105 protein-coding genes and 3 pseudogenes (2 of these 108 running past the window's edge) are annotated in these 112305 nt (G+C 60.4%); 48 read left to right on the plus strand and 60 right to left on the minus strand.

Annotation, left to right across the window (positions count from 1 at the left end; all coding sequences use genetic code 11):
• Window positions 1-335, minus strand: the 5' portion of a protein-coding gene (gene exbB / locus ACM6IO_RS08020) for a tonB-system energizer ExbB (RefSeq protein ID WP_414911265.1). Its footprint begins 634 nt before the window's first position; the window shows 335 of its 969 coding nt (coding positions 1-335); it begins with the start codon at window positions 333-335; its stop codon lies beyond the left edge, outside the window.
• 188 nt (window positions 336-523) lie between these two features.
• On the opposite strand from exbB, the gene ACM6IO_RS08025 reads away from it, so the two are divergent.
• Window positions 524-1381: an SDR family oxidoreductase gene (locus tag ACM6IO_RS08025; protein ID WP_414911266.1), complete on the plus strand. Its 858-nt coding sequence runs from the start codon at window positions 524-526 to the stop codon at window positions 1379-1381.
• A 136-nt stretch (window positions 1382-1517) separates the two neighbouring features.
• On the opposite strand, the gene ACM6IO_RS08030 is transcribed toward ACM6IO_RS08025, so the two are convergent.
• From ACM6IO_RS08030 to ACM6IO_RS08055, 6 genes are all read right to left on the minus strand, one after another.
• Window positions 1518-2258 carry a hypothetical protein gene (locus ACM6IO_RS08030; protein ID WP_192420540.1) on the minus strand — a complete coding sequence of 247 codons (741 nt, stop codon included), beginning with the start codon at window positions 2256-2258 and terminating at the stop codon, window positions 1518-1520.
• A gap of 70 nt (window positions 2259-2328) precedes the next feature.
• Window positions 2329-2709, minus strand: coding sequence for a RidA family protein (locus ACM6IO_RS08035; protein WP_003229509.1), 381 nt, complete (start codon window positions 2707-2709; stop codon window positions 2329-2331).
• A 25-nt stretch (window positions 2710-2734) separates the two neighbouring features.
• The gene (spoT, locus tag ACM6IO_RS08040) at window positions 2735-4840 is read right to left on the minus strand and encodes a bifunctional GTP diphosphokinase/guanosine-3',5'-bis pyrophosphate 3'-pyrophosphohydrolase (protein WP_008038056.1); all 2106 of its coding nucleotides are present in this window, start codon (window positions 4838-4840) and stop codon (window positions 2735-2737) included.
• Window positions 4841-4897: 57 nt separating this feature from the next.
• Entirely contained in the window at window positions 4898-5161 is a 264-nt protein-coding gene (gene rpoZ / locus ACM6IO_RS08045) for a DNA-directed RNA polymerase subunit omega (protein WP_008030604.1), read from the minus strand.
• Window positions 5162-5328: 167 nt separating this feature from the next.
• Window positions 5329-5949 carry a guanylate kinase gene (gmk, locus tag ACM6IO_RS08050; RefSeq protein ID WP_192420542.1) on the minus strand — a complete coding sequence of 207 codons (621 nt, stop codon included), beginning with the start codon at window positions 5947-5949 and terminating at the stop codon, window positions 5329-5331.
• Window positions 5950-5961: 12 nt separating this feature from the next.
• Window positions 5962-6825, minus strand: a complete 864-nt coding sequence (locus tag ACM6IO_RS08055; RefSeq protein WP_008030602.1) for a YicC/YloC family endoribonuclease — start codon at window positions 6823-6825, stop codon at window positions 5962-5964.
• Between the two features lie 281 nt (window positions 6826-7106).
• Between ACM6IO_RS08055 and rph the strand changes: the two genes are divergently transcribed.
• Together rph and ACM6IO_RS08065 are read left to right on the plus strand one after the other, a co-directional pair.
• Window positions 7107-7829, plus strand: a complete 723-nt coding sequence (rph, locus tag ACM6IO_RS08060; protein ID WP_008030600.1) for a ribonuclease PH — start codon at window positions 7107-7109, stop codon at window positions 7827-7829.
• Window positions 7830-7858: 29 nt separating this feature from the next.
• Entirely contained in the window at window positions 7859-8227 is a 369-nt protein-coding gene (locus tag ACM6IO_RS08065) for a DUF4870 domain-containing protein (protein WP_008038052.1), read from the plus strand.
• 173 nt (window positions 8228-8400) lie between these two features.
• On the opposite strand, the gene ACM6IO_RS08070 is transcribed toward ACM6IO_RS08065, so the two are convergent.
• Complete coding sequence (locus ACM6IO_RS08070; RefSeq protein ID WP_008030595.1) at window positions 8401-9180, minus strand: exodeoxyribonuclease III; 780 nt, start codon at window positions 9178-9180, stop codon at window positions 8401-8403.
• Between the two features lie 82 nt (window positions 9181-9262).
• Between ACM6IO_RS08070 and pyrE the strand changes: the two genes are divergently transcribed.
• Window positions 9263-9907: an orotate phosphoribosyltransferase gene (pyrE, locus tag ACM6IO_RS08075; RefSeq protein ID WP_008038033.1), complete on the plus strand. Its 645-nt coding sequence runs from the start codon at window positions 9263-9265 to the stop codon at window positions 9905-9907.
• A 170-nt stretch (window positions 9908-10077) separates the two neighbouring features.
• On the opposite strand, the gene argB is transcribed toward pyrE, so the two are convergent.
• From argB to coaBC, 4 genes and pseudogenes are all read right to left on the minus strand, one after another.
• Entirely contained in the window at window positions 10078-10983 is a 906-nt protein-coding gene (argB, locus tag ACM6IO_RS08080) for an acetylglutamate kinase (protein WP_008030582.1), read from the minus strand.
• Window positions 10984-11000: 17 nt separating this feature from the next.
• Window positions 11001-12377 (minus strand): annotated as a pseudogene (locus tag ACM6IO_RS08085) (phosphomannomutase/phosphoglucomutase); the annotation flags it as partial.
• Between the two features lie 283 nt (window positions 12378-12660).
• On the minus strand, window positions 12661-13116 hold the full coding sequence (gene dut, locus ACM6IO_RS08090) for a dUTP diphosphatase (RefSeq protein ID WP_008030580.1): 456 nt from the start codon (window positions 13114-13116) through the stop codon (window positions 12661-12663).
• Between the two features lie 5 nt (window positions 13117-13121).
• On the minus strand, window positions 13122-14330 hold the full coding sequence (gene coaBC, locus ACM6IO_RS08095; RefSeq protein WP_008030577.1) for a bifunctional phosphopantothenoylcysteine decarboxylase/phosphopantothenate--cysteine ligase CoaBC: 1209 nt from the start codon (window positions 14328-14330) through the stop codon (window positions 13122-13124).
• Window positions 14331-14465: 135 nt separating this feature from the next.
• Between coaBC and radC the strand changes: the two genes are divergently transcribed.
• Entirely contained in the window at window positions 14466-15140 is a 675-nt protein-coding gene (gene radC, locus ACM6IO_RS08100) for a RadC family protein (protein ID WP_414911267.1), read from the plus strand.
• A 122-nt stretch (window positions 15141-15262) separates the two neighbouring features.
• On the opposite strand, the gene ACM6IO_RS08105 is transcribed toward radC, so the two are convergent.
• On the minus strand, window positions 15263-16849 hold the full coding sequence (locus ACM6IO_RS08105; RefSeq protein WP_192228201.1) for an ABC transporter substrate-binding protein: 1587 nt from the start codon (window positions 16847-16849) through the stop codon (window positions 15263-15265).
• 446 nt (window positions 16850-17295) lie between these two features.
• Between ACM6IO_RS08105 and rpmB the strand changes: the two genes are divergently transcribed.
• Window positions 17296-17529: a 50S ribosomal protein L28 gene (rpmB, locus tag ACM6IO_RS08110; RefSeq protein ID WP_003176907.1), complete on the plus strand. Its 234-nt coding sequence runs from the start codon at window positions 17296-17298 to the stop codon at window positions 17527-17529.
• Window positions 17530-17540: 11 nt separating this feature from the next.
• Window positions 17541-17696 carry a 50S ribosomal protein L33 gene (gene rpmG / locus ACM6IO_RS08115; RefSeq protein ID WP_007894709.1) on the plus strand — a complete coding sequence of 52 codons (156 nt, stop codon included), beginning with the start codon at window positions 17541-17543 and terminating at the stop codon, window positions 17694-17696.
• A 181-nt stretch (window positions 17697-17877) separates the two neighbouring features.
• Here the strand turns inward: rpmG and ACM6IO_RS08120 are convergent, their stop codons facing one another.
• Complete coding sequence (locus ACM6IO_RS08120) at window positions 17878-18240, minus strand: cupin domain-containing protein (protein ID WP_008030568.1); 363 nt, start codon at window positions 18238-18240, stop codon at window positions 17878-17880.
• Between the two features lie 249 nt (window positions 18241-18489).
• Between ACM6IO_RS08120 and ACM6IO_RS08125 the strand changes: the two genes are divergently transcribed.
• Together ACM6IO_RS08125 and ACM6IO_RS08130 are read left to right on the plus strand one after the other, a co-directional pair.
• Window positions 18490-19983 (plus strand): aldehyde dehydrogenase, encoded by a 1494-nt coding sequence (locus ACM6IO_RS08125; protein WP_008038003.1) that lies wholly within the window; start codon window positions 18490-18492, stop codon window positions 19981-19983.
• A gap of 183 nt (window positions 19984-20166) precedes the next feature.
• Complete coding sequence (locus ACM6IO_RS08130; RefSeq protein ID WP_414911268.1) at window positions 20167-21312, plus strand: MFS transporter; 1146 nt, start codon at window positions 20167-20169, stop codon at window positions 21310-21312.
• Window positions 21313-21448: 136 nt separating this feature from the next.
• Here the strand turns inward: ACM6IO_RS08130 and ACM6IO_RS08135 are convergent, their stop codons facing one another.
• The gene (locus tag ACM6IO_RS08135) at window positions 21449-23017 is read right to left on the minus strand and encodes a phospholipase D family protein (protein ID WP_414911269.1); all 1569 of its coding nucleotides are present in this window, start codon (window positions 23015-23017) and stop codon (window positions 21449-21451) included.
• A gap of 60 nt (window positions 23018-23077) precedes the next feature.
• Entirely contained in the window at window positions 23078-24511 is a 1434-nt protein-coding gene (locus ACM6IO_RS08140) for a PLP-dependent aminotransferase family protein (RefSeq protein WP_192228205.1), read from the minus strand.
• 179 nt (window positions 24512-24690) lie between these two features.
• Here ACM6IO_RS08140 and ACM6IO_RS08145 point away from each other — a divergent pair, with 179 nt between their 5' ends.
• Complete coding sequence (locus ACM6IO_RS08145; protein WP_414911270.1) at window positions 24691-24936, plus strand: DUF1127 domain-containing protein; 246 nt, start codon at window positions 24691-24693, stop codon at window positions 24934-24936.
• A gap of 117 nt (window positions 24937-25053) precedes the next feature.
• On the opposite strand, the gene ACM6IO_RS08150 is transcribed toward ACM6IO_RS08145, so the two are convergent.
• Window positions 25054-26346, minus strand: coding sequence for an NAD(P)/FAD-dependent oxidoreductase (locus tag ACM6IO_RS08150; RefSeq protein ID WP_414911271.1), 1293 nt, complete (start codon window positions 26344-26346; stop codon window positions 25054-25056).
• 147 nt (window positions 26347-26493) lie between these two features.
• Between ACM6IO_RS08150 and ACM6IO_RS08155 the strand changes: the two genes are divergently transcribed.
• Window positions 26494-26847 carry a YkgJ family cysteine cluster protein gene (locus tag ACM6IO_RS08155; protein WP_007947437.1) on the plus strand — a complete coding sequence of 118 codons (354 nt, stop codon included), beginning with the start codon at window positions 26494-26496 and terminating at the stop codon, window positions 26845-26847.
• Between the two features lie 139 nt (window positions 26848-26986).
• Here ACM6IO_RS08155 and ACM6IO_RS08160 read toward each other — a convergent pair whose 3' ends face one another.
• A complete protein-coding gene (locus ACM6IO_RS08160) occupies window positions 26987-27475 on the minus strand; it encodes an Lrp/AsnC ligand binding domain-containing protein (RefSeq protein WP_003177284.1) in 489 nt (162 codons plus the stop codon).
• A gap of 156 nt (window positions 27476-27631) precedes the next feature.
• On the opposite strand from ACM6IO_RS08160, the gene dadA reads away from it, so the two are divergent.
• From dadA to ACM6IO_RS08190, 6 genes are all read left to right on the plus strand, one after another.
• Entirely contained in the window at window positions 27632-28936 is a 1305-nt protein-coding gene (dadA, locus tag ACM6IO_RS08165; protein WP_008030556.1) for a D-amino acid dehydrogenase, read from the plus strand.
• A complete protein-coding gene (locus ACM6IO_RS08170) occupies window positions 28908-29261 on the plus strand; it encodes a RidA family protein (RefSeq protein WP_008030554.1) in 354 nt (117 codons plus the stop codon). Before dadA ends, ACM6IO_RS08170 begins: the two co-directional genes overlap by 29 nt.
• Window positions 29262-29358: 97 nt before the next feature.
• Window positions 29359-30435, plus strand: coding sequence for an alanine racemase (gene alr, locus ACM6IO_RS08175; protein ID WP_414911272.1), 1077 nt, complete (start codon window positions 29359-29361; stop codon window positions 30433-30435).
• A 125-nt stretch (window positions 30436-30560) separates the two neighbouring features.
• Window positions 30561-31109, plus strand: coding sequence for a cupin domain-containing protein (locus ACM6IO_RS08180; protein WP_007947433.1), 549 nt, complete (start codon window positions 30561-30563; stop codon window positions 31107-31109).
• A 182-nt stretch (window positions 31110-31291) separates the two neighbouring features.
• On the plus strand, window positions 31292-31705 hold the full coding sequence (locus tag ACM6IO_RS08185) for a c-type cytochrome (RefSeq protein ID WP_032828815.1): 414 nt from the start codon (window positions 31292-31294) through the stop codon (window positions 31703-31705).
• Between the two features lie 256 nt (window positions 31706-31961).
• The gene (locus tag ACM6IO_RS08190) at window positions 31962-33884 is read left to right on the plus strand and encodes an acetyl-CoA hydrolase/transferase C-terminal domain-containing protein (RefSeq protein WP_414911273.1); all 1923 of its coding nucleotides are present in this window, start codon (window positions 31962-31964) and stop codon (window positions 33882-33884) included.
• Between the two features lie 128 nt (window positions 33885-34012).
• Here the strand turns inward: ACM6IO_RS08190 and ACM6IO_RS08195 are convergent, their stop codons facing one another.
• Together ACM6IO_RS08195 and rep are read right to left on the minus strand one after the other, a co-directional pair.
• Window positions 34013-34585: a xanthine phosphoribosyltransferase gene (locus tag ACM6IO_RS08195; RefSeq protein ID WP_084317786.1), complete on the minus strand. Its 573-nt coding sequence runs from the start codon at window positions 34583-34585 to the stop codon at window positions 34013-34015.
• A gap of 69 nt (window positions 34586-34654) precedes the next feature.
• Complete coding sequence (rep, locus tag ACM6IO_RS08200) at window positions 34655-36664, minus strand: DNA helicase Rep (RefSeq protein ID WP_008030544.1); 2010 nt, start codon at window positions 36662-36664, stop codon at window positions 34655-34657.
• Between the two features lie 263 nt (window positions 36665-36927).
• Here rep and ACM6IO_RS08205 point away from each other — a divergent pair, with 263 nt between their 5' ends.
• A complete protein-coding gene (locus tag ACM6IO_RS08205) occupies window positions 36928-38601 on the plus strand; it encodes a putative bifunctional diguanylate cyclase/phosphodiesterase (protein WP_008037990.1) in 1674 nt (557 codons plus the stop codon).
• A gap of 107 nt (window positions 38602-38708) precedes the next feature.
• Here the strand turns inward: ACM6IO_RS08205 and ACM6IO_RS08210 are convergent, their stop codons facing one another.
• Window positions 38709-40106, minus strand: a complete 1398-nt coding sequence (locus tag ACM6IO_RS08210; protein ID WP_192228209.1) for a NorM family multidrug efflux MATE transporter — start codon at window positions 40104-40106, stop codon at window positions 38709-38711.
• Between the two features lie 158 nt (window positions 40107-40264).
• On the opposite strand from ACM6IO_RS08210, the gene ACM6IO_RS08215 reads away from it, so the two are divergent.
• Window positions 40265-41185, plus strand: coding sequence for a LysR substrate-binding domain-containing protein (locus ACM6IO_RS08215; protein ID WP_008030538.1), 921 nt, complete (start codon window positions 40265-40267; stop codon window positions 41183-41185).
• Window positions 41186-41366: 181 nt separating this feature from the next.
• Entirely contained in the window at window positions 41367-43343 is a 1977-nt protein-coding gene (locus ACM6IO_RS08220; RefSeq protein ID WP_192228211.1) for a methyl-accepting chemotaxis protein, read from the plus strand.
• Between the two features lie 114 nt (window positions 43344-43457).
• Here ACM6IO_RS08220 and ACM6IO_RS08225 read toward each other — a convergent pair whose 3' ends face one another.
• The 11 genes from ACM6IO_RS08225 to ACM6IO_RS08275 are packed head-to-tail and all read right to left on the minus strand — an operon-like array spanning window position 43458 to window position 59898.
• A complete protein-coding gene (locus ACM6IO_RS08225) occupies window positions 43458-44903 on the minus strand; it encodes a vWA domain-containing protein (protein WP_008037985.1) in 1446 nt (481 codons plus the stop codon).
• 56 nt (window positions 44904-44959) lie between these two features.
• Complete coding sequence (locus ACM6IO_RS08230; RefSeq protein ID WP_008030533.1) at window positions 44960-45466, minus strand: hypothetical protein; 507 nt, start codon at window positions 45464-45466, stop codon at window positions 44960-44962.
• A gap of 4 nt (window positions 45467-45470) precedes the next feature.
• On the minus strand, window positions 45471-46202 hold the full coding sequence (locus ACM6IO_RS08235; protein WP_008037967.1) for a hypothetical protein: 732 nt from the start codon (window positions 46200-46202) through the stop codon (window positions 45471-45473).
• A gap of 34 nt (window positions 46203-46236) precedes the next feature.
• Window positions 46237-47781, minus strand: coding sequence for an SUMF1/EgtB/PvdO family nonheme iron enzyme (locus ACM6IO_RS08240; protein WP_008037965.1), 1545 nt, complete (start codon window positions 47779-47781; stop codon window positions 46237-46239).
• The gene (locus ACM6IO_RS08245; protein WP_008030528.1) at window positions 47771-48994 is read right to left on the minus strand and encodes an ABC transporter permease; all 1224 of its coding nucleotides are present in this window, start codon (window positions 48992-48994) and stop codon (window positions 47771-47773) included. Before ACM6IO_RS08245 ends, ACM6IO_RS08240 begins: the two co-directional genes overlap by 11 nt.
• Complete coding sequence (locus ACM6IO_RS08250) at window positions 48978-49679, minus strand: ABC transporter ATP-binding protein (protein WP_008030527.1); 702 nt, start codon at window positions 49677-49679, stop codon at window positions 48978-48980. Before ACM6IO_RS08250 ends, ACM6IO_RS08245 begins: the two co-directional genes overlap by 17 nt.
• Window positions 49680-49689: 10 nt before the next feature.
• Window positions 49690-51681, minus strand: a complete 1992-nt coding sequence (locus tag ACM6IO_RS08255; RefSeq protein WP_414911308.1) for a vWA domain-containing protein — start codon at window positions 51679-51681, stop codon at window positions 49690-49692.
• Window positions 51681-52712 carry a hypothetical protein gene (locus ACM6IO_RS08260; RefSeq protein ID WP_192228215.1) on the minus strand — a complete coding sequence of 344 codons (1032 nt, stop codon included), beginning with the start codon at window positions 52710-52712 and terminating at the stop codon, window positions 51681-51683. The genes ACM6IO_RS08255 and ACM6IO_RS08260 overlap by 1 nt, the downstream gene beginning before the upstream one ends.
• Before the next feature lie 3 nt (window positions 52713-52715).
• Window positions 52716-55430 (minus strand): putative virulence factor, encoded by a 2715-nt coding sequence (locus ACM6IO_RS08265; RefSeq protein ID WP_223415406.1) that lies wholly within the window; start codon window positions 55428-55430, stop codon window positions 52716-52718.
• The gene (locus ACM6IO_RS08270) at window positions 55427-58492 is read right to left on the minus strand and encodes a virulence factor SrfB (RefSeq protein ID WP_008030519.1); all 3066 of its coding nucleotides are present in this window, start codon (window positions 58490-58492) and stop codon (window positions 55427-55429) included. Before ACM6IO_RS08270 ends, ACM6IO_RS08265 begins: the two co-directional genes overlap by 4 nt.
• A gap of 17 nt (window positions 58493-58509) precedes the next feature.
• Complete coding sequence (locus ACM6IO_RS08275; protein WP_414911274.1) at window positions 58510-59898, minus strand: SrfA family protein; 1389 nt, start codon at window positions 59896-59898, stop codon at window positions 58510-58512.
• Window positions 59899-60164: 266 nt separating this feature from the next.
• Here ACM6IO_RS08275 and ACM6IO_RS08280 point away from each other — a divergent pair, with 266 nt between their 5' ends.
• Window positions 60165-61376 carry an aldose 1-epimerase family protein gene (locus ACM6IO_RS08280; RefSeq protein ID WP_414911275.1) on the plus strand — a complete coding sequence of 404 codons (1212 nt, stop codon included), beginning with the start codon at window positions 60165-60167 and terminating at the stop codon, window positions 61374-61376.
• Between the two features lie 5 nt (window positions 61377-61381).
• Here the strand turns inward: ACM6IO_RS08280 and ACM6IO_RS08285 are convergent, their stop codons facing one another.
• The 5 genes and pseudogenes from ACM6IO_RS08285 to ACM6IO_RS08305 all read right to left on the minus strand — a co-directional run bounded on the left by ACM6IO_RS08285 (window position 61382) and on the right by ACM6IO_RS08305 (window position 65938).
• Complete coding sequence (locus ACM6IO_RS08285; RefSeq protein ID WP_008037951.1) at window positions 61382-62875, minus strand: YifB family Mg chelatase-like AAA ATPase; 1494 nt, start codon at window positions 62873-62875, stop codon at window positions 61382-61384.
• 526 nt (window positions 62876-63401) lie between these two features.
• Window positions 63402-65045 (minus strand): anti-phage dCTP deaminase, encoded by a 1644-nt coding sequence (locus ACM6IO_RS08290; protein ID WP_192228219.1) that lies wholly within the window; start codon window positions 65043-65045, stop codon window positions 63402-63404.
• Between the two features lie 39 nt (window positions 65046-65084).
• On the minus strand, window positions 65085-65258 hold the full coding sequence (locus ACM6IO_RS08295) for a hypothetical protein (RefSeq protein ID WP_414911276.1): 174 nt from the start codon (window positions 65256-65258) through the stop codon (window positions 65085-65087).
• Between the two features lie 186 nt (window positions 65259-65444).
• A pseudogene (locus tag ACM6IO_RS08300) lies at window positions 65445-65600 on the minus strand (magnesium chelatase); the annotation flags it as partial.
• A gap of 149 nt (window positions 65601-65749) precedes the next feature.
• Window positions 65750-65938 carry a hypothetical protein gene (locus tag ACM6IO_RS08305; RefSeq protein ID WP_192227471.1) on the minus strand — a complete coding sequence of 63 codons (189 nt, stop codon included), beginning with the start codon at window positions 65936-65938 and terminating at the stop codon, window positions 65750-65752.
• A 195-nt stretch (window positions 65939-66133) separates the two neighbouring features.
• Between ACM6IO_RS08305 and ACM6IO_RS08310 the strand changes: the two genes are divergently transcribed.
• On the plus strand, window positions 66134-66397 hold the full coding sequence (locus tag ACM6IO_RS08310; protein ID WP_192227472.1) for a HigA family addiction module antitoxin: 264 nt from the start codon (window positions 66134-66136) through the stop codon (window positions 66395-66397).
• A 10-nt stretch (window positions 66398-66407) separates the two neighbouring features.
• On the opposite strand, the gene ACM6IO_RS08315 is transcribed toward ACM6IO_RS08310, so the two are convergent.
• Together ACM6IO_RS08315 and ACM6IO_RS08320 are read right to left on the minus strand one after the other, a co-directional pair.
• On the minus strand, window positions 66408-66935 hold the full coding sequence (locus ACM6IO_RS08315; protein WP_414911277.1) for a Bro-N domain-containing protein: 528 nt from the start codon (window positions 66933-66935) through the stop codon (window positions 66408-66410).
• Window positions 66936-67346: 411 nt separating this feature from the next.
• Entirely contained in the window at window positions 67347-67607 is a 261-nt protein-coding gene (locus ACM6IO_RS08320) for an accessory factor UbiK family protein (protein ID WP_008030504.1), read from the minus strand.
• A 418-nt stretch (window positions 67608-68025) separates the two neighbouring features.
• On the opposite strand from ACM6IO_RS08320, the gene glnK reads away from it, so the two are divergent.
• The 4 genes from glnK (at window position 68026) to sutA (ending at window position 70802) form a co-directional block, all read left to right on the plus strand.
• The gene (glnK, locus tag ACM6IO_RS08325) at window positions 68026-68364 is read left to right on the plus strand and encodes a P-II family nitrogen regulator (protein WP_002555808.1); all 339 of its coding nucleotides are present in this window, start codon (window positions 68026-68028) and stop codon (window positions 68362-68364) included.
• A 36-nt stretch (window positions 68365-68400) separates the two neighbouring features.
• Window positions 68401-69738, plus strand: a complete 1338-nt coding sequence (locus ACM6IO_RS08330) for an ammonium transporter (RefSeq protein WP_008030500.1) — start codon at window positions 68401-68403, stop codon at window positions 69736-69738.
• Between the two features lie 213 nt (window positions 69739-69951).
• Window positions 69952-70377 carry a secondary thiamine-phosphate synthase enzyme YjbQ gene (locus ACM6IO_RS08335; RefSeq protein WP_008030499.1) on the plus strand — a complete coding sequence of 142 codons (426 nt, stop codon included), beginning with the start codon at window positions 69952-69954 and terminating at the stop codon, window positions 70375-70377.
• A gap of 101 nt (window positions 70378-70478) precedes the next feature.
• Window positions 70479-70802, plus strand: coding sequence for a transcriptional regulator SutA (gene sutA, locus ACM6IO_RS08340; protein ID WP_008030496.1), 324 nt, complete (start codon window positions 70479-70481; stop codon window positions 70800-70802).
• A gap of 191 nt (window positions 70803-70993) precedes the next feature.
• Here sutA and ACM6IO_RS08345 read toward each other — a convergent pair whose 3' ends face one another.
• Genes ACM6IO_RS08345 through lptM form a run of 6 tightly spaced genes read right to left on the minus strand, consistent with a single transcriptional unit; the run spans window position 70994 to window position 75601 of the window.
• Window positions 70994-71698 (minus strand): HAD family hydrolase, encoded by a 705-nt coding sequence (locus tag ACM6IO_RS08345; RefSeq protein WP_192227474.1) that lies wholly within the window; start codon window positions 71696-71698, stop codon window positions 70994-70996.
• On the minus strand, window positions 71695-72594 hold the full coding sequence (xerC, locus tag ACM6IO_RS08350) for a tyrosine recombinase XerC (RefSeq protein WP_008040629.1): 900 nt from the start codon (window positions 72592-72594) through the stop codon (window positions 71695-71697). Before xerC ends, ACM6IO_RS08345 begins: the two co-directional genes overlap by 4 nt.
• 2 nt (window positions 72595-72596) lie before the next feature.
• Entirely contained in the window at window positions 72597-73322 is a 726-nt protein-coding gene (locus ACM6IO_RS08355) for a DUF484 family protein (protein ID WP_008024376.1), read from the minus strand.
• 13 nt (window positions 73323-73335) lie between these two features.
• Complete coding sequence (gene dapF / locus ACM6IO_RS08360; RefSeq protein WP_223415412.1) at window positions 73336-74166, minus strand: diaminopimelate epimerase; 831 nt, start codon at window positions 74164-74166, stop codon at window positions 73336-73338.
• A gap of 4 nt (window positions 74167-74170) precedes the next feature.
• Complete coding sequence (lysA, locus tag ACM6IO_RS08365; RefSeq protein WP_008040631.1) at window positions 74171-75418, minus strand: diaminopimelate decarboxylase; 1248 nt, start codon at window positions 75416-75418, stop codon at window positions 74171-74173.
• A 9-nt stretch (window positions 75419-75427) separates the two neighbouring features.
• The gene (lptM, locus tag ACM6IO_RS08370; RefSeq protein ID WP_008040632.1) at window positions 75428-75601 is read right to left on the minus strand and encodes an LPS translocon maturation chaperone LptM; all 174 of its coding nucleotides are present in this window, start codon (window positions 75599-75601) and stop codon (window positions 75428-75430) included.
• Between the two features lie 317 nt (window positions 75602-75918).
• Here lptM and cyaY point away from each other — a divergent pair, with 317 nt between their 5' ends.
• The 3 genes from cyaY (at window position 75919) to rnk (ending at window position 77156) form a co-directional block, all read left to right on the plus strand.
• Window positions 75919-76251, plus strand: coding sequence for an iron donor protein CyaY (gene cyaY, locus ACM6IO_RS08375; protein ID WP_008024366.1), 333 nt, complete (start codon window positions 75919-75921; stop codon window positions 76249-76251).
• A gap of 4 nt (window positions 76252-76255) precedes the next feature.
• On the plus strand, window positions 76256-76474 hold the full coding sequence (locus ACM6IO_RS08380; protein WP_081500210.1) for a DUF1289 domain-containing protein: 219 nt from the start codon (window positions 76256-76258) through the stop codon (window positions 76472-76474).
• Between the two features lie 271 nt (window positions 76475-76745).
• Window positions 76746-77156 (plus strand): nucleoside diphosphate kinase regulator, encoded by a 411-nt coding sequence (rnk, locus tag ACM6IO_RS08385; RefSeq protein ID WP_008024364.1) that lies wholly within the window; start codon window positions 76746-76748, stop codon window positions 77154-77156.
• Between the two features lie 6 nt (window positions 77157-77162).
• On the opposite strand, the gene ACM6IO_RS08390 is transcribed toward rnk, so the two are convergent.
• From ACM6IO_RS08390 to ACM6IO_RS08400, 3 genes are all read right to left on the minus strand, one after another.
• Window positions 77163-80006, minus strand: a complete 2844-nt coding sequence (locus ACM6IO_RS08390) for a class I adenylate cyclase (RefSeq protein ID WP_414911278.1) — start codon at window positions 80004-80006, stop codon at window positions 77163-77165.
• Window positions 80007-80201: 195 nt separating this feature from the next.
• Window positions 80202-80447, minus strand: coding sequence for a TIGR02647 family protein (locus ACM6IO_RS08395; RefSeq protein WP_008024358.1), 246 nt, complete (start codon window positions 80445-80447; stop codon window positions 80202-80204).
• A gap of 270 nt (window positions 80448-80717) precedes the next feature.
• Window positions 80718-81002: a hypothetical protein gene (locus tag ACM6IO_RS08400; protein ID WP_008024357.1), complete on the minus strand. Its 285-nt coding sequence runs from the start codon at window positions 81000-81002 to the stop codon at window positions 80718-80720.
• A gap of 125 nt (window positions 81003-81127) precedes the next feature.
• Here ACM6IO_RS08400 and ACM6IO_RS08405 point away from each other — a divergent pair, with 125 nt between their 5' ends.
• Together ACM6IO_RS08405 and ACM6IO_RS08410 are read left to right on the plus strand one after the other, a co-directional pair.
• Window positions 81128-81787 carry a glutathione S-transferase family protein gene (locus ACM6IO_RS08405; protein ID WP_414911279.1) on the plus strand — a complete coding sequence of 220 codons (660 nt, stop codon included), beginning with the start codon at window positions 81128-81130 and terminating at the stop codon, window positions 81785-81787.
• 197 nt (window positions 81788-81984) lie between these two features.
• Complete coding sequence (locus ACM6IO_RS08410; protein WP_223450037.1) at window positions 81985-82659, plus strand: glutathione S-transferase family protein; 675 nt, start codon at window positions 81985-81987, stop codon at window positions 82657-82659.
• 56 nt (window positions 82660-82715) lie between these two features.
• Here the strand turns inward: ACM6IO_RS08410 and argH are convergent, their stop codons facing one another.
• Entirely contained in the window at window positions 82716-84110 is a 1395-nt protein-coding gene (gene argH, locus ACM6IO_RS08415) for an argininosuccinate lyase (protein WP_008024352.1), read from the minus strand.
• A gap of 241 nt (window positions 84111-84351) precedes the next feature.
• Between argH and ACM6IO_RS08420 the strand changes: the two are divergent.
• The 8 genes and pseudogenes from ACM6IO_RS08420 to rsd form a co-directional block, all read left to right on the plus strand.
• A pseudogene (locus tag ACM6IO_RS08420) lies at window positions 84352-84561 on the plus strand (sensor histidine kinase); the annotation flags it as partial.
• Window positions 84558-85304 (plus strand): LytR/AlgR family response regulator transcription factor, encoded by a 747-nt coding sequence (locus ACM6IO_RS08425; protein ID WP_008024350.1) that lies wholly within the window; start codon window positions 84558-84560, stop codon window positions 85302-85304. The pseudogene ACM6IO_RS08420 and the gene ACM6IO_RS08425, both read left to right, overlap by 4 nt.
• A 138-nt stretch (window positions 85305-85442) precedes the next feature.
• Window positions 85443-86384: a hydroxymethylbilane synthase gene (hemC, locus tag ACM6IO_RS08430; RefSeq protein WP_008040638.1), complete on the plus strand. Its 942-nt coding sequence runs from the start codon at window positions 85443-85445 to the stop codon at window positions 86382-86384.
• Entirely contained in the window at window positions 86381-87148 is a 768-nt protein-coding gene (locus ACM6IO_RS08435) for a uroporphyrinogen-III synthase (RefSeq protein WP_223450036.1), read from the plus strand. The genes hemC and ACM6IO_RS08435 overlap by 4 nt, the downstream gene beginning before the upstream one ends.
• Window positions 87149-87164: 16 nt before the next feature.
• Window positions 87165-88319 (plus strand): uroporphyrinogen-III C-methyltransferase, encoded by a 1155-nt coding sequence (locus ACM6IO_RS08440; protein ID WP_192227479.1) that lies wholly within the window; start codon window positions 87165-87167, stop codon window positions 88317-88319.
• Window positions 88316-89554 (plus strand): heme biosynthesis protein HemY, encoded by a 1239-nt coding sequence (locus ACM6IO_RS08445; protein ID WP_192416641.1) that lies wholly within the window; start codon window positions 88316-88318, stop codon window positions 89552-89554. The genes ACM6IO_RS08440 and ACM6IO_RS08445 overlap by 4 nt, the downstream gene beginning before the upstream one ends.
• A 230-nt stretch (window positions 89555-89784) precedes the next feature.
• Window positions 89785-90336, plus strand: coding sequence for a disulfide bond formation protein B (locus ACM6IO_RS08450; protein ID WP_192227481.1), 552 nt, complete (start codon window positions 89785-89787; stop codon window positions 90334-90336).
• A 178-nt stretch (window positions 90337-90514) separates the two neighbouring features.
• A complete protein-coding gene (gene rsd / locus ACM6IO_RS08455; RefSeq protein WP_150631439.1) occupies window positions 90515-90973 on the plus strand; it encodes a sigma D regulator in 459 nt (152 codons plus the stop codon).
• Between the two features lie 60 nt (window positions 90974-91033).
• On the opposite strand, the gene ACM6IO_RS08460 is transcribed toward rsd, so the two are convergent.
• Window positions 91034-91699, minus strand: coding sequence for an FKBP-type peptidyl-prolyl cis-trans isomerase (locus tag ACM6IO_RS08460; RefSeq protein ID WP_414911280.1), 666 nt, complete (start codon window positions 91697-91699; stop codon window positions 91034-91036).
• Between the two features lie 192 nt (window positions 91700-91891).
• Between ACM6IO_RS08460 and ACM6IO_RS08465 the strand changes: the two genes are divergently transcribed.
• Window positions 91892-93070 (plus strand): AlgP family protein, encoded by a 1179-nt coding sequence (locus ACM6IO_RS08465; RefSeq protein ID WP_414911281.1) that lies wholly within the window; start codon window positions 91892-91894, stop codon window positions 93068-93070.
• Here ACM6IO_RS08465 and ACM6IO_RS08470 read toward each other — a convergent pair.
• Window positions 93067-93531, minus strand: a complete 465-nt coding sequence (locus ACM6IO_RS08470) for a TIGR02444 family protein (protein WP_414911282.1) — start codon at window positions 93529-93531, stop codon at window positions 93067-93069. The genes ACM6IO_RS08465 and ACM6IO_RS08470 overlap by 4 nt on opposite strands.
• Window positions 93532-93581: 50 nt before the next feature.
• Between ACM6IO_RS08470 and ACM6IO_RS08475 the strand changes: the two genes are divergently transcribed.
• From ACM6IO_RS08475 to ACM6IO_RS08485, 3 genes are all read left to right on the plus strand, one after another.
• Entirely contained in the window at window positions 93582-95492 is a 1911-nt protein-coding gene (locus ACM6IO_RS08475; RefSeq protein ID WP_192227485.1) for an ATP-binding cassette domain-containing protein, read from the plus strand.
• A complete protein-coding gene (locus ACM6IO_RS08480) occupies window positions 95492-96073 on the plus strand; it encodes a mechanosensitive ion channel family protein (protein WP_008024322.1) in 582 nt (193 codons plus the stop codon). The genes ACM6IO_RS08475 and ACM6IO_RS08480 overlap by 1 nt, the downstream gene beginning before the upstream one ends.
• 239 nt (window positions 96074-96312) lie before the next feature.
• Window positions 96313-96945 carry a LysE family transporter gene (locus ACM6IO_RS08485; protein ID WP_008024319.1) on the plus strand — a complete coding sequence of 211 codons (633 nt, stop codon included), beginning with the start codon at window positions 96313-96315 and terminating at the stop codon, window positions 96943-96945.
• Between the two features lie 54 nt (window positions 96946-96999).
• Here ACM6IO_RS08485 and ACM6IO_RS08490 read toward each other — a convergent pair whose 3' ends face one another.
• From ACM6IO_RS08490 to ACM6IO_RS08505, 4 genes are read right to left on the minus strand one after another with little or no spacing between them, the layout of a single operon-like run.
• Window positions 97000-97743: a hypothetical protein gene (locus tag ACM6IO_RS08490; protein ID WP_008040655.1), complete on the minus strand. Its 744-nt coding sequence runs from the start codon at window positions 97741-97743 to the stop codon at window positions 97000-97002.
• Window positions 97744-97746: 3 nt separating this feature from the next.
• Window positions 97747-98337 carry a penicillin-binding protein activator LpoB gene (gene lpoB, locus ACM6IO_RS08495; protein ID WP_008040656.1) on the minus strand — a complete coding sequence of 197 codons (591 nt, stop codon included), beginning with the start codon at window positions 98335-98337 and terminating at the stop codon, window positions 97747-97749.
• A gap of 33 nt (window positions 98338-98370) precedes the next feature.
• Window positions 98371-98721, minus strand: a complete 351-nt coding sequence (locus ACM6IO_RS08500) for a YcfL family protein (protein ID WP_192416648.1) — start codon at window positions 98719-98721, stop codon at window positions 98371-98373.
• A gap of 15 nt (window positions 98722-98736) precedes the next feature.
• Window positions 98737-100122, minus strand: coding sequence for a COG3014 family protein (locus ACM6IO_RS08505; RefSeq protein ID WP_414911283.1), 1386 nt, complete (start codon window positions 100120-100122; stop codon window positions 98737-98739).
• 317 nt (window positions 100123-100439) lie between these two features.
• On the opposite strand from ACM6IO_RS08505, the gene ACM6IO_RS08510 reads away from it, so the two are divergent.
• Both ACM6IO_RS08510 and ACM6IO_RS08515 read left to right on the plus strand, forming a co-directional pair.
• Window positions 100440-102338, plus strand: coding sequence for a cytochrome c/FTR1 family iron permease (locus tag ACM6IO_RS08510; RefSeq protein ID WP_192227490.1), 1899 nt, complete (start codon window positions 100440-100442; stop codon window positions 102336-102338).
• Between the two features lie 140 nt (window positions 102339-102478).
• A complete protein-coding gene (locus ACM6IO_RS08515; protein WP_192227491.1) occupies window positions 102479-102934 on the plus strand; it encodes a YaiI/YqxD family protein in 456 nt (151 codons plus the stop codon).
• 55 nt (window positions 102935-102989) lie between these two features.
• Here ACM6IO_RS08515 and elbB read toward each other — a convergent pair whose 3' ends face one another.
• On the minus strand, window positions 102990-103658 hold the full coding sequence (gene elbB, locus ACM6IO_RS08520; RefSeq protein ID WP_192227492.1) for an isoprenoid biosynthesis glyoxalase ElbB: 669 nt from the start codon (window positions 103656-103658) through the stop codon (window positions 102990-102992).
• A gap of 115 nt (window positions 103659-103773) precedes the next feature.
• On the opposite strand from elbB, the gene ACM6IO_RS08525 reads away from it, so the two are divergent.
• Window positions 103774-105009, plus strand: coding sequence for a sterol desaturase family protein (locus ACM6IO_RS08525; RefSeq protein ID WP_414911284.1), 1236 nt, complete (start codon window positions 103774-103776; stop codon window positions 105007-105009).
• On the opposite strand, the gene ACM6IO_RS08530 is transcribed toward ACM6IO_RS08525, so the two are convergent.
• Complete coding sequence (locus tag ACM6IO_RS08530) at window positions 104990-105622, minus strand: DedA family protein (RefSeq protein WP_008040674.1); 633 nt, start codon at window positions 105620-105622, stop codon at window positions 104990-104992. The genes ACM6IO_RS08525 and ACM6IO_RS08530 overlap by 20 nt on opposite strands.
• Before the next feature lie 208 nt (window positions 105623-105830).
• Here ACM6IO_RS08530 and hemB point away from each other — a divergent pair, with 208 nt between their 5' ends.
• Together hemB and ppk1 are read left to right on the plus strand one after the other, a co-directional pair.
• On the plus strand, window positions 105831-106844 hold the full coding sequence (gene hemB / locus ACM6IO_RS08535; RefSeq protein ID WP_414911285.1) for a porphobilinogen synthase: 1014 nt from the start codon (window positions 105831-105833) through the stop codon (window positions 106842-106844).
• A gap of 18 nt (window positions 106845-106862) precedes the next feature.
• The gene (gene ppk1, locus ACM6IO_RS08540; protein WP_008040675.1) at window positions 106863-109085 is read left to right on the plus strand and encodes a polyphosphate kinase 1; all 2223 of its coding nucleotides are present in this window, start codon (window positions 106863-106865) and stop codon (window positions 109083-109085) included.
• A 268-nt stretch (window positions 109086-109353) separates the two neighbouring features.
• Here ppk1 and ppx read toward each other — a convergent pair whose 3' ends face one another.
• The 3 genes from ppx to ACM6IO_RS08555 all read right to left on the minus strand — a co-directional run.
• Window positions 109354-110856: an exopolyphosphatase gene (gene ppx / locus ACM6IO_RS08545; protein ID WP_008024297.1), complete on the minus strand. Its 1503-nt coding sequence runs from the start codon at window positions 110854-110856 to the stop codon at window positions 109354-109356.
• A gap of 233 nt (window positions 110857-111089) precedes the next feature.
• A complete protein-coding gene (locus tag ACM6IO_RS08550; protein ID WP_192227495.1) occupies window positions 111090-111827 on the minus strand; it encodes an amino acid ABC transporter ATP-binding protein in 738 nt (245 codons plus the stop codon).
• A protein-coding gene (locus ACM6IO_RS08555; RefSeq protein WP_008024293.1) for an amino acid ABC transporter permease crosses the window boundary here: on the minus strand, window positions 111814-112305 show its 3' portion. Its footprint extends 159 nt past the window's final position; the window shows 492 of its 651 coding nt (coding positions 160-651); the start codon falls outside the window, past its right edge; the stop codon is at window positions 111814-111816. The genes ACM6IO_RS08550 and ACM6IO_RS08555 overlap by 14 nt, the downstream gene beginning before the upstream one ends.

The following is a 112305-nucleotide window of genomic DNA, read 5'->3' on the forward strand; positions in this document are numbered from 1 at the left end:
ATCATCACGATTTTCACGATGATGTCGGCGTTCTGGTACATGCCCCACGGCGACAGGTCATGGGCCATGCCCAGGCTGTTGTCGGCTTCGAGGACTTGCGGCGCGTCTTCACCAGCGGTGTCTACGGCCTGGGCCGGATCGTTGGCAACCGGTGCGGCGTGTTCGGCAGAGTGGTCGGCGGGAGCGGGCGCAGTGGCGGCGGCTGGGGTGGCCGGGGCTTGTGCGTCAGCGAAGGCGGCGGTTGGCGCCAGCATCAGGCTGAGCAACAGGGCGGCCACCGCGCTCCAGGCGCGAGGTCGATTGGTTGGCGAAGCGGGGAATTGATTGCGTGTCATGCTGGCCGGACCTGAGAGGAAAAGACGGTAAATGTTCTTCCAGGCCTCGAAGGCCGAGAACAAAAGTGGCGGGCATTATTGCAAGTAATTCTTGTTAACAGAAGTAATAGAGTATCTTTTTTTCCTTCATTGCTAGCCGCTCGTCCATTGCCGGCGCTAGTCTGTGGCTTTCCGATAGGAGTTTTTTGATGTCCGCGCCCTCTGTTTTGATCGCCGGCTGCGGTGATGTCGGCAGTCGTCTGGCTACACAATTGCTCGCTTGCGGGTGGGAGGTCCATGGCCTGCGCCGTGACGTCTCGCGCCTGCCCGAGGGGGTGATTGGCGTTGCCGGCGACTTGTTCAACAAGGATTGCCCGCAAACCTGGCCGGTCGGTGCGGTGGACTACCTGGTGTATTGCGCGGCAGCCACCGATCACGATGAAGCCGGTTACCGCGCCGCTTATGTCGAGGGCTTGCAGCATGTGATCGAGTGGCTGGACGACTACGGACAGGTGCCCAATCGCCTGCTGTTCGTTTCCAGTAGCAGTGTTTACGGCCAGCAGGACGGCGAGTGGGTCGACGAAACGTCGCCGACCATCGCTGCCGGCTATTCAGGTCGACTGATGCTGGAGGCGGAACAAGTGGCACTCAACAGTGGCATTCCGGCAAGCATCGTGCGTTTGACCGGCATCTACGGCCCGGGCCGCGAATGGCTGCTGACGCAGGTTCGTCGCGGATATCGCGTGGCGATTGATCCGCCGTTGTACGGCAATCGGATTCACGTGGATGACGCGGCTGGCTTGTTGGCGTTTCTGCTTGAGGCGGATCGGCGCGGTGTGGCGTTGGATGACGTTTATATCGGCGTCGACGACGCGCCTGCACCGCTGGCCGAAGTGGTGGATTGGTTGCGTGAATATCTGGGCGTGACTGAATGGGCTGACGATGCGAGTGTGCGGCGCACGGGCAGCAAGCAGTGCAGCAATGCGCGGGTGAAGGCCTTGGGTTGGGTGCCGAAATACCCAAGCTATCGCGAAGGTTATGCCGCCATTCTCGAAGGCCGCTGCTGATTTCGAGGCCCCACATACAACTGTAGGAGCCGGCTTGCTGGCGATAGCGGTGTTTCAGGCAACATTAATGTTGAATGTCACGACGCTATCGCCAGCAAGCCGGCTCCTACAGTTGGTTTTGCGTGGGGCTTGCGGGTTACTGCTTTTCCAGCAACCACTTGCGATCACCCGGCGTGAACTGCGGCATTTCGTCTGCCTGCGCGGTGTTCACCGCCTGGAGGATCTCCAGTTCCTTGCCCTTGCGCGCAAAGATCCAGGTGTTGCCCTGGCCCTTGAGCTGCAACCACATGTTGTCGTTGCCGCCGCTCATCGATGCGCAATCGCCCGCCAGGCACAGCGCGTAGCGATCCGCACCCGGCAAACCGGTTACCTGGCCGTCGGCCTGGAACTGCACGGAGCTGCCTTCGCCAGGACCGCTGACGACTTTCCAGTTGCCGCCCATGTAGGCGGAATACAGTGCGCGTTCGAAGCTGGCACCCATCGGTGCGCCATCCGGCACCGGGATCAGTGCGCGGTCGAAGACCTGTGCGGGTTCGTTGTCGCTGGCGACTTGGGCCAGTTGCTTGCCGTCACGCTTCAGCTCGCTCGCGGAACTGCCGTAGAAGTCGACTTTCCAGGCGCCGGACGCTTCGCCCAGCAGCTTGCCTTCGACGTTCTCAAAACCGTTGGTGTAGCGGGCCTGACCGGCCTTGGTGTTGACGTCCCATTCCAGGTTCGGACCATAAGCCTGGAGCGCTTCGCGCAGGGGGCCGCCTTTGGACGCAGCATCGATCGCCACCTGATTGATCCAGGTGCCGCTGATGTCGCGGTCGGCAGGGTTGCTGGCACATCCGCCCAAGAACAGGGCGACCAGCGAGACAGCAAGCGCAGTGCGCATGGTGGAATCCTTTCAAAACGCTTTTTATACATACGGCATTGGCGCAGCCTTTCGGGCTGCGCCGAACGCATTACTCGATGACCAGAATGGCATCCATTTCAACCTGCGAACCCTTTGGCAGGGCAGCTACGCCGATGGCGGCGCGGGCCGGGTATGGCTGGTCAAAGTACTTGCCCATGATCTCGTTGACCTTGGCGAAGTGGCTCAGGTCGGTGAGGAAGATGTTCAGTTTGACGATGTCCTTGAACGAACCGCCAGCGGCTTCGGCCACGGCTTTCAGGTTCTCGAACACCTGGACGGTCTGGGCTTCGAAGCCTTCAACCAGTTCCATGGTTTTTGGGTCCAGAGGAATCTGACCCGACATGTAAACGGTGTTGCCAGCCTTGATCGCCTGGGAGTAAGTGCCGATGGCGGCCGGGGCCTTATCGCTGGTGATAACAGTCTTGGTCATGAATGACTCCTTGTAATAGGTTGGCTTAGGCGCGCATGCGGGTGATGCGGATCACCCCGGTCAGTGCGCGCAGTTTCTTGATCACGCGGGCCAGATGCACACGGTCGTGCACGCTGACCACCAGTTGGACCACGCTGATGCGACCATCGCGTTCGTCCATGCTGATTTTTTCGATATTGCCGTCGGCCGCGTTGACGCTGCTGGCCAACAGTGCGATCAAGCCGCGCTGGTGTTCCAGCTCGACGCGCAGCTCGACGTTGAATTCGCCGGTGACATCCTTGGCCCACGAGAGCTGGATGCATTTTTCCGGGTTGTGGCGGATTTCGCTGATGTTGCGGCAGTTGTCCAAGTGCACAACCATGCCTTTGCCCGCCGACAGGTGACCGACAATCGGGTCGCCCGGGATCGGCGTGCAGCACTTGGCGTAGCTGAGCACCAGACCTTCGGTGCCGCGAATCGCCAGCGGGCCTTCCGCGCTTGGTAGCTGTTCGCCTTCGCCCAGCAGGCGACGGGCGACGACGTAAGCCATGCGATTGCCCAGGCCGATGTCTTCGAGCAGGTCTTCGATCAGTTCGAGGCGGTACTCGGTGAGCATGGCCTTGACGCGCTCGGCCGGGACTTTGTCCAGGGCGCTGTCGAAACCGTTGAGGACCTTGTTCAGCAGGCGTTCGCCGAGGCTGATGGATTCGGAGCGGCGTTGCAGTTTCAGCGCGTGGCGGATATGGGTTCGCGCCTTGCCGGTGACCACGAAGTTGAGCCACGCCGGGTTCGGCCGTGCGCCGGGAGCGCTGACGATCTCGACCGTGGAGCCGCTTTGCAGCGGTTCGGACAGCGGCGCGAGACGACGATTGATCCGACAGGCAATGCAGCTGTTGCCGACGTCGGTGTGCACCGCGTAAGCGAAGTCGACCGCCGTGGAGCCTTTGGGCAGCTCCATGATCCGGCCTTTGGGCGTGAACACGTAGACCTCGTCCGGGAACAGGTCGATCTTCACGCTTTCGATGAATTCCAGCGAGTTGCCGGCGCGTTGCTGCATTTCCAGCACGCCTTTGACCCACTGGCGGGCACGGGCGTGAGTGCCTTTGGGCTGCTCGTCACCGCTGGATTTGTACAGCCAATGGGCGGCGATGCCGTTGTTGGCCATCTCTTCCATTTCACGGGTACGGATCTGGATCTCGATCGGAACACCGTGCATGCCGAACAACGTGGTGTGCAACGACTGGTAGCCGTTGGCCTTGGGGATCGCGATGTAATCCTTGAAACGCCCCGGCAGCGGTTTGTACAAATTGTGTACAGCACCCAGCACGCGGTAGCAGGTATCGACCTTGTCGACGATGATCCGGAACGCATAGACGTCCATGATCTCGTTGAAGGCCCGACGTTTGCCGCGCATTTTCTTGTAGATGCCGTAGAGGTGTTTCTGGCGACCGCTGACTTCGCCCTGGATGCCATCGATGGCCAGGCAGTGGCCGAGGGATTCTTCGATCTTGTTGACGATTTCCTTGCGGTTGCCCCGGGCGCGTTTGACCGCCTGGTTGATCCGCGCGGAACGCATCGGGTGCATGGCCTTGAAGCCGAGGTCTTCGAATTCTATGCGGATGGCGTGCATGCCCAGCCGGTTGGCGATGGGCGCATAGATTTCCAGGGTTTCCTTGGCGATCCGCCGGCGTTTTTCACCGGACAGGACTTCCAGCGTGCGCATGTTGTGCAGGCGGTCGGCGAGTTTGACCAGGATCACGCGAATGTCGCGCGCCATGGCCATGGCCATTTTCTGGAAGTTTTCGGCCTGGGCTTCGGCCTTGGTCTCGAAATTCATCTGGGTCAGCTTGCTGACGCCATCGACCAGTTCGGCCACGGTTTCGCCGAACTGCGCTTGCAGCGCTTCCTTGGCAATACCGGTGTCTTCGATCACGTCATGCAGCATCGCAGCCATCAAACTCTGATGGTCCATGTGCATGTCGGCAAGAATATTCGCCACCGCAAGAGGATGCGTGACGTACGCCTCGCCACTGCGGCGGCGTTGGCCGTCGTGGGCTTGTTCGGCGTAGAAGTACGCTCGGCGGACCAGGTTGACCTGGTCCTTGCCGAGGTAGGTCGATAAGCGATCGGCGAGGGCGTCTATGCTCGGCATGATGACTCCTGCCGTTCGCTGTGACCCCGCGCCGTGCTACGTCGACCAGGCATAGGCTTAGACGGCCTCGTTGGACTCGTCCTCGAACGCTGCGAACAGCGGTTCATCCTGGACGATTTCTTGCTCGGCGATGAACTCGTAGCTCATCAGGCCTTCAGCGATTTCACGCAGCGCTACAACGGTAGGCTTGTCGTTTTCCCACTGAACCAGCGGCTCTTTGCCACCGGTGGCCAGTTGACGGGCACGCTTGGTAGAGAGCATGACCAGCTCAAAGCGGTTTTCCACGTGTTCTAGGCAGTCTTCAACGGTTACGCGGGCCATGGTATTCCTCGGAGCGAATGCAATATGCGCGCTGCCCGGTTGGGCGAGCGGACTCAACAGTTTAAAAAATCACCAGCGATTAGGGAAGCGCTGATTTTTTGACCAAGCCCTTCAACGCGCTGCAAGTGCCAATGTAAAGCCCTTGCAGCGGTTTTGGGAAGAGCTGTTTAGCCGAGCAATTCAGCCAAAAGTTTGCCGTTGCGCTGCTGCTGACGCTTCTGATGCAGCTGATTGGCACGGAAAATCGCCTGCAAATCGCGCAGGGCATGGGCGAAATCGTCGTTGATGATCAGGTAGTCGTAGTCAACGTAGTGGCTCATCTCGCTGACGGCTTCACGCATGCGGCCGTCAATGATCTCGTCGCTGTCCTGGCCGCGATTGGTCAGGCGCTGGTGCAAGGCCTGCAGGGACGGCGGCAGAATGAAGATCGAGCGGGCCTGAGGCATCAACTTGCGCACTTGCTCGGCGCCTTGCCAGTCGATTTCCAGAATCAGGTCGTGGCCTTCGTCCAGGGTCTGCTGCAGGTGGCTTTGCGAAGTGCCGTAGAGGTTGCCGAATACTTCGGCGCGCTCGAGGAAATCGCCGTGCTCGATCATCTTCACGAACTCGCCGCGTTCGACGAAGTGATAGTTCACGCCGTCCACTTCACCGGGGCGCATGGCGCGGGTGGTGTGGGAGACCGAGACGCGGATCTCCGCATCAGCGTCGGTCAGGGCTTTGACCAGGCTGCTCTTGCCCGCGCCCGAAGGGGCGGAAATGATGTACAGGGTGCCGGTGCTGTGGGTCATGTCGGGTTTGCCTTACTCAATATTCTGCACTTGTTCGCGCATCTGCTCGATCAACACCTTGAGGTTGACCGCCGCCTGAGTGCTGCGCGGGTCGAAGGCTTTGGAGCCCAGTGTGTTGGCTTCGCGGTTGAGCTCCTGCATCAGGAAGTCGAGGCGCCGGCCGGCAGCGCCGCCGGACTTGAGTACCCGGCGAACTTCGATGATATGAGTGCTCAGGCGATCCAGTTCTTCGGCGACGTCGCTCTTCTGAGCGAGCATGACCATTTCCTGCTCCAGACGCTGAGGGTCCATTTCGGCCTTCATGTCGGCGAAGCGGTCGAGGACTTTCTGGCGCTGGGTGGCGAGCATCTGCGGGACCAGTTCACGCAGGGTCACCACGTCTTCTTCAATGGACGTCAGGCGATCGTTGATCAACCGTGCCAGCTCCGCGCCTTCGCGCTCGCGGCCAGCCTTGAGTTCCTTCAGGCCTTCGTTGAACAGCGCCAGCGCTTCGGCATTCAGGGCTTGCGGGTCGGTGGCATCGCCCACCAGCACGCCGGGCCAGGCCAGCACTTCCAGCGGGTTCAGCGCGGCCGGGTTCTTGATCAGGCCGGCGATGGTCTCGGCGGCCGCAACCAATTGCGCGGCGCGTTCGCGATCCACTTGCAGGGGTTTATCGGTGTTCTCTTCGGTGAAGCGCAGGGTGCATTCGAGTTTGCCTCGAGAGATGCCTTGGCGCAGCGCTTCGCGGACCGCGCCTTCGAGATCGCGAAACGACTCCGGCAGACGCAAGTGCGGTTCCAGGTAGCGGCTGTTGACCGAGCGCAGTTCCCAGCTCAGGGTGCCTTGGACGCCGGCTTTCTCGACGCGGGCGAAGGCGGTCATGCTGTGCACCATGGAGGTACCTCGCAATGCAGGTCGATGCGTTACCAAAGGTTTCGCGGACCCGCTATCTGTGAATTAAAGCCGACAGGCAGCAAAGGCGCAGGATTGTAGCGCAGTGGGGCGGATGCGCCCAAACACACGGTGTGACAAAGGGCTGCAGGCCGTCGGTAAAGCGCTGTTCTAAGCTCAGGCCAGAGCCTTCAATCGTCGGGCGGATTTTTTAGAAGTGCCCAGTATTGGCGCGCGGCTCTATAATGCTCGGCAGTTTTCCGTCCCCCGTACAGGTATTCCCTATGAAACGTCCAAGTGGTCGCGCTGCCGATCAGCTCCGCTCGATCCGCATTACCCGCAACTACACCAAACACGCCGAGGGATCCGTACTGGTCGAGTTCGGTGATACCAAAGTCATCTGCACCGTCAGCGTCGAAAACGGCGTGCCGCGTTTCCTCAAAGGTCAGGGCCAAGGCTGGTTGACCGCCGAATACGGCATGCTGCCGCGCGCCACCGGCGAGCGTAACCAGCGTGAAGCGAGCCGCGGCAAGCAAGGCGGCCGCACCCTGGAAATCCAGCGTCTGATCGGTCGTTCGCTGCGCGCCTCGCTGGACATGTCCAAGCTGGGCGACGTCACCCTGTACGTCGACTGCGACGTGATCCAGGCTGACGGCGGCACCCGCACCGCGTCCATCACCGGCGCGATGGTTGCGCTGGTCGATGCCTTGAAAGTGATCAAGAAGCGCGGCGGCCTGAAAGGCGGCGACCCGCTCAAGCAAATGATCGCCGCTGTTTCGGTGGGTATGTACCAGGGCGAGCCTGTGCTCGACCTCGACTACCTGGAAGACTCGGCTGCCGAGACCGACCTGAACGTGGTGATGACCAGCACTGGCGGCTTCATCGAAGTTCAGGGCACTGCCGAAGGCGCGCCGTTCCAGCCTGAAGAGTTGACCGCTATGCTTGAACTGGCGAAGAAAGGCATGACCGAAATCTTCGAACTGCAAAAGGCTGCACTGGCTGACTGACCGGAACCATCCCAGACAAGGAGGACAACATGAGTGACGAGCAAGAGCTGCTTCCCGTCCCGAGCAAAGAAGTTCGGCAATGGGCGATGTTTTGTCACCTGTCCGCCTTGCTGGGGATCTGGATTCCGTTCGGCACGCTGATCGGCCCGCTGATTCTCTGGCAGATGAAGCGCGAGATGGACCCGTTTGTCGATGCGCAGGGCAAGGAGGCGCTGAACTTTCAGATCACCGTCGCCATCGCTTCCGCCATCTGCTTCCTGCTGATGGTGTTGATCATCGGGTTCTTCCTGTTTGGGTTGCTGGCGATCGGTGCGTTGGTGTTGACGATCATTGCTGGCGTGAAGGCCAATGAAGGGGTGCCGTATCGGTATCCGTTCACTTGGCGGCTGATCAAATAGGCGACACAGCCCTGTAGGAGCGAGGCTTGCCCGCGAAGAGGCCGTCACATCCGGCATAAATGTCGGCTGTTAAATCGCTTTCGCGGGCAAGCCTCGCTCCTACAGAAAGCAAAATCAGCGCCCACAAAAAAGCCGACTGTGAAGTCGGCTTTTTTGTGTCTGTGTAACGACGTCTAGATGGTCAGCGTCCAGTCGTAGTCCACGATCAGTGGTGCATGCTGCGAAAACCGTGGCTGACGTGGCAAACGAGCGCTACGTACAAAGCGGCGCAGGCCCGGTGTCAGTATCTGGTAATCGAAGCGCCAGCCCAGGTTGAGCATCTCAGCCTGCTCATTGTCCGGCCACCAGCTGTACTGATCACCTTCACGGCTGACTTCGCGCAGGGCATCGACATAACCCATGTTGCCGACAATCTCGTCCATCCAGGCACGCTCAGGTGCCAGGAAGCCCGGGGATTGCTGGCTGTCGCGCCAGTTCTTGATATCCAGCTTCTGTTGCGCCACGTACAGCGAGCCACAGTAAATGTACTCGCGACGTTTGCGTCGCTGTTTATCCAGATAACGGGCGAAGTCGTCCATTAGCTTGAACTTCTGGTTCAAGTCTTCATCGCCGTTCTGCCCCGAAGGGAGCAGCAAGGTCGCGATGCTGACCTTGTCGAAATCGGCTTGCAGGTAGCGCCCGTAGCGGTCGGCCGTCTCGAAACCGAGACCGCTGATGACTGCCTTCGGCTGCAACCGCGAATACAAAGCCACGCCACCCTGGGCGGGAACTTCGGCTTCGCAGGCATAAAGGAAGTAGCCATCCAGTTGGAAGGCTGGATCGTCCAGTTCAAAGGCGGAGGCGCGGGTGTCCTGCAGGCAGATGACGTCGGCATTCTGTGCTTGCAGCCAACTGAGCAAACCTCGCTCCACTGCAGCCTGAATACCATTGACGTTCACACTGATGATCCGCATAAATGGCCCCAAAAATCGCGTGCGTGTATGATACACGGCGTCAACCTAATTAGCTAAATCCGTGGTATTTGGGGTTTTTTTCATGCAAGCGTATCAGCGCGATTTCATTCGTTTTGCCATCGATCGCGGCGTTTTGCGCTTCGGTGAGTTCACCCTGAAGTCCGGGCGTACCAGTCCATACTTCTTCAATGCCGGCCTGTTCAACTCGGGTTCGGCCCTGGCGCAGCTGGGTCGTTTCTACGCGGCGGCCATCGTCGAGAGCGGCATTCCCTTCGACGTACTGTTTGGCCCTGCCTACAAAGGCATCCCTTTGGCGGCGACCACCGCAGTGGCCCTGGCTGAACATCACGACCGTGATTTGCCATGGTGCTTCAACCGCAAAGAGGCCAAGGCCCACGGCGAAGGCGGCAGCCTGGTCGGCGCGCCATTGACCGGCGATGTGCTGATCATCGACGACGTGATCACCGCCGGCACCGCTATCCGTGAAGTGATGCAGATCATCGCTTCCCAGGACGGCGCCAAGGCGGCAGGCGTGCTGATCGCCCTGAACCGTCAGGAGCGTGGCAATGGTGAATTGTCGGCGATCCAGGAAGTGGAGCGTGATTTCGGCATTCCGGTGATCAGCATTGTTTCGCTGAATCAGGTGCTGGAGTTCCTGGCCGATGACCCGCAGCTCAAGCAACACCTGCCAGCCGTAGAAGCCTACCGCGCCCAATTCGGCGTCTGACGCCGACATTGTAGGAGCGAGGCTTGCCCGCGAAGGCGGACTCGCAGTCACATCCCTGTTGAATGTGACGACCCCTTCGCGGGCAAGCCTCGCTCCTACAAGGGATCGCGCAGGCAAAAAAAGACCCCGCTCAGCCAGGCTGAGCGGGGTCTTTTTGTATGCGCTATCGCTTAGTGACGCTTGCGATTGCTGATCAAAGTACCCACGCCGGTATCGGTGAAGATTTCCAGCAAGATCGCATTCGGCACGCGACCATCAATGATCAGCGAGCTGCCCACGCCACCCTGAACCGCTTCCAGCGCGCAACGGATCTTCGGCAGCATGCCACCGTAGATCGTGCCGTCGGCAATCAGGTCGTCGACCTGCTGAGTGCTCAGGCCGGTCAGGACCTGGCCCGACTTGTCCATCAACCCGGCGATGTTGGTCAGCAGCATCAGCTTCTCGGCTTTCAGCGCTTCGGCCACCTTGCCGGCCACCAGGTCGGCGTTGATGTTGTACGACTCGCCGTTGGCACCGACGCCGATTGGCGCGATCACCGGGATGAAGTCGCCTTTGACCAGCAGGTTCAGCAGATCGGTATTGATGCCGACCACTTCACCGACGTGACCGATGTCGATGATTTCCGGTTGGGTCATCTCCGGCGTCTGGCGGGTGACGGTCAGCTTCTTCGCGCGAATCAGCTCGGCGTCTTTACCGGTCAGGCCGATGGCGCTGCCGCCATGACGGTTGATCAGGTTGACGATGTCTTTGTTGACCTGGCCGCCCAGGACCATTTCCACCACGTCCATGGTTGCCGCGTCGGTGACGCGCATGCCATCGACAAAGTGGCTCTCGATCGACAGTCGCTTGAGCAGATCGCCGATTTGCGGGCCGCCGCCGTGAACCACCACCGGGTTAATCCCGACGGCTTTCATCAGCACGATGTCGCGGGCGAAGCCGGTTTTCAGCTCCTCGCTTTCCATCGCGTTGCCGCCGTATTTGATCACCAGCGTCTTGCCGACATAGCGGCGGATGTAAGGCAGCGCTTCGGACAGGACCTTGGCGGTGTTGGCGGCGGCTTCGCGTTCGAGGGTCATTCAGGGCTCCGGGTGAATCAGAACGGTAGTTGGAGATCAGGTGCAACACGCTTCAACTGGACTTTGAAAACGTCCTTGATGCGTTGCAATTCAGCCTCGTCATCGGCCTCGAAGCGCAGCACCAGCACCGGTGTGGTGTTGGACGCGCGCACCAGGCCCCAGCCTTTGGCATAGTCGACTCGCACGCCGTCGATGGTGGTCAGGTCAGCGCCTTCGCCCCACTTCGCGTCGTGCAATGCATCAATGATGCTGAATTTGCTCTCTTCGGTCACATGGATATTGATTTCCGGCGTAGAAATATCATTCGGGAAGGTTGCAAACAGCTCTTCCGCGGTGGATTTTTCCTTGCTGAGGATTTCCAGCAGCCGTGCGGCGCTGTAAATGCCATCGTCGAAACCGAACCAGCGTTCCTTGAAGAAGATGTGCCCACTCATTTCGCCGGCCAACAGGGCGCCGGTTTGTTTCATTTTCTTTTTGATCAACGAATGACCGGTCTTCCACATTAGCGGACGACCGCCGTATTCCTTGATCAGCGGCGTCAGGCGGCGCGTGCATTTGACGTCGAAGATGATTTCCGCGTCCGGATTGCGCGCCACAACGTCGCGGGCGAACAGCATCAGCAGGCGGTCCGGGTAGACGATGCTGCCGGTGTTGGTCACTACGCCAACGCGGTCGCCGTCGCCATCGAAAGCCAGGCCGATGTCGGCGTTGGTTGCCTTGACCTTGGCGATCAGGTCGACAAGGTTTTCAGGCTTGCCCGGGTCCGGGTGGTGGTTCGGGAAGTTGCCGTCCACTTCGCAGAACAGCGGGATGACTTCGCAGTTCAGCGCTTCGATCAGTTGCGGGGCGATCACGCCGGCCGCGCCGTTGCCGCAATCGACCACGACTTTGAGGCGGCGGGCCAGTTTGATGTCCTGGACGATTTCGGTGTTGTAGCGATCGAGGATCTCGACCTTGGTGATGCTGCCCTTGCCGCTGCTCAGGTTGTTGGTCTTGAGGCGGTCGTGCAGGGCCTGGATCTGTTCGTTGGCCAAGGTGTCACCAGCGATGACGATCTTGAAGCCGTTGTAGTTCGACGGGTTGTGGCTGCCGGTCAGCATCACGCCCGATTTACCGGCCAGTACGTTGGCGGCGTAATACAGCGCCGGGGTTGGCACCAGGCCGACGTCGCTGACGTGGCAACCGGCCTCGGCCAGGCCTTTGATCAGCTGCTCGACCAGTTCCGGGCCAGACAGGCGACCGTCGCGGCCAACGGAGACGTTCGGTTCGTCCTGGGCCAGGCTTTGGGCGCCAATGGCGCGACCGAGCCAGTAAGCGGTTTCAGCGTTCAAGAATTCCGGGACGGTGCCGCGAATGTCGTACGCGCGGAAAATGCTGTCGGGGAACTTGGGTGCGACTTGGGCTGGGTTGCTCATCTGTGGGAATGCTCCATCTCGAAAGTGGCTGGACCTGCGCGCGAAGAACGCTTCGGCGGGCTCGAACTGAAGGGTATGACGGCGTTTTTCGCAGAGAGTTCGTGGTGCGAAAAGGCCATGCCACCAACGCCAACCAGGATTTGGCCAGCCAATGCCTTGTTTTCCAGTGTTAAACCTTCCAGATGACGGCTATGCAATTTTCATTCTGAAAATGCAGAGCACCCTTCAGGCCGGGCAGGGCGCCCAGCCTGAAAACCAGAAATCAATGCTTGCCGGAATGCCCGAAACCGCCCGCACCGCGCTCGGTTTCAACGAACTCTTCGACCATCTCGAAGTGCGCTTGAACCACCGGCACCAGAACCAGCTGGGCCAAACGCTCGCCGACCACCATGTTGAAATCAGTCTGGCCACGGTTCCAGCACGAAACCATCAACGGACCCTGGTAATCGGAGTCGATCAGGCCGACCAGGTTGCCCAGCACGATGCCGTGCTTATGGCCCAGGCCGGAGCGCGGCAGAATCAGCGCCGCCAGGCCAGGATCGCCAATGTAGACGGACAGGCCGGTCGGGATCAGCACGGTTTCACCCGGTTTGATGACGATGTCTTTTTCCAGCATGGCGCGCAGGTCGAGGCCGGCGGAGCCTGGGGTGGCGTATTGCGGCAGCGGGAATTCGGTACCGATGCGTGGGTCGAGGATCTTGGCTTGCAAAGCGTGCATGTAAATTAAACCTGGTTCAGACGTTCGGCGATAAAAGTGATCAGCTGGCGAGCAATTTTGCTCTTGCTGGTCTGGGCGAAAAGTGTGGCGTGGAGCTCACGGTCGATCACGCTGCAGGCGTTTTCTTCGCTGTTGAAGCCAATACTCGGGTTGGCGACGTCGTTGGCGACGATCAAATCGAGGTTCTTGTCTTTCAACTTGCGCGCAGCGTAATCGAGCAGGTGTTCGGTTTCAGCGGCGAAACCGACACTGAATGGGCGGTCGGGGCGCGTGGCAATGGTGGCCAGAATGTCTGGGTTGCGGACCATTTGTAGTAGCAAGCCGTCGCCGTTCGTAGGGTCTTTCTTGAGTTTCTGTGGGGCGACGACTTCGGGGCGGTAGTCCGCGACTGCTGCCGAGGCGATGAACAGGTCGCAAGGGATCGCGGCTTCACAGGCGGCGAGCATGTCGCGAGCGCTGACCACGTCGATGCGGGTGACGCGATCCGGCGTCGGCAGGTGCACCGGGCCGGTGATCAGGGTCACGCGGGCGCCTGCTTCAACGGCGGCTTCGGCCAGGGCAAAGCCCATTTTCCCGGAGCTGTGGTTGGTGATGTAGCGCACCGGGTCGATGTTTTCCTGGGTCGGGCCGGCGGTGATCAGCACGTGTTTGCCGGTCAGCGCCTGGCGCTGGAAGCAGTCTGCTGCGCATTGGGCGAGTTCGACGGCTTCGAGCATGCGGCCCAGGCCAACGTCACCACAGGCCTGGCTGCCCGAGGCCGGGCCGAAGGCCTTGATGCTGCGGCTTTCGAGGGTTTGCAGGTTGGCCTGGGTCGCCGGGTCGCGCCACATGGCCTGGTTCATCGCCGGGGCGACGGCAACCACGGCGTCGGTGGCCAGCACCAGCGTGGTCAGCAGGTCGTCGGCGATGCCTTGGGCCAGACGGGCGATCAGGTCCGCGGTCGCCGGAGCGATCAGCACCATATCGGCCCACTTGGCGAGTTCGATGTGGCCCATCGCCGCTTCGGCCGCCGGGTCCAGCAGGTCCAGGTGGACCGGGTGCCCGGACAGGGCCTGCATGGTCAGCGGAGTGATGAACTCGGCGCCGCCACGGGTCATGACCACGCGCACTTCGGCGCCCTGATCGATCAGGCGGCGAACCAGATCGGCGCTCTTGTAGGCAGCAATACCGCCGCCGACGCCCAGAACGATGCGTTTCCGATACAGCCGCTGCATAGGTCTGCCTTTCATTTCGTTGATGACTGCGTAGCGATACCCCCTCCCCAGGAGTGAAATCGCCCACAAAAAAGATGGGCTACGATATCACAGCGACCGCTACGGAACAGCGGCGCCCACAGACAGGGAGGTGCTATGAGTATTCGCGATTGGCCGGTGGCCGAGCGGCCGCGGGAGAGGTTACTGGAGTTGGGTTCGGCGAGCCTTTCGGACGCTGAGCTGTTGGCGATTTTTTTACGGACCGGCGTGTCGGGTAAAAGCGCAGTGGATCTGGCGCGACACTTGTTGAGTCAATTTGGCAGCCTGCGCGCCTTGCTGGAGGCCGATCTAAAGGCATTCAGCGGACAGTTGGGGCTCGGGCCGGCAAAGTTTGCGCAGTTGCAGGCAGTGTTGGAAATGGCCCGTCGGCATCTGGCTGAGCGCTTGCGCCACAGCTCCGTGTTGGAGAATCCGCTGATGGTGCGTGATTACCTCAAGTCGATGCTGCGACATGAGCCTCATGAAGCATTTGGTTGTCTGTTCCTCGATTCGAAACATCGAGTGCTGGCGTTTGAATCACTGTTTCGCGGCTCTATCGACTGCACCAGCGTTTATCCGCGTCAGGTGGTCAAGCGCGCTTTGGCTCACAACGCCGCAGCTTTGATCCTTTGCCACAACCATCCCTCAGGTAATCCCGACCCTAGTCATGCCGACCGAAAGCTGACCAAGCGCCTGCAAGAGGCGCTGGACTTGATCGATGTGCGGATACTCGACCATTTCATCATCGGCGACGGTGATCCGCTGTCGATGGCGGAGTATGGGTGGATGTAACGGGACTTTGTAGGAGCCGGCTTGCTGGCGATCCGGACAACGCGGTGTGGCTGATTGACCGCGGTGATGCCATCGTCGGAACGCCGCCCGCAGCAAGCCGGCTCCTACAAGGGTTTGTGGTGTTACTTCAGGTTGACCTTGGAGTAATCCTGGCGGCCAAACGGGCTCACCGCATACCCCTCGACTTCCTTGCGCATCAGCGCAAAAGCCGTTGGGTGCGCCAGCGGCAGCCACAGCGCCTGCTGCTGGATCTGCGCCTGGGCCTGTTCATACAGCTTGGTGCGTACACCTTGCTCGGAGGTGGTCTTGCCGGCACTGATCAGCTTGTCCAGGTCCTGGTTGCAGTAGCGGGCGAAGTTGGTGCCGGACTTGACCGCCGCGCAGGAAAATTGCGGCGTCAGGAAGTTATCCGGGTCGCCGTTGTCGCCAGCCCAGCCCATGAACAGCAAGTCATGCTCGCCAGCCTTGGCGCGGCGGATCACTTCGCCCCATTCGATCACGCGTATCTCGGCCTGAATGCCGATTTCCGCCAGGTCCGACTGGAGCAGTTGCGCGCCGAGGCTTGGGTTGGGGTTCAGCAGGCTTCCGGACGGGCGGGTCCAGATCGTCGTCTGGAAACCGTCTTTCAGGCCGGCCTTGGCCATCAATGCCTTGGCTTTTTCAACGTCATGCGCGTAGCCCGGCAAGCCTTTGGCGTAGCTCCAGGTATTCGGCGGATACGGGCCGTTGGCGGCTTCGGCGGTGTCTTCGAACACGGCTTTGACGTAGTTGGCCTTGTCGAACGCGAGGTTGATCGCCTGGCGCACTTCAGGCTTGTCCAGCGGCGGATGCTGGCTGTTGATGGCAACGAACGCGGTCATGAACGCATCAGTCTTTTCGACTTTCAGTGTCGGCTCTTTCAGCGCGGCTTGTACGTCCAGCGGTTTCGGCGAGAGGGCGATCTGGCACTCGTTACGACGCAGTTTCTGCAACCGCACGTTGGCGTCCGGGGTGATGGCGAAGATCAACGGGTCCACCGAAGGCTTGCCACGGAAGTAATCCGGGTTGGCTTTGTAGCGGATCGTGGCGTCCTTCTGAAAACGCGTGAACACGAACGGGCCGCTACCGATCGGCTGGCTGTTGAGCTTCTCCGGGGTGCCGGCTTTCAGCAACTGGTCGGCGTATTCGGCGGAGTAGATCGAGGCGAAGCCCATGCTCAGGGTCGGCAGGAACGTCGATTCCGGATGATCGAGGGTGAAACGCACGGTCAGCGGATCCAGCGCGTCGATCTTCTTGATCAGTGCCGGCAATTGCATCGATTGCGCGTGCGGGAAGCCGCTCTGCGCCACTTTGTGCCACGGATTTGCCGGGTCGAGCATGCGCTCGAAGCTGAATTTCACGTCTTCGGCGGTCAGTTCGCGGGTCGGGCTGAAGTATTCGGTGCGGTGGAATTTCACCTGCGGGTGCAACTTGAACACGTAGGTCAGGCCATCCGGGCTGACTTCCCAGCTGTCCGCAAGGCCTGCGACCACTTTGCCGCTGGCGGTATCGAAGTCCACCAGACGGTTCATCAGCACGTCGGCCGAGGCGTTGGTGGTGGTCAGCGAGTTGTATTGCACCACGTCGAACCCTTCCGGGCTGGCCTCGGTGCAGACGCTCAGGGCGGCGGCGTGGGCCAGCGGGCTCAGTAGAAGCGGGGCGAGCAACAGCGGTAGGGCAGCGAGGCGCATGGTCGGATTCCTTTACAGATCGAAGGCCCATCTGCAAGTGCAGTCTGGAAAAGGCTTACCCTAGAGGGCTCTTTTGTAAATGACTATCCCCTTTTTCATTTTAAGGGGACTATGTGCGATCGTTTTCGGTGAATGCCGGCCGAGAAAACCCCTGGATTGGCCGGTTGGCCGATTTTCTGCGACGAGCGGTCTTTATCGACGATAGCCTTTACCCAAGGCGCTCGCAGCCTGAAAAATGGGGTTTTTATCAAGTCGGTGCGCACGGAATGTTGTTGCACCTCAGTCTTTCTGGTATAAAGCAGCGCTCTTTTCTAGGGGCCCGGTTCCTTCACTGTAGGTGTAGCCGGTAAGACCTCTAAAGAAACGCGGCGCCTGGCGCCAAATGACTGAGAGATTAAGCGGCCAACCCATGCCGGGTTGGGCATGTGGTTTTAGAGGGCTGAGGCATGTCGAGAGTATGTCAAGTTACCGGTAAGGGTCCGGTGACTGGGAATAACATTTCCCACGCAAACAACAAAACCCGTCGTCGTTTCCTGCCGAACCTGCAGCATCACCGCTTCTGGGTTGAAGAAGAGAAACGTTTCGTGCGTCTGCGCGTATCTGCCAAAGGCATGCGTATCATCGACAAGCGTGGCATCACTGTCGTGCTGGCCGAAATCCGCGCCGCTGGCAAGATCTAAGGGAGCTAATCATGCGTGAATTGATTCGTTTGATTTCGAGCGCCGGTACTGGTCACTTCTACACTACCGACAAGAACAAGCGCACTACTCCGGACAAAATCGAGATCAAGAAATTTGATCCGGTTGTTCGCAAGCACGTGATCTACAAAGAAGGCAAAATCAAGTAATTGATTTTTCCCTCTTACGAAAAAGGCCCGTATCGCGAGATACGGGCCTTTTTTGTTGCCTGAGGTTTGTGTTGTCTGCCAGGGCGCCTTCGCGGGCAAGCCTCGCTCCTACAGGGCGGACGCAATCCACTGTAGGAGCGAGGCTTGCCCGCGAAGAGGCCGGCCCGAACAACGCAAGTCGTCAGGCCTTCTGTTCAAACGCCACATAAATCTTGCGGCACGGCTCCAGCACTTCCCAAGTGCCACGAAAGCCCGCCGGGATCACGAAGCGATCACCTACGCGCAGTGTCTTGGCATTGCCGTCGAGGTCACGCAGCACGGACACACCCTGAACGATTTCGCAGTATTCGTGTTCGGTGAAGTTCACCGTCCACTGGCCGACAGCGCCTTCCCACACACCGGCGTTCAACTGGCCGCACGGGCTGTTGTAGTGGTTGTAAACCACTTGCTCGGGGTCGCCCTTCAAGATTTTCGCCGGGTCCGGCCTGTAGCGCTCGGGCTCGGTAGTGGCCTGGCTAAAATCGACGATATTCTGGATGCTCATTATTGTTATCCCCCGTGATTGCGGCGCGAGTGGCTGGAAAGATGGCTGGAAAGCCCAAAGTCTATGTTTATTAAAATGAACACCGCAAGGCCGTTTACCGACCTTATGTCAAATATATTGAAACAACCCCGGCCACTGGTTTAGGGTGACGGTTGCCTTCGGCCGAATTGCAGGCTGGCTGGGCAGAATTCCTGGGGACGTCCGCGAAGAACGCGGGGCGCTCGTATTCAATAAGAGGAGGACACTCGAATGACCACCCTGACTCGTGCCGATTGGGAACAACGGGCTCGCGATCTGAAGATCGAAGGCCGTGCCTACATCAATGGCGAATACACCGATGCCGTCTCCAGCGAGACCTTCGAGTGCATCAGCCCGGTCGATGGCCGTCTGCTGGGCAAGATTGCCAGCTGTGACGCCGCCGACGCCCAGCGCGCTGTTGAAAACGCTCGCGCCACGTTCAATTCCGGCGCCTGGTCGCGTTTGGCCCCGACCAAACGCAAAGCCACCATGATCCGTTTCGCCGGCCTGCTGAAACAGCACGCCGAAGAGCTGGCCCTGCTTGAAACCCTCGATATGGGCAAGCCAATCAGCGATTCGCTGTACATCGACGTTCCCGGTGCGGCGCAAGCCCTGAGCTGGAGCGGTGAGGCGATCGACAAGATCTACGACGAAGTCGCTGCGACCCCGCACGATCAGTTGGGTCTGGTCACTCGTGAGCCGGTCGGCGTTGTCGGCGCCATCGTGCCGTGGAACTTCCCGCTGATGATGGCCTGCTGGAAACTCGGCCCGGCGCTGTCCACCGGTAACTCGGTGATCCTCAAGCCATCCGAAAAATCACCGCTGACCGCCATCCGCATCGCGGCGCTGGCCGTTGAAGCCGGCATCCCGAAAGGCGTGCTGAACGTGCTGCCGGGCTACGGTCACACCGTCGGCAAGGCCTTGGCCCTGCATAACGATGTCGATACGCTGGTGTTCACCGGTTCGACCAAGATCGCTAAGCAACTGCTGATCTACTCGGGCGAATCGAACATGAAGCGCGTCTGGCTCGAAGCCGGCGGCAAGAGCCCGAACATCGTGTTCGCCGATGCCCCGAACCTGCAGGAAGCTGCGGAAGCGGCTGCGGGCGCCATCGCCTTCAACCAGGGCGAAGTCTGCACCGCCGGTTCGCGTCTGCTGGTCGAGCGTTCGATCAAGGACCAGTTCCTGCCGCTGGTAATCGAGGCCTTGAAAGCCTGGAAGCCGGGCAACCCGCTGGACCCGGCGACCAACGTTGGCGCGCTGGTGGACACCCAGCAGATGAACACCGTGCTGTCCTACATCGAATCCGGCCACACCGACGGCGCCAAACTGGTTGCTGGCGGCAAGCGTACGCTGCAGGAAACCGGTGGCACCTACGTTGAGCCGACGATTTTCGACGGCGTCAGCAACGCGATGAAAATCGCCCAGGAAGAAATCTTTGGCCCGGTGCTGTCGGTCATTGCTTTCGATACCGCCGAAGAAGCCGTCGCGATTGCCAACGACACGCCTTACGGCCTGGCCGCAGCCGTGTGGACCAAGGACATCTCGAAGGCACACCTGACTGCCCGGGCCTTGCGTGCCGGTAGCGTGTGGGTCAACCAGTACGACGGTGGCGACATGACTGCACCGTTTGGTGGCTTCAAGCAGTCGGGTAACGGCCGTGACAAATCGCTGCACGCGTTCGACAAGTACACCGAGCTGAAGGCGACCTGGATCAAGTTGTAAGCCAGTAGGGGAGCCTGTCTAAAACAGGTTCCCCTCAGGACGCGAATCCCCTGTGGGAGCGAGCCTGCTCGCGATAGCGGTGTAACAGTCGACGAAAATGTTGAATGTTGCTCCGCTATCGCGAGCAGGCTCGCTCCCACAGTGTTTTGTGTTGTACATAAAATATCCACAGGAGCGTGGAACATGCGTTGGGCGACTTATTTCGCCGTGTTGGCGTCTGTCTTGAGTGTCGGCCTGGCCCTGGGTGTCAGCATGCCGCTGGTATCGTTTCGCCTGGAAGGCTGGGGTTACGGTTCGTTTGCCATCGGCGTGATGGCCGCGATGCCGGCGATTGGCGTGTTGCTGGGGGCGAAGATCTCCAGTCATCTGGCGGCGCGGCTCGGCACGGCCAATCTGATGCGCTTGTGCCTGTGGGCCGGGGCGGCGTCCATCGGTTTGCTCGCGCTGTTGCCGAGTTATCCGGTGTGGCTGGTGCTGCGGCTGATGATCGGGGTGATCCTGACCCTCGTCTTCATACTGGGTGAAAGCTGGATCAACCAGTTGGTGGTCGAGCAATGGCGCGGTCGGCTGGTGGCGCTGTATGGCAGCAGCTATGCGCTGAGTCGGCTGGCCGGGCCTGTGTTGTTGGGTGTTCTGGGGACTGAGCACGATTATGGATTCTGGGTCGGGGTCGGTTTGCTGACGGCGGCACCGTTCCTGTTGCTCGGCCGCAGCGGTGCGCCGACCAGCGAAGCCTGCAGCGTGACCTTCAGCGACTTGTGGGGCTTTTGCCGGGGCCTGCCGGCGATTGCCTGGGGCGTGGCGCTGTTCGCGGCGTTCGAGGCGATGATCCTGACCTTGCTGCCGGTCTATTGCCTGCGCCAGGGCTTTACCACGGAAATCGCGTTGGCGATGGTCAGCACTGTGGTGGTGGGTGATGCCTTGCTGCAATTGCCGATTGGCGCACTGGCAGATCGCTTGTCGCGACGCACGTTGTTCACCGGTTGTGCTGTGGTGCTGATGCTTTCGAGCCTGGCGATTCCATTGCTCATCGACACGTTGCTGATCTGGCCATTGTGGGTTCTGTTCGGCGCCAGTGCCGGGGGTTTGTTCACCTTGTCGCTGATCCTGATTGGCGAGCGTTATCGCGACGATGCGCTGGTACGGGCCAATGCGCATATTGCGCAGTTGTGGGGCATTGGTTGCCTGGTCGGACCATTGGCGGCAGGCGCCGGTAGTCAGTGGATCAGCGGTCATGCGTTGCCGCTGTTGATGGCGGCGGGTGCGTTTGGGCTGGTGATTTTGCTGTCGCGCCAAGGTGCGTTCGGCACGGTTGCAGAGCCTGCCTGACACCGAAGTGGCAGGATAGCCACATCCCCTGTGGGAGCGGGCTTGCTCGCGAAAGCGGTGGGTCAGTCGGCATCATCGTTGGATGGTCCGCCGCTTTCGCGAGCAAGCCCGCTCCCACAGGGATGTTTATTGTCTGTTAGAGCATCTTCTCCAGTCCCACGGCGGTGCTCATCCACCCATTGAAATGGCGCCACCAGCTTCCCGGTTCATCGGTCAGTGTGTGCATTTTGCCGTCGTCTTCGGTCACCCAGACGATCCGATTGTTTTCCAGTTTCACCTCATAACTCAGAGGCGGCGCCATCCCTTCCAGTGCCGCCTTGCGCACATAGACAGCGAGTTCGGGGCTGTCTACCAGCACGCCGACCTCGGTGTTCCACAGCAGCGAGCGCGGGTCGAAGTTGAACGAGCCGATGAAGGATTTCTGCTGGTCGAAGATCATCGCTTTGCTGTGCAGACTCGAATCGGAACCCCGGTATGGCTTGCTGTAGAAAATATGCGGCCCGCTGCCGCCGCCTTCGCCGGGCTGGCGACGCAATTCGTACAACTTCACGCCATGTTCCAGCAGCGCCCGGCGATAGGGCGCGTAACCGCCGTGCACCGCCGGTACGTCGGTGGCTTCCAGCGAGTTGGTCAGCAGGCTGACAGAGACCCCGGCATCGGCGCGGCCGGTCAGGTAAACCAGCCCTGGCTGACCGGGTACGAAGTAAGCCGAGATCATGATCAGCTCTTTGCTGACCCCGTTAAGCTCTGGCGCCAGTTGCGTGGTCAGCAGCAATTGAGGATCGGGCTCGCCGTCTGACAAAACCTTGCTCGGTGCGTCCCACAGCGCCTGGTTCCAGGCCCAGATCAGCTCCCGGCGCCAAGTGTCCATGCGCGGGTTTGTGGTGTAAGTCATCAGCCGCTGATACAACGCGTGATTCTGTTTGCGCGACTCTTCCAGTGATTCCTCCAGGCGCGTGCGGGTGTTTTGCAGGTCCTTTTGCGTCGGTCGGCTCGACAGGAATTCATCGATCGGCTTGCTCAGCGCACTGTTCCAATACTGGTCGAAGCTGTGGCCCAACTGCTCGGCGACCGGGCCGACGCCGAGCATGTCGATGTCGGTGAAGTTCAGGTTGGGCTCGGCATCGAAATACTCGTCCCCCAGGTTACGGCCGCCGACGATGGCGGCGCTGTTGTCCGCCAGCCACAGCTTGTTGTGCATGCGCCGGTGTTGCAGCGACAGGTTGAACAGCCGGCCCATGGTCCGCGTCACGCCGGTGCTGCGGCCCAGGTGCAGCGGGTTGAACAGGCGGATCTGGATCTGCGGGTGCGCCGCCAGCGTGGCGATGATCCAGTCGAGGCCATCGCTGGTGGTGTCGTCGAGCAGGATTCTCACGCGTACGCCACGGTCGGCGGCCTTGAGCAGTTCGTCCACCAGCATCCGTGTGCTGATGCCGTCATGGACGATGTAGTACTGCAAGTCGAGGCTGCTTTGGGCGTTGCGGATCAGCTCGGCACGGGCCATGAACGCTTCGCCGCTATTGGACAGCAGACGAAAGCCGGACTTGCCCTCGTGGGGCGCGGCCTGGGCCTGGATTGATCGACCGAATGCCGAGTCGCTGGCGGGCAGCGCCTGGCTCGGTTCGCGTTGAACATCGAGACTGGCGCAACCGCCCAGGAGCGAGGCGAGTAGCAGCAGAGCGAGTAGGGGCTGTCTGACTCTCACGTGGGATCGGTCCGATTGGCGGCAGGTGTCGACATATGGACGCTGGATCTCGGCTAAAGGTCAGTCAGTGAAGTTCTCATTTTCCGCCAGCAGTTTGATTGCCGCCGCGCCGACCTTGCGCACCGCGTCTTCAATCTGTGGTGTTGGCTTGGCAGCGTAGTTCATCCGCAGGCAATTGCGGTATTTGCCCGAGGGCGAAAAGATGCTGCCGACGGCAATCTGTACGCCTTGGTCATGCAGGGCGCGGTTCAGTTTCAGGGTGTCGAAGCCATCGGGCAGTTCGACCCAGAGCATGAAGCTGCCTTGCGGCCGGCTGGCGCGGGTGCCAGCGGGAAAATAGCGGCTGACCCAATCGATCATGATGTCGCGATTGCGCTGGTATTGTGTGCGCACCCGCCGCAAATGAGGCTCGAAGTGACCGGCCTTGAGGAATTCGGCGATGGCAATCTGCGGTTGCGGCGCTGTGCTGCCGGTGCTGATGTATTTCATGTGCAGCACCCGCTCCAGATAGCGGCCCGGTGCAACCCAGCCGATGCGCAGGCCGGGTGCCAGCGTTTTGGAGAAAGAACTGCAGAGCAGGACGCGGCCGTCTTCGTCGAAGGATTTGATCGTGCGCGGTCGCGGGTAGTTGTAGGCCAGTTCGCCATACACATCGTCTTCGATAATCGCCACGTCGAAGCGCTGTGCGAGCGTCAACAACGCGCGTTTGCGCGATTCCGGCATGATGTAGCCCAGTGGGTTGTTGCAGTTGGGGGTCAACTGTATGGCCTTGATCGGCCATTGCTCCAGGGCCAGTTCCAGCGCATCGAGGCTGATCCCGGTCAGCGGGTCGGTGGGGATTTCCAGGGCTTTCATGTTCAAGCCCTTGAGCGTCTGCATGGCGCCATGAAAGCTCGGCGAATCCACCGCGACGATGTCGCCCGGCTCACAGATGGAGCGAATGCTGGTGGACAGCGCTTCGTGGCAGCCGGTGGTGATCACCAGGTCGTTGGCCGTCAGTTGGCAGCCGGAGTCGAGCATCAGGCGGGCGATTTGCTCACGCAGTTCGAGGGTGCCGTGGATGTTGTCGTAATACAGGCCGGGCATGTCCTGCCGTCGGCTGATGCGCGCGAGGTTGCGCAGCAACGGTTTCATGGTTGGCGTGGTGATGTCCGGCATGCCGCGACCCAATTGCACCACGTCTTTGCGTGGCACCGCACGGATCAGTTCCAGCACCTGGTCCCACTGCGAGATATCCACAGGACGTTGCGCCGGACGGCCAATCGCCGGCAGTTCCGGCAGGTCGCGGCTGGCCGGGACGAAATAGCCGGACTTGGGTTTCGGCATCGCCAGGCCGCTGTCTTCCAGCACTCGATAGGCCTGCTGCACCGTGCTCAGGCTGACCCCGTGTTCGACGCTCAATGCCCGCACCGACGGCAGCCGGTCGCCGGGGCGATAGAAGCCCTGTTCGATCCGCGTGCCGAGCAATTCGGCGAGGTTGACGTAAAGGGTCATGGCGCAGTCTCGGTGTGAGTGATTCGGTTAACCAGTACAGATCAGGCAAAAAATTGTAATTCAGAGGCTAAAACGCCAAATCTGTATGGAATTAATACAGGCTGGTTGAATCTGTAATGCTTTTCGCCGTCCGCGCATCATGAAAGCTCTGGCTACCCAAGTAAACAGGAGCAATCAAAATGAACGGCTTGAGCGATGTGCGGCTGACGTTACGCAGTCAGGAACTGGCGGCAGGGCAAATCAACGGTACGCGCGAGGCGTTGATGCGCAACGCACCGTCAGGCCTGAGTCGCTGGGGTCTGTTCTGGCATCGTCTGCACACGCGCAAGGCGTTGCTGGAGCTGACGCCGGAGCAATTGCGGGATGTCGGGTTGAGCCGGGAGCAGGCGCGGGAGGAGGGGCTTAAGCCATTTTGGCGGGTTTGAAATGTGTGGCGTTCTCCCGGACGCCTTCGCGGGCAAGCCTCGCTCCTACAGGATGTGCGTTCAACTGTAGGAGCGAGGCTTGCCCGCGAAGGCGTCATCACTGACGCCACAAATCCCTCAGACCAACTCTTTAAGCCGATGCCACAACATCCCCAACGCCAACAACGGCGAACGCAAATGCTTCCCGCCGGGGAAGGTAATGTGCGGCACCTTGGCAAACAGATCGAACCCGCCACCCTGCTGCCCGTTAATCGCTTCGGCCAGCAACTTGCCCGCCAGGTGCGTGGCATTCACGCCGTGACCTGAGTAGGCCTGGGCGTAATACACGTTCGGCTGGTCCTTGAGTCGACCGATCTGCGGTAATCGGTTTGCGCCAATGCCGATCATCCCGCCCCACTGATAATCAATCCTCGCGCCAGCCAGTTGCGGGAACACCTCAAGCATCTTCGGTCGCATGTACGCAGCGATGTCCTTGGGGTCGCGACCTGAATAGTGGCACGCACCGCCAAACAGCAAGCGACGATCCGCCGAGAGCCGGTAGTAATCCAGCGCCACCCGCTGATCACATACGGCCATGTTCTGCGGCAGCAGTTCATGTGCCTGTTCTTCGCTCAAGGGTTCGGTGGCGATGATGTAGCTGCCGGCGGGCAACACCTTGCCGCTGAGTTCGGGGTTGAGTTGGTTGAGGTAGGCGTTGCAGCCCAGCACCAGGGTTTTTGCGCGAACCGATCCTTGAGCCGTATGGACCTTCACCTCCGGGCCGTAATCAATGCGGGTCACTGCCGATTGCTCAAACAGTCTGGCGCCCAATTGCTGCGCGGCGGCGGCTTCGCCCAATGCCAGATTCAGTGGGTGCAAATGGCCCGAACCCATGTCGATCAGGCCGCCGACGTAGCGATTGGAACCCACCACGCTGTGCATCTCATGCGCTTGCAGCAATCGGGTTTCGTAGCGGTAACCAAGGCTGCGCAGTTCCTCGGCGTCTTCGGCGAAGCCTTCGAGGTCGCGGGGTTTGTTGGCGAGATCGCAGTAACCCCAGGTCAGGTCGCAAGGGATCTGAAAACGCTCGATGCGCTGTCGGACGATTTCCACGGCTTCCAGGCCCATGAGTTTCATCTGACGCACGCCGTCCGTGCCGATCACGTTGGCGAACTGATCGAGCCCATGACCGACGCCACGAATCAGTTGCCCGCCATTACGGCCGCTGGCGCCCCAGCCAATCTTGTGCGCTTCGAGCAGCACCACGCTGAGGCCGCGTTCCGCCAGCTCAAGCGCGGTGTTCAGCCCGGAAAACCCGCCGCCGACCACGCACACATCGGCTACCAGCTCGCCTTTCAACACCGGATGATCGGGCTGCGACAGGCTGCTGGCGGCGTAATAAGAGGCGGTGTGCTGAGCACGGGCATTCATGCGCATCATCCTGGTTTTTGTGTTTAGTAAATTTGACGGAGCATAAGCCGGACCTTCCGGCGCGGGCAACACTGGTCGGTTGTGGCTGTCTGGATCGGCGCGTTTGCGTCAGAATCGCGCTCCAGTCCGCTTTGGGTCACCGTTTCGATGAGCTGCAACAGTCAGAAAATCCGCACGTTGCGACAGCAGATTCCCTCCTTCGAGTGCGTGCCCGGCTGCCATGACTGCTGCGGGCCGGTGACCACCTCGCCGGAAGAAATGTCCCGCCTGCCGCGCAAGACCCGCGCCGAGCAGGATGCGGCGATGGATGAGCTCAACTGTGTGCACTTGGGGCCCAACGGCTGCACGGTGTATGACGAGCGACCGTTGATTTGCCGGTTGTTCGGCACCACCAAGACCTTGCCGTGCCCGAATGGGCGGGGGCCGGTGGAGTTGATTCATCCGCGGGTGGAGAAGCAGATTCATGAGTACATGGCTTCTACCCGGCAGGTACTCGTCTAGCCAGTTAAACCGAGTTGCGGCCTTCGCGAGCAAGCCCGCTCCCACACTGGATCTTCAGTGAACACAAATTCTGTATAGGCGCCGATCCAATGTGGGAGCGGGCTTGCTCGCGAAGAGGCCCTCAGCGGCGATAAACATCTCAATCCGGAATCGGCAGACTCAGACTCTCCTTCACCTCTTCCATCACGATATAACTCTTCGATTCGCGCACATGCGGCAGCTTGAGCAGGATGTCGCCCAGCAGCTTGCGATAAGAAGCCATCTCCGAGATCCGCGCCTTCACCAGGTAGTCGAAATCCCCTGACACCAAATGGCATTCCAGCACATGGGGCAGTTTCAGCACTGCGCGTCGGAACTCTTCGAAAGTATCGCCGGATTTGTAGTCGAGGCTGATCTCGACGAACACCAGCAGACTACCCTTGAGGTGCTGCGGGTTCAGCCGGGCGTTGTAGCCCATGATGATCCCTTCGCGCTCCAGGCGCCGGACCCGCTCGGTGCAGGGCGTGGTCGAGAGCCCGACCTTTTCCCCAAGCTCCGTGAAGGAGATACGCCCGTCCGCTTGCAGGATCCGCAGGATGTTGCGGTCGATCTTGTCCAGCTCACGTTTGGTCTGAGTGTTGGTACGCATAGGGGATGCGCCTCCGTGAAAAGCGTTTTTGCCGAGAATTGTCGCCAAATATAGGTGCTTATATAGTGAAATGCACTGGCTAATCTTTTTTAAACTGCCCACATCTACGGTCTGTTCTACAAACGTCAGCGGCACGCCGCGATGAGGGATATGAAAATGCGCGTTATGGTCTTGGGTAGCGGCGTCATCGGTACCACCAGTGCTTATTATCTGGCGCGTGCCGGGTTCGAAGTGGTGGTGGTGGACCGTCAGCCGGCTGCGGCCATGGAGACCAGTTTCGCCAACGCCGGGCAGGTTTCGCCGGGTTATGCCTCGCCGTGGGCCGCGCCGGGTGTGCCGCTCAAGGCCATCAAGTGGCTGTTGCAGCGCCACGCACCGCTGGCGATCAAGGCCACTGCCGACATCGACCAATACCTGTGGATGGCGCAGATGCTGCGCAACTGTACCGCCAGCCGTTATGCGGTGAACAAGGAGCGCATGGTCCGTCTGTCCGAGTACAGCCGTGACTGCCTCGACGAACTGCGCGCCGAAACCGGCATTGCCTACGAAGGCCGCAGCCTCGGTACTACTCAATTGTTCCGCACCCAGGCTCAACTCGACGGCGCCGCGAAAGACATCGCCGTACTGAAAGAGTCCGGCGTGCCGTTCGAACTGCTCGACCGTGCCGGCATTGCTCGCGTTGAACCGGCGCTGGCCAGCGTGACCGACATCCTCGCCGGTGCCCTGCGCCTGCCGAACGACCAGACCGGCGATTGCCAGATGTTCACCAGTCGCCTGGCCGAAATGGCTGTGAAACTGGGTGTGGAATTCCGCTTCGGCCAAGACATTCAGAAGCTCGACTACGCCGGTGATCGCATCAACGGTGTGTGGATCGACGGCAAGCTGGAAACCGCTGACCGCTACGTATTGGCACTCGGCAGCTACTCGCCGCAGTTGCTCAAGCCGCTGGGCATCAAGGCGCCGGTTTACCCGCTCAAGGGTTACTCCCTGACCGTGCCGATCACCAACCCGGCGATGGCCCCGACGTCGACCATTCTCGACGAGACCTACAAGGTCGCGATCACCCGTTTCGACAACCGCATCCGCGTCGGCGGCATGGCTGAAATCGCCGGTTTTGACCTGTCGCTGAACCCGCGTCGGCGCGAAACCCTGGAGATGATCGTCAACGACCTTTATCCTCAGGGCGGCGATCTGGCCCAGGCAAGTTTCTGGACCGGTCTGCGTCCGACCACGCCGGACGGCACGCCGATTGTGGGTGCAACGCCGTTCAGCAACCTGTTCCTGAACACCGGTCACGGCACCCTCGGCTGGACCATGGCGTGCGGCTCCGGTCGCTTGCTGGCCGACCTGATGGCGAAGAAAACGCCGCAGATCAGTGCAGAAGGCCTCGATATTTCCCGTTATGGCAGCAAAGTCCAGGAGCCCGCAAAACATGGCAATCCAGCGCCAGCTCACCAATGAGCGCATGAGTCAGATCGTCGCTCACAACGGTACGGTGTATTTGGCAGGGCAGGTCGGCGACGACATGAACGCCGGGATTGAACAGCAGACTCGCGAAACCCTCGCCAATATCGAGCGTTTGCTGGATATGGCGGGTACCGACAAGCACCATTTGCTGTCGGTGACGATTTACCTGAAAGACATCGACGCGCACTTCGAAGGCATGAACGCGGTGTGGGACAAGTGGCTGCCAAAAGGCGTCGCTCCGGCCCGTGCAACGGTTGAGTCGAAGCTGTGCGAACCGGAAATCCTGATCGAGCTGTCGGTGGTAGCCGCTCTGCCGTAAGCCTGTCAGAAAGATCCCTCTCCCGGTGCTGTTGGCGGTTCACGCTGTCAGCCAGCGCCGGTTTTTATTCCCATGACCGCCTAGAAGCCCTGCCGCCATGCGTCCAGCCCGTGCCCTGATCGACCTCCAAGCCCTGCGCCACAACTACCAACTCGCCCGTGAGCTTGCGCCGGGGGCCAAGGCCCTCGCGGTGATCAAGGCCGATGCCTACGGCCATGGCGCGGTGCGTTGCGCCCAGGCGCTGGAAGCCGAGGCGGACGGGTTTGCCGTGGCGTGCATCGAAGAAGCGCTGGAACTGCGCGCTGCCGGCATTCGCGCGCCGGTGTTGTTGCTGGAAGGTTTTTTCGAAGCCGACGAGCTGTCGCTGATCGTCGAGCATGATTTCTGGTGCGTGGTGCATTCGCTGTGGCAGCTTGAAGCCATCGAAAAAGCCGCGCTCAGCAAGCCGATCACGGTCTGGCTCAAACTCGATTCGGGCATGCACCGGGTCGGTCTGCAACCAAAGGATTACCAGGCGGGCTATCAACGGCTGCTGGCCAGCGGCAATGTCGCGAAAGTGGTGTTGATGAGCCACTTCGCTCGCGCCGATGAGCTGCACAGTCAAGCCAGTGCCGAGCAAGTGGCCGTGTTTGAAGCGGCCCGTCAGGGTTTGTCCGCCGAGGTCAGCCTGCGCAACTCGCCGGCAGTGCTCGGTTGGCCGCAGATCCCGAGTGACTGGGTGCGTCCGGGCATCATGCTCTACGGCGCCACGCCTTTCGAAGAAGCCAATGCCGTGGCCTCGCGCCTGCAACCGGTGATGACCCTGGAATCGAAAGTGATTTGCGTGCAAGAGCTGCCGGCCGGCGAGCCGATCGGTTACGGCGCCAAGTTCATCACCCAGAAGCCGATGCGCGTTGGCGTGGTGGCGATGGGTTATGCCGATGGCTATCCGCGTCACGCACCGACCGGTACGCCGGTGATGGTCGCCGGGCAGCTCAGCCAGTTGATCGGCCGGGTGTCGATGGACATGCTGTGCATCGATCTGACCGATGTACCGCAAGCCGGGCTGGGTTCGACCGTCGAGTTGTGGGGCAAAAACGTGCTCGCCAGCACCGTGGCGGAAGCCGCGGACACGATTCCCTATCAGATCTTCTGCAACCTGCGCCGGGTTCCGCTGCTCTATTCCGGGGCTTGACCCGAACCTCGCGGACCGGAAGTCGCTTCGCCGAACAGGATTCAGGCCAAAGTGTTGTAAATACTGAACGCTGTCGCCATGATAACGCTCAATATTCCTACAACCTGAATCCTGGAGGCGCAAGCTTGGACGTCGGTGAACGACTGCAATCCATCCGTAAGCTCAAAGGTCTTTCGCAGCGTGAACTCGCCAAACGCGCGGGCGTCACCAACAGCACCATTTCGATGATCGAGAAGAACAGCGTCAGCCCCTCGATCAGTTCGCTGCGCAAGGTTCTGGGCGGGATTCCCATGTCGATGGTCGAGTTCTTTTCCGAAGAGATCCTGCAGGAAAAACCGACTCAGATCGTCTACAAGGCTAACGAGCTGATCGATATTTCCGATGGCGCAGTGACCATGAAACTGGTCGGCCGGGCTCACCCGAGCCGCGCCATTGCGTTCCTCAATGAAATCTACCCGCCAGGCGCCGACACCGGTGACGAGATGCTCACCCATGAGGGCGAGGAAACCGGGATTCTGGTGGAAGGGCGTCTGGAACTGGTGGTCGGGCTGGAAACTTTTGTGCTCGAAGCCGGTGATAGCTACTACTTTGAAAGTACCAAGCCGCACCGTTTCCGTAATCCGTTCGACGCGCCGGCGCGACTAATCAGCGCAGCCACGCCAGCGAATTTCTAAGAGAAGAGGCGTCCTGCCAGCACGGCAGCGGCACCCAAAGGGTTTTTCCGCGGCGCAACAAGACCCCTTCGACTTTGGGGTTGTTTCAGTGCGGCGGGCTTACCGCTATACTTGCGCCCGCCTGCGAACCGTGGCCGTAGGCGTGACTAGCCACCATTGAGGGTGAACGCGTGAACCTAATTATGAAAATGCTGGCTGCACCAGCAACCGTATTGGCCCTTTGGGCTGTCAGCGCTCAAGCTGCGACGAATGACGATATTGCAAAACGCCTTGATCCAGTTGGCCAAGTTTGTGTTCAGGGTCAAGAGTGCAAGGGGATGGAAGTCGCTGCTGCTTCTGGCGGCGGTGGCGGTGCCAAGGCACCTAAAGACGTGATTGCAAAACATTGCAATGCTTGCCACGGCACCGGCCTGTTGGGCGCGCCGAAAATCGGCGACAAGGCTGCCTGGAAAGAACGCGCCGATCACCAGGGCGGTCTCGACGGCATCCTGGCCAAAGCCATTACCGGTATCAATGCGATGCCGCCTAAAGGCACCTGCGCCGACTGCTCCGACGACGAGCTGAAAGGCGCCATCAAAGAGATGTCCGGCCTGTAACTCGCCCGCATCGTTAGCGAAAAAGCCGCCTCCGGGCGGCTTTTTTGTGCCTGTTGTTCACGGACCTGTAGGAGCCGGCTTGCTGGCGATCCAGACGCCGCGGTTAACCAGGTAAACCGTGTGATCGTTCATCGCCAGCAAGCCGGCTCCTACAGGTGGTGGGCATAAAGCGATTTACCGCCCGAGGCTGTTCATTGCAGCAAAGACCCGGCAAGCTCGGTCCAACCCCAATTCATGGAATGTAAGGGAGGATCAGATGGTGCAGCTGTGTTCTATCGAGCAAGCGGTCGATGAGGTGCTGGCGCGGTTGCCGGCGCATATCCACATGGGCCTGCCCCTCGGTCTGGGCAAACCCAACCACTTCGTCAACGCGCTGTATCAACGCGTTGCGCAATTGCCCGAGCGCAAGCTGACGATCTACACCGCGCTGTGCCTGGGCCGTCCTGCATTGGGCGACGGCTTGCAGAAGCGCTTCCTCGAACCCTTCATCGAACGGGTATTCGGCGATTATCCGGAGCTGGATTTCCTCGCGGGCCTGCGCAAGGACAACCTGCCGCCCAACATCCATATTCAACAGTTTTTCATGCAGCCCGGCAGCCTGCTTCATAGCGAATCCGCCCAGCAGGACTACGTGAGCAGCAACTACAGCCACGCCGCGCGGGACATCAACGCGGCCGGTTTGAACCTGGTTGCGCAACTGGTGGCCAGCCACTCCGAACACCCTGATCGCCTGAGCCTGAGCTGCAATCCGGACATCACCCTCGACCTGTTTCCGATGATCGCCAAGCGCAGGGCGGCGGGGGAGACGGTCCTGCTCGTGGGCCAGGTACACAACGACTTGCCGTACATGCCCGGTGATGCGGAAATCGGCATCGACACTTTCGACCTGCTGGTCGACGAGAAAGACAACACCACGCTGTTCTCGACGCCGAACATGCCGGTAGGTTTCCAGGACCATTTCATCGGCCTGCACGCCAGCGCGCTGGTCCGCGATGGCGGCACCTTGCAGATCGGCATCGGCGCCATGGGCGATGCGCTGACGGCGGCGTTGCTGGCGCGGCAGGCGGATAACGACGGATACAAGGCGTTGTTGGCCGACGTAAATCTCAGCCAGTGGGCGCAGTTGATCGGCCGCGAAGGCGGCGTCGAACCGTTTGCCAAAGGCCTTTACGGTTGCAGCGAAATGTTCGTCAACGGCCTGCTGGTCCTGGTCGACGCCGGCATCGTGCGGCGCAAGGTCTACCCCGATGTGCCCACCCAACAACAGGCGAATGCCGGCACGCTGGATGAAGCGGCGCAAACCGACGGCATCTCGGTGCACGGCGGGTTTTTCCTGGGGCCGCGCAGTTTCTACGAGCGTCTTCGAGAGCTGCCGCAAAGCAAGCGACTCGAATTCAACATGACCCGTATCAGCTACATCAACGAGCTGTACGGTCAGGAGGAACTCAAACGCTTGCAGCGCCTGGATGCGCGCTTCATCAACACCGTGTTCACCATGACATTGCTTGGCGCCGGCGTGGCCGATCAGCTTGAAGACGGGCGGGTGCTAAGCGGTGTTGGCGGGCAATACAACTTCGTCGCCCAGGGCCATGCGCTGGAAGGCGCGCGTTCGATTCTGCTGCTGCGAAGCTGGCGCGAGTCGGGCGGGGAGGTCAGTTCCAACATCGTCTGGGAGTACGGCCATTGCACGATCCCGCGGCATCTGCGGGACATCGTGGTCACTGAATACGGTATCGCGGATTTGCGTGGCAAGACCGATGCGGCAGTGATCGAGGCGTTGCTGAACATCAGCGATTCACGGTTCCAGCCCGGCTTGATCGAGCAGGCGCAGAGTGCCGGGAAACTGCCGAAGAGTTTTCGTCTTGATCCGCGTTTTGCCGACAACCGACCAGAACGTTTACAGGCGATTCAGGCGCGGCATCCGCAGTTGTTTCCGGAGTATCCGCTAGGGAGTGATTTCACCGCGCATGAGCGGGATTTGTTGCGGGCGCTGAACTGGTTGAAGAGCAAGTTCAAGCTGACGGAGATTCTGGAGTTGGGCAAGGCGGCACTGGATGCGCCCGAACCGGCAGCGTTTCCCGAGCATCTGGAGCGTATGCAACTGACCAACCCGGAAGGGTTGAAAGAGGACCTGTTTCAGCGGCTGCTGCTCACCGGCCTCAAAGCCACCGCGCAATAACAGCCAACCCAAAGCAACTGTGGGAGCCAGCCTGCTGGCGATGACGGTCTGTCAGGCATGAAGATTTTGACTGACACGACGCCATCGCCAGCAGGCTGGCTCCCACAGGGGAAATGCGGTGCTGCTGGTTATTCGATAAAGGTCACAACGCCATCGGCCAGCGACTTAACGCGAGCCAACGATTCAACGCGATAACCCTGCGCATCCAGTTCCGCACGTCCACCCTGGAACGACTTCTCGATCACGATGCCCAGACCGGCCACGGTCGCGCCGGCCTGTTTGATGATCGAGATCAGCGCTTGCGACGCCTTACCGTTGGCCAAAAAGTCATCGATGATCAGCACGCGGTCGCTGCTGGTCAGGTGGCGCGGGGAGATCGCCACGGTGCTTTCGGTCTGCTTGGTGAACGAGTAAACGGTCGCCGACAGCAGGTTTTCGGTCAGGGTCAGGGACTGATGCTTGCGCGCGAAAATCACCGGTACGCCCAGGTTCAGGCCGGTCATGATCGCCGGAGCGATGCCCGAGGCTTCGATGGTGACGATCTTGGTGATGCCCGAGTCCTTGAACAGCGCAGCGAACTCGTCGCCGATCAGTTTCATCAGCGCCGGGTCGATCTGGTGGTTCAAAAAGGCGTCGACCTTCAGGACCTGATCGGAAAGCACAATGCCTTGTTCGCGAATTTTCTGGTGCAGTGCTTCCATGAAGCGTTCCTCTACTGGCGCCATGTGCGCCTAGTTTGTCAAAAGGTGTCGGTTAAAAAGTGCTCAATTCTAGCGCTTTAACATCGCCCGTATATCGGCCAATGCGGTATTGCCGCGAACGGCTTTGACTTCTACCGGCGTGTCGTCGGTGCCTTCCCAGGCCAGGTCGTCCGGCGGCAGTTCATCGAGGAAGCGGCTGGGCGCGCAGTCGATGATCTCGCCGTATTGCTTGCGCTTGGCCGCGAAGGTGAAGGCCAGTGTCTGACGTGCGCGGGTAATGCCGACGTAGGCCAGGCGGCGTTCTTCTTCGATGGTGTCGGCTTCGATGCTGGAGCGGTGCGGAAGGATTTCCTCTTCCATGCCCATGATGAACACGTAGGGGAATTCCAGGCCCTTGGAGGCGTGCAAGGTCATCATCTGCACGCCTTCGGCGCCGTCTTCCTCTTCCTGCTGACGTTCCAGCATGTCGCGCAGGACGAGTTTGCCGATGGCGTCCTCGACGGTCATCTCGCCTTCTTCGTCTTTCTCCAGGGTGTTTTTCAACGCCTCGATCAGGAACCAGACGTTACCCATGCGGTAGTCGGCAGCCTTGTCGCTGGAGCTGTTGGTGCGCAGCCAGTTCTCGTAGTCGATGTCCATGACCATGCTGCGCAGCGCCGAGATCGGGTCTTCGCCGGCGCACTGCTCGCGGACCTTGTCCATGAAACGCTTGAAGCGCGACAGGCGATCGGTGAAACGCGCATCCAGATGCTCGCCCAGGCCGATTTCGTCGGTGGCGGCGTACATCGAGATTTTGCGTTCGGTGGCGTAGTTGCCGAGCTTCTCAAGCGTCGTCGAGCCGATCTCCCGGCGCGGGACGTTGATCACCCGCAGGAAGGCGTTGTCGTCGTCCGGGTTCACGATCAGGCGGAAGTAGGCCATCAGGTCCTTCACTTCCTGGCGTCCGAAAAAGCTGTTGCCGCCGGACAACCGATACGGAATCTGGTGGTGTTGCAGCTTCAGCTCGATCAGCTTGGCCTGGTAGTTACCGCGATACAGGATCGCGAAATCGCTGTAGGGCCGGTCAGTGCGCAAGTGCAGGGTCAGCAATTCCACGGCCACGCGCTCGGCTTCGGCGTCTTCGTTGCGGCAGCGGATCACGCGGATCTCGTCGCCGTGACCCATCTCGCTCCACAGCTGCTTTTCGAACTCGTGCGGGTTGTTCGAGATCAGCACGTTGGCGCAGCGCAGGATGCGGCTGGTGGAGCGATAGTTCTGCTCCAGCATCACCACTTTCAGGGACGGGTAGTCGTCCTTGAGCAGCATCAGGTTTTCCGGGCGGGCGCCGCGCCAGGCGTAGATCGACTGGTCGTCATCGCCCACCACGGTGAACTGGTTGCGCGTGCCGATCAGCAACTTCACCAGCAAATACTGGCTGGCGTTGGTGTCCTGGTATTCGTCCACCAGCAGGTAGCGGACTTTGTTCTGCCACTTTTCGAGGATGTCGGCGTGTTCCTGGAACAGTTTCACCGGCAGCAGGATCAGGTCGTCGAAGTCCACCGCGTTGAACGCCTTGAGCGTGCGCTGGTAGTGGGTGTAGACGATGGCGGCGGTCTGTTCCTTGGGGTTTCGCGAGTTTTCCAGGGCTTCGGCGGGCAGGATCAGGTCGTTTTTCCACGAGCCGATCATGTTCTTGATCTCGTCGACGCCGTCGTCGCCCGCGTATTCCTTCTGCATGATGTCGGTCATCAGGGCTTTGACGTCGGTCTCGTCGAAGATCGAGAAGCCCGGTTTGTAGCCCAGCCGCACGTGTTCCTTGCGGATGATGTTGAGGCCCAGGTTGTGGAAGGTGCACACCGTCAGGCCACGGCCTTCGCCGCCCTTGAGCAGGGTGCCGACCCGTTCCTTCATCTCGCGCGCGGCCTTGTTGGTAAAGGTCATGGCGACGATGTACTGGGCGCGGATGCCGCAGTTCTGGATCAAGTGCGCGATTTTGCGCGTGATCACGCTGGTCTTGCCGGAGCCTGCACCGGCGAGCACCAAAAGAGGGCCGCCGACGTAGCTCACGGCTTCTTGCTGCCGGGGATTGAGTCGGGACATAGGTAAATTCAGGAGTCAGTACGAAATGGGCCGGCATTTTAACAGGCTCAGCGAATTGTGCTGCTCTCTCCGACTTGTGACGCAATACGCTATCTATATTTGCCGGTTTTGTTACTTTCACGCAGGATGCGGGAGGAATTTGCGGCTAATGTTCGTAATTCCGGATACAAAAGCCTCGTTTGATAACTGATGTCATTGGTCATTAGTTATTGGCACGGCATAATGCCCGCCGCCTACATCATTGCAGAGTCTAGGGAGCTAGCTTGTCTACGCCTGTCGAACCCTTGCGTTTGCTGCTATTGGCCGAAGAGCCAGCGTGGGCAGCGTTGTTGCGCGAGTGTCTGGCTCCGATGGGGAGCTCGGCCGTGCTCATCAGCGCTCCGAGCTGGGAGTCGGTCAGCGCTCTGTTTGATGACAACCGCAGCGCGGTGTTGTTGACGATCCCGGCCCTTCAGCCGGCGCCCGGCCGTTGCAGTTTGCCAACGGTGTTGTTGCTCGAACAAGAGCCGCTGTTGCCGCCCGATGGCGTGAGCGACTGGCTGGTGCGCGATCATCTCGACCCCGGCATGTTGCGCCGTTGCCTGCGCCACGTGCGCGAGCGCGGCGTGCTGGAAAACACCCTGCAACGCCTGGCCGAGCAAGACCCGCTGACCGGCATTGCCAACCGCCAGGGTTTCCAGACCTTGCTGGCCGCGCGACTGGCGGAAAACGACGGCCGTGGCCTGGCCCTCGGGCACCTTGACCTCGACAACTTCCGCCACGCCAACGACGCCCTTGGCCACCAGGCCGGCGACCGCTTGATCCTGCAAGTGGTCGCGCGCCTGAAAAGCCAGCTCGAGGCCGGCGATCAACTGGCACGGCTGGGCAGCGATGAGTTCGCCCTGCTGATCGACACCCGCCGCGCGCCGCAACGCGCCGAATGGATGGCCGAACGCATCACCGAAGCACTGGCCGAACCTTATTGGGTCGACGGCGAAAGCCTGTTGATCGGTTCCAGCTTGGGCATCGCCCACGCTCGCGCCCAGGCCGGCGCCGATCCGTTGATGTGGCACGCGCACATCGCCATGCAGCAAGCCAAGAGCACTCAAGGCTGCACCTTTCACATCTTCAACGAACGCATCAACCGCAATGCCCGCAGCATGGCCGACCTCGAAAGCGAGCTGCGCCGGGCGTTGCGTCGCGATGAGCTGGAGCTGCATTACCAGCCACGCCTGAACCTTGAAGACGGGCAGATCGTCGGCCTCGAAGCCCTGGTGCGCTGGCGCCATGCCGAGCGTGGGTTGTTGCCGCCGAGCGAGTTCGTGCCACTGGCCGAGCAAAGCGGTTTGATCGTGCCGCTCGGTTACTGGGTGATTTCCCGCGCGTTGCGCGACATGCAGGCGTTGCGCGAGCTCGGTCTGCCGGCGCTGCACATGGCGATCAACCTGTCGTTCCGCCAGTTTCAGGACAGTCAGTTGCTGTCGACCCTGAGCCGGCTGATTGCCGAGCGTGGCGTCGAGGCGCAGTGGCTGGAATTCGAACTGACCGAAACGGCGGTCATGCGCCGCAGCGATCTGGTGAAACAGACCATGGATGCCCTCGGGCGCCTGGGCGTGCGCTTCTCGCTCGACGACTTCGGCACCGGGTTTTCGTCCTTCGTGCACCTCAACAGCCTGCCGATTGCCTTGTTGAAGGTCGACAAGAGCTTTGTCGGCGGAATGGAAGGGCGCGAAGAGAATCGCAAACTGGTGCACGCGATGATCAACCTGGCGCACAACCTCAATCTTGAAGTGGTCGCCGAGGGCGTGGAAACGCCGGAGCAGCTGGATTTGTTGCGCGGGTTTGGTTGCGATCAGGTGCAGGGTTATCTGATCAGCAAGCCGTTACCGTTGACGGAGCTGATTGAGTATCTGAGTTTTGGCAGCAGTCAGCAGCCGATGCTAGAGATCGTGAGCTGACACGAATCCCTGTAGGAGCGAGGCTTGCCCGCGAAGGCGTCGAGTCAGTCGACATTGTTGTTCCTGACACGACGCCTTCGCGGGCAAGCCTCGCTCCTACAAGGATCTCAGTCAGGCTGGGCGATCTGGAAACTTGCCCCTGATGTCGGCTCCCGCCGAATCATCCGCTTCATCTTCCACTCGAACGCCAGCGTCAGGCTCACCGCCGCGCACGCCAGGCCCAACGCCAGACCCCACCAGACACCCGTCGGCCCCCAGTGCAAATGGAACGCCATCCACCACGCGGCGGGCGCGCCGATCAGCCAATAGCAACCCAACCCGACCAGGAACGTGGTCTTGGCGTCCTTGAGCCCGCGAATGCAGCCCATGGCGATGGTTTGCGTGCCGTCGAACAGCTCGAACCAAGCAGCCACCGCCAACAGGCTCACCGCCAGTTCGATGACCGGGCGGAAGGCCGGGTCGTTGTGGTCCAGGAACAGGCCAATCAACTGATTCGGCAACAGCCAGAAGACCATCGCGAAACCGAGCATCGCCGCTGCGCCAAAGGCGATCCCGACCCGCCCGGCAAGCCGCGCGTCCAGCAACTGCCCGGCGCCGTAATGCTGGCCGATGCGCATGGTGATCGCATAGGAAAGCCCCGCCGGAATCATGAACGCCACCGAGACAATCTGCAGCGCGATCTGATGCGCGCCCAGTTGCGTACTGCCCATGGTGCCCATGCACAACGCGGCAAAGGCAAACAGCCCGACTTCCACTGCGTAGGTGCCGCCAATCGGCAGACCCAGGCGCCACAACTCCTTCAGGTACTGCCGGTTTGGCCGCGACAAGCCCTGGCGCAATGGATAGGCGTCGTACGCCGGATGCCGCCGAATATGCAGCGCCAACGCCACGGCCATCAGGTTGGCAACAATTGCCGTGACCAGACCGATACCCACCAGGCCCATTTTCGGCAGGCCGAACATCCCGGTGATCAACGCATAATTGAGCACGAAGTTGGCCACCGTGCCGCCGAGGCTGATGACCATCACCGGCGTCGCCCGGCCAATCGCGCTGGTGAAACCGCGCAGGGCCATGAAGCTCAGGTAACCGGGCAAGGCGAACGGCAAAATCAACAGGAACTGCCCGGCTGACTGGACATTGGTTTCGGTCTGGCCAAACATCAGCAACACCGGTTTGAGGTTCCACAGCAGCAACCCGGCGACCAAAGCCATCAACCACGCCAGCCACAACCCGGCCTGGGTCAGCCGCGCCGCGCCAACGATATCGCCCGCGCCCTGACGGATCGCCACCAACGTGCCGACCGCCGCAATCACGCCGATGCAAAAGATCGACACAAACGAATAGGTCGCCGCGCCGAGTCCGCCGCCGGCCAATGCCTCGGGGCTCAGGCGCGCCATCATCAAGGTGTCGGTGAGGACCATCAGCATGTGCGCCAACTGCGAGGCAATCAACGGCCCCGCCAGCCGCAGGATGGCCCAGAGTTCAATACGTGCTGGATGCTGCATGGTCATCACGCCCGATTATCAAAGAGAACAGGAAAGCGTCGATTCTCGGCGCTCTGCGGGGTTTGCACAAAGGGATAAAAAGGATGGATGGCATGATTAAAACTCATCATGAGGAGTTTCTGATAAGTTGACGAAATTGCGCCATAGGAGCTTTCCGCATGTCTCGTCGTCTTCCTCCCTTGTATGCCCTTCGCGCATTTGAAGCGGCGGCGCGGCATAGCTCGTTTACTCGTGCCGCTGAAGAGTTGTCGATTACGCAGAGTGCGGTCAGTCGGCATATTCGTACGCTTGAAGAGCATTTTGCCTGTCGGCTGTTTCATCGCAGCGGGCGCAATTTGCAATTGACCGAGTCGGCGCGGCTGATCCTGCCGGGCATTCGCGAAGGCTTCACCGCCCTTGAGCGGGCCTGCAATACCTTGCGCGCCGAAGATGACATCCTGCGCATGAAAGCGCCGTCTACCCTGACCATGCGCTGGCTGTTGGCGCGGCTCAGCCGTTTCCGCCACCTGCAACCGGGCAACGAAGTGCAACTGACCAGCGCCTGGATGGACGTCGATTCGGTGGACTTCAACCATGAGCCGTTCGACTGCGCCGTAATCCTCAGCAATGGGCATTTTCCGCCGGACTGGGAGGCGAGCCTCCTGTTCCCGGAGGAGCTGATTCCGGTCGGTGCACCGAATCTTCTGAAGGACCAACCGTGGGACGTCGCGCGTCTGGCCCATGCCGAACTGCTGCACCCGACGCCGGACCGGCGTGACTGGCGCAACTGGCTGGAGCGCATGGGGCTGACGGATCAGGTGTCGCTCAAGGGCGGGCAGGTGTTCGATACGCTGGAGCTGGGCATGATCGCCGCCGCCCGGGGTTATGGCGTTTCGATGGGCGATCTGCTGATGGTGGCCGAAGATGTGGCGCAGGGCCGTCTGAGTTTGCCGTGGCCGACCGCCGTCGCCAGTGGTGAGAATTATTACCTCGTCTGGCCGAAAACCCGCCCAGGAGGTGAACGTTTGCGCCGCCTCAGTGATTTCCTGCAAGGCGAAGTGCGGGCGATGAAATTGCCGGACGTCGAACACTTGTGCTGAATCGATAGAGCCCTTGAAATAGCGGCCTTGAGCCATATCCCGGCTATTTACTCAAGTATTCAGGTTTGCCGCCGAAAATCTGCAGATGGAACCTTCGTGCAGGTTCGACGTAATTCCCATTATTAGAAATTTTGCTGAGTAGCCGATCAAGGAGGATCAGATCGCTCGGCCAGGAGCTGTCATGTCTCAACCTCGTGCCCGGATCGCTTCACAGCTTGGCCTTGCGCTCGCCGTTATCCTGGCGATTGTCATCAGCGGCAGTACCCTGTTTGCCCTGCGTTCACTGGACACGGCCAACCTCGCCACCCGCGAAGAGCACCTGGCCAGTGAGGCGCGGTTGCTGGCCGACCAGTTGAGTACGTTTCACGGCACGTTGCGTGAAAGTACCCTGCGCCTTGCGGGGTTGTTCGAAAAGCGTTTCAGTGGCGGGCTGAGCGTGCACCCGGATGCGCCGGTGAACGTGGCGGGCACCCAGACTCCGGGCCTGCAACTGGGCGGCGAAGTGCTCAACAACAACTTCAAGGAAGTGGACGAGTTCAAGCAGATGACCGCCGGCGTGGCCACGGTGTTCGTGCGCAGCGGCGAGGACTTCATTCGGGTCAGTACAAACGTCACCAAACAGGATGGCAGTCGTGCCATTGGCACTGTTCTCGATCATGCGAACCCGGCTTACGCCCGTTTGATGGCGGGGCAGAGTTTCGTCGGACGGTCTTTGCTTTTTGAACGCTACTACATGTCGCAGTACACCCCGGTACGCGACAGCGGCGGCAAGGTCATTGCCGTGCTGTATGTCGGTTTCGACTACACCGACGCGCAGAAAGCCCAGTTCGAAAACCTCAAGCGATTCCGCATCGGCAAGACCGGTTCCTTGGCGTTGCTCGACGAGCAGAACAAATGGCTGGTACCGATCGCCGGCGTGGAAGCGCTGGATAAAGCCGTTCCAGCCATCACCGCCCTGGCGAAAACCCCGAGCGAGGGCGGTTTCTGGAGCGACACGTCCGAAGACTTCTACAGTGTTTCCGTGCCGTTCCAGGACGGCCCGTGGTCGGTCGTGGCGAGCATGCCGCAAGACGAAATCAGCGCGGTGACCTGGAGCGTCGGCATTCAACTGGCGATTGGCAGCCTGCTGGCGATGTTGATCGCTGTGGGTTCCGCCGTCTGGTTGCTACGCAGCAAACTCGCGCCGCTGGGTGATCTGGTGCGTCAGGCCGAAGCCCTGGGGGCCGGCGACCTGAGCGTGCGCCTGGACGTGTCGAGCAACGACGAGATCGGTCAGCTGGCCCGTGCCTTCAACCAGATGAGCCAGGCGTTGTCGACGATGGTCGAGCACATCCGCCGGGCCTCGCAAGAGGTCAACAGCCGTGCCCAGGCCTTGTCCGGTTTGTCTGGCGGTGCCTATGAAGGCATGGAGCAGCAGTCCGGCGAAATCACCAGCATGGCCGGTGCCGTGGAAGAATTCAGCGCCACCTCGTTGAACATTGCCGACAACATGGGCAGCACTCAGCGTCTGGCGCAGGAAAACGCACAGCAAACCCAGATCGGTCGTACATCGATGGGTGAAGCGTCCTCGTCCCTGGAGCAAATCGCTGGCGCGCTGAACAGTACTGCCACGGTGATCAACACCTTGGGCCAGCGTTCTCAGGAAATCGGTGGCATTGTCGGGGTGATCACCTCGATTGCCGAGCAAACCAACCTGCTGGCGCTCAACGCGGCCATCGAAGCGGCGCGTGCCGGTGAGCAGGGCCGTGGTTTTGCGGTGGTGGCTGATGAAGTGCGCAACCTGGCTTCACGCACTCGCCAGGCCACCGACGAAATTTCCGGGATGATTCAGAGCATCCAGCAGGAAACCGGCAATGCCATCAGCACCATGGAACAGGGCAAAGTTTTGATGCAGGAAGGCTTGTCGCGCAACGCCAACGTCGCTTCGGCACTGGCGCGGATCGATGAGCAAAGCCGTTCCGCCGGTGAACAGTTCGCCGCGATCACTACAGCGACCCAGGAGCAGAGCAGCACCGCGACCCTGCTCAGCAGCAACCTGCAAAGCATTGCGCTGGCGAACAGCGAGCAGCGGGAAGTGGTGTCGAACCTGGCGGTGACCGCCAAAGAGCTGGAGAGCCTGGCGGCGGAGTTGCGCCAAGAGGTTGACCGGTTTCGTTGAGTCGCCTCTGAAATAGCCTTCGCGGGCAAGCCTCGCTCCTACAGGTTCAGCGTTGACCCCTGTAGGAGCGAGGCTTGCCCGCGAAGGCTGCACCGCAATATTCAGATCAGCCAATCAATCACACTTGGCGTTGCTCGACACTTCCTTGGTTGCGAGTTTCAACTGCTTGGCCAGTTCTGCCGCGTTGGTGCTGTTGTAAACCCGGCCTCCGGTGTTTTCAGCAATGCAGCGCGACGGGCCACCGGCACCGATTTTCACCACGTTGACCCGCAGGCGTGGTTGTTCCCTGGCGATTTGGCGGGACACCGCGCAAGCGTCTTTCTGGCAACCGTCCTCACCGTCGACGAACATCACGATCACGGCATCGTTATTACGCCCGTCGACGGTGCTTGCCGCGTAAGCCAGGCTGTCGGCCAGCGGTGTGCCGTCGTTGGGAACCAGGCCTCGAATCCCGTTGATCAGCCGTGGCCGGTCGCCAAACTTGAACACGCCCTGGTCCGGTGTGCGTTCGCAGCCGGCGAAGGTAATGAGGCGCGTGTCGATTTTCGGGTCCAGCCCGTTGATCATGCCGGCCAGCGAGTCCTTCGCGACGTCCATGCGGCTGGGTTTGGCGAAGATCTGCATGGTGCGGTTCGCGTCCAGGTACTTGTTGAGCTCGTTGCCGAAGAACCAGTCCTCATCGGCTTTTACGGACTTGATGTTCAAATCCATCGAACCCGAGGTATCGAGCACCACCACGAACTGCGGGATCTCTGCGTTTGGCGCTTTTTTGCGGCACGCGAAGTTGTCCAGCGTCGGTGCCGGCGGCGGCGGCGGCGGTGGTGGAGGCGGGGCGGCCACCACAGGTTTTGGCGGCGGGACCGGTTTGGGGGCGGGCACTGGTTCTGGCTCTGGAACCGGTACGGGTTCCGGTTTCGGTTCCACTACAGGCTCCGGCTCCACTACCGGCTCGGGAACAGGCTCAACCGGTTTCTCGATCGGTGTCACCACCGGGGCGACCGGTTCGACCGGGACAACTTTTTCCCGGTGCATAAACCACCAGTAAGCCCAGAGTGCCAGGAGCAACAACAGCAGTGCCAGCAATGCCGCGGCGATCCACCATCCACGGCGCGAAGGCGCCACGGCGGCCACCGGAGCCAGCGGAACCACCGGCGGCACCACCGGTTTTGGCGGGCGCTGGTTCCAGCGCACCACCAACGGCTCACCGTTGAGGCTGTAGAGTTTGTCCAGCTCGGGAGCGCCGAGCAGGCTGCGCAGGTCATCCGCCTCCGTGGGCTGACCGCGTTTTTGCAGTTCGTCCGCCAACTGTCCAAGGGACGTCTGACGCACTTCATAGGTTTCCAGCAATCGCCGTTGAGCGTCCTCATTGAGGTCGGCATAGGGCGTGGGTTGGCCACCCAGTTCGGTCCACCATTCCAGCACCTCGCCGCTGCCCATTCGCGGGATGGCGAAGAGGCTGGAGACGGTCGGCGGAAAGTGTTTCTGGATGAGGGCGACTTTGGCTTGCAGCGCACTCATCCCCTCTGGTGTGGCTTGCGCATCCCTGATGACCCGCTGCATGACGTCGATTCCTGAAAAGGCTGCAGGCCTCCGGCGGGAGGCCTGCGGGTGAAAAGTTACTCTTCGTAACCGAGGCTGAATTGCAGTTGATTGACCTTTTTCTGCAGCGCCTTCAGTTGTTCCTGCTTGGCGGCCAGGGCCGCCTTTGAAGGCTTGGCCACCGGTGCAGTCTGCGAGTCCTTGAGCTGCTGTTCGAGCCCGGCGATCTGCTTCTGCACCTGGCTTTCATTGCCATGGCGCGCCTTCAGTGAGGTCAGCAACTTGCCCAGCGACTGGTTCAGTTCAGCCTGGGATTTCTGCTGGCTGGCCAAATCGGTTTTGGTGCTGAGCTGCTGGGCCTGAATGTTCTCGTACACCTGACGGAACATCGCGTTTTGCTGGCGGGACTCGGCCAGGGCCTGTTCCTTTTGTTTGACCTGATCGCTGTAACCACCAGAGTAGTCGCAGTTCATCTTGGTCAGCATGCTGCTGTCGCGATTGGTCGCATCGCATTCGCCCGGCTGGGTCGCGCAACCGCTCAAGGCGAGGACGGCGGTCAGGACCGCCAGTTGTCGTAACGTCATGTGCTTAACCCAGAGTGATTGCGGAGCGCTGGCTGTAGAGACCGTCGACTTCCTTCTGCAAGGCAGCGACTTTCTCGTTCATTTTCAGAATGCTCACATCCACCTGCTTCATCTCGGCGCTGGAGCCTTGGGCGCGTTCGGCATCGGCCACTTTGCTGTACTCGGTGACTTTTTTGCGCATGTTGCTGAGGTCTTTGCGCAAGATTGCGATGTTGTTGTCGATCTCGGCGATTTGCGTCTGGGCTTTGGTCTTGTCGACCTTTTTGCTGGCGATGTCCTGTTTGATCTTGGCGATACGCGCCTGGTCATCCTTGATCACTTGCTGAGCGGTCTCGGTGCGGGCAATCACATTGCGCGTGTCTTGCTCGACTTCGCTGTTCATCTTCGCCAGACGGGTGGAGGTGTCGGCGTATTCGCTGCGACGTTGATCCAGATAATAGTTCGCGCCCATGGCCACGCCACACGCGGTAATACCGGCGGCGATGGCGCAGACCGCCTTGTTGCTGCTGTTGGACAGCGCGCAACCGAGGATGCCGACACCGGCGCCGACGGCGCAGGCCTGGTAACCGGACTTGCTGAAGAACTCCGCGTCATTGCCTTGGGTCAGGCGCGGGTCTGCGCCGTCGCTGCCGCCGAGCATCGAACTGCCGGTGTTGGCGCAACCAGTCAGCAACAGGCTGCCGGCAACGACGAATGCGATCTGTAGTTTGAAGCGAGTCCAAAGGCTGCGCGACATGGTGAAACTCCTCGATGACGGTGTTGACGTGTTGTTATTGAGTGACGGTCTTGCAGCTGGTCAGCCAGGCGTCAGTGTCGATCTTCTGTTTTTGCAGGAAGGTCTTCTGATTCGCCCAGTGCGTGCGCAAGTAGGGTTTGAGGTCCTGAAGCTGTTTGTTGCGAGTAATGATTTCTTCCATCACCGGAACCTGTGCCTCGAGCAGCGGCTGACCGTACAACGTCGCCGACTCCACCAGGCTGCTGGCGTAGTAACGGCTGAGTTTGTGCAGGCGATCCTTCTGCTCGTCGAGCTTGCCCTTGCGCATGTCGCAACTGGCGTCTTTTTCGGCGGCTTCGCAATTGAGCTTGTAGTTTTTCTGCAGGAAATCCACGTACTGGCCGTCGTCGAGCATCTTGGTGCACAGGAACGCACCCAGATTGAGGCTGGCGCGAATCGCCTGGTCGCGGGTTTCTTCCTGCTGCTGGTTGCTGGCGCGCAGCTGGTTTTCCAGGGCCTGGAGCTTTTCCTTGAGCGCTTTATCTTCAACGCCCGAGGCCAGCGTATTCAGCGACTGAACCGTGCCTTTGTCGGCGGATTCGGTTTCCTTGCTGCCGGTGCCGAGTTTCTTCCAGCTGTTTTCGATGCTGGCCACGCGTTCGCGAGAGGTCAGGGTCGGCGAGACCAATACCAGGCGCAGGCCGGTGGTTTTGTTTTTTACCTGGCCTTCGGCGTTGTAGTACGGCTCTTCCTTGCGCAACGCGGTGCGCAGGTCAGCCTGGGCGGTCAGGTAATTGCCGCCGCGCACGACGTAGCCACCGGCCTGGCCATGCTGGCGGTCGAGTTTGTTCAGGCGAAACGGCTCGAACATCATTTCGTCGACGTTGCCGAGCATGTCGTGAAGGCCCAGCGGATTGGGCTTTTGCAGGCCGGACAACTGCAGTTTGCCGTTGGACGATTGCGCCCCGGCGAACCACTCGTAAGCGTTGATGCCGTCGGGCATCGGGTAGCGTGTATCGCGGAATTCCGCCGCACCGACTTCCAGGCCACCGCGCGCGGCGAACTCCCACTCGACTTCCGTCGGTAAACGCAGGAAGCCCAGGGCGCCGTCTTCTTTCGGCAGCTTGCCGGCGGCGTTCTTGCGCAGCCACAGGTTGTACTTGTCAGCCGCTTCGACGGCTTGCACCCAGCTCACGGCCACTTGCGGCAAGCGCATCTTGGTCGCGGCGGTGGGGCAGGTTTCGTCGGTCAGGGCAGCGTACTGCAACTGACTCATCTCGTACTTGGCCATCAGGTAGTAGCGGGATTTGTCGTTCTTGGCGCCGGTGAAACTGCCAGCGATAAACGTCGGTCGAGTCTGTTCGACATAGCCGTATTCCGCGCCGTCCTGACCGATGTTGATCGGGTAGTCGTCGAGCGGTCCGGTGACCGGAATGAACACCTTGCGAAACACCATCGAGCCTTCACACGGCATCGGCAAAACGACGTCGCTGGCTTCGGGCATCGGGTTGTAATACTTCTCTTCCCAGCCCGCCGCCGAAGCGTCGAGCAAGTAGCCCAGGCTCAGGGGCAACAGCAAGCCAAAACGTTTATAGCTCACGCAGACTCTCCGCAGGTTGGATGCTGATGGCGCGCACGGCGCCGATCACGGCCACCAGTGTAGCGACCAGAAAGGTCAGAAGCAGGGCGGCGAGGCCATGCCAGAGTGTGATGTGGCAGACAAAGGTGCCGGTGGCCTGGCTGCTGCCGAGCAAGTAGTCGAACAGATGACTGCCGACAGCGTAAAAACCCAATCCGCCGAGGTAGCCGGCCAGGCTCAGCAACAGCGCTTGCACGACCACGAAACCGGCGACCGCCGTGCGCTTGAACCCCAGCAGGCGCAGGACCGCGAGGCTTTTGCGCTTGCGGTCGATGTTGGCCAGGAACGCGCCGACCATCGACGCCACACAGCCAATTAATGCCGCCAGGGCAATAACACCGAAGATCAGCCCCAGCACATGGTTGATGGCTTTGACGTTGTCGATGTCGGCCAGTCGGCTCGAGGTTTCGATGTGTTGTTCGTTGAGCCAGCGCTCCAGCGGCGCCACTTGGTCGATGTCGTGTGCATACACGCGAGCGCGGGCATACAGCGGTTGCAGATCACCCAGAGGCTTGCCGGTGGTGATGCCGAACGCACTGACCTGATAGCCATCGCGAAAGCGCTCCAGGTCCAGCAGCAACGGCGGGGCGACAAACCCGGCAGCGCGGCCGAAACGGGCGCCATCGAGAATCGCCAGCACGCTCAGCGACATCTCGCCGCGCTCATTCACGCCTTCCAGACGGCGCAGCACGCGCAGTTGCACACGATCGCCGACCTTGGCCTGCAAGCGTTGCGCGGCACGGGCACTGAGGATCACTTGATCACCGGTGGGGTTGAGTTCCGGCAGGTTCAGTTGTGGGTCGCCGGGTTCGGTGGCGATGATTTCTGCGCCTTCGACGAAGCGTTGCATGCCGATCAGCAAATCCGCCTGGGTGTTGAGCGAGCGTGTCTGGCCGAGGGCAAAACCGGTCTCGGGACGCTGGCGCAGACGCTCGATCCAGGCACTGTCGTAGTTGCCGTTGCTGAGCATCTTCACTTCGAGGTTACGCGGGTCGCGCAGCAGTTCGTCCTGCAACTGGCTGACCACCCCGTGCTTGAGGCCGAACAGCAGCAGCAACGGCGCGATCACCGCCACCAATGACGCAGCGATGCACAGCGACACCTTGCGGTCGTGCCACAGGTCTTGCAGGGCCAGGGTGCCCAGCAGGCGCAGTCGGTCAGTCCATCGGTTCAAACAGAGTCTCTCCCTGGCGGCTGATAGCGCCGAGTCGCGGCAAGCCGAAATCCTTCAACAAGGCCCAGTCATGGGATACCACGAGCGCACTCAGGCCCATGCTCGACACCAGGCTCAGCAGCAACTCAAACAGGCGCCGGGCACTGTGCGGGTCGAGCGCGGCGGTCGGTTCGTCCGCCAACAGCAGCAGCGGTTCATGGGCAATGGCGCGAACGCAGGCCACGCGCTGGCGTTCGCCGATCGACAGTGCCTGCGGCTTTTTATCCAGCAGTCCTTGCAGGCGCAATACCTCAACCGCGTGGTCGATGTGCGCGCTGTGTGCCGACATGCCGAGCAAACGGCGCGGCAGGCTGATGTTGTCGCGCACGCTCAGAAACGGCAGCAGGCCTCCACTTTGCAAAATGAACCCCAGATGCCGCGAACGCACCGCCGCCAAAGCCGGTTGATCATCCGTGGCAAGCAATCGGGCGATGTCCTGATCCTGCGTTGCGCCCAGGCGAAAGCGCTCAAGCTCGACCGGCGCCAGCAGCAGGCCGATGGCCTCAAGCAATGTGCTTTTGCCGCTGCCGCTCTCGCCGGTGATGGCGAGGATTTCCCCGCCGCCGATCTGCAAGTGCGGCAGGCGCACGTGATGGGCCAGCGCGCCTTCACCACGGCGCACCAGCAAGTTCCTGATATCGAGCATGGGCGTCTCGTTAAGGCATCATTTCCAGAGGCACCGGGTACACGTTGTCCCGCGCATCGCTGTCCTTGGCCAGCGCCACCCAACGGTCGACGTCAGCGTTGTAACGCTGGTAGTGCCGCAGTTTGGTGTTGAGCGTACGGATGAATTTCTCCTGCGCCAGGCCGTCCCAGCTCTTCCAGGTCTCTTCATCCAGGTTCAGCACTTCGCTCTGGTACGGCAGGTCTTCGATGTACTCGCCGAGCACGCCCATGTCCGCCAGTTTGGCGTTGCCGTTCTGCTTGAGCTGATTCGGATCGGCGCCCATGGTCGCGGCCACCGAGCGCAGGCGGTCGAACATTTCCGTCGGCGAAATCAGGCCTTCGTTGGCAGCGTCGAGAATCTTCTTCATCACGTCGCTCAAGTCGCTGAGCTGGGACTTGGTCAGCAACACCCGCACGTCGGTGGTGGGGATGTTCTGCTTGATCAGGTCACGGTCGGTGATCCACGCCTTGAACACCGGCGGGGACTTGCTGTTGTTCTTCTCGCCCAGATAGGCCAGTTGCATGGCGTGGCCGATCAGTGCGGCGTCCTCGAGCATTTTCTTCTCGGCCGGGTCCTGCTTGGCGTTCGCCGCACTGCCGATGGCGTCTTCGCCCATGTAGGCGGCTTTCACCTGTGTAGTGATCGCGGTGGCCAGTGCGTCGACCTTGCGCCCGAACTCCTGCACATCACCCGCATTCACCGGGTAGTACAGCGAGGTGTTGGTGCCCGGGTAAGTCGACAGGTTCTGGTACTGCGCCTCGGCCTTGGCGTGATCCTTGACCCCGGCCGGGGTTTTCAAGTGCAGGGTGTAAATCGCCACGCCCGGGTTGGCAGCCTCAATACGCACCTGTGCAGCGCTCAAACCGGTCTTCGACAGTTTGTCGTCACCTTCGATGGCGCCCGCGTCGGTGATCAACACCACGTAGCGCGCACCGAATTGGCTCCAGTCGACCTTGTCGATGCTCTCCATGACGCCGGCAAAGGCATCCTCATCGAAGCTGCTGCTCGACACTTTGGCCTGTTTGAGGTCGGCGATCTTGGCGAAAAAGTCGGCGCTGTCTTTCACCTTGGTAGGGTCGGCGTACATCTTGGTGGTGTATTCCAGGCCCGGCACCGCCTGGGTATTGGAACGGAAAGCCACCATGCCGAACTTGACCTGCTTGCCGAGGTTCTGCGATTCGATCTGCTGATAAACCTTGCGGATCGCTTCGCGGGTACGGTCGATGTATGGGTCCATCGAAATCGTCGAGTCGATGACAAACACCACTGCCGCGCTGAATTCCTTCAGTTGGCTGGCCGCTTTGTCCTCAGCTTCCTTGCCCCCGGCCGCGCTGTTGGCAGCACCGCCCTTGGGGTCTTTTTCGTCGGGCTTGCTGACCGATGCGACATTGAGCAGGCGCGTGCGGAAACCGGCTTCGGTCATGACTTCTTCGCCGCTGAGCACGGGCAACAGGTAGAACTGCTTTTGCAGGTCGACGAAGTATTCAGGTTCTTCGGCCAGCACGCCGGGTGCTTGCTTGCCCTTTTTCAACGTGGCGCGCAGCGGGGCAACTTTGCTCACCGGGTCCGGTGCATTGAGAATGCCTTCGACCGTGGTGCGTTCCTTGAAGAACAGCAGCCGGTCGCGGTTGGCCGGGTTGGTGAAGGCCAGGGTCAGCTGCATTTTCCAGTCGGTGGTGCAGCTTGCAGGCAGCCAGCCAATGGTTTTGCCATAACTGTCGGGGCCGACTTTCAGCCACTCGGCGTTTGCCGCCTGGGCGCGTTCGTACACGTAGAAACGGCTGAACACCGGTTGCGCCTCGCCTGCCGCACCGCCCGCCGTCGGGCTGATCTTGCAGCCCGGGGTGGTCAATACGCGTTGGAACAAGGTCTTTTTACCGGCCTGGATCAGCGGTTTGTCATCAGCCTGGGACAACGGGCTGATGCACAGCGCCAACAGCGCGGCGCTGCTCAGCAGGAAACGACTCACGGGTGAACGCATCACTTCTGCAACTCCTCGAAACGCTGCTTGGCTTCGGCGTTGTTCGGGTCCTGGGTGAGGATCGTTTCGTACCAGTAGGCCGCGGTGGCGTTATCCGCTACCGGGAAGCACTCGCTGGCCTTCAGGTATTTCGGGTCGTATTCGCGGGCATAGGCGTTGGCGATCAGCGCGTCACCGGCCTGGGCACGGTTGGCGTACAGGCGCTGGGCGACACCGCAGTGTTTGCCGGCCTTGGCTTCGTTGATGATTTCCAGCAGCTTGGCGCTGTCGGGTGCCGCCTTGATGCAGGTCTGGACGAAGGTCAGCTCGGGCAGACTGTTCATGCTTTCCAGCGTGCAGGCTTGTGCGTCGGCACCGGCCGGTGCGGCGGCCGCGACCGTCGGGGCAGGCGCCGGCGTGCGTTTGTAGAACCAGAACCCGGCCGCTGCCGCCAGCAGCAGTACCAGCACAAGCGCGAGGCCGAGCAGGCCTTTGTTGCTCTTCTTCACCGGTGGCGGAGCAGGCGTGTATTCGCGTTCGTTGGGCACCGATTCCAGTTCGATTTCTGGCTCGGCGGTGGGCAAGATCAATTCCGGCAGTTCCGGGATTTCCGGGATCTCAGGTGCCGGTGCCGGTGCCGCCGGCGCGGTCAAATCTGCGCCGCCATACGTCGAGCGCGTCTGGCCACCCGCCGTGGATGGCAACAGCCCGACGCCTGGCCGGACCACGCCTTTGTCGGCATGCCCCAGGCTCTGCTCGCGCAGTTCGATCTGGAATTGCGAGTTGGCGCTGCCTTCCAGCAGCGGGTCGACCACTTCCGGGCCGACCTGGGCTTCAAGAGCTTCGCCACTGGCGGCGACAGTGAAGCGCGAAACCTTGAACCAGAACGGGTTGTTGCTCCAGGCCTGTTGGTCCTGGAGGTAGAAACCGTCCTGGTTACGCTGAATGGAGAATTCCAGCTGTTCTTCGCCACCCTGCCATTTCTTCACAGTAAGGCAGGCCCGGCCAGGGACATTGGGCTCTAAGGCGAGCAGGTCGACACGAATTGGCATTGCTTATCTCGCTGCGAAGGCTGTGAGCACTTGGCCCAGCCGTTCGTTCTGTTCAGGGGTGATTTCGCGACCGGCACCATGGCCGGCATTGTCCTGCGTGATACAGGCCAGGCCCGAAAGCCAGTCGCCGAGATACCGTTGCGCCTGGTTCGCCGGTTGCGGCGGCAACTCCGGCACCTGTCCCGGACCGATGTCGGTATAGAACGAGAACAAGGGCGCTTTGGCACCGGTCCGGCTAGGTGGGCGCTCGCTCACGGGTTTCTGGAGGTAGCCGAACCAGGACACGAAATCGCGCAGCACGCGTTGTACTTCCAGTACCTGGCGCTCAACCAGTTGATCGCGACGCGCACCGCTCTGGGCACGCTTGAGGACGGCGCGGCTCAGTTGCCCCGGCAAATCCTGGCGATAACCGGCAGTGATCAGCTCGTCGACCACCGCTTCGAGCAAGGCTTTTTCCAGCCCCAGCAGGTTGAGCAGGCTTTGCCGGGTGGTCAGTTCGCGCAAGTGCGCGACCCAGGCCTTGAAGGCCGCTTTGGCAAAACGGTGTTCGTTGCTTTGCAGTTCCGGGACCGGCGTGTGGGGCTTGCTGCTGGCCGGTGTGCTGTCGGGGCTGGCGTCATCGCCGAAATCGAAATCGAAACCGGCGTCGTTGCCGTACAGGCTCTGGCTCGGTGTCAGGGCGACCGGCTCATCGCTGACCGCTGGCTCGTCATCGGTTTCGTACACGCCGCTGAGGTACAGGTCGCGCACCTCTTCGCTCGGCATGTCGAGTTGATCGATGAGTTCGCCCAGCACCGCCGGACGACGGCCCAGGGTCGACAGAATCATCTGTGCCTGGGCTTTCTTGGCAGCGGCGGCGCCGTCACCGTCGGCGTGATACCAGGTGCTCAGACCATGCGTGGTCAGGCCTTCAAGGCATTCGTCCAGCTGCTCGCGGATGCGCTGCAGCTTGAATTCGATATTGGCCACGCCCTTGAAACTGCCGCTGAAGTGACTGATGCCACCGTCATCGTTGCGCAGCATTTCTTTCCAGGTATTGGCGGGATTGCTGACGTGTTTGCACACCAGCGCGTTGCTCGCAAAGCTTTCGCCCAGCGCATCGACGCGTTCCTGGTAACTGGCGTTGATCCCGGTTTCGGCGCCGCTGGCGTCCTGGACGATGAATGCCGCGTCCATGCGCGGTTTACGCACCAGGAAGGTGTTCTGGAACGGCGTGCCGGCCCAGTCGTTCATCCAGCTCAAGCTGCCGAAACGCTCCAGCATGGTCAGCTTGACCATGCCGTTCCAGCTCTCGTCGTACTGATCGGGTGTCAGGCTCAGGGAGTTGGTGATGCGCAGGTCGAGCATGGTCAATGCCCAGATCAGACCGGTGTCGCGTTTGCTGCGAGCGGCCGCGTCGGCGCCCTGGGTTTTTTCGATCCAGCGCGTCAGCACCGGGCCAACGTCGTTGACGTCGCTTTGTTTGGTCGAGCCGGTGCACACCACCAGCGCGTTCATTTCCTGATTGTCGGTGTAGCGCTCAAACAGGTACGCGACCTTGCCGCGCAGAATCAGCTGCGAGACGGAGTTGTCCTTGGTGGCGGATTCCGGGTCGTTGGAGTTGGCGATCTCGTGCAGCTTCTTGCGTCCGCGATAGCCGGGGAAGTCGAGCAGATCGACCTGGTTGACGATGTCATCGGCCGGGGCTTCGATCAGGCCGAACGTCATTTCCGCCGTGAGTGCCGCCAGTTGCGCGACGGGAATGCCCTGGCTGTTTTGCAGGCGACCGTCGATGCGTGGCCGCACGTCGATCGGCAAGTCCCGCGGGCTGCCGAAGCGCTCGAGGATGTCGACGTTCATGATGCTGTCGCGCTGGCTGTAAGTGTCGTTTTCGAAACTCACCAAGGCCTTCAATGGCGCGAATACGGTCTCGGGCAGGCCCAGCTTGTGCAGCGCGCCGGCCAGTTGCTGATACACGCGCGTCAGTTCGCTTTGCTCACCCCAAAGAATGGCGAACAGCTCGGCACGTTCCTGGAAGTTCAGGCGCGGCGCGAGCTGCAAGGCTTTCGGCCAATACAGGTGCTCGAGTTTTTTCACCGAGTTACGGAAGTTGTCTCGCAGGTAATCCCACAGCGACACCAGATCGTCGGCGCTGACACCCGGCTGCATCGGCCCGGTCTCGCGGCCTTCGAACGGCTTGAGGACTCGCTGGATGCGTTCTTCGTCAATCTCGTAGGAAATCCGTTCAAGGTCGAAATCCTTGAACCAGGAGTTGGCGAGAATCTTCGCCAGCTCGATTTCCTTGAACAGCGTCAGCTCCACCGGGAAATCCGGGTCCTGGCTCGGTGTGGCCCGCCGGCTGAAGCGCGTCACCAGGCCGGTGGCTTCCTTGCCGCCACCCACCGGGTTGATGTGCTTGATGAAGTCCAGGCGCTGGCCGCCGAAATCGGTTTCCAGTTTGCCGTTCTGCCCGGCCGCGAGGGCCGAGATCAGGTAGGACTTGCCCGCCTGGGACAAACCGAAAAAGCCGATGGTCATCGGCGTGCAGGCCACGCGACCGAGGCTGTGGGCCAGGTTGCGGGCGCGATGCAGGCGGATGTTCAGGTTGTCGGCTTCGCTGTCCAGACGTGGCGCGTTGACACGGGTCTGGCCAATCCATTCCAGCGCCTGACCGGCACCTTCATAAACAGCGGCCCAGCGGGTAGAGAGCTGATGTTGATCGGGGGTCAGGTCATTCATTTGCGTTTCACACTTCCACTGTCGAGCCAGTACTTGGTCTCGCTCAGGCCGGCGTCGAGCATGGTGTTGAGTTCCAGCTCGAGGTCGCTGCGCGGGTTGAAGTTGACGTTGCTGCAGTTGGATTCGATGTTGCGTACCGAGAGGCGGTCGCTGACGAGATCCTGCTTGCGTGTGTACTTGTCCGCCGGTTTGACCTCGAAGCGCACCTTGAGCAGCGGCGCGCTGCCGTTTTCACCGATCGCACGGGAGAACTTCTCCCGACCGGCCTTGGTGAAACGCAAGGTGTACAGCGGCGAAGCGGCCCAGCGGTCGGCGGCCAGCTGACGGAAACCGAGGCGCAGATCGCCGCGCATTTCCAGCTGAGGCGTGTCGGCGGCGTCGCCCGTGCCGATTTCCGGCAGCTTGATTTTGTAGTCTTCGGACTGAATGTCGCGGTACAGCACGTCGGCATCCTTGATCACGTTGTTCAGGTCGATAACGCCGATGTTTTTGACCGTCGAATACGGTTTGAGTGCCGAAGCGCGGAAGTAGAAGTTCGGCACACTGTGGTTGGCGCACAACAGGCACAGCATCGCGCCGACCGAAGCGGTGCTTTTCGGGTCGTCGATCAGGCCGTTCTTGTGGAACGGGTACCAGCCGCCAGTGCGGTAGTTCTGCAACGCCAGGATGCGCCCCGGTGGCAGCGGCAACACCTTGCGGATGAACGCCTGAATGCCGGGCAGGCGCGAAGGGCGGCCGGTCAGCAGCAGGACGTCGCACGGGTAATGCGCGACCACTTCACACAGCGCACCGAGGATCTTGGTGATGTTGATCTGATCGTTGAGGAATGCGGCATGGAGCTTTTGCAGGTCGAAGCTGATCAACGATTCGTACAGGTCAAAGGCGCTTTGGCTGCCGACATCACGACGCACGGCGGCATTGACGTAATCGAGCACGGTCTGGCTGATTGCGTTGTCGCCCAGCAATTGGCGGTACGTCTGGGTGCTCACTTCCTGCTGGTCTTGCGGGTCGTAATGCTCGTAGGCCTTGAGCAGCGCCAGGCCCAGCGGGGCGAATACCTGCAGGTTCAGTTGCTGGCGCAGGATCATGTCCTGGGCGCTGACCGATTCATCGCCACACAGCCGCGACATCAGCGAGACGGGCGATTTGACCCCTGAGATCTGCAAGGCTTTTTCGAAGCTCGGCAGGACGAAGTCCTGAATCACGTCCAGCAGAATGTCGTCGCCGGCCACTTTGAAGCCATCGCGAAAACGCTGCTCGGGCACGATGTGCACGTTGCTGCCGCTGCCGGTGTTGCCGGCGCGGTCGAGGCGATAGTCGGTGATCACCAGGTCGGTGGTGCCACCGCCAATGTCGATGGTCGCCAGGGTGATGCGTTCACGGTCGGTTTTGTCCGGCCGGGCGAGGGTGTCGAAAAACTCTTCCGGGTGCCCGGCGAAGTTCTCGTTGACCTCGGTGTACAGGTACACCAACTGGCCGCAGGAGGCTTCGTCCCATTCGACGCGGATGCTCGGGATCGGCGTGCGCGGGCTGACGGCCTGGTCCTGATGCGGGTCTTCCTCGCCGGCATGCCAGCCGAGGCTTTTCCACACCAGGCCGATGGCCTGCTGCATGCGTTCGTTGAGGATGCTGCGCTCGGCCTGCGGCATGCCCGGCGGCACGGTCAGGGTGATGCTGTTGAGCTGGCGCGGCACACGGGTGTGACCCTGGCGCGAGCGCTGGGCCGGGCTGTTGATTTGCGACAGCGCCTGGGCCAGGACCTCGGCGAGCATGAACGTCATCAGCGAGCTGCGCGAATAACGCGGCATGAACACCGGCAGACGATCGTCTTCTTCAAGACTGTAAAGCGCCTCGCCGGTTTCATTGATCAGGTGCGAGAACGGCGCGGCAGTGGCGTACGGCTCGCTGTCGGTCTTGATGTACGAGCAGTTGAAGCGCCAGCCGTGGCCGTAGGCGTTTTCGTCCCACAGGTAGCGTTTCGGGCTGGACAGCCCGGTCGAGCCTTCGGTGCCGCGACGACGGCTGGCCAGACGACTGGCCTCGTTGCCGACACGGGCAATCGTCGCCCACTGGAACGCATCATGCCGGCCGCTTTTGACCGAGCAGTGGTCCTTGCCGAAATACGCCTGGGCGAATTCCACACGGCTTTCGAATGGCAGGTTGTAAGTGTGTTCGGGGGTGATCAGGTCGCGCAGTTCCAGCACGTAGTTCTGTTTCAACCCGGAACCGGCCTGACCGTGGTTCTCGATCAGAATGCCGCAGGTGCGCGAGTTGCCGACGTCCAGCACCAGGTCCACCGGAATCGGTTTGACGAGGCCATTGCTGTCGTTGGCAACCACCTTCAATTCAGGGATTTCAACTTTCGGCCGGGCAGTCGACTGCTCCGCCGCCGATGGCTTGCTCAGAAGGCTCAGCAAGTTGAGGTAGTGCGCCAAGTGATAGTTGGCGCGGATGTCGGTGTCCAGTTCTGCGCGCGAGCGGTGGGCATTGCCCTCGTTGAATACTTCCAGCAGCCATTCGTTGACCCACGGCTGGGCCAGGAACCAACGGGTTTCGCTGGCCTTCGTCGCCAGTTTGAAGGACACGCCGGAACTGATGTCTTCTTCGTTTGGCGCCAGGTAAGCGGTGCCGTCACGCTTGGGCATCACGCGGCTGTCGAAGGCCATCGTCAGGCGGTGGGTGTTGCCGTCGATGTCGGGCGTCGCCAGTTTGACCAGGCGCATGCGCGACCAGTTGGTCGGGCCTTCGTCGAAGCGGTGCGGCGGCATGAAGCGGAAAAACGGCGTCGGCAGCCAGACACCGTCGAGCAGCTCGAGGCTGCTTTTCATGTCAACGCTGAACGCAGGTTTGGCTTTTTCGACCTTTTCCGGCTCCGGCTCGTAGAAAAAGAAGTCTTTCTCTTCGTTGTATGACAGGCGGCAGATCAACCCGCTGATCATCGGCGCGAACTCGCCCGCCGGTTCTTTGCGAGGGTCCAGGCGCAGGGCGAAATCCATGAACTGGATGCCGGTGTCGCTGACCAGCGTGACGGTGTCTTCGAATTGGGTGACTTCAGGCAACATGTCGGGTTATTCCGTTTTTATTCGGCCACGTGCCGCATGGACATGGGGAATTGTTCTTTGCCGTAACCGCCGGTGCAGTCTGCGACTGTGGTCGCCCCTTTGCGGCAGTTGACCTTGGGCATGTCGTAAGTGCTGCCATCGCCACACACGGCCTGGCCCTGACTGTCGATGGCCAAGCTGCCACCCTTCATAGTAGCGCTCACCGGCCCGGTGCATTTCGTGCCGTCGGCCTGGTGTACGGTGACTTCGCCCTTACCGTCCTTGAGCTGGTATTCCAGACGCAGCGGTTTGCCGGTCCGGCGGTCCTGAATACCGGCGCCGGCGCGGAACTGACCGTCGAGGAACTTGGCGGCACCGTCGGCGGCGTCCGGTGGAATGCTCAGGGGAGGGCCGGGTTTTGCGGCGGCGGATTTTTCGGCCTCGGGCGAAGTGATATCCGGCGGCGCGGTTTTGTTTTCGGGCGGGGTGGCGGGCGATTCGGCTGCCGGGTCTTTGGCTGGGTCTTTGGCCAGGTCGGCCGGCGCTGCATCTGCCTCGTTGCCCTCGACCGCCGGCGCTTCCACTCCTTGGGTTTCGGTCACGGCGGTACCGGTGCCGGTTCCAGTGGTAGAGCCTACAACGGTGCCCGTCACCGGAACGCCGTTCAGCGTCGTGGCATTGCCGGTCAGTTGCGGTTCTTCCAGCTGTTTTTCCACCGGCACGATGCCCTCAGGCAGCAGGTCTACCGCCACCAACGGAATCGGCACGCAACCACGCAGACCAAGCAACAGCCACAAAAGCAGTAGCAGGAACGGCAGCAGCAACAGCCACCACCAGCGACGCCACCACGGACGAGCAACCACCGGCACGACGGGCGCAACGACGGGCGCAACGACAGGCGCGGCTTCGACCACCGGGGGCAGCGTAAACGCGGGCGGAACCTGATAGAGGCAGTGCAGGGGATCGCGATTACCGGTACCGGCATGCTCGAAACCCCAAAAGGTCAGCACCGGCTTGCCTTGCACCAGGTAGACGAAATTCTCATCGGGGAAATGAATCACGCGCTTGAGCAGCTTGCCGAACATGGCCTTGTCGCCTTGCTGCTGTTCGCCGGATTCAGTGCCCAGGAAACGCTGGCTCAATTCCTCGAGCGCGGTTTTCAGCGCTTCAAGTTGGCGGCGGGCTGGGGCGCGTTCTTCTTCGGTCGCACTGCTCCACGGGATCACATCGCCGTCGAGGCCGCTGTACCAATCGATCTGGTTACCGAGCTCATCGCTTTGAGGGATGGCCAGATGATCGACCATTTCGGGGTTCTTGCGGCGAATGGCTTCGCGCAATTGCAGGGCCGCCCGGTATACCGGTTGACCTGTTTCGCCCAAGGCTGTGAATGACCCGCTCTTACCGCTGCGTAATAGTGCCCCGCGCATTCAAACTCCATATGTTCTGTTGCGCAAAAATGACAGACAAAGTTGTCTGTTCTTGCTCCTGCAATTAGCTGGCGACCTTAATGTCATAATGATGTCGCCGTCAATCATCCGGAGGTCCAAAACCGTATGAGACTAGCGTAAGCGTGCGGAGGTTGCATGGGGTCAATTTAAATTGGCTTGGGAAGGCTTGGGTGTAAGCTTTTTAAGCTTGCTGAATCGTTTCATCAGCGCTATAAAAAATGCACAACTCCAAGAAAGGCCTCCCCATGACTCCGCTCAAATTCGTCGTTGCCTTTGGCGCTCTGTCCGCCTCCCACGCCATGGCTTGGGATTACGTCCTGCTCGACAGCGACAAGGCTGCTCAAAACTGGCAGATCACCAGCCAGCAACTCGGTGTGAAAACCGACAAACCCTTCTCCGTGACCCTTCGTAACTTGCACGGCGGTCGGCAGGAGGGCGTCAGCATCGTCGACATCGATAACGGCACGATGAAACTCTCGGTGGTGCCGACTCGCGGGATGAACGTCCTGCAGGCATCGGTCGGCAATGTGCGCATGGGCTGGGATTCGCCGGTCAAGGACGTGGTCAATCCGTCCTTCATTGAGCTCAACGGTCGCGGCGGACTCGGCTGGCTCGAAGGTTTCAATGAGCTGGTCACCCGTTGCGGCTACGAATGGGTCGGCCACCCCGGCGTCGACAACGGCGAACTCCTGACCCTGCATGGCCGCGCTGCCAACATTCCGGCCAGCACAGTCACGCTGCACATCGACGAAAAACCGCCGTATGCCATCAGCCTGCGCGGCGAACTGAAAGAACAGGCCTTCAAGAAAGTCGACTTCTCGGTGATCACCGAGCTGGTCACCGAGCCCGGCAGCGCAGCGTTCGCTCTCAACGATACCCTGACCAACAATGGCGACTATCCGAAGGAATATCAGGCGCTGTACCACAGTAACTTCAGCACGCCATTCCTGGAGCAGGGCGCGCGTTTCGTTGCGCCGGTCAAACAGGTGTCGCCGTTCAACGACAAGGCCAAAGGTGATCTGCCGGACTGGCAGACTTACCGCGCGCCGACCAAGGACTACGACGAAACGGTTTACAACGTGGTGCCGTATGGCGACGCCAAGGGTGACACATTGACGGTGTTGCATAACAAGGCAGGTAGCCTGGGCGTTTCGGTCGGCTTTAACACTAAAACGCTGCCCGTGTTTTCGCTGTGGAAAAACACCGATACCCAAGGCCAGGGCTATGTCACCGGTCTCGAGCCGGGGACCAGCTTTTCCTATAACCGGCGCTATCAGCGGCCGCTGGGGCTGGTGCCGACGATTGCGCCGAAGGAGCACAAGCAGTTTCAGATCAGTTACAGCTTGTTGGCGGACAAGGGCGCTGTGGACCAGGCGCTGAAGCGGGTGAGTGACATTCAGGACGGGCGGGAAACCGAGGTTCGGCAGACGCCGTTGGTGGATCTGACGAAGGAGTGATTTCATCAGCTGGAGGTTGGCCGGTATTGCAGCGCTTCAGCCAGATGACCACGGGTGATGCCATCGACCTGCTCAAGGTCTGCGAGGGTTCGAGCGACCTTGAGCAATCGATGCGCAGACCTCAGCGACAGGGTCAGTCGTTCGCACGCTGTTTCCAGCCAGGTTTCGTCGATTGTGGATAACGTGCAGTGTTTGCGCAGGCCCGGCAGATCAAGGAAAGCGTTCGCGCAGCCCTGGCGTTTGTGTTGACGCTCTCTGGCGTCGGCGACCAGCAACGCGGCAGTGGCGGTGTCATCGCCGGGTTTGAGTGCAGGATTCAGCGCCGTGGCTTCCCGGGCGACGGTCAGGTGCAGGTCGATACGGTCCAGCAATGGTCCCGACAATTTATTGCGGTAGCGCTGGACCATGTCCGGTGTACAACTGCATTTACCACTGGGTTCGCCAAGATATCCACAGGGACACGGGTTCATCGCGGCCACCAATTGAAAGCGGGCCGGAAACCTCACGCGATCCTTGGCGCGGGAAATCACGATATGGCCGGACTCCAGCGGCTCTCGCAAAACCTCCAGCACCTTGCGGTCGAACTCCGGCAGTTCGTCGAGGAATAGAACCCCATGGTGGGCGAGGGTGATTTCGCCAGGTTGCGGCTTCGAACCGCCGCCCACCAACGCCGGGCCGGAGGCAGAGTGATGGGGCTGGCGGAAGGGCCTTTGCGGCCAGTGGCTCAAGGGCACGCAACTGGTGACGGATTGAATGGCGGCGACTTCCAGCGCTTCATGTTCGGCCAAGGGTGGAAGCAGTCCTGGCAAACGACTCGCCAGAAGGGTTTTTCCGGTGCCAGGTGGTCCGCTGAACAGCAGGTTATGCGCGCCCGCCGCCGCAATCAGCAACGCGCGTTTGGCCGAGAGTTGGCCCTGTACTTCGTTCAAGTCTGGATAGGGTTTGCTGGCGTAAAGCAAACCGTTGGAAACGTAAGGCTCGACCGGTGTGTGCCCATTGAAGTGCGCGACCGCTTCCAGCAAATGATCCACCGCGATCACCTTCAACCCCGACGCCAGGCACGCCTCCTCGGCATTCGCCCGCGGCACCATCAGCGAGCGCCCGGCCTTGCGCGCTGCCAGTGCGGCCGGCAACACGCCTCGCACGGCACGTACCGCGCCTGATAGCGCCAGTTCTCCCAGGCATTCCACATCATCCAGTGTCAGCGTTGGCACCTGCACGCTGGCGGACAGAATCCCCAGGGCAATCGCCAGATCGAATCGTCCGCCGTCCTTCGGCAAATCAGCTGGAGCGAGATTCAGGGTGATACGCCGCGCCGGGAATTGCAGGCCTGAGTTGATGATCGCACTGCGCACCCGATCCTTGCTTTCCTTCACCGCCGCTTCGGGGAGACCGACCATGGTCAGCGATGGTAGACCGTTGGCCAGATGGACTTCGACGGTGACGGCGGGCGCATCCACGCCGATTTGGGCGCGGCTGTGGACGATGGAGAGGGACATGGTCATTCCTTGAGCTTTACGGGAAGCCGCTTCCTGCGGATTTTTGAAGGGTAGACCGGAAGGGAGATTCTGGTGGGGTGGGAGAGGGGGTAAACTTTCGCTGGATGTTGCGAAGGCTTTTGTCTGAATCGCGGGCGAAAAAAAACCGTCTTGAGGAGACGGTTTTTCGATTGCAGGCTTTGGTGAGGCCATGGCCCGTGCATCTTCGGTGGATACACTCGCGTGTGTTGAGTTTCTGGATGTTCGATCGTCGATGCAAGCATAGCCAACGATTTAAATATCTGTCCCGTTTATACGATGAAAGACCACTGCGTTATAGGGCACGGCTCAACTTTGCGTCTCTTTTCATCCGCGAGCTCGCACAATCGAGCCTTAGCGAGTTGGCAGTTTGAGTGGGATATTCAGCGATTCGCCTGATTAACGTTCAAGCGATGATTGGGGAGGTCACAGCAGGTTGTCCGTGAAGCCAGTTGCCAGGCTTCACGGGTCTAGATGGCTCACCAGTTTTTCAACGGGCAGGCTGGATTTAAGCCGCGCGAGGCGTAGGTGGTGTATTTGGAGCCGGAGGCGTAGGAGGTATATCTGGAGCTGACGGAGGAGGAGACGCTGACGTCGGCGCGACTTTCGACATCAGGTCCTGGACTACTTTGCTTTCGATGGTTTGATAAGGGTCAAGGTATTCGGTTCCGATATGTAAAGCATCGGTTTTAATAATGTCGACAGCTTGCCCACTGCTATCTTTACGATTTCCACGAGCAACAAAAAATGATGCGTATTTTCCTGGAGAAACGCCCGAAAAAGTCTCGAAGAGTGTTTTTCCTGCATGGTTTACGTCAGTTGTGATGGCGTCCTCATGCAGGTCTAGGGCCAAGCTTTTTTCGTAAGGCTCAATGTAAACTACGCGTTTAATACCCGCTGCAATGATGTGCCTTGCACAGTTATGACATGGGAACGTAGTGGTAAACATTTCACAGGAGTCCGTAGAATTACCTTGAGAACGAGCTAATCCCAAAATCGCTTCCATTTCAGCATGAATCGCGCGCGAAAACTCGATAATAGACCCGGCTCTAGTTTCTTTCTGGATGAGTTTAGCCAACTCGTCCTTTATTTCGTCAGAGACTTCAACTTTAGAGCTTACGATTTTGACAATGTCTTGGATAAGCGCCGATTTATGGATGTCGTTGTAGCATTTAGCTCCATGGTGGATGCACCGCTGGTCATTTACAGAGTCAGACGTATAAAGTCCGCCACCAAATTTCGGTACGTCGTTCCAACCTAGTGAAATAACGTTGCCTTCTTTATTGGCAATAGCAGCGCCCACTTGTCTGCTGAGACACGCAGATTTCAACGAGGCTGCATACGCAGCGTACATGCCGGACTCGTCCTTGGTCGGCGTAACACCATTTTTTCCATGCACTAGTGCTACAAAGCGTTGGCACGGCTCTAACAGATTGGATATCGAATCCTGATTGTTTCTAATAAAGTAATCAGCAAGCTGAACCGTTTTCTCAAGCTTTTGGCCATAAGTCGCGTTTATTTCATTTCTGTCCCTGTCTATAAGGAACTGCGCTTCATGGCCAGGAATTCTTTCGGTTCGAGTTAAGTAGTTGAAGCGAACATTTTGAGGGCTAAGAACACCGATCAAATAGAATATGTCGCCATAAACCAGTTTGAATAATTCAACTTCTTCAGGGTGCTTTAGCTGGTCTATTATATAGACCGTTTTTGGTGGTTTTGTTGTGTCGGCTCTTGACATCGCGATTTCGCGATTTGCCGCAACTTTCGCCATGGCAAGGGCAGCTAAAATTTGTGGATCAAAGCGTTTTCTAAGATCGTTGCCCAAATCTTGCAGGGCAGTATATCTCTCCTTTCCGACGTTATTGTCTATAGAAAGGTGTGAGAGATTTTCTGGCAACCCATGCTCGTGATAATGGGCTTTGATGATATCGCTGACTTTGATATGGACAGTTAAATATCCATATTCTTCAAATTGCAGTCGGGTGGTTCGAATGACGTCTGCCAAATTGCATCCGACCGGACCGCAAAACGCAACGATTATTTCGTCACTACGCCTTCCCTCAATGCGGTCCCTTATGTTGCGTGTACCGGTCGCTGAATCGGACTTGGCCGGCGCTCTTGCGGGGGCCGGTGCTGCTGCTGGTGCTGACATTCTCTGAGTCCTTGAGGCACTAGCAAAAGGTCGATTGCGTTACCAGTCTGCTTTTTGCGCCCTAGCTAAAATGCTTTCGATGGCTTTTTTGTATTCAGACTCGGCTTTTTTTTCTTTGAAGGACGCGAAGCCAACAATGTTGGAGTTCTGAACGGTTTCTTGGCGCGACGGCTTATCATTTTGATAGGCGTTCGGCTCGTCGAATCTCTTCATTTTCGTTCCTTGCGCAGATTGCGCGGAGCATGAGTTTCAAAAGCGATGCATTCTACATCTAGAAACCATGAAATCAACGTATTGACAAGCGATAGGTTAGCTGGCGTTCGACGTAAGGCAAGGATTGCGAACAAAAACTCCCCTTCGTTTCTCTGGCCTTTCGCCCTTATATACAGGCCTCATATGAGCTGTAAGAAATTTGTTAATTCGCTTGCTCAAAGCTGCTTCGGGCAAACCGACCATGATCAGCGAGGGCAAGCCGTTGGCCCAGTGGACTTCGACAGTGACAGCGGGAGCATCCACGCCCATCTGGGCGCGGCTATGGACGATGGAGAGGGATATGGCCGTTCCTTGAGCTGACGTGGGGGGCCGCTTCCTGCGGGTTTTTTAAGGGTAGTCACGAGATGAGGATTTCGCCTGGCGGGAGGGAAGGTCAGTTTTCGCAAGATGTTGCGAGTCATCATCGGATTGATTGGCATACGCACCCCCCGTCAGGCAGTTTCCTTAGGTTCAGCTCTTTTGCCAGCAAGTAGGCCTGGTGGTTCACGTTCTTTGCCGTGCGTGAAGGCAACTTCAAGAAAGCGTCGTTGATTGGCTGATAAATCTCCAGCCAAGAGACGCGCTTCTGCGTGAAATTCAGCAATTTGTAGCAGCTTCGCCTTTCGTTTTTTTAGGCTCATGCATACCTCGTCTATCGAACAGATCAAGACGAAGAGCATAGGGGCGCGGGTTCGGGGAATAAATCAGTCCTGGGATCTGCTTTTTGTAGGACCGTGCCGAGATAGATGAAGGACATCGGCGAAAGAGAGTGGATGGTCTTGCGAGGTGAAGATTGCTGCTTATGATCGAGCTGAATGCAGCCGTAGGAGGCGTGAATGAACACGAGTGGAATGCGCCCGATTCATCCTGGTGAAATTCTCAGTGAGGAGTTTTTGAAGCCGCTGGGTATGACAACCGAAGCTTTGGCTCGCTCGCTGAATGAGACGGAGGCGGAAATAGGCGATGTTGTGAGTCAGCAGGCCGGTGTCAGTGCTGGTCTGGCGAAGAAGTTATCCATCCAGTTGAACACCACGCCCGAATTCTGGCTGAATCTGCAATCGAGCTTCGATTTGCGTACAGCCCAGATCGAGCGTGGTTGACGTCAAGTGTTCAAAGCGATTGCAGCATCCTCGAAGCTCGCTTCCACCACGGCGTATTCACGGCGCATTGGTGTGGTTCGTGATCAACCAGCATCTGCGGAACATCCTGCAACCGAATCCACGGCTGGTTATTCCAGTGCAGCAAGCTCAGCGACATTTCCGGCCAGTTCAGCAGGCTGAGGATGGGGCGTTCGGTTGAGGTGGGTTGTTCTGCGTCTCTGAGGGCTGGCACTACGTCGTGGGTTAGCCATTCGCGCAGGGCTCGGTGTTCGGGGCAGTAGTGGTAGATCAGTAGTGCGTAGACGCCGGATTCGCTGATCAGCAGGGTGTTTTCGATGCTGCCGTGGATGAGCATTCGTGCGAACTGGCGCTGGTCGGGGTCGAGTTTGCGGACGGCGCGGTCGTCGAGGTGGAGGCGCAGGAAGCGGCCGAGGTCGCGGGCGCTGAGCCAGGGTTGGTTTTGGAGGAGGAGGGCGTGGAGGTGGAGTTTGTGGCGGGTGAAGACGTGGGGGATCAGATAAGCATCATCGCTATTCATTGATACAGCTCCTCTTGCTAAAAGGGCTGCCCGCAATCGTCGCCAAACAATTGGGTGGCAGTTGTACGCGGGTTGGCGAACCGGAGCAAAAGGAACCCGGCAGACCCGAAGGCCTCCCACGCACAACCGCCATGACTTGTGTCGATGGTCGTCATGCTCCTTAAGCTTCCAGGTCGCCAAACCCAGTGCTGAACATTCAGCATTGGGCGAGCTTAGGAACCGGGGCATTGCGACGCAATCGGACGGCGGTGGTTTTGTTGTAGGACGTTGCCGGGATTTTTGTGGGGCTGAAGATCAAATGATCGCAGCCTGCGGCAGCTCCTACAGGTAAATCTGAAGGTCGTTCCGACCTTCAATCGCGAGCAGGCTCGCTCCCACATTGGATCGGGTTTCAAAGTGGGATTTGCGGGGTTACTCGGTTGGGGGGTTGAGCTTTGCTTCCAGCTCCGCAACCTTCGCTTCCAGGCTTTCCAAGCGTGCCCGAGTGCGTGCGAGCACGACCATCTGGCTATCAAACTCTTCCCGGCTCACCAGGTCCAGTTTGCTGAAGCCGCTTTGCAGCAATGCCTTGAACTGGCTTTCGATTTCGCTTTTCGGCAGTGGGGTGTCGCCGCTGAAGAGGCGGGAGGCTGTGCCGGTCAAGGCGTCGAGGAAATCTTTGGGCGCGAGCATGGGAAAGGTCCTGGAAACAATGGCGGGCAGTGTATCACGCAGTGTCTATAGTCAATCCCGACCGCAGGGATGCACGCTTTTCGCGCATGCGGACGGACGGTGCCGCACCGTTGTTGTGCGTAACGCGTCCGGTGTTGCAGCGATGTGGTGGGCATCTACGGCCAAGAGCTTGAAAACTGAGGGTTTTGTGGAGATGGCAAGCTTTCTGCTTAGACGGTAGTGACCCATGCACTGATGCAGTCGATGTGACGAATGCAGTGCGCCAAGCGAAACGGGGGAAGAGTTTCGTGCGGAGCGGTTAGCTGGCGTCGGACGGGCAGGTAAGGCCGACGATGCGTTACAAAGCCAGGCACTGCGCTTAGACTTGAGCCGGGTTTGTTTTCCTGGGGCAAGTCCACCAATTCGGGAGAGAGTTTTCATGAAGCTAGTCACTGCCATCATCAAGCCGTTCAAGTTGGACGACGTGCGCGAATCGCTGTCCGAGATCGGCGTGCAGGGCATTACCGTTACCGAAGTCAAAGGCTTCGGGCGGCAGAAGGGTCACACCGAGCTGTATCGCGGCGCGGAATATGTGGTCGATTTCCTGCCCAAGGTGAAGATCGATGTCGCCATTGACGACAAGGATCTTGATCGGGTTATCGAGGCGATAACCAAGGCAGCCAACACCGGCAAGATCGGTGACGGCAAGATCTTCGTGGTCAATCTGGAACAGGCGATTCGCATCCGTACCGGCGAAACCGATACCGACGCGATTTAAGCCGCCACAAACCCCAACGCCCCAGGAGAAAACAATATGACTCTGCGTAAATTCGCAGGGCTAGGAGCCCTGTTGTCCCTCGTAATGCCCAGCCTGGCCATGGCGGCAGACGAAGTGGCGGCCCCAGTCCTCAATTCCGGCGATACCGCCTGGATGCTGACCTCGACAGCCCTCGTGCTGTTCATGACCATTCCCGGCCTCGCGCTGTTCTACGGCGGCATGGTTCGCTCCAAAAACATTCTTTCCGTGATGATGCAGTGCTTCGCCATTACCGGTCTGATCAGCGTCCTGTGGGTCATTTATGGCTACAGCATCGCGTTCGACACCACCGGCATGGAACAGGGCGTCGTCAACTTCAACTCCTTCTTCGGCGGCATGGGCAAGGCTTTCCTCGCCGGTGTCACCCCCGCCAGCCTGACGGGTCCTGCGGCGTTGTTCCCTGAGGCGGTGTTCATCACCTTCCAGATGACGTTCGCCATCATCACCCCTGCGCTGATCGTCGGTGCCTTCGCTGAGCGGATGAAGTTCTCCGCGATGCTGATCTTCATGGGTATCTGGTTCACTCTGGTTTATGCACCGATCGCGCACATGGTCTGGTCCGGTAACGGCGGCCTGATGTGGGACTGGGGCGTGCTCGATTTCGCCGGCGGCACCGTGGTGCACATCAACGCCGGTGTGGCCGGTCTGGTGGCGTGCATCGTGCTCGGCAAGCGCAAAGGCTTCCCGACCACCCCGATGGCCCCGCACAACCTCGGTTACACCCTGATGGGCGCGGCCATGCTGTGGGTTGGCTGGTTCGGCTTCAACGCCGGTTCCGCCGCAGCGGCCAACGGCACTGCTGGCATGGCGATGCTGGTTACCCAGATCGCAACCGCCGCCGCCGCACTGGGCTGGATGTTTGCCGAGTGGGTCACCCACGGCAAGCCAAGTGCACTGGGTATCGCCTCTGGTGTGGTCGCCGGTCTGGTTGCAATCACCCCGGCCGCTGGCACCGTGGGCCCGATGGGCGCGCTGGTGATCGGTCTGGCAGCGGGCGTGGTGTGCTTCTTCTGCGCCACCACCCTGAAACGCAAACTCGGTTATGACGATTCCCTGGACGCCTTCGGTGTACACGGTATCGGCGGTATCCTCGGCGCGATCCTGACTGGTGTGTTCGCCGCACCGTCGCTGGGTGGCTTCGGCACCGTCACCGACATCGCCGCACAAGTCTGGATTCAGTGCAAAGGCGTGGGCTTCACGGTGATCTACACCGCAATCGTCACCTACATCATTCTCAAGGTGCTGGACGCTGTCATGGGTCTGCGTATCACCGAAGAAGAAGAGGCTGTCGGCATCGATCTGGCGCTTCACAACGAACGCGGCTACAACTTGTAAGACGCGCATAAAAAACTTGCCCGGCTTGCCGGGCATTTTTTTGTCTGGAGTTTGTCAGTGTGAGGACTGCTGAAAGGTTTTTTCGTACACGTTTAGTGGTGTTTACGGCGGGCGTTTTTCTGCGGCCAATGGCTTACATGATTGAAGGAATATTAGGGCCTTTGTTTTTTCCCAGAGCGCGCTAGAATGCGCCCCGAACGTGCGGAGAACTGTATGTGGCAACAGACTCTGATTACCCTGCGGGCGAGGCCCCGGGGCTTTCATCTGGTAACGGACGAGTTACTCGCCGGCCTGCCTGAACTCAAGGCGTGTCGGGTCGGTCTGTTGCATTTGTGGCTGCAGCATACCTCGGCGTCGTTGACCATCAACGAGAACGCCGATCCGGCGGTACGTCGCGACTTCGAACGATTTTTCAATCGTCTGATCCCACAAGGAACAGACGGCTATGAGCATAACGACGAAGGCCTGGACGACCTCCCGGCGCACTTCAAGGCCAGCGTGCTTGGCTGTCAGCTCAGTTTGCCGATTTCGGCGGGCCGACTGGCGTTAGGGACCTGGCAAGGCGTTTATCTGGGCGAGCACCGTGATTTTGGCGGTGCCCGTAAAGTCCTCGCCACCGTGCACGGTGAAGAGGCATGAGCCGCTGGTCACCAGCGGTTATTGAATTTTTCCGGCAGCCTTCGACAGAGGGCAAAGCTGGGCTATAACTAATCTGCTTTTCGCAAGTCATGAGGTAGAACATGAGCGACGATGATCTGGAAAACGACGACCTCGAAGTAGGCGACGACGACGAAACCGAAGAAGGTCTGGAAGCAGCGGCGGAAGACGTCGCTGAAGACGACGGCGGTGATGCGCCCGTTCCGACCGCCAAAGGCAAAGCCAAGGCAGCGGTATCGGTCGATGAGCTGCCGAGCGTCGAAGCAAAAAACAAGGAACGCGATGCCTTGGCCAAGGCCATGGAAGAGTTCCTGGCCAAGGGCGGCAAGGTGCAGGAAGTGGAGGCCAATGTGGTCGCCGATCCTCCCAAGAAGCCTGACAACAAGTACGGCAGCCGGCCTATCTAAGCGTCTGCCCTTGCTTGCTGAAAAAGCCCGCCGTCGCTGCGGGCTTTTTCATGGGTGATAGATAGGTGGACCGCGTTATCGTTCTTCGCGGGCAAGCCTCGCTCCTACAGGATTTGTGTCGTTCACATAATTGGCGTGCGACACAAATCCTGTAGGAGCGAGGCTTGCCCGCGAAGGCGGCCTCAAAGGTGCTACGAAATTGAATTCCACCGCGCCAGCAACGCCGGCAGCTCGGTCAGGCTGCGGATTTCTGCGTCCGGCGCTTTCTGCGCCTCCCACAATTTGCCTTGCGGGTTGAACCAGATCGCCCGCAACCCCGCCTGCTGTGCCCCGGCAATGTCATCACCCGGATGGTCGCCGATATGCACCGCCGTCGCGGCCGTTGCGCCGCCACGCTTCAGCGCCTCATGAAACAGGCGTGCGTCCGGTTTGGCGATGCCGATGTCTTCGGCGCACAGCGCAAATTTGAAGTAGTCGGCCAGCCCTAAACGGCGCACATCGGCATTGCCATTGGTGACGACGCCGAGTGCATAGTGTTTGGCCAGCGTCTCCAGTGTCGGTTCGACTTCCGGGAAGATTTCCAGCTGATGCCGGGCATGCAGAAACACTTCAAAACTCTGATCGGCCAGGTCTGACGCCTGTTCATGGCCGTAACCGGCTTCTTCCAGTGCGTGGAAAAGCACCCGGCGACGCAAGGCGCTGATTCGATGCTTGAGGCCCGGTTCGTTGCCCAGAATGCGCTCGCGAATCCCCCACAAATGCTCCACCGGCACCGCGCCCAGATTCGGTGCATGTTCGGTCAGCCATTCACGCAATACGGCTTCGGCGCTGACGATGACCGGGGCGGTATCCCACAAGGTGTCGTCGAGGTCGAAGGTGATCAATTGGATCGTCATGAATCATCGCCCTTAATGCGTTTGGCCCGTGGATGGGCGCTGTCGTAAACCGTCGCCAGATGCTGGAAGTCCAGATGGGTGTAGATCTGGGTGGTCTTGATGTCCGAGTGGCCGAGTAATTCCTGCACCGCGCGCAGGTCCTGCGAGGACTCCAGCAGGTGGCTGGCGAAGGAGTGTCGCAACATGTGTGGGTGCAGGTTTTGCCCCAGTTCACGCTCACCGGCGGCCTTGACCCGCACCTGAATCGCCCGAGGGCCGAGGCGCCGGCCTTGCTGGCTGACAAACACGGCGTCATCCGCCGGGTTGGTCATGGCGCGCAATGGCAGCCACAACTCCAGTGCTTCGCGGGCCTTTTTACCGACCGGCAACAGGCGCGTCTTGCTACCTTTACCGAGCACCTGAACCATGCCGTCGGCCAGGTCCAGTTGATCGAGATTGAGCCCGGTCAGCTCCGAAAGCCGCAAGCCCGAGGAATAGAACAGCTCCAGAATCGCCTGGTCCCGACGCGCCAGAAAGTCATCCTCCACCGCACCTTCAAGCAGTTGCAGCGCACGGTCGGTGTCGAGGGTTTTCGGCAATCGCCGCTCGCCTTTCGGCGGCGCCAGGCCATTGGCTGGATCGTGATCGCAAAGGCCTTCGCGGTTCAGATAATGATAGAGCCCACGCACGGCCGAGAGCAGGCGCGCCAGGCTGCGCGACGATTGACCCTGGGAATGCAGGCGGGCGATCAGGCTGCGCAGGCGCTGGATATCCAGCGCTGCCCAGCTGCCGATGTTCTGTTTGACACAGAAGCCCAGCACTTTGTCGAGGTCGCGGCGGTAGGCGTACAGCGTGTGGGGCGACACCTGTCGCTCACTGCGCAGGTGTTCGCAGTAAGCGTCCAGTTGCCGTTCCACGATCAGCGTACCGAGCGCAGAGAGCTGTTGACCCGTGGCAGCACGCGGCCCATGACTTCGGCGATGTAGCTGAGGAACAGCGTGCCGACCGAGCTTTTGTAGTGCTGCGGATCACGGCTGGCGATGGCCAGGACGCCGAGAATGCCTTGATGGCTGATGGCGACGACAGCGGTCGAGCCGATCTGCTTGCGCTGCTCTTCGCCGAACAGGAAGTCCAGTTCATGCTCGCGCAGGCTGCCGCTGACGCTTTTGTCTTCCGAAAGCAAACCGCCAATGGCCGTCTGCGCGTCGGCGTGGGTCACCCAGCGGCCAACCGGCATCGGGTTGTCGCCCAGCAGGATCAGGCTGACAAAAGGCACCTGAAAGTCCTGACGCAGACTGTCTTCGACGCTGATCACCACATCTTCCAGGCTGGTGGCGTCCATCAGCGCGAGAATCAGGCGGCGGGTCTTGTCGAAGAGACGGTCGTTGTCGCGGGCCACGTCCATCAAGTGCGAGAGGCGATGGCGCAACTCGATATTGCGGTCGCGCAGGATGGTCATCTGGCGCTCGACCAGCGAAATGGTGTCGCCTCGCTGGTGCGGAATGCGCAGGGCCGGGAGCAGTTCTTCGTGCTCGACAAAGAAATCCGGATGAGCCTCCAGGTACGCGGCAATCGCCGCCGCCTCAAGGCTTTCGGAAGGGGATTCGTCGGGCTGTAGGGCGGGAACCTGGGGCTTGTCGGTCATGGGTTTGACTCACTCAAAGACGTACTTGTCCTTCATAAACACGGACTGCCGGGCCGGTCATCAACACCGGTTGGCCAGGGCCTGCCCATTCAATGGACAGACGCCCGCCGGGCAGGTCGATCAATAGCGGCGAATCCATCCACCCCTGGCTGATCGCGGCCACTGCAGCAGCGCAGGCGCCAGTGCCGCAGGCCTGGGTTTCCCCGGCGCCACGTTCCCAGACGCGCAGCTGCGCGCGGTTCCGGTCGATGACCTGGAGAAAACCGACATTGACCCGCGCAGGGAAGCGCGGGTGATGTTCGATTTTTGGCCCCAGTTCATGCACCGGTGCGTTGTTGATATCGCTGACCCGCAGCACGGCGTGCGGATTGCCCATCGACACAGCGGCGAGTTCCACCGTGGTGCCGTCGACGTCGAGCGAGTAGCTCGACGCCTGAGTGTCGGCAACGAACGGGATGTCGGCCGGCACCAGGCGCGGTGCGCCCATGTCGACGCTGATCTGGCCGTCACTGCGGATATCCAGCTCGATGATGCCACTTTTGGTTTCGACGCGAATCTGCCGTTTTGCGGTCAGGCGTTTGTCGAGTACGAAGCGGGCGAAACAGCGCGCACCGTTGCCGCACTGTTCCACTTCGGAACCGTCGGAGTTGAAAATCCGATAGCGGAAATCCACGTCCGGGTTACTCGGCGCTTCGACGATCAGCAACTGGTCGAAACCGATGCCGGTGTGCCGATCGCCCCATTGCTTGGCATGCTTGGGCAGGATGTGCGCGTGCTGGCTGACCAGGTCGAGGACCATGAAGTCATTGCCCAGGCCGTGCATCTTGGTAAAACGCAGCAGCATGGTTTTACTCCGGCAGCAGGCTTTCGCCAGCAAACAACTCGGCTACCGTCTCACGGCGACGCACTTCAAATGCCTGATCACCGTCCACCAACACTTCAGCGGCGCGGCCGCGGGTGTTGTAGTTGGAACTCATGACAAACCCGTAGGCGCCGGCCGAATGCACAGCCAGCAGGTCGCCTTCTTCGAGGGCCAGCTGACGATCCTTGGCCAGGAAGTCGCCGGTCTCGCAGATCGGCCCGACGATGTCGTAGGCACGAGCGGCGGTGGCGCGAGGGCGCACGGCGGTGACGTCCATCCAGGCCTGGTACAGCGCCGGGCGGATCAGGTCGTTCATGGCTGCGTCGACGATGGCGAAGTCTTTGTGTTCGGTGTGCTTGAGGTATTCGACCTGAGTCAGCAGCACGCCGGCGTTGGCGACAATGAAGCGGCCCGGCTCGAACACCAGCGCCAGGTCGCGACCGTCGAGACGCTCGCGCACGGCTTTGATGTAGTCGGCAGCCAATGGCGGCTCTTCATCGCGATAACGCACGCCCAAGCCACCACCGAGATCGATGTGGCGCAGGTAGATGCCGCAATCGCCGAGGCGGTCGACCAGGCCCAGCAGGCGGTCGAGGGCGTCGATGAACGGCGGCAGGGTGGTCAGTTGCGAGCCGATGTGGCAATCGACGCCGACCACTTCCAGGTTCGGCAGCTGCGCGGCACGCACGTACACGTCTTCGGCGTCGGCAATGGCGATGCCGAACTTGTTCTCTTTGAGACCGGTGGAAATGTACGGGTGCGTGCCGGCATCGACGTCCGGGTTCACACGCAGCGAGATCGGTGCGCGAACGCCCAGCTCGGCGGCGACGATTTGCAGGCGTTCCAGTTCATCGGTGGACTCGACGTTGAAGCAGTGCACGCCGACTTCCAGGGCGCGACGCATGTCGTCACGGGTCTTGCCGACACCGGAGAACACGATCTTGTCGGCGCTGCCGCCGGCGGCCAGTACGCGTTCCAGCTCGCCACGGGAGACGATGTCAAAACCGGCGCCCAATCGCGCCAGGACATTCAGCACACCCAGGTTGGAGTTGGCCTTGACCGCGAAGCAGACCAGGTGCGGCATGCCGGCCAGTGCATCGGCATACGCCAGGTACTGGGCTTCGATGTGGGCGCGGGAGTAGACGTAGGTCGGTGTGCCAAAGCGTTCGGCGATGGCGGACAGGGCAACACCTTCCGCGAACAGCTCGCCGTCACGGTAGTTAAAAGCGTCCATGGCGTTCCCTTATTGGTAGACGTCGTGCTTGTGTGCTTTCGACGGCTGCTTTTGCGAGGACTGGGCCTGCTCGGCAGGGTCCTGGGAATCGTCAGGCAGGTACAGCGGACCTTTTTGACCACAGGCCGACAATAAACAAGCAACCGCGACGAGCGCAGCAAAGGAAGAGATCAGGCGCTTCATGGCGAAATCCTTGAAAATGCGTTAATTGCGCCGGAGTATACCGGCCACCCGGCAGCTTGCCTATGCGACCAGGGTCCCGTCCGGCGGGGCTTCGCATGAAGCCGGCTAGCAAGGTGCAATCCCTGTGGGAGCGAGCCTGCTCGCGATGGCGGTGTGTCAGGTGACGATGATGTTGAATGTGCCGGCCTCTTCGCGAGCAGGCTCGCTCCCACAGGTGTACCTAAATCGGCCCTTGGTCGTTATCCTTTGCAATCACCGGGGCTCGCCCGTATCTTGCGGCGCTTGAGCCTGATCAGACACTTTTTGAGGTTGCCGTAATGAGTTTGTCCGAAGCGCGTTTCCACGATCTGGTCGATGCCACCCAGCAAACCCTGGAGGACATCTTTGACGACAGCGACCTGGATATCGATCTGGAGAGCTCGGCCGGTGTGCTCACCGTCAAGTTCGAAAACGGCACTCAGTTGATCTTCAGCCGCCAGGAACCCCTGCGTCAGCTGTGGCTGGCGGCGGTGTCGGGTGGCTTCCACTTCGACTACGACGAAGAGAGCGAGCGCTGGATGTGCGACAAGAGCGAAGAGCAGCTCGGCGAGATGCTTGAGCGCATCGTCCAGCAACAGGCCGGCGCTGAATTCGATTTCGAAGGTCTGTGAGATCGTGACCCAGCCTGCACCTGTTCGACCGCCCAAGCCGCTTTACAGCAATGTCAGCCCGGCGGTGCCTTCGCCGTGCAGCGGCGTGTGTCGGCTGGATGAGCAGAAGGTCTGCCTGGGGTGTTTTCGCCATGTCGAAGACATCCGCGAATGGCGCTCGGCCGATGATGAGCGCCGGCGGGTTATCTGCGCGCAGGCTATACAACGCAAATCCTTGGCTTGATGCACAGACCTGTAGGAGCAGAGCTTGCTCGCGAAGGCGGCGCATCAGTCGATACCCATGTTGGCTGACACGCCGCCTTCGCGAGCAAGCTCTGCTCCTACAGGTTTCATCGGCGTTACCGAAAAATAGGGTCCATCGCGCCCTGCTTGTATATTTTTTGAGCTGTGATAGTGTCCAGAAACGCCTCAACCCATCGAGGCTCGTGAAAACCCCGCCTTTTTCTGGCGGGGTTTTGCTTTTTCTGTGCAGAAGAAAGGAGTCTGCCTCTATCATGACCGCACCTTCCATCACCCTTACTCGTCTGGACGTTCAACGTCTGGAACGCCTGATCGACAGCCTGGACGACACGCTGCCGGGCGTTATCGCGCTGCAAACCGAACTGGATCGCGCCGATACCGTGGTCGGTCACGATGAAGTGCCCGCCGATGTCGTGACCATGAATTCCAGAGTGCATTGCCGCGAAGAAAGCAGCGGCAAGGACTATCACCTGACGTTGGTGTACCCCAAGGATGCCAACGCGGACGAAGGCAAGATCTCCATTCTGGCGCCTGTCGGTAGCGCACTGCTGGGTCTGAAGGTTGGCCAGCACATCGATTGGCCCGCTCCGGGCGGCAAAACCCTCAAGCTGACCCTGCTTGAAGTCGAATCGCAGCCAGCCAATGGCGGCCCCTTCCCGGAATAACTTGCCTCAGACCAGCTCGAGCGCGTCATTCAATGCGCGCTCCAGATCGGCCTTGTAGCGCAGGTACAAATTGCTTGAGCTCTGACCATCACCGAGCAGGCCCGACAGGTCCAGGTCGGTGATGTAGCAGCGATAGCGTTCGGTTTCACGGCGCTGCTCGACGATTTCCCGGGCGACCACACTGAACAGTTGGTCGCCATGCTCCAGCTCTGAAAACTCCCGCTGATTGCAATACAACGTGACTTGCACCTTGCCCGGTGCGGCTTTGCCGACGATCGCCTGCACATCGTAGAACGGCTTGTTGACCGGAGTTTGCGGCGCGAGTCGGGCTTCGACACGGCGCGCTCGTCCGGGACCCGACGGCAGCAGTTGGTAATACAGCGTGTCGAGGCTCAGTGGCTGGGCGGCGTCCATCGGCAGCAATGCATCGCGCCGGTACTGGATCGATTGCAGGAAGCGTTGCAACGGCACCAGCAGGCTTTGTTCGTCGTGATAGGGCAAACGCTGCTGCCACAAGGCATTGAATTCATCCAGCACGTACAGATCGGCCTGGTCATCGTGAGTCCGGTAGAACACCTGAATGCACTCGGGCTGACCCATGGGCAGAATCAGTGCCAGGTCCTGATCCTCCAGCGCCATTGGGTCCGGGTGCAGCGGGCTGTAGCTCGCCAGCTCTTCGCCGAGGTAGTCGAACAGCGCCGGCAGGGTGGCGAGGGCGACATGATTGACCTGCCCTGGCACCAATTCCAGCACGTGATAATGCTGCTGGACCTGAATCAGGTAGCGGTGATTGAGCTTGCTCAGCAGCAGGTTCTGCGCGGTGTCGATCACTTCCTCGACCCGTTGCGCAATGAACTGCGCGCGGTTGTGGCAGAAGCAACGCACTCGCAACTTGGGTTGTTGTGGGCCGTTCGGCAGGTTGTTGAGGTAATCGCGCAGGCAGTCGAGCAGGGCGTGAGGGCCGTCGAAGCGATTGACCGAGACCTCGTTCCAGCTGTTGAGCGTGACCTGATCCAGGGTCAGCACCAGGTTCTCGCGGACCCCGGCGTAACTCAGCGAGTCAGTGCGCTCGGTGGTCATCAGAATGTTCAGGTCGCGGTGATGCTTGAGCGGATCGACGCCGACGTTCACCAGAATCAACACCTCGCTCGGCACACTGGCGCGCAGCAGCGGTTCTTCGGCGACCGTGGGCAGGGGCAGGGCGATGCTCTGTTGCAGGCTGCCGAGCAGGTTGAACAGTTCGAATTCGCTCAGGTCACTGTCGCCGGGATGCAGCGCCAGGCGCGTGCTGCTATCGATCACGCCGTTGCGATGGCACCAGGTCAGCAGTTCCAGTAGTTGGCGGCTGCGCTTGATCGGTGCGAAATGTTCCCACTCGAGGGCGGTCAGGCTGCCGTTGTACAAGCCCCACTGGGTTTGCCCCGATTCTTTCTTGTCTGGCGCATGCACCAGCGTCAGGGTGTCCTCGGCCAGGTCCGGGGCGATGCCCGGATTGATGAACTCGACTTTGTCGGCCTTGCGCTCGAACGCTGCGTACAGGCGTCGGCCCAGCACGTTGAGGTCGCGCTTGTTGATCAGGCTGACGGTCTGTTCGCTGCGGGCGAATTCGGTCAGGAAGCGGTAGCTGTAATTCAGTTCGTTGACCAACGCCCGGCGTTCGGAGCTGACCTGCCGGACTTTCCACTGGCTACGGCTATCAAGCAGCGCCAGTTGACGCTGATCCCAATGCCATTCGTGGGCCAGACGTTCAAGCAACGAGCGCTGCCAACTCTGGGTGCGGCTGCTGCCGGTGAGTTTACGATTGACCTTCAGGTACAACGCGCGCCGCACCAGCTCCAGGCGCTCCGATTCGCCACGGGCGGTGAGGTATTCCTCTATTCGCCGGTAAACCACGACGTACGGGTCCAGCTCATCGAGGTCGAGCTGGTTGGCGAACACCGCTTGTTTGAAGCGCAGGCTCAGGCATTGAACCCTGGGGTGTTCGCTGGCGTAGACCTCGGTCAGCAACAGCTTGAGCACCGACTTGTAGGGTGACTCGATCCCTTTGAACAACTGCCAGAGCCCGGCACCGATGAATTCGCCGGGCGGGATGTACGCCAGATGCCCAAGGTCCAGGGTTTCGTCGGCACGGATGAAGCGTTTGGACAGCAGCGTGTGGGTGTAGCGGTCGTACGCGGCCTCTTCGTACACCGGCACCAGCCACCAGATGGGCGTGCGGCCGGCCAGCCAGATTGCCGTGCGGTAGAACTCGTCCAGCAGCAGGTAATGCTGGGTGGTGCCGCAGTCTTCCGAACTCAGTTGATTGTCCCGCTCGCCGAGCACGAAGCGGGCCGGGTCGATCAGGAAAAAGTGCGCCTCGGCGCCCTGGCTCGCAGCCCAGGTCTCGAGCAACTGGCATTTTTTACGCAGCTCGTTGAGTTCGCTTTCGCTCAAGTCCGGTGCGTGACAGACCCACACGTCCATGTCGCTTTGATCGGCCTGCGCCAGGGTGCCGAGGCTGCCCATCAGGAACAGGCCGTGAATCGGTCGCGGTGGATTGCTGCCGTGGCGCGGCTTGTATGAAAACGAGCGGGTCAGGCGCTGGGCTTCGGCCAGGGCGTTGGCGTCAGGCTCGAAGTTCGACAGCCCGGCGGGGGTGCTTCCGGAAACGTAACCTGGCAACAGCGGATGATTGACGTGGAAAAACAGCGGCAGCAGGGTCAACACCCCTTGCTGACGGGTCGACAGCCCTTCCATGGCCCGCGCCATGCGGCCCTCGTTGAGCTTTAGAAAACGTGCGCGCAACTGACCGAGAACCTTGCGGTCGATTCCCTCGTCCAGATCGGGGCGGATTTCATGGGTGCGGGTCATGTCAGCTCAAACCGGCTCGCAGGGCTCGGACGTGGAGGATCTCAGGATGAGGGGCAGTTTAGCGCCTCGGCCCCGGGATATTCAGGCTGATTTTGTTTTTTTTTGGCGTCAGATTTCTATCGTTGGGCGACAGTTCGTATCGAAGAGTGCCCGCGGAAATCCCGTAGCGGGGGTTTCCGTGGGCGATACGGTGGGTCAGGCTGTTTCCTGGACGCTCAGAATGGTGAGAACGGTTTGCACACTTTGCGCGGCATCACGACCCAGGCTGGTCAGATAACCGCCATCGGGTTGGTCAATCAGTTCTTTTTCGAACAGGCGTTGAGCGGCAGCTATGGCTTTCGGGGCAGCGGTCTGATGAATTTTCAAACCTTCCTGGGAACTGTCCAGGTTGAAGAGTGCGAGGATTTCCAGTTCGGCAACCAACTCAGGGGTAAGCGACATAAGGACTCCAGACTTTCTAGGAATTGGACGACAGCGCCCCTAAGGTGATCCCACTCGCGCGGCATGTCCAGTGCTCACGACAGGGTTTTTTCTCTTCGGGAAGCATTCCCCGGCAGCGGGGTGCGTACCAGTGTAGTCAGGGTCTGGGGGAAAGGCCTGGGGATTGTTTGTAGGAGCGAGGCTCGCCCGCGAAGAACGGTAACGCGGTGTTTCAGAGGGACCGCGGTGGAGCTTTCGCGGGCAAGCCTCGCTCCTACACTAAGCGGGGGATTACTTCTTTTCCGGCGGCAATTCCGGCAAGGCACGCAGTGCCGCTTCGTACCATTCGGTGTTGAACGCGCGGTCTTCTTCGAGGATCGCGTCGATTTCTACCGCTAAAACGTGAGCCATCAGGTTGAGGATTTCCTCACGCTCGTAACCCACCAGGGTCAACTTGTTGAAGGTCGCCTTGGCGGCTGGCGGGTTGTCGCTCTCGATCTGGTTTTCGATCGCTTCGATCAGGGTATTTTCGGTGAATTCTTCTTCGTCGCTATCGATGTCGGTTGGCTCGCTCATGGCAGGCTCCTCAAGGTAAGGCGGGCAGTTTACCTGCATTCAGCGCTGTGATGCTGCTGGCGAGAAACCCCCGGGCGTTCTATAAACAGGCACTGCCAACCCCCGCACGGCCTGGAGGCTTCGTGATGCTCAAGCTTTATGGATTTTCCGTCAGTAACTACTACAACATGGTGAAACTGGCGCTGCTGGAGAAAGGACTGCCGTTCGAGGAAGTGCCGTTTTATGCAGGCCAGAGCCCTGAGGCGCTGGCCATCAGCCCGCGTGGCAAGGTGCCGGTGCTGCGCGTCGAGCAAGGGTTTGTCAACGAAACCTCGGTGATTCTCGAGTACATCGAGCAGAGCCAGAAAGGCACGCCGCTGCTGCCGAGCGATCCCTTCGAGCGCGCGCAGGTCCTGGCGCTGGCCAAGGAAATCGAGCTGTACATCGAGCTGCCGGCTCGTGCCTGTTATGGCGAAGCATTTTTCGGCTCGCCTTTACCCGACGCCATCAAGGACAAGACCAAAACCGAATTGCTGCTGGGTTTTGCCTCGCTTGAACGGCACGGCAAGTTTGCCCCTTATGTTGCAGGCGACAGCCTGAGCATTGCGGATTTGTACTTCCTGTACAGCGTGCCGCTGGCCTGTGCGGTGGGCCACAAGCTGTTTGGTATTGATCTGTTGGCAGACATGCCAGCGGCCAAGGCATTGCTCGAGCGCCTGGAGCAGAACCCGAACGTGCAGCGGGTTGCGGCGGACAAGGATGCGGCGATGCCAGCGTTCCTGGCGATGGTGGCGTCCAAGAAATAAAGAAGTGGCGGCCATTGTGTGTGTCAGAAGATTCGCAATCTTTTGTCCCATATGGCCGTCGCCCTTGTCCGACGGGCCGTTCAGGCATTTGCGTCTTACGCGGTAATAACCGGGTTCTTCCACGGCCCCGGGTATTGGTTACTTTGAGCATCGATCGTTTCCGATCAGGAAACCTCCACGGTCAAGGAGACCCGACGATGCTCAAACTGTATGGCTTTGCCGCCAGCAATTATTTCAACATGGTCAAACTGGCACTCCTGGAGAAAGGCGTGCCGTTTGAAACGGTTCCGTTTCATGGATGCCAGAACCCGGACATCCTGGCGGTCAGCCCACGCGGGAAAGTGCCGGTACTGGAAACCGAACAAGGGTTCTTGAGCGAAACGGACGCGATCCTCGATTTCATCGAAGAGACTCAACCGGGCATTTCACTGTTGCCGCAAACGCCGTTTGAAAGAGCAGGCGTTCGAGCCATGGCCAAGGAGATCGAGTTGTATATCGAACTGCCGGCGCGAGTCTGTTATGTCGAGGTGTTCTTTGGTGGCAGGCCGACCCCCGAGGCGCTGAAGGCCAAATCCGAGCGAGACCTGATCAAGGGATTTGCCGCCCTGAAACACCGGGCGCGGTTTGCGCCGTACGTGGCGGGCGAACAGTTCACCCTGGCCGATTTGTACTTTCTTTACAGCGTCGATCTGGCTGTTGACGTCGGAAAGCGTTTGTTCAACGTCGATTTCCTCGACGACATGCCCGGCGCCAAAGCGTTGCTGGAGCGCCTGGCGGATAACCCGAATGTACAAAAAGTCGCCGCTGACCGGCTGGCCGAGGCGCCTGCCTTTTTGCAGCGGGTGGGAGCCGTTGGGCGCGCGACAGCCTGAGCATAAAAAAGCTCGATGGCCTTTCAGCCATCGAGCTCAAGTGTTACAGAGACCGTTTAACGGCTGGCGAGCAACGCCTGGCCGCGAGCCACCGCCTGTTTGACCTGCGCCGGAGCGGTCCCGCCGATGTGGTTACGGGCGTTCACCGAACCTTCGAGGGTCAGCACGGCGAACACGTCCTGATCGATCTGGTCGCTGAACTTGCGCAGCTCTTCCAGGCTCATTTCCGCCAGGTCTTTACCGCTTTCCACGCCGTACTTCACGGCATGGCCAACGATTTCGTGGCAGTCACGGAATGGCAGGCCACGACGCACCAGATAGTCGGCCAGGTCGGTGGCGGTGGAGAAACCGCGCAGCGCCGCTTCGCGCATCATTGCGTGCTTGGGTTTGATCGCCGGGATCATGTCGGCAAAGGCCCGCAGCGAGTCGCGCAGGGTGTCGGCGGCGTCGAACAGCGGTTCCTTGTCTTCCTGGTTGTCCTTGTTGTAGGCCAAAGGCTGGCCTTTCATCAGGGTCAGCAGGCCCATCAGTGCGCCGAAGACGCGGCCGGTCTTGCCGCGAACCAGCTCCGGCACGTCCGGGTTTTTCTTTTGCGGCATGATCGAGCTGCCGGTGCAGAAGCGGTCCGGCAGATCGATGAACTGGAACTGGGCGCTGGTCCACAGCACCAGCTCTTCGGAGAACCGCGACAAGTGCATCATTGCGATGCTCGCGGCCGAGCAGAACTCGATGGCGAAGTCACGATCGGACACGTTGTCCAGCGAGTTGCCGCCCACGGCGTCGAAGCCCAGCAGTTGCGCGGTGTATTCGCGGTCGATCGGGTACGTGGTGCCCGCCAGCGCGGCACTGCCCAACGGCATGCGGTTGGTGCGCTTGCGGCAGTCGACCAGACGCTCGTAGTCGCGGCTGAGCATTTCGAACCAGGCCAGCATGTGGTGCCCGAAGGTCACTGGCTGCGCGGTTTGCAGGTGAGTGAAGCCCGGCATGATGCTGCCGGCTTCGCGCTCGGCTTGTTCCAGCAGGCCTTTTTGCAGGCGGGTGATTTCGCCCAGGATCAGGTCGATTTCGTCACGCAGCCATAGGCGAATGTCGGTGGCGACCTGGTCGTTACGGCTGCGGCCGGTGTGCAGCTTTTTACCGGTCACGCCGATGCGGTCGGTCAGACGCGCCTCGATGTTCATGTGCACGTCTTCGAGGTCGATGCGCCAGTCGAACTGGCCGGCCTCGATTTCACCCTGGATGGTCTTCAAGCCATCGGTGATGCTGTCGCGCTCGGCATCAGTCAGCACGCCGACCTTGGCCAGCATGGTGGCGTGGGCGATCGAGCCCATGATGTCGTGGCGATACAGGCGCTGGTCGAAAGTGACGGAGGCGGTGAAGCGGGCGACGAAGGCGTCGACGGGTTCACTGAAGCGGCCGCCCCAGGACTGATTGGTCTTGTCAGTGCTCATGAATTCGCTCGTATCGGCTGAAGAAAGATGGCGTTGAAAGCTGCGGCGGATAATAACAGGGTTGCCAATCCTGTCGCTGACACTGGTCGACACGTTTTTTTCTCATGCGTCGACCCATACTCAAGGCAGGCATTGTGGAAATTGCGCAACGATATTTTTCAATTGAGCAATAACGTGCCGGCAACCGTCTACAGTTGGACAGTAGGATCAGCGCACTTCCTGGCGCTGCAGCGGACGATAAGAAGAGGGGGTGTTCATATTGTGTATCAGCAAACCCTACGGCGATGCCTCGCCAACCGCCAATTGCCCGGCAAATAAAAATTTAGCAGTCGGACGGGCGGCACTTTTTGGCCCTCGCGCTAGTCTTAGCGTGGATCGCGGTGACAGACGTCACTTCACCTGTCTACGCTATCCTTGTGCGAGACTCACGCAGGAATCCAGCGCAATATGAATGTCCTGATCGTTGATGACGAACCCCTTGCCCGCGAGCGCCTGAGCCGAATGGTCGGCGAACTCGAGGGATACAGTGTCCTGGAGCCGAGCGCCACGAACGGCGAAGAAGCGTTGGCACTGATCGACAGCCACAAACCGGATATCGTGCTGCTCGATATCCGCATGCCGGGCCTCGATGGCCTGCAAGTGGCTGCACGATTGTGTGAACGCGAAACCCCGCCCGCCGTGGTGTTTTGCACAGGTCCCGATGAATTTGCCGTGGAAGCCTTACAGGCCAGCGCCGTAGGCTATCTGGTGAAACCTGTGCGTACAGAACAATTGCATGACGCGTTGAAAAAAGCCGAACGCCCCAATCGCGTCCAGCTCGCGGCTTTGACCCGTCCCGCCGCCGAAACCGGCAGCGGCCCGCGCAGCCATATCAGCGCCCGTACCCGTAAAGGTATTGAACTGATCCCGTTGGGGCAGGTGGTCTACTTCATTGCGGATCACAAATACGTGACCTTGCGCCATGAAGGCGGCGAAGTGCTGCTGGATGAGCCGCTCAAGGCCCTTGAGGATGAATTCGGTGACCGTTTCGTGCGAATCCACCGCAACGCCCTGGTCGCCCGCGAACGCATCGAACGCCTGCAACGCACGCCACTGGGGCATTTTCAGCTGTTCCTCAAAGGCCTGAACGGTGACGCCCTGATCGTCAGCCGACGCCATGTGGCCGGTGTGCGCAAAATGATGCAACAGCTTTAATTCGCCACCCGCAGGCGAACTTCTCACCCGATTGCCGGACGTCCGGGGCCAGGGAGGCCAGGCAATTCCTGATTCAAGTCAAAGCGGATTTGGTTGAGCTGTTATTATCTGCCGTATCTATTCAGTACGGATTGATCCATGTCCTCTCGCGAAATCCGCATCGCCACCCGCAAAAGTGCTCTCGCCCTGTGGCAGGCCGAATACGTCAAAGCCCGTCTGGAAGAGGCCCATCCGGGGCTGCTCGTGACGTTGGTGCCCATGGTCAGTCGTGGCGACAAGCTGCTCGACTCGCCGCTGTCGAAAATCGGCGGCAAGGGCCTGTTCGTCAAAGAGCTGGAAACCGCGCTGCTGGAAAATGAAGCCGACATCGCCGTGCATTCCATGAAAGACGTCCCGATGGATTTCCCGGAAGGCCTCGGTCTGTTCTGCATCTGCGAGCGAGAAGACCCGCGCGATGCCTTCGTCTCCAATACCTATGCCAGCCTGGACGAATTGCCGTCAGGCAGCATCGTCGGCACCTCCAGCCTGCGCCGTCAGGCTCAGTTGCTGACCCGTCGCCCGGACCTGGAAATCCGCTTCCTGCGCGGTAACGTCAACACGCGCCTGGCCAAGCTCGATGCGGGCGAGTACGACGCCATCATCCTCGCGGCGGCCGGCCTGATTCGACTGGGCTTCGAGGATCGCATCACCTCGGCCATCAGCGTCGATGACAGCCTGCCCGCCGGTGGCCAGGGTGCCGTAGGCATTGAATGTCGCTCCGCCGACCGCGAAATTCACGCCTTGCTCGCGCCGCTGCACCATCAGGACACCGCCACCCGTGTCACCGCCGAACGTGCCCTCAACAAACATCTGAATGGCGGTTGCCAGGTGCCGATCGCCTGCTACGCCGTGCTGGAAGGCGAGCAGATCTGGTTGCGTGGCCTGGTGGGCGATCCGAGCGGCGGTCTGCTGCTCAGCGCCGAAGCCCGTGCACCGCGCGCCGATGCCGAAGCACTGGGTGTGCGAGTGGCCGAAGACCTCCTGAGCCAGGGTGCCAACGACATTCTGAAAGCGGTCTACGGTGAGGCAGGTCACGAGTGACGGGCTGGCGCCTGCTGCTGACGCGTCCGGCGGATGAGTCGGCGGCGCTGAGCGCTGTGTTGGCCGAAGCGGGGATTTTCAGCAGCAGTTTGCCGCTTTTGGAAATTGAACCGATTCCGGCCTCTGCCACAATGCGCCAGGTGATTCAGGATCTGGATCGTTATTGCGCCGTGATCGTGGTCAGCAAACCCGCCGCCAGAATCGCGGTGGACCTGGTCGACCAGTACTGGCCGCAAGCACCTCGCCTGAAGTGGTTCAGCGTAGGCGCGGCGACGGCGCAGATCCTTGATGAACACGGGTTGGACGTGAGTTTCCCGGCCGAGGGTGATGACAGCGAAGCCTTGCTGGAGCTTGCGTCGTTGCGCGAGGCTGTCGAGCAGCCTGATCCACGGGTGCTGATCCTGCGTGGGGAGGGTGGCCGCGAGTTGCTCGCTGAGCGTTTGCGCGAGCTTGGTGCTAGTGTCGAGTATCTGGAGTTGTATCGCCGCAAGCTTCCACAGTATCCGCCGGCAACACTGCCTGAGCGGATCAAGGCGGAACGCTTGAACGGGCTGGTGGTCAGCAGTGGACAGGGTTTTGAGCATCTGTATCAATTGGCCGGCGATGCCTGGCCACAGTTGGCGCAGTTGCCGTTGTTTGTACCAAGCCCCAGGGTCGCCGAGCTGGCACGTGCCGCCGGGGCCCAAACAGTTGTGGATTGTCGTGGCGCGAGTGCCACGGCTTTGCTGACGGTGTTACGGGAGCATCCCGAACCCGTTCTCTAATGCAAAGGATGGATACGTGAGCGAAACAGCCTTGCCTAAAGATGACTCCCGGCCATTGATCGATGCGCCGGTAGATGCACCGGTAGAAAGTGCGCCACCTGCTGCAGAGCAGCGCCGAGGCAATGGGCTGGCAATCGTCGCGCTGTTGCTGGGCGCCGCCGGTGTGGCGGTGGGCGGTTGGGGTGTCTGGCAGGTGCGTCACCTGCAAGCCAATACGCAGGAGCAGTTGAGTCAGGTGCAGGCGTTGAACGATCAGGCGCAAAGCCTGAAGCTCAACGAACAGCGCCTTAGCGCACGCCTTGAGCAAATGCCTGCCGCCGAAGAACTCGATGCCCGCAGCCGTCTGGTGATCCAGCTGCAAGGCGATCAGCAGCGCTTGAATCAACGCCTGGAAACCGTCCTCGGCGCCAGCCGCAAGGACTGGCGCCTGGCTGAGGCCGAACACTTGCTGCGCCTGGCCAGCCTGCGGCTTTCGGCGTTGCAGGACATCAACAGCGCTCAGGCGCTGGTGCAGGGCGCCGACGAAATTCTTCGTGAACAGAACGATCCAGGTTCCTTCGCCGCTCGCGAGCAAGTGGCGAAAACCCTGGTCGCCTTGCGCAGTACCGAACAGCCGGATCGCACCGGCCTGTTCCTGCGACTGGGTGCGCTGCGCGATCAGGTGGTCAGCCTCACCGAGCTGGCTCCCGAGTACAAGGACCGGGGCGATTCGCTGCTGGGCCTGACCGCCGATGGCGACGGCGCCAGTCGTTGGGCGCAGTGGTGGGATCAGATCTCGCGTTACATCCGCATCGATTTCAATGCCGATAAAAATGTCCGTCCGCTGCTGGCAGGGCAGAGCCTGAGCCAGGTGCGCCTGGCCTTGAGCCTGGCGCTGGAGCAGGCGCAGTGGGCGGCGCTCAATGGTCAGGCTGCGGTCTACACCCAGGCGCTGGCCGAGGCGCGGGACGTGCTCAAGGGTAATTTCAACCCGGACAACCCGCAGAGCAAAGTGATGCTCGAACAGGTTGGCGAACTGAGCAAGCAGCCGGTCACCGTGGTCACGCCGGACCTGACCGGTACGCTGAGCGCGGTTCAGGGCTATCTCGAGCGACGTAATGTCAACGCCGAGGACTCGATCAAACCCATGGCCAAACCTGCCGCAAGCACCGCGCAGGAGGCCACGCCATGAAACGCCTCTATGTGATCGTGTTTCTGGCCATTGCCGTTGCCGCCGCGTTGGGGCTGGCGATTGCCGAGCATTCCGGCTACGTGCTGATCGCCTACAAGAGCTTCCGTTTCGAATCGAGCCTGTGGGCCACCCTGGCGCTGGTGGCGGTGCTGTGGCTGGTGTTCTGGGGCATCAAGGCGTTGATCGAATTGGTGACGACCTCCAGCGGCGTGGTCAACCCATGGTCGCGGCGCAATCGCAGTCGTCGGGTGCAAGTGGCGATCGAGCACGGTCAGCTGGATTTGGCTGAGGGTCGCTGGGCCAGCGCGCAGCGTCATCTGCATCGCGCCGCCGAAGCCGAGCGTCAGCCGCTGCTTTACTACCTCGGCGCTGCCCGCGCGGCGAACGAACAAGGTCATTACGAAGAAAGCGACAACCTGCTGGAGCGCGCACTGGAGCGACAGCCTCAGGCCGAGTTGGCGATTGCCCTGAGTCATGCCCAATTGCAGACCGACCGTGGCGACACCGACGGCGCCCTCTCGACGTTGCAGGCGATGCATGAGCGTCACCCTCACAACGTACAGACCTTGCGCCAGTTGCAACGCTTGCATCAGCAGCGCGGCGACTGGTCAGCGGTGATTCGCCTGCTGCCGGAGCTGCGCAAGGACAAGGTCCTGCCGGCGGCCGAGCTGGCCGAACTTGAGCGCCGGGCCTGGGGCGAAAACCTGTCCCTGGCTGCGCGGCAGGAAGAAGACGGGACGGTGGGTTTGCAGTCGCTCAACCGCGCTTGGCAACAACTCACCTCGGCTCAGCGCCAGGAACCGCAACTGGTATTGGCGTATGCCGAGCAACTTCGGCAACTGGGCGCGCAGGTTGAGGCCGAAGAGGTCCTGCGAACGGCGCTCAAGCGCAACTACGACAGCCATCTGGCACGCCTTTACGGGCTGGTTCGCGGCAGTGACTCTGCGCGTCAATTGCAGACCGCCGAGGGCTGGCTCAAGGATCATCCGGCTGACCCGAGCCTGTTGCTGACCCTTGGTCGTCTGTGTCTGCAAAACAGTTTGTGGGGCAAGGCCCGGGACTATCTGGAAAGCAGCCTGCGCGTGCAGCGCAACCCGGAAGCCTGTGCCGAGCTGGCTCGGCTGCTGGCGCAACTGGGCGACACCGAGCGCAGCAACCAGCTGTTTCAGGAAGGCCTTGGTTTGCTGGACGAACGCTTGCTGGCCGCGCCGCTACCGGCGCCGGTTCATGCCTGATTGTGTGGCGAGGGGGGCAAGCTCCCTCGCCACGCAGTAGGTGTTGCAGCGACGTTTTCTTACATTCGTAGAGCCTCGACGGCAAAGTCCTACAGAGGACTACACCTGATCCTCTCGCTTCTGTCGGGAATTCCCTACACCTCTGTTGAAGTGTCCTTGCTGGCTTGCCTTGAAAGGCTGCCGCGCTTTCCTCTACCGTAACCACTTGTCTCTACTGGTACGGAAAAGCCATGACGTTGGCCTGCTCACGCTCCTTGTTTTTCATGGTTTTCATTGCCGGCGCGCTGGCGTTGGGCGTTTCCTACTACCTGGAATATGCAGTCGGCCTCAAGCCCTGCGGGCTGTGCCTTTTACAGCGGATTTGCCTGGCGGTGCTCACGGGTGTCTGCCTGATGGCTTCGGTTCATGGCCCCGGTCGCTTCGGTTCGTTCCTGTACTGGCTGCTCGGTTTGCTGTGCAGTCTGGCGGGTACGGTGACAGCGTGGCGTCAGGTGTTGTTGCAAGGCGATCCGGTGCAACAGCTGTCAGCGTGCTCGCTCAGCCTGGCGGACCCGTTCGCAAGCACCCCCTTGGTTTATGTGGTGCAGCAGATGTTCAAGGGCGCGGCCGAATGCGCACAGATTTCCTGGACGCTGTTTGACCTGAGCCTTCCCGAGTGGAGTCTGCTCTTCTTCATCGCCATGACGATCGTGAGTGTTTACCAGTTGCTGCGCGTGGTCTGGATCGCTTGTCAGCGACCGCTCAGCGGCACGTCGTCGCACCGGGCGCTGGTCGGCGATTAAACACTTGTATGAACTTTATCTGCTGCGTACCTTGAAGCCACAGTCGCGCGGGCATAATCTGGCCCGCACGTGTCATTGGAATTATGTTGCTCGAATGACGCTCTGCCTGGCCGACTCTTGATCTTCAAGTGTGCGACAGGTGTAGAGCAGCATGACCCACAAGGGAAGAGAGACCGCCATGCTCGAAAGTTGTCAGAATGCTCAGGAACGCTGGGGTGGAGTGCATCTGCTGATCGATCGCTGGTTGCAGGAACGTCACGAACTGGTTCGGGCCTATGATGATCTCGGCGCCAAGCCTGAGGCGCTGGGTGAGAACCGCAAGCCTTTGCAGGAATTCTGCGGCGTGCTGGTCGATTACGTGTCTGCCGGGCACTTCGAGATCTACGAACAGCTGACGGGGGAGGCCAAGGCTTTCAACGACAAGCGTGGCCTTGAACTCGCCGAGACCATCTACCCGCGCATCGACGTCATCACCGAGAAGCTGCTCGCGTTCAACGACCTGTGTGACGCAGGCAAATGCGTAGCAGAGAAATTCAAGGAGCTGGGTGGCCTGTTGCACGAACGCTTCGAACTGGAAGACTGCCTGATCGAAGTGCTGCACACCGCTCACAAGGAAGAGGATTCGGTTCAGGCCTGAACCCCTTCCTGCCACACCTCAAAACGGTGCGCTTTGCGCGCCGTTTTTCGTTTCCGCTGTTTAGCTGGTGGCGCCGCGCAATTCGACTTCGAATACCAGCGGCGTGAACGGCTCGATCAAGTCGCCGGCACCGTCGGCGCCATAGGCTTGGGCCGATGGAATCACCAATCGCCACTTCGCACCGACCGGCATGTTTTGCAGCGCGCTGCGCCATCCGCTGATCACGCTGTCGAGACTGAACCATTGCGGTTGAGTGTTCTGATCGAACACGGTGCCGTCGGGAAGACGACCGACGTACAGCACCTGAACCTTGCCATTCGGACCGGCTTTCACGCCGGTGCCGGGTGTCAGCTCCGTCAGCAATATTCCATCGGCCAGTTCGCGAACGCCGGGTCTGGTTTTTTCTTCGGCGAGAAATCGATGCTCTTTTTCGAGAGAGGCTTCGCTCTGTGGCGGGGTCGGCTGCAAGGCTGCCTGCGCTTCGTGCTCGGTCAGAATCTGTTCGATCTGCTCATCTTTCAGGGCCAGGGGTTTGCCTTGATAGGCCTGCTGCAAACCTTCGACCAGCGCCTGCAGTTGCAGGTCGGGAACCTCCAGGCGCAAGCGTTCGCCGAGGCTCGCGCCCAGGCTGTAAGCGAGATCGTGAGCTTCATTTTCCTTGGTTTTTTCGGCGGCTTGGGCGACGGAAAAAAACACGCACAGCGATAAAAAAAGGTAGCGCGACATGGGCACTCTCCGACCTGAGATGCGGCAGATTATGCCAGTGTGAATGCGTTCGACAGTGAACTTGTTTTGCGTAAGCGCAGAAGATTTTCGATCCGTTGCAACGCGACGCTTTCGATACTGTCAACATGCCCTAGCGGCGGTAGCAGCAGAGGTCTAGTATGAGCCGCACCCACGTCAGCCAGGAGGTAAACCATGTCGGCCACCAAGAAGCCTGTAAATACCCCGTTGCACTTACTCCAACAACTGTCGGGCAGCTTGCTCGAGCATTTGGAAACCGCTTGTTCCCAAGCCTTGGCTGATGCTGAAAAACTGCTCGCCAAACTGGAAAAACAGCGCGGAAAAGCACAAGAGAAATTGCACAAATCCCGCACCAAATTGCAGGACGCTGCGGCGGCCGGCAAAGCCAAGGCACAAGCCAAGGCGAAGGACGGCGTGCAGCAACTCGAAGACGTGCTCGATGCCCTCAAGGATCGTCAGTCCGACACCCGCGCCTACATTCTGCAACTCAAGCGCGATGCCCAGGAAAGCCTGAAACTGGCCCAGGGCGTCGGTCGTGTACAAGAGGCTGTCGCCAAGGCGTTGTCCTTGCGTGCGGCCAAGCCTGCTGCGGCCCCTGCGAAGAAAGCCGCTGCCAAACCGGCTGCTGCAAAAGCACCGGCCAAACCTGCCGCCAAGGCACCTGTGAAAGCGGCGGCTAAACCTGCAGCTAAACCTGCGGCGAAAAAACCAGTCGCTGCCAGCGCTGCTAAACCGGCTGCAAAACCAGCCGCTAAAACTGCTGCTGCCAAACCTGCTGCCAAGCCAGCCGCTGCCAAAACAGCTGCCGCAAAACCGGCTGCAAAAACCACTGCTGCCAAACCGGCCGTAGCGAAAACTGCAGCGGCCAAACCCGCCGCAAAACCGGCCGCTAAAACAGCTGCAAAACCAGCCGCTAAAACTGCCGCTGCGAAGCCTGCTGCCAAGCCAGTCGCCGCTAAAACCGCTGCCAAGCCAGCGGCAAAACCAGTGGCTAAAACTGCTGCTGCGAAACCTGCTGCCAAACCGGCCGCTACCAGGACTGCTGCTGCAAAACCTGCGACTGCAAAACCTGCCGCCGCTGCCAAGCCAGCCACCGCGGCAAAACCTGCCGTAGCGAAACCAGCAGCCAAACCTGCCGCTGCAAAACCAGCTGCCAAGCCAGCAGCCAAACCAGCCGTGAAAAAACCGGCCGCTGTTGCCAAGCCGACCCCGGTAATTGCTGCCAAGCCAGCGACTCCGGCGCCATCCGCTTCGGCCGCGCCTGCACCAGCAGCCTCCACCTCGACAGTCACCACGGCGCCAACGCCTGTCGCACCGTCGAGCACCAGCTCCACCCCAACCAGCGCTTCCTAAGTGCCGGTTGCCGCGACGCGCAGCTGATGCAGCGCGTCGCGGTCCAGGTGGGCGGCATCCGCCGCCACACCCTCCAGCCAGGCCGATAAATCGGTCGCCTCACACTGCGGCCAATTCAACGCCGCTCGCTCCAGCCGCATCAGCAAATGCCGCTCGGCTTCCAGCTCCAGCGTTTTTACTTGTTCGCGTAACGCATTCAGTTCGGCGTCCTCAGTCGCGACGACTTTCCATCGCATGCGCAAGGCGCGCAGCGGTTGAACAACATCCGCGTCCCAAGGCTGCGCCACGTTGCGAAGCTGCTGAAGTCGATGCTCGTTGCAGGCGACTCCCCGCTGGCCAAGCCACAACCCGCACAGCAACAGGCACACATTCACCCCCGTCGATTGCAGGGTCAGGCACGCGGCTTCAACGCCGGGACGGGCGTAAGTGCCAAGGGAAAAGCTCCACAGGTCAGAGGACATAGTGCTACTCGCGCCAGTTGCGAGCGAAGCTGGTAGACTCCGCCGCCATTATGATTCGACTTCAGAACCTGACTTTACAGCGTGGCCCGCAACGTCTGCTAGAAGACGCCGAGCTGACCCTGCACGCCGGCCACAAAGCTGGCCTCATCGGTGCCAACGGCGCCGGCAAATCGAGCCTGTTCGCCTTGATCCGGGGCGAACTGCACCCGGACTCGGGTGACTGCTTCCTGCCGGCCGACTGGCGCATCGCCCACATGCGCCAGGAGATCGAGACGCTCGAGCGCCTGGCGGTCGACTACGTGCTCGATGGCGACCTGCGCCTGCGCGAGGTGCAACGTGACCTCGCCGCGGCCGAAGCCGCCCATGACGGCACCGCTCTGGCCCGCCTGCACTCGGAACTCGACAGCGCCGACGGTTACACCGCCGACGCTCGTGCCCGCAAGCTGCTGGCCGGGCTTGGGTTCACCAATGAGCAGATGGATCGCCAGGTCGGCGATTTCTCCGGTGGCTGGCGGATGCGCCTGAACCTGGCGCAGGCATTGATGTGCCCCTCGGACTTGCTGCTGCTCGACGAGCCGACCAACCACTTGGACCTCGACGCCATCATCTGGCTCGAAGAATGGCTGAAAAGTTATCCCGGCACCTTGCTGCTGATTTCCCACGACCGGGATTTTCTCGACGCCGTGGTCGATCACGTGGCCCACGTCGACCAACGCAAGATCACCCTGTATCGCGGTGGTTACAGCGCTTTCGAACGTGCCCGCGCCGAACGTCTGGCCCAGCAACAGCAGGCCTACGAGAAGCAGCAGGCGCAACGTGCGCACATGGAAAGCTATATCGCCCGCTTCAAGGCCCAGGCCACCAAGGCCCGCCAGGCCCAGAGCCGGATCAAGGCGCTGGAGCGGATGGAAGAGTTGTCCGCCGCCCACGTCGATTCGCCGTTCGACTTCGTCTTCCGCGAGTCGACGAAGATTTCCAGCCCGCTGATCGATCTGTCCGATGCCCGTCTGGGCTACGGCGACAAAGCCGTGCTGGAGAAGGTCAAGCTGCAACTGACCCCCGGCGCGCGCATCGGTTTGCTCGGCCCCAACGGCGCCGGTAAATCGACCCTGATCAAAAACCTCGCCGGTGAGCTTTCGCCGCTGGCCGGTCGGCTGACCCGTGGCGAGAACACCGTCGTCGGTTACTTCGCCCAGCATCAGCTCGATTCCCTCGACTCGAAGGCCAGCCCGTTGCTGCACTTGCAGCGTCTGGCGCCAACCGAGCGTGAGCAGACGTTGCGCGACTTCCTCGGTGGTTTCGACTTCCGCGGCGCGCGCATCGACGAGCCCGTGCTGAACTTCTCCGGTGGCGAGAAGGCGCGTCTGGCCCTGGCGTTGATCGCCTGGGAGCGGCCGAACCTGTTGCTGCTCGACGAACCGACCAACCACCTGGACCTGGAAATGCGCCTGGCGTTGACCATGGCTCTGCAGGAATTCAGCGGTGCGGTACTGGTGGTCTCCCACGATCGTCATTTGCTCAAAAGCACCACCGACAATTTCTATCTGGTGGCGGATGGCAAGGTCGAGGAGTTTGATGGCGACCTGGAAGACTACGCCCGTTGGCTGGTCGACTACCGTCAGCGCAACGCCCCGGTCAGCACCACGCCGGTCAATCCGGACAAGACTGACAAGAAGGCCCAGCGTCAGGCCGCCGCTGCGTTGCGTCAGCAACTGGCACCGCACAAGCGTGAGGCTGACAAGCTCGAAGCCGAGCTGGGCAAGCTCCACGAGAAGCTGGCGAAGATCGATACCAGCCTCGGCGACAGCGACATTTACGAGCCGGCGCGCAAGAACGACCTGCGTGATCTGCTGGCCGAGCAAGCCAAGCTGAAAGTGCGTGAAGCCGAACTGGAAGAAGCCTGGATGGAAGCCCTGGAATTGCTGGAAAGCATGCAGGCGGAGCTGGAGGCGCTGTCCTGATGGAGGCGTTCAAGCTGCCGCTGCCGGCGGTGTGGGTCGAGCCGATCTGGCTCGTCGTGCAAATCCTGCTGATTCTGTTGGCCGGTTACTTCACCCAGCGCTTTGTCGCGAAGTGCCTGACACGCCTGGGCGAGCGCTACCCGTTTCCGCCGCAGTTGCTGATGCCGCTGCGGGGCGGTCTGCGCTGGCTGATCATGGGCAGTGCGCTGATTTTCGTGCTGGAACGCCTCGGGGTGTCGGCGACGGTGCTCTGGACCGCACTGTCCGGCTTCGTCGCGGTAGCGGCGGTGGCGTTTTTCGCCATGTGGAGCGTGCTCTCCAATCTGCTCTGCGCGATCCTGATCTTCACCGTCGGCCCGTTTCGCCTCGGCGATGTGGTCGAGTTGGTGGACACCACTGACAAGCCTGGCGTCAAAGGTCGGGTGGTGGCGATCAATCTGCTTTACACCACGTTGATCGAAGCTGAAGAGCTTGGGACCGGCAGTGCGATGGTTCAGGTGCCTAACAGCCTGTTCTTCCAGCGCTCGGTTCGACGCTGGCGTGGGACTGATGTGCTCCCTTCGAGCGGGTTCGAGAAGTAAGCCTTCCGTTGCCTGACATGCCGCTTTCGCGAGCAAGCCCGCTCCCACACTAGGTCCGTGTGGTTCACATGATTTGTGTTCGCCAAGATCAACTGTGGGAGCGGGCTTGCTCGCGAAGGGGCCCTCGAGTCATAAAACGCTGGTCGGTCGCCGCAATATCCTGCAAAAAAAACGATGGTCATCGGCCCAAAGCCGCATTAGCTTAGACATCTGTTTACGAGTCCGAGTCGAGGTGTGCGATGGAGCTTCAAACATGGCTGGCGTTTTTTGCCGCCTGCTGGGTGATCAGCCTGTCCCCCGGTGCCGGCGCTATTGCGTCGATGTCCAGCGGTCTGCAATACGGTTTCTGGCGCGGTTACTGGAATGCCCTGGGCCTGCAATTGGGCCTGGCGGTGCAGATCGCGATTGTCGGCGCCGGTGTCGGCGCGATCCTCACAGCGTCGGCCAGCGCTTTTTATGCGATCAAATGGTTCGGCGTGGCGTACCTGGTTTATCTCGCGATCAAGCAATGGCGCGCGTTGCCCAGCGACATGAGCGATGACGCGGCGGTGCGTCAGATCGGCAAGCCGATGGCCCTGGTGTTCCGCGGTTTCCTGGTCAACATCAGCAACCCCAAGGCCCTGGTGTTCATGCTGGCGGTGTTGCCGCAGTTTATCGATCCGCATGCGCCATTACTGGTTCAATACCTGATCATCGGCGTAACCATGGTCTGCGTTGACCTGATCGTCATGGCCGGTTACACCGGGCTGGCGTCCAAAGTGCTGCGCATGTTGCGCACGCCCAAACAGCAAAGACGCATGAACCGCACGTTTGCCGGGCTGTTCATTGGAGCGGCAGCGTTTATGGCGACGCTGCGCAAAGCGGCGGTGTAAAACCGTCAGGCACAAAAAAGGCGACCCTTGAGGTCGCCTTTTTCGTTCAAGGGATCAGCGCAAAATGACCGGCTCTGTATCCTCTGGCAGGTTATTGCTCAACGGCGCCTGCTCTTGCTGCTCATTCCCGCTGCCACCCAGTTGTTCGCTCAACTGACGAGCCACATCTTCCCCCAGGGACTTGGACACCTCACGTACCAACCGTGGGCGACTCTGTGAGATCTTCGCGTCCCGATGGTTCGTCAACTTGGTGTCCTGGCCTTCGCCCATCGCCGTGAAGGCCGAGGTGATTTCGAAGGTTTTGGTGTCGATCAGGCTGAAATCCGCCACCAGGGTCAGTGCCAGCACCGAGGAATAGCTGTTGGTGTTGGGTATCTCGTTGACATCACTGTTGAAGTCTACGTCCGACAAGGTGCCGAACAGTACATAGTCGGCGCCCTCGAAGTTGCCGGCCTTGATCCGCTCGATCACGTCATAGATATCGACTTTGGACTCGGCGGTGTGCGGCTTGCCTTGCACCAGCTGGAACATTCCGGAGCGCAGCATCTGGCCCTTGATGTCGCCGGTGAATTTGCGCAGCTCGGTTTGCTCGATGTAACTGGTTTTGGATTCGAACGAGTCGTAGCTCGAAGAACCGCTGGAGCTGTACTCACCCTCGCGGTAATTGTCCTTGGACGAAACGGTGTGGATGTACTGCTCCACGCGCTCCTCGTATGCCAGGTCGGTTACTGCGACTTTCGGGGCCGCCTGCACGCTGAACGTGCAAGCCAGGGCCATCATCCCAATCCATGCGCGCATTGATTAATGCTCCGTAGTTTTTCGGATCTCTTTTTCGTCCATCCACTCGGCCAGACCGCTTTCAACGTCGATCAATTGCAGGCTGAATTTGTAGAAGACGTCCTTGTACTCGCTGCTGCGCTTGACGATCGAGCTGATCGAACCTTCAAGGCGGTATTTGGCGGCGATCATGTTGCCGATCTTGGACACGGTGGCTTTCTTGTACAGACCGCTCTGGTTTTGCAGCTGGATCTGATCAACCTGGTTCTGCATGTCGGCGTTGTCGCTGGAGAAGCGTGCCGTGCCCGATTTCATCAGTTGGGTCTTGATGGTGGTGGTGATTTCACGGGTGTCGATGTATTCGCTGGTCTTGTTCTTCACGTCGTAGACCTGGACCACCGGGCGTCCACGCAGAATGCCCGACTGGGCGAGAGAGCGGGTCATGGACTCGGCGATGATCTGCAGGTCGGTGGAGCTGAACTCGTTGGTGATGGTTTCCACAGCCTTGGTGTCGCCATAGCTGGTGTTCTTGCTGCCCAGGGTCGGTGGGTGGTTGCTGGCGCAACCACTGGCCAGGAGGGCGATAGCGGCAATCATCGAAAAGCGTACAAACATGGGAATGCTCTCTGAAGCTGAACGAATAGGGTGTTAAGGCGTATTGATTTCCAGGCGGAAATCCACGGCCTTGGGGGTGGGCGCTATGGCCTGAATGAAGCGGGTCTGCTCGCCGTACATCATCTGGCTCTTCCAGGTTTCTTCTTCGGCAACCGGGAAGCCATCAGGGTCGAGCCAGGCAAAGCGGTAGTAGAAGGTCTTGTTGTCGGAGCTGGTGTTGCTCAGCTGTGTATTGACCGTAATGAAGCCGTTTTCCCGGGCGACACGCATGGCGTCGACCTCAATGTCCCTTAGCTTGCCCAAGGCCACTACCTTGCTGGCGGCTGTTGTGGCGCAACCGGCCAACAAGGCCAGGATGACGACAGCGATGAGTTTGAAGCGCATGGGAAGACTCCGTAATTAAAGTTGTTTGAAGCTGGCCACGGCTGTCGGGCTGGCGCTCGGGGTCGCGTGAACGGCCAGGCCGCTGGCGAAGACCTGGTTGCCCACGGCGCGCAGGCTGATGACTTGATAGCGCTGGTCAACGGTGATCTTGAGCACTGTCGTTCCAACCGCGACCTGGTGCTCGCCTTTCTTCAGGCGCAGGCGCACGACATGGGTGTTGTCCGGCAGGGTGCGCCACGTACGGGTATCGGCACCTTCGAGCACGGTTGAACTGTAACCGACTGCCATGCCCGCCAACTGGCTGACTTGTTGGATCTTTTCCTGCGCCACGCCACGGGTAGCCGCACGAACAGTGGTGCGCACAATGATGCCAGGCATGTCGTCACGCAGTGCGCGGCGGGACATGGTGGTAATGCTGTTGAGTTGCGTCAGGGTGAGTTGCTGACCGTCCACGCCAATCTGGGTGAGCGGGGCGGTGGAGGTATCTGGCTTGATGACCGGGAAGGACAGCGGAGCGATCACCACGCCGGCGCTGATCGGCAGAGTCAGTGGCAAGCGGATCGAACCCCGGGCCGGCGCCAGCCCGCTTTGCACGACGATCAGGATGTCGCTGTCTTCGTCCTCGGCACTTTTCTGGTCCAGATCCTTCAATGCCTGCTCCAGCAGCGGAGTGTTCGGGCGCAGTTCGGCTGCTGTGCGGTAACCCGGTGCGGCCAGGCCTTTTTCGCCCAGGGCTTCGTAGATGAAGCCGGCCAGGTAATGGCTGAAGGCACTCTGGTAGCTGTTTTTCAGCCCAACCACTTCAGGTGCGTCGAGGCTGGCGACGGGATAGCCATACAAGTCTTTTAACTCGGTCTTGATGCCTACCTTATCGGCTTCCTCTTCGCTCTTGAGGTATTCCTTGTCGCGCAGGTCGGCGATCACCGCTTCACGTTCGTGGGTTTTCTTGATCGCGACACGTGCGCCGTCGAAGTCGTTGACGGCCAGCAGATTCAGGGCCATTTGCGTGGTCAGCATGACTTTTTCGTAGTCGTAGCCTTCGTAGCGGCGGACCTTGTCGTTCACCAGGAAGCTGCCGAACTGAGCGAGGTACTTGCCGGCATCGAGTTTGACCGACTCTTCCCATTGACCGACCACGACATCGGCGCTGTTCCAGGCGTTCTGGCTGCCAGACAGATCGCCCTTGGCGCGCAGCAGTTCACCCTTCTCGAAGTAGTAGAGGAGGTCCTTGTCTGCACCGAAGTTGTTCTTTTCCAGCAGGGTCAGCGCCGCATCGATATTGCCGGAAGCCAGCTGCATGTTGGTTTGTGCGAGCTCCGAGTCGTAGTTGCGAAACACCGAACAGCCGGAGAGGAGCGTGACAGCGCTGACCGCAATCACTGCAAGGGCGCGGGAGGCCATAGGTACTTCTTCCGTGAATGGTGATCAGCCACGCTTGCTGGTCGGGCTTTTTGGACCTATCGGCGCAGACGGGCGTCCTGCCAATTCCTCATGAGCAAAGGAGCTTTGAGTGCCATATCGATCAATTGAGGGCTCGTCATTATAGACAGGGAAGGTGGCGCAGTAATGGCTTTTTGATTGCTGCTAAACAGAAAAATGCCATCATCTGGAAAAAGCACCAATCGAGGTCTGCGACGGCGTTTCAGACAACAAAGCTTGAGCGAAACTCATTCGAAGTGAACAATGTGTTACTTCGTATTTCCAATTGAGATTCATTCATGACTGCCCCGTCCCGTTTCTTGGCCTGGCTGGTATTGCCGCTGTTTGCCTTGTGCAGTTCCAATCTGCTGGCCGACACCGTAGAAGGTGCGCCGCAAGCGCTGCATTTGCTTGATTACATCGGCGCCGATTACCCGGAGTCGGTCGAGGCCGGCAAAGTCATCAATGAGTCTGAATACCGCGAGCAGCTGGAATTCAGCCAGGTGCTGCAAGGCCTGATCGCCGGCCTGCCGGCCAAGCCGGAAAAAGCGGTGCTGGAGCAGGGTGTCGGCACTCTGCGCAAATCCATCGCTGCGCGGCAGGACGGCTCGGACGTTTCCCGTCAGGCACGGCAGCTCGGTGCGAAGCTGGCGGTGGCCTATGAAGTCAGTCAGGCGCCGATCATTACACCGGACCCAACCCGTGGTGCGTCGATGTACACCCAGCATTGCTCGGTCTGCCATGGCGATGCAGGTGCCGGTGATGGCCCTGCCGGTGTCGGCCTTGCGCCGCCGCCAGCCAATCTGCGCGATGCCGCGCGGTTGGATCGCCTGAGCCTGTACGCGATCTACAACACCTTGGGGATGGGTGTCGAAGGCACTGACATGCCGGCCTTCGCCGACCAGCTGGACGATCGTCAGCGCTGGGACCTGGCGACCTACATCGCCGGTTTCAGTGCCGATCCGGCCGCAGCCGCATCTGAAAAGACCTACAACATCGCCGACCTGGCCCGTCAGACTCCGGCCGAAGTGCTGGCTGGCGAAGGCCCGCAAGCGGCAGCGACTTTCCGTGCGCAGCGTGCGCAACCGCCGCAGGTCAAGCGTGGCCCGGCGCAGTTGCTCGATTACACCGCTGCAACGCTGGACAAAAGTATCGCGGCCTATCGTGCCGGCGATCACGACCAAGCCTATGACCTGTCGGTGGCGGCGTACCTGGAAGGTTTCGAACTGGTCGAAAGCTCGCTGGACAACGTCGACGCCAACGTGCGCAAGGACACCGAAAAATCGCTGATGGCGTACCGTCAGTCTTTGCAGGACGGTTTGCCGGTGGCCCAGGCCCAAGAGCGTCTGGAGGCGGCCAAAGCCAAGTTGAAACAGTCTGCCGGCCTGCTGGGCAGTGATGGCCTGAGTTGGTCCTTGAGTTACATCTCCGGTCTGCTGATTCTGCTGCGCGAAGGCCTGGAAGCGATTTTGGTGCTGGCGGCGATCCTCGCGTTCCTGCGCAACACCGGCCAGCAATCGGCGGTGCGCAGCGTCAACGTCGGTTGGGGCCTGGCGTTGCTGGCCGGTCTGGCGACCTGGGCACTGGCCGCGTACGTGATTGATGTCAGCGGCTCGCAGCGTGAATTGCTGGAAGGTGCGACAGCGTTGTTCGCCGCGGTCATGGTGCTCTGGCTCGGCGTTTGGATGCACGACCGTCGCCACGCGGCGGCCTGGCAGGATTACATCAAGAGCAGCCTGGTGGGCGGCGGTGGCCGTTTCGGTTTTGCGACACTGGCGTTTTTCTCGGTGTACCGCGAACTGTTCGAAGTGATTCTGTTCTACGAAACCCTGTGGTTGCAGGCGGGGCCGGCGGGGCATAACGCGGTGTTGGCGGGCGGGGCGACGGCGCTGGTGCTGTTGGTTGGCCTGGCGTGGGTGATCCTGCGGGGCTCGGCGAAACTGCCGCTGTCGCTGTTCTTCAGTATCAACGCCGGGTTGTTGTGCGCGTTGTCGGTGGTGTTTGCCGGTCATGGCGTGAAGGCGTTGCAGGAAGCCGGGATCTTCGGCACACGGCCGGTGCCGTTCTTTGACTTCGACTGGCTGGGTATTCACGCGGATGCGTATTCGTTGAGTGCGCAGGCGGTGGCGATCATTGCGATCATTGTGTTGTATGGGCGTAGCTGGGTGGCGGAGAAGCGGCGGGTGCCGGTTTCCTGACAGCATTCGCTGCGCTCACATTCGCGGGCAAGTCGGGTCGCCGCACCGCTCGCTCCTACAGGATTCGCGCGTTTTTTGTGGGCGCGTATAACCTGTAGGAGCGAGGCTTGCCCGCGAAGCTTTTAAAGGGGAAAAACACAATGCGCGTGTGGATCGATGCCGACGCTTGCCCCCGGGCGGCGAAGGATCTGGTGGTGAAGTTCGCCCTCAAGCGTCAGTTCGAGGTGGTGCTGGTGGCCGGGCAGCCGCAGATCAAGCCGGGGCTGGCGCTGGTGAAGTTGATCGTGGTGCCGAGCGGGCCGGATGCGGCGGACGATTATCTGGTGGAACACGCGGTGCCTGGTGAGCTGGTGATCTGCAGCGATGTGCCGCTGGCGGACCGCTTGGTGAAGAAAGGCGTGGCGGCGCTGGACCCGCGAGGCAAGGAGTTCGACGCGCAGAACATGGGTGATCGGTTGGCGGTGCGCAACCTGTTCACCGACTTGCGTGAACAGGGGCAGATGAGCGGCGGGCCGGCGCCGTTTGGCGAGCGCGAGAAGCAGGCGTTTGCCAATGCGCTGGATCGGATCCTGACGCGGCTAACCCGCAAATCCTGAACTTCACGCTGAACCCTGTGGGAGCGAGCAAGCCCGCTCCCACAGGGGAATGGTGTTACTCGTCGTTTTCGTGGGTCAGTTCGAGCACGCGGTCGACCAGTTTGTTGATGCCGGACGCTGCTTCGCTGATCGATTGCGCCAGCATGTACGCCGGGGTGCTCACCAACTTGCGTGCTTTGTCTTCAACGATGTCAGTCACTGCGCAATCCTTGTGAGTGGCGCCCATCTTGTTCATCGCGGCGGCGGTATCGGCGTCATTGCCGATGGTGCAGGTCACGCCCGGCCCATAAATCTTCGCGGCCAGCGCTGGCGAGATGCAGATCAGCCCGACCGGTTTGCCCGCTTCGGCAAACGCCTCGGTCAGGGCGAGAACATCGGGTTGTACGGTGCAGCCAGCGCCTTCGATGGCGAAGTTCGACAGGTTCTTCGCCGCGCCAAAACCACCCGGCACGATCAGCGCATCGAACTCTTCGACGTCAGCTTCGCGAATATCCTTGATGTTGCCCCGGGCGATCCGCGCCGACTCCACCAGCACATTGCGCGACTCGGGCATTTCTTCGCCGGTCAGGTGGTTGATCACGTGCAACTGCGCGATGTTGGGGGCGAAGCACTGCACCTGCGCGCCGCGCTGATCCAGTCGCAGCAAGGTAATCACGCTTTCGTGGATCTCGGCGCCGTCGTAGACGCCACAGCCGGAAAGGATCACTGCAATTTTTTTGCTCATGGGCTTTTCTCCAGATTCATGGCGTTAAATGTCCACTAATTTGTCACTCGTTGCCATAGGTTCAATTCGCGGCTACACCTAGCATCTGTCCTCAAGATTCCGATCAGGGCGCGTCATGGACTTCATTCTGTATGCGGTGCCGTTCTTCTTTGTGTTGATTGCCGTCGAACTGCTGGCCGACCGTTGGCGCGGGGTCAGCAACTATCGGGTGGCCGACGCGATCAACAGCATCAGCACCGGCGTGCTGTCGACCACCACGGGCCTGTTGACCAAGGGCGTGGGGCTGGTGAGCTATGCCTTTGCGCTCAAGCATCTGGCGCTGTTCGAACTCTCTGCCGACAGCGTCTGGGTCTGGGCGTTCGCCTTCGTTCTCTACGACTTCTGCTACTACTGGCTGCATCGCATGGGCCACGAGCGCAACATCCTCTGGGCCGCACATTCGGTGCATCACCAGAGCGAGGACTACAACCTCTCCACGGCGTTGCGCCAGACCAGTACCGGTTTCCTGTTGAGCTGGATTTTCTACCTGCCGATGGCGGTACTCGGCGTGCCGCTGCTGGTGTTTGTCAGCGTCGCCGCGCTGAACCTGCTGTATCAATTCTGGGTGCACACCCGGCACATTCCCAAGCTCGGGTGGTTCGAGTGGTTTTTCGTCACGCCATCCAATCATCGGGCCCACCATGCACAGAACGCTCTCTACATGGATCGCAACTACGGCGGGGTGTTCATTATCTGGGACCGTCTGTTTGGCTCGTTCCAGGAAGAAGACGACAACGAACCGGTGATTTTCGGCGTGACTACGCCACTGGCGAGCTGGAACCCGTTGTGGGCGAACGTGCAGTTTTACGCGCAGCTGTGGGATGACGCGCGACGGGCTGAAAGCACGTGGGACAAGCTGCGGATCTGGTTCATGCGCACCGGTTGGCGGCCAGCGGACGTGGCGGCGAAGTACCCGATGAGCAAGCCGGACTTGAGCCAGTTCCGCAAATTCGAAGTGCCGCTGGACGGGCGTCAGCAGATTTATGTGCTGTTGCAGTTCTGCGTCTACATCGCGCTGGGCAGTTACTTGATGAACTTCGAGCCGCAGCTGCCGACCGCCGCGCTGGTGCTCGGCTGGAGCGCCGTGGCGCTGGGATTGTTTTCCTTGGGCGTGGCCCTGGAGAATCGCCCGTGGGCGTTGAAGCTGGAGCTGCTGCGGCTGGCGTCGAACGTGCCGCTGGTGTGGCTGGCACCGCTGGTCGGGCTGTGGCCGGCCAGCGCGGTGGGCTGGGTCGGCCTGCTGAGTTACAGCCTGCTCAGCGGAATCGGTCTCTACTGTTGCAGAAACCGTTTCACTCGCTTGGCGTCTTGACCTCGGCGGCCTTGGCCTGTTCGGCTTTCAAGGCCTGCTCTTCGGCATAGACCTGCTTGGCCAGGCGCGCATTCTTGAAGCGGCGACGCAGCCACAAGGCAAAGCCCAGCACCAGCAGGGCGCCGAGTACCCATAGCTCATACTTCTTGACGCTGCCCAGCATGCCTTCGAGCACAGCGCCGAAGTGATAGGCCGCAGCCGCCAGTGCGGCCGCCCAGATCGCGGCGCCGATCCCGTTCAGCAACAAGTAACGTCCCGGCGGATAACCCGACAGGCCGATCGCCACCGGCATCACCGTGCGCAAACCGTAGACAAAACGGAAGCTCAGCACCCAGATGTCCGGGTGCCTGCGAATGTGTTCCAGTGCCCGGTCGCCCATCATCTGCCAGCGAGGCTTGCGCGCCAGCAACTTGCGGCCGTGCTTGCGTCCCAGGAAGTACCACAGCTGGTCGCCGGCATAACTGCCGAAAAACGCCACGACCACCACGATGTTGATGTCCATGTATCCACGGAACGCGAGGAAGCCTGCGAGCACCAGGATGGTTTCGCCTTCGAAGAACGTGCCGAGAAAAAGGGCAAAGTAGCCGAAGTCATGCAGAAATTGTTGGAGCATTGTCTGGGTGCTGGCGAAATGAACGCGCAGCCTAACCCTTCGTGCACATTCATGAAAGTGTCCAAATGTGTCTCGACGTGAACATTTCCTACAAGGACAATGGAATGCGACTACGTGTCGCGGGGGTGCACACAACTGTAATACCACGGTCATAATGGCCGCTTATAACTGTCACGCTCGCCCGCCAGCGCGGGCTCAGGAGTCTGCCGTGAGTTTTACCCCCGCCAATCGCTTGTTTCCAGCCACCCGCCTGCGCCGTAACCGCCGTGATGATTTCTCGCGTCGACTGGTTCGTGAAAACGTCCTGACCGTCGATGACCTGATCCTGCCGGTGTTTGTGCTGGACGGTGAAAACCGTCGCGAAGCGGTGGCCTCGATGCCCGGCGTTGAACGCCTGACCATCGACCTGTTGCTGGAAGAAGCGGCCAAGTGGGTCGAACTGGGGATTCCAGCCGTAGCGCTGTTCCCGGTCACGCCACCGGAACTCAAGTCGCTGGACGCCGCCGAAGCGTGGAACCCGAACGGCATTGCCCAGCGCGCCACTCGCGCCCTGCGTGCGCAGTTCCCTGATCTGGGCGTGATCACCGACGTCGCGCTGGACCCGTTCACCACCCACGGTCAGGACGGTATCCTCGACGAAGAAGGCTATGTGCAGAACGACATTACTGTCGATGCACTGGTCAAGCAGGCCCTGTCCCACGCCGAAGCCGGTGCTCAAGTGGTGGCCCCGTCGGACATGATGGACGGTCGCATTCAGGCGATCCGCGAAGCCCTCGAGCTGGCCGATCACGTCAACGTGCGGATCATGGCCTATTCGGCGAAGTACGCCAGCGCCTATTACGGCCCGTTCCGCGATGCGGTGGGTTCGGCGCTGAACCTGGGCAAAGCCAACAAGGCCTCCTATCAGATGGACCCGGCCAACAGCAACGAAGCCCTGCACGAAGTGGCGGCGGACTTGTCAGAAGGCGCAGACATGGTCATGGTCAAGCCAGGCATGCCGTATCTGGACATCCTTTACCGGGTCAAAGAAGAATTCAAAGTGCCGACTTTTGTTTATCAGGTCAGCGGTGAATACGCCATGCACATGGCGGCGATCCAGAATGGCTGGTTGAGCGAAGGGGTTATCCTCGAATCCCTGACCGCTTTTAAACGTGCAGGCGCTGATGGCATCCTGACTTACTTTGCCGTACGTGCTGCTCAATTGTTACGAGAGCAAAAATAGCCCTCCCAGGAACATTCGATGAATACCGAAGGACTCACTGAAGTTGCAGTACAAGAGGCTCAACCCGTGGTGGAGCCGATCGCCGAAACCCCGCCGGAGCTGGAACCTGCTCCGCCCGCGGTAGTGGTCGAAACCGCGCCGGCGGCGCCAGCGATTGTCATTCCGGGCCTGGATGACAGCAGCCTGTACATCCACCGCGAACTCTCGCAACTGCAGTTCAACATCCGCGTGCTGGAACAGGCGCTGGACGAGTCCTATCCGTTGCTGGAACGGCTGAAGTTCCTGCTGATTTTCTCCAGCAACCTGGATGAGTTCTTCGAAATTCGTGTGGCCGGCCTCAAGAAGCAGATCACCTTCGCCCGTGAACAGGCTGGCGCCGATGGTCTGCAACCGCACCAGGCCCTGGCCCGGATCAGTGAGCTGGTACACGGTTACGTTGACCGCCAGTACGCCATCCTCAACGACATTCTGTTGCCGGAACTGGAGAAACATCAGGTCCGCTTCATCCGTCGCCGTTACTGGACCACCAAGCTCAAAACCTGGGTTCGCCGTTATTTCCGCGATGAGATCGCGCCGATCATCACCCCGATCGGCCTCGACCCGACGCACCCGTTCCCGTTGCTGGTGAACAAGAGCCTGAACTTCATCGTCGAACTCGAAGGCATCGACGCCTTCGGTCGCGACTCCGGTCTGGCGATCATCCCGGCCCCGCGTCTGCTGCCGCGAGTGATCAAGGTGCCGGAAGAAGTCGGTGGCCCTGGCGACAACTATGTCTTCCTGTCGTCGATGATTCACGCGCACGCCGATGACTTGTTCCAGGGCATGAAGGTCAAGGGCTGCTACCAGTTCCGCCTGACCCGAAACGCCGACCTTGCCGTCGACACCGAAGACGTGGAAGACCTGGCCCGCGCCCTGCGCGGCGAGCTGTTCTCCCGTCGCTACGGTGACGCGGTGCGTCTGGAAGTGGCCGACACGTGCCCGAAACACCTGTCCGACTACCTGCTCAAGCAGTTCAACCTGCACGAGACCGAGCTGTATCAGGTCAACGGTCCGGTCAACCTGACCCGCCTGTTCAGCATCACCGGCCTCGACAGTCAGCGCGAGCTGCAATACCTGCCGTTCACGCCGCAGATCCCGAAACTGCTGCAGAACAGCGAGAACATTTTCAGCGTGATCAGCAAGCAGGACATTCTGCTGCTGCACCCGTTCGAGTCGTTTACGCCTGTGGTCGATTTGCTGCGTCAGGCGGCGAAGGATCCGCACGTATTGGCGGTGCGTCAGACGCTGTACCGCTCTGGCGCCAACTCGGAAATCGTCGATGCGCTGGTGGATGCGGCGCGTAACGGCAAGGAAGTCACCGCGGTGATCGAATTGCGCGCGCGGTTCGACGAAGAGTCCAACCTGCAACTGGCCAGCCGTCTGCAAGCGGCCGGTGCGGTGGTGATCTACGGCGTGGTCGGCTTCAAGACTCACGCCAAGATGATGCTGATCCTGCGTCGCGAGGCTGGCGAAATTGTGCGTTACGCCCACTTGGGTACCGGCAACTACCACGCGGCCAACGCCCGTCTGTACACCGACTACAGCTTGCTGACCTCCGACGACGCCCTGTGCGAAGACGTCGGCAAATTGTTCAGCCAGCTGATCGGCATGGGTAAAACCCTGCGCATGAAGAAGCTGTTGCACGCGCCGTTCACCCTGAAGAAGGGCATGCTCGACATGATTGCCCGGGAGACGCAGTTCGCCCTCGACGGCAAACCGGCGCACATCATCGCCAAGTTCAACTCGCTGACCGATCCGAAGATCATCCGCGCGCTGTACAAGGCCAGCCAGTCTGGCGTGCGCATTGATCTGGTGGTGCGTGGCATGTGCTGCCTGCGTCCGGGCATCGCCGGGGTTTCGCACAACATCCACGTGCGCTCGATCATCGGCCGCTTCCTGGAACACACCCGGGTCTTCTACTTCCTTAACGGTGGCGAGGAGCAGATGTTCCTCTCCAGTGCCGACTGGATGGAACGCAACCTCGACAAGCGCGTCGAGACTTGCTTCCCGGTGGAAGGCAAGAAGCTGATCATGCGGGTCAAGAAAGAGCTGGAGCTTTATCTCACCGATAACACTCACAGCTGGAGCCTGCAGGCGGACGGCCGTTACGTCCGCAACACGCCGACCGGCAACCAGAACCCGCGCAGTGCACAGGCCACATTGCTGGAGCGGTTGGGCAGCCCGATTCTGGCGGTGCGTTAACCTTCACGCGGCATAAAAAATGGCGATCCCTGCGGATCGCCATTTTTGTTTCCACCACAACCCCCTGTAGGAGCACGGCTTGCCGGCGAAGGCGTCAGTGAGATCGCCATCGTCGGAACGCCGCCCGCAGCAAGCCGGCGCCTACAGGTGTCGCCTGAGCGCGCAGACCCGTAGGAGCGAGGCTTGCCCGCGAAGGCGTCCTCGAAATCGCCTTCGCCGGCAAGCCGTGCTCCTACAGAACCGTGTACGGCGAGCGCTTTTCGGTGGTTTACCGGACGTTGAGCACGAAACCCACACGCGTCAGCCATTCAGCTTCCAGCGCAAAGTCAGCCTGGGTCAGCTGGTTGTCGTCCAGCCAGTTTTCCGGGAACAACACCTCCAGGCTGTCACCATTGGCGTGCAGCGCCACTTGAGGCATTTCCTGGGTGCCGCGGATGTGATGGAACAGGATCGCAAAGCGCAGCAGCACGCACAGGCGAATCAGCTTGATGCCTTCGTCGCCAAAATCGGCAAACCGGTCCCGGGGAATATTGCGGCGGTGGCCACGCACCAGTAGCGCGAGCATCAGTTGGTCTTCGCGGGAGAACCCGGCGAGGTCCGAGTGCTCGATCAGGTACGAGCCGTGCTTGTGATATTGATAGTGAGCGATGTCCAGGCCCACTTCATGGACCTTGGCAGCCCAGCCGAGCAGTTCGCGCCAGACGCCGTCGTCCAGCTCCCAATCCTCCGCCACCTGATCGAACGCATGCAGTGCCTTGCGCTCGACCCGTGCCGCTTGCTCCAGATCGACGTGATAGCGCTCCATCAGCGAGCTGAGCGTGCGCTCACGGACGTCTTCATGATGGTGACGGCCCAACAGGTCATAGAGCACGCCTTCGCGCAGAGCACCTTCGCAGTGGTCCATGCGTTGCAGTTCGAGGGCGTCGAAGATCGCTTCGAGAATCGCCAGGCCCGCCGGGAAAATCGCCCGGCGGTCAGGCTTGATGCCTTCGAAGTCGATTTTCTCGACGTCGCCGAGTTTGATCAGCTTGCGCTTGAGCCACGCCAGGCCTTGGGCGTTGACCTCGCCCGTACCGTGACCGCCGGCTTTCAGCGCCAGGCCGATGGCGCGGATGGTGCCCGAGGAGCCGATGGCTTCATCCCAGGTCAGGCGATGCAGGGCGTGTTCGATGCTCATGATCTCCAGCCGCGCCGCCGTGTACGCCTGGGCGTAGCGGGCCGGGGTGATCTTGCCGTCCTTGAAATAACGCTGGGTGTAGCTGACGCAGCCCATTTGCAGGCTTTCGCGCAGCAGCGGCTCGAAGCGCTGGCCGATGATGAATTCGGTACTGCCGCCGCCAATGTCGGCCACCAGGCGTTTGCCCGGCGTATCGGCGAGGGTGTGGGACACGCCGAGGTAGATCAGGCGCGCTTCTTCACGACCGGAGATGACTTCCACCGGGTGGCCGAGAATTTCTTCGGCGCGGCGGATGAATTCGACGCGGTTACGAGCTTCGCGCAAGGCGTTGGTGCCCACGATCCGCACGGCGCCGGGCGGCATACCGCTGATCAGTTGGGCAAAACGCTTCAGGCAATCGAGCCCGCGCTGCATGGATTCTTCGTTGAGGTGGCGCTCTTCGTCGATGCCGGCGGCCAGCTGAACCTTCTCCCCGAGACGCTCGAGAATACGGATTTCGCCGTTCTGGGCCTTGGCCACGACCATGTGAAAGCTGTTGGAGCCCAGGTCGATTGCGGCGATCAGGGACAGATTCTTGGCTTGGGATTGCGGCATGGTCAGGGGGTCTCGGTCGATAACCTCGACATCGTGCCACGATCAAACGCTGACGCCAACGCGTAGCGTTCAAAGCCTTGATCCTGAGCAGGAAAGAGTAGTGATCTCGCAGACGCCTTCGCGGGCAAGCCTCGCTCCTACAGGTTGGCGGTGGGTGAATGTTCCGCGAACAGCCTGAATCTGTAGGAGCGAGGCTTGCCCGCGAAGGCGACATAACAGCCACTGAAGATCTTTCAGACTGTCGCTTCGACCGTCCCGATAAAATTCGCCAACTCCGCCGTCTGCGGGTTCGCGAACAGAATCTTCGGATCCCCGACCTCATGCACCTTCCCCTGATGCATGAACACCAACTTGTCCCCAACCTCCCGGGCAAAGCGCATTTCATGGGTGACCATGATCAGCGTCATGCCCTCCTTGGCCAGTTGCCGAACCACGCTCAGCACCTCATTAACCAGTTCCGGGTCCAGCGCCGAAGTAATCTCGTCGCACAGCAACACCTTCGGCGACATCGCCAGCGCCCGGGCAATCGCCACGCGCTGCTGCTGCCCGCCGGACAGCCGATCCGGGAACGCATCAAACTTCTCGCCCAACCCGACCCGTTCCAGCATCTCCCGCGCCAACTCCACCGCTCTGGCCTTGGGCACTTTTTGCACCACCTGCGGCGCAAGCATCACGTTTTCGCCCACCGTCAGGTGCGGGAACAGGTTGAACTGCTGAAACACCATCCCGACTTTCTGCCGCAGGCTGCGCAAATCGGCACGCGCGGCATCGAGGTATTCGCCGTCGACTTCGATCACGCCGTCGTTGATCGACTCCAGGCCGTTCAGCGTGCGCAACAAGGTCGATTTGCCCGAGCCGCTGCGGCCGATGATCGCCACCACCTGGCCTTCCTCGACGCTGAGGTCGATGCCTTTGAGTACATGGTGATCGCCGTAATATTTATGCAGGGCGGAAATTCTAAGCAGAGGCATGCAGTCTCCTTTCCAGGTAGCGCGCACTGAGGGACAAGGGGTAGCAGAGCAGGAAGTAGCCGAGGGCGACGAGGCCGTAGACCATGAACGGTTCGAAGGTCGCGTTGGCGAGCATCCCGCCGGTCTTGGTCAGTTCGGTGAAGCCGATGATCGAGGTCACGGCGGTGCCTTTGACCACTTGCACCGAAAAACCCACGGTCGGCGCCACGGCGATGCGCAACGCTTGCGGCAGGATCACGTAGCGCAGTTGCTCCAGCGGGTTGAGCGCCAGGCTCGACGAAGCTTCCCACTGACCGTTGGGAATCGAATCCACGCAGCCGCGCCAGATCTCCGCCAGGTAAGCGCTGGTAAACAGGGTCAGGGCAATCGCCGCCGCCATCCACGCCGAGATTTCCACCCCGGCCAGCGCCACCCCGAAAAACACCAGGAACAGCTGCATCAACAGCGGCGTGCCCTGGAACAGCTCGATGTAGGTGCG

Source organism: Pseudomonas sp. IT-P44 (assembly GCF_949768225.1).
GTDB lineage: Bacteria > Pseudomonadota > Gammaproteobacteria > Pseudomonadales > Pseudomonadaceae > Aquipseudomonas > Aquipseudomonas migulae.

Coding starts and splice junctions, on each gene's coding strand:
- ACM6IO_RS08025 (WP_414911266.1), top strand. CDS start 524: ATGTCCGCGCCCTCTGTTTTGATCGCCGGCTGCGGTGATGTCGGCAGT.
- ACM6IO_RS08030 (WP_192420540.1), bottom strand. CDS start 2,258: ATGCGCACTGCGCTTGCTGTCTCGCTGGTCGCCCTGTTCTTGGGCGGA.
- ACM6IO_RS08035 (WP_003229509.1), bottom strand. CDS start 2,709: ATGACCAAGACTGTTATCACCAGCGATAAGGCCCCGGCCGCCATCGGC.
- spoT (WP_008038056.1), bottom strand. CDS start 4,840: ATGCCGAGCATAGACGCCCTCGCCGATCGCTTATCGACCTACCTCGGC.
- rpoZ (WP_008030604.1), bottom strand. CDS start 5,161: ATGGCCCGCGTAACCGTTGAAGACTGCCTAGAACACGTGGAAAACCGC.
- gmk (WP_192420542.1), bottom strand. CDS start 5,949: ATGACCCACAGCACCGGCACCCTGTACATCATTTCCGCCCCTTCGGGC.
- ACM6IO_RS08055 (WP_008030602.1), bottom strand. CDS start 6,825: ATGGTGCACAGCATGACCGCCTTCGCCCGCGTCGAGAAAGCCGGCGTC.
- rph (WP_008030600.1), top strand. CDS start 7,107: ATGAAACGTCCAAGTGGTCGCGCTGCCGATCAGCTCCGCTCGATCCGC.
- ACM6IO_RS08065 (WP_008038052.1), top strand. CDS start 7,859: ATGAGTGACGAGCAAGAGCTGCTTCCCGTCCCGAGCAAAGAAGTTCGG.
- ACM6IO_RS08070 (WP_008030595.1), bottom strand. CDS start 9,180: ATGCGGATCATCAGTGTGAACGTCAATGGTATTCAGGCTGCAGTGGAG.
- pyrE (WP_008038033.1), top strand. CDS start 9,263: ATGCAAGCGTATCAGCGCGATTTCATTCGTTTTGCCATCGATCGCGGC.
- argB (WP_008030582.1), bottom strand. CDS start 10,983: ATGACCCTCGAACGCGAAGCCGCCGCCAACACCGCCAAGGTCCTGTCC.
- dut (WP_008030580.1), bottom strand. CDS start 13,116: ATGCACGCTTTGCAAGCCAAGATCCTCGACCCACGCATCGGTACCGAA.
- coaBC (WP_008030577.1), bottom strand. CDS start 14,330: ATGCAGCGGCTGTATCGGAAACGCATCGTTCTGGGCGTCGGCGGCGGT.
- radC (WP_414911267.1), top strand. CDS start 14,466: ATGAGTATTCGCGATTGGCCGGTGGCCGAGCGGCCGCGGGAGAGGTTA.
- ACM6IO_RS08105 (WP_192228201.1), bottom strand. CDS start 16,849: ATGCGCCTCGCTGCCCTACCGCTGTTGCTCGCCCCGCTTCTACTGAGC.
- rpmB (WP_003176907.1), top strand. CDS start 17,296: ATGTCGAGAGTATGTCAAGTTACCGGTAAGGGTCCGGTGACTGGGAAT.
- rpmG (WP_007894709.1), top strand. CDS start 17,541: ATGCGTGAATTGATTCGTTTGATTTCGAGCGCCGGTACTGGTCACTTC.
- ACM6IO_RS08120 (WP_008030568.1), bottom strand. CDS start 18,240: ATGAGCATCCAGAATATCGTCGATTTTAGCCAGGCCACTACCGAGCCC.
- ACM6IO_RS08125 (WP_008038003.1), top strand. CDS start 18,490: ATGACCACCCTGACTCGTGCCGATTGGGAACAACGGGCTCGCGATCTG.
- ACM6IO_RS08130 (WP_414911268.1), top strand. CDS start 20,167: ATGCGTTGGGCGACTTATTTCGCCGTGTTGGCGTCTGTCTTGAGTGTC.
- ACM6IO_RS08140 (WP_192228205.1), bottom strand. CDS start 24,511: ATGACCCTTTACGTCAACCTCGCCGAATTGCTCGGCACGCGGATCGAA.
- ACM6IO_RS08145 (WP_414911270.1), top strand. CDS start 24,691: ATGAACGGCTTGAGCGATGTGCGGCTGACGTTACGCAGTCAGGAACTG.
- ACM6IO_RS08150 (WP_414911271.1), bottom strand. CDS start 26,346: ATGAATGCCCGTGCTCAGCACACCGCCTCTTATTACGCCGCCAGCAGC.
- ACM6IO_RS08155 (WP_007947437.1), top strand. CDS start 26,494: ATGAGCTGCAACAGTCAGAAAATCCGCACGTTGCGACAGCAGATTCCC.
- ACM6IO_RS08160 (WP_003177284.1), bottom strand. CDS start 27,475: ATGCGTACCAACACTCAGACCAAACGTGAGCTGGACAAGATCGACCGC.
- dadA (WP_008030556.1), top strand. CDS start 27,632: ATGCGCGTTATGGTCTTGGGTAGCGGCGTCATCGGTACCACCAGTGCT.
- ACM6IO_RS08170 (WP_008030554.1), top strand. CDS start 28,908: ATGGCAATCCAGCGCCAGCTCACCAATGAGCGCATGAGTCAGATCGTC.
- alr (WP_414911272.1), top strand. CDS start 29,359: ATGCGTCCAGCCCGTGCCCTGATCGACCTCCAAGCCCTGCGCCACAAC.
- ACM6IO_RS08185 (WP_032828815.1), top strand. CDS start 31,292: ATGAAAATGCTGGCTGCACCAGCAACCGTATTGGCCCTTTGGGCTGTC.
- ACM6IO_RS08190 (WP_414911273.1), top strand. CDS start 31,962: ATGGTGCAGCTGTGTTCTATCGAGCAAGCGGTCGATGAGGTGCTGGCG.
- ACM6IO_RS08195 (WP_084317786.1), bottom strand. CDS start 34,585: ATGGAAGCACTGCACCAGAAAATTCGCGAACAAGGCATTGTGCTTTCC.
- rep (WP_008030544.1), bottom strand. CDS start 36,664: ATGTCCCGACTCAATCCCCGGCAGCAAGAAGCCGTGAGCTACGTCGGC.
- ACM6IO_RS08210 (WP_192228209.1), bottom strand. CDS start 40,106: ATGCAGCATCCAGCACGTATTGAACTCTGGGCCATCCTGCGGCTGGCG.
- ACM6IO_RS08215 (WP_008030538.1), top strand. CDS start 40,265: ATGTCTCGTCGTCTTCCTCCCTTGTATGCCCTTCGCGCATTTGAAGCG.
- ACM6IO_RS08220 (WP_192228211.1), top strand. CDS start 41,367: ATGTCTCAACCTCGTGCCCGGATCGCTTCACAGCTTGGCCTTGCGCTC.
- ACM6IO_RS08225 (WP_008037985.1), bottom strand. CDS start 44,903: ATGCAGCGGGTCATCAGGGATGCGCAAGCCACACCAGAGGGGATGAGT.
- ACM6IO_RS08230 (WP_008030533.1), bottom strand. CDS start 45,466: ATGACGTTACGACAACTGGCGGTCCTGACCGCCGTCCTCGCCTTGAGC.
- ACM6IO_RS08235 (WP_008037967.1), bottom strand. CDS start 46,202: ATGTCGCGCAGCCTTTGGACTCGCTTCAAACTACAGATCGCATTCGTC.
- ACM6IO_RS08250 (WP_008030527.1), bottom strand. CDS start 49,679: ATGCTCGATATCAGGAACTTGCTGGTGCGCCGTGGTGAAGGCGCGCTG.
- ACM6IO_RS08255 (WP_414911308.1), bottom strand. CDS start 51,681: ATGCGTTCACCCGTGAGTCGTTTCCTGCTGAGCAGCGCCGCGCTGTTG.
- ACM6IO_RS08260 (WP_192228215.1), bottom strand. CDS start 52,712: ATGCCAATTCGTGTCGACCTGCTCGCCTTAGAGCCCAATGTCCCTGGC.
- ACM6IO_RS08265 (WP_223415406.1), bottom strand. CDS start 55,430: ATGAATGACCTGACCCCCGATCAACATCAGCTCTCTACCCGCTGGGCC.
- ACM6IO_RS08270 (WP_008030519.1), bottom strand. CDS start 58,492: ATGTTGCCTGAAGTCACCCAATTCGAAGACACCGTCACGCTGGTCAGC.
- ACM6IO_RS08275 (WP_414911274.1), bottom strand. CDS start 59,898: ATGCGCGGGGCACTATTACGCAGCGGTAAGAGCGGGTCATTCACAGCC.
- ACM6IO_RS08280 (WP_414911275.1), top strand. CDS start 60,165: ATGACTCCGCTCAAATTCGTCGTTGCCTTTGGCGCTCTGTCCGCCTCC.
- ACM6IO_RS08285 (WP_008037951.1), bottom strand. CDS start 62,875: ATGTCCCTCTCCATCGTCCACAGCCGCGCCCAAATCGGCGTGGATGCG.
- ACM6IO_RS08290 (WP_192228219.1), bottom strand. CDS start 65,045: ATGTCAGCACCAGCAGCAGCACCGGCCCCCGCAAGAGCGCCGGCCAAG.
- ACM6IO_RS08295 (WP_414911276.1), bottom strand. CDS start 65,258: ATGAAGAGATTCGACGAGCCGAACGCCTATCAAAATGATAAGCCGTCG.
- ACM6IO_RS08305 (WP_192227471.1), bottom strand. CDS start 65,938: ATGAGCCTAAAAAAACGAAAGGCGAAGCTGCTACAAATTGCTGAATTT.
- ACM6IO_RS08310 (WP_192227472.1), top strand. CDS start 66,134: ATGAACACGAGTGGAATGCGCCCGATTCATCCTGGTGAAATTCTCAGT.
- ACM6IO_RS08315 (WP_414911277.1), bottom strand. CDS start 66,935: ATGAATAGCGATGATGCTTATCTGATCCCCCACGTCTTCACCCGCCAC.
- ACM6IO_RS08320 (WP_008030504.1), bottom strand. CDS start 67,607: ATGCTCGCGCCCAAAGATTTCCTCGACGCCTTGACCGGCACAGCCTCC.
- glnK (WP_002555808.1), top strand. CDS start 68,026: ATGAAGCTAGTCACTGCCATCATCAAGCCGTTCAAGTTGGACGACGTG.
- ACM6IO_RS08330 (WP_008030500.1), top strand. CDS start 68,401: ATGACTCTGCGTAAATTCGCAGGGCTAGGAGCCCTGTTGTCCCTCGTA.
- ACM6IO_RS08335 (WP_008030499.1), top strand. CDS start 69,952: ATGTGGCAACAGACTCTGATTACCCTGCGGGCGAGGCCCCGGGGCTTT.
- sutA (WP_008030496.1), top strand. CDS start 70,479: ATGAGCGACGATGATCTGGAAAACGACGACCTCGAAGTAGGCGACGAC.
- ACM6IO_RS08345 (WP_192227474.1), bottom strand. CDS start 71,698: ATGACGATCCAATTGATCACCTTCGACCTCGACGACACCTTGTGGGAT.
- ACM6IO_RS08355 (WP_008024376.1), bottom strand. CDS start 73,322: ATGACCGACAAGCCCCAGGTTCCCGCCCTACAGCCCGACGAATCCCCT.
- dapF (WP_223415412.1), bottom strand. CDS start 74,166: ATGCTGCTGCGTTTTACCAAGATGCACGGCCTGGGCAATGACTTCATG.
- lysA (WP_008040631.1), bottom strand. CDS start 75,418: ATGGACGCTTTTAACTACCGTGACGGCGAGCTGTTCGCGGAAGGTGTT.
- lptM (WP_008040632.1), bottom strand. CDS start 75,601: ATGAAGCGCCTGATCTCTTCCTTTGCTGCGCTCGTCGCGGTTGCTTGT.
- cyaY (WP_008024366.1), top strand. CDS start 75,919: ATGAGTTTGTCCGAAGCGCGTTTCCACGATCTGGTCGATGCCACCCAG.
- rnk (WP_008024364.1), top strand. CDS start 76,746: ATGACCGCACCTTCCATCACCCTTACTCGTCTGGACGTTCAACGTCTG.
- ACM6IO_RS08390 (WP_414911278.1), bottom strand. CDS start 80,006: ATGACCCGCACCCATGAAATCCGCCCCGATCTGGACGAGGGAATCGAC.
- ACM6IO_RS08395 (WP_008024358.1), bottom strand. CDS start 80,447: ATGTCGCTTACCCCTGAGTTGGTTGCCGAACTGGAAATCCTCGCACTC.
- ACM6IO_RS08400 (WP_008024357.1), bottom strand. CDS start 81,002: ATGAGCGAGCCAACCGACATCGATAGCGACGAAGAAGAATTCACCGAA.
- ACM6IO_RS08405 (WP_414911279.1), top strand. CDS start 81,128: ATGCTCAAGCTTTATGGATTTTCCGTCAGTAACTACTACAACATGGTG.
- ACM6IO_RS08410 (WP_223450037.1), top strand. CDS start 81,985: ATGCTCAAACTGTATGGCTTTGCCGCCAGCAATTATTTCAACATGGTC.
- argH (WP_008024352.1), bottom strand. CDS start 84,110: ATGAGCACTGACAAGACCAATCAGTCCTGGGGCGGCCGCTTCAGTGAA.
- ACM6IO_RS08425 (WP_008024350.1), top strand. CDS start 84,558: ATGAATGTCCTGATCGTTGATGACGAACCCCTTGCCCGCGAGCGCCTG.
- hemC (WP_008040638.1), top strand. CDS start 85,443: ATGTCCTCTCGCGAAATCCGCATCGCCACCCGCAAAAGTGCTCTCGCC.
- ACM6IO_RS08445 (WP_192416641.1), top strand. CDS start 88,316: ATGAAACGCCTCTATGTGATCGTGTTTCTGGCCATTGCCGTTGCCGCC.
- ACM6IO_RS08450 (WP_192227481.1), top strand. CDS start 89,785: ATGACGTTGGCCTGCTCACGCTCCTTGTTTTTCATGGTTTTCATTGCC.
- rsd (WP_150631439.1), top strand. CDS start 90,515: ATGCTCGAAAGTTGTCAGAATGCTCAGGAACGCTGGGGTGGAGTGCAT.
- ACM6IO_RS08460 (WP_414911280.1), bottom strand. CDS start 91,699: ATGTCGCGCTACCTTTTTTTATCGCTGTGCGTGTTTTTTTCCGTCGCC.
- ACM6IO_RS08465 (WP_414911281.1), top strand. CDS start 91,892: ATGTCGGCCACCAAGAAGCCTGTAAATACCCCGTTGCACTTACTCCAA.
- ACM6IO_RS08470 (WP_414911282.1), bottom strand. CDS start 93,531: ATGTCCTCTGACCTGTGGAGCTTTTCCCTTGGCACTTACGCCCGTCCC.
- ACM6IO_RS08475 (WP_192227485.1), top strand. CDS start 93,582: ATGATTCGACTTCAGAACCTGACTTTACAGCGTGGCCCGCAACGTCTG.
- ACM6IO_RS08480 (WP_008024322.1), top strand. CDS start 95,492: ATGGAGGCGTTCAAGCTGCCGCTGCCGGCGGTGTGGGTCGAGCCGATC.
- ACM6IO_RS08485 (WP_008024319.1), top strand. CDS start 96,313: ATGGAGCTTCAAACATGGCTGGCGTTTTTTGCCGCCTGCTGGGTGATC.
- ACM6IO_RS08490 (WP_008040655.1), bottom strand. CDS start 97,743: ATGCGCGCATGGATTGGGATGATGGCCCTGGCTTGCACGTTCAGCGTG.
- lpoB (WP_008040656.1), bottom strand. CDS start 98,337: ATGTTTGTACGCTTTTCGATGATTGCCGCTATCGCCCTCCTGGCCAGT.
- ACM6IO_RS08500 (WP_192416648.1), bottom strand. CDS start 98,721: ATGCGCTTCAAACTCATCGCTGTCGTCATCCTGGCCTTGTTGGCCGGT.
- ACM6IO_RS08505 (WP_414911283.1), bottom strand. CDS start 100,122: ATGGCCTCCCGCGCCCTTGCAGTGATTGCGGTCAGCGCTGTCACGCTC.
- ACM6IO_RS08510 (WP_192227490.1), top strand. CDS start 100,440: ATGACTGCCCCGTCCCGTTTCTTGGCCTGGCTGGTATTGCCGCTGTTT.
- ACM6IO_RS08515 (WP_192227491.1), top strand. CDS start 102,479: ATGCGCGTGTGGATCGATGCCGACGCTTGCCCCCGGGCGGCGAAGGAT.
- elbB (WP_192227492.1), bottom strand. CDS start 103,658: ATGAGCAAAAAAATTGCAGTGATCCTTTCCGGCTGTGGCGTCTACGAC.
- ACM6IO_RS08525 (WP_414911284.1), top strand. CDS start 103,774: ATGGACTTCATTCTGTATGCGGTGCCGTTCTTCTTTGTGTTGATTGCC.
- ACM6IO_RS08530 (WP_008040674.1), bottom strand. CDS start 105,622: ATGCTCCAACAATTTCTGCATGACTTCGGCTACTTTGCCCTTTTTCTC.
- ppk1 (WP_008040675.1), top strand. CDS start 106,863: ATGAATACCGAAGGACTCACTGAAGTTGCAGTACAAGAGGCTCAACCC.
- ppx (WP_008024297.1), bottom strand. CDS start 110,856: ATGCCGCAATCCCAAGCCAAGAATCTGTCCCTGATCGCCGCAATCGAC.
- ACM6IO_RS08550 (WP_192227495.1), bottom strand. CDS start 111,827: ATGCCTCTGCTTAGAATTTCCGCCCTGCATAAATATTACGGCGATCAC.